Origin of the sequence: Cerasicoccus arenae (assembly GCF_014651635.1) — a bacterium.
GTDB classification, from domain to species: domain Bacteria; phylum Verrucomicrobiota; class Verrucomicrobiia; order Opitutales; family Cerasicoccaceae; genus Cerasicoccus; species Cerasicoccus arenae.
This window is the reverse complement of record NZ_BMXG01000003.1, coordinates 126,591-229,956: the sequence shown is the minus strand read 5'-3', so window position 1 is coordinate 229,956 and position 103,366 is coordinate 126,591. Positions and strand designations below refer to the sequence as shown.

Annotated in this window: 88 protein-coding genes and 1 other RNA gene; 37 read left to right on the top strand and 52 right to left on the bottom strand. The window is 54.7% G+C overall.

What is annotated here, in order from left to right; genetic code table 11:
- Positions 1-2,225 (top strand): PD-(D/E)XK nuclease family protein (locus IE065_RS03865; protein ID WP_189512021.1); only part of this gene is annotated, 2,225 nt, incomplete at its 5' end.
- A gap of 24 nt (positions 2,226-2,249) precedes the next feature.
- Here the strand turns inward: IE065_RS03865 and IE065_RS03860 are convergent.
- From IE065_RS03860 to IE065_RS03775, 17 genes are all read right to left on the bottom strand, one after another.
- On the bottom strand, positions 2,250-2,606 hold the full coding sequence (locus tag IE065_RS03860; RefSeq protein WP_189512019.1) for a pYEATS domain-containing protein: 357 nt from the start codon (positions 2,604-2,606) through the stop codon (positions 2,250-2,252).
- Between the two features lie 12 nt (positions 2,607-2,618).
- Positions 2,619-3,206: a hypothetical protein gene (locus tag IE065_RS03855; RefSeq protein WP_189512017.1), complete on the bottom strand. Its 588-nt coding sequence runs from the start codon at positions 3,204-3,206 to the stop codon at positions 2,619-2,621.
- Positions 3,207-3,308: 102 nt separating this feature from the next.
- A complete protein-coding gene (locus tag IE065_RS03850; protein WP_189512016.1) occupies positions 3,309-3,989 on the bottom strand; it encodes an LON peptidase substrate-binding domain-containing protein in 681 nt (226 codons plus the stop codon).
- 48 nt (positions 3,990-4,037) lie between these two features.
- Complete coding sequence (locus IE065_RS03845) at positions 4,038-6,461, bottom strand: TolC family protein (RefSeq protein ID WP_189512014.1); 2,424 nt, start codon at positions 6,459-6,461, stop codon at positions 4,038-4,040.
- Positions 6,462-6,470: 9 nt separating this feature from the next.
- A complete protein-coding gene (locus IE065_RS03840) occupies positions 6,471-9,599 on the bottom strand; it encodes an efflux RND transporter permease subunit (RefSeq protein WP_189512011.1) in 3,129 nt (1,042 codons plus the stop codon).
- Between the two features lie 5 nt (positions 9,600-9,604).
- Positions 9,605-10,726, bottom strand: a complete 1,122-nt coding sequence (locus IE065_RS03835) for an efflux RND transporter periplasmic adaptor subunit (protein WP_189512009.1) — start codon at positions 10,724-10,726, stop codon at positions 9,605-9,607.
- Positions 10,727-10,811: 85 nt separating this feature from the next.
- Positions 10,812-11,189: a hypothetical protein gene (locus tag IE065_RS03830; RefSeq protein ID WP_189512007.1), complete on the bottom strand. Its 378-nt coding sequence runs from the start codon at positions 11,187-11,189 to the stop codon at positions 10,812-10,814.
- A 12-nt stretch (positions 11,190-11,201) separates the two neighbouring features.
- Entirely contained in the window at positions 11,202-16,526 is a 5,325-nt protein-coding gene (locus tag IE065_RS03825) for an RCC1 domain-containing protein (RefSeq protein WP_189512005.1), read from the bottom strand.
- Between the two features lie 153 nt (positions 16,527-16,679).
- On the bottom strand, positions 16,680-18,731 hold the full coding sequence (locus IE065_RS03820) for a secretin N-terminal domain-containing protein (RefSeq protein WP_189512003.1): 2,052 nt from the start codon (positions 18,729-18,731) through the stop codon (positions 16,680-16,682).
- Positions 18,732-18,780: 49 nt separating this feature from the next.
- On the bottom strand, positions 18,781-19,293 hold the full coding sequence (locus IE065_RS03815; RefSeq protein WP_189512001.1) for a hypothetical protein: 513 nt from the start codon (positions 19,291-19,293) through the stop codon (positions 18,781-18,783).
- Between the two features lie 2 nt (positions 19,294-19,295).
- A complete protein-coding gene (locus IE065_RS03810) occupies positions 19,296-19,871 on the bottom strand; it encodes a hypothetical protein (RefSeq protein WP_189511999.1) in 576 nt (191 codons plus the stop codon).
- Positions 19,868-20,518: a hypothetical protein gene (locus IE065_RS03805; protein WP_189511997.1), complete on the bottom strand. Its 651-nt coding sequence runs from the start codon at positions 20,516-20,518 to the stop codon at positions 19,868-19,870. The genes IE065_RS03810 and IE065_RS03805 overlap by 4 nt, the downstream gene beginning before the upstream one ends.
- Before the next feature lie 4 nt (positions 20,519-20,522).
- The gene (locus IE065_RS03800) at positions 20,523-21,551 is read right to left on the bottom strand and encodes a hypothetical protein (protein WP_189511995.1); all 1,029 of its coding nucleotides are present in this window, start codon (positions 21,549-21,551) and stop codon (positions 20,523-20,525) included.
- 569 nt (positions 21,552-22,120) lie between these two features.
- The gene (locus IE065_RS03790; protein WP_189511991.1) at positions 22,121-22,945 is read right to left on the bottom strand and encodes a pseudouridine synthase; all 825 of its coding nucleotides are present in this window, start codon (positions 22,943-22,945) and stop codon (positions 22,121-22,123) included.
- Positions 22,946-23,033: 88 nt separating this feature from the next.
- Positions 23,034-23,291, bottom strand: a complete 258-nt coding sequence (gene rpsT / locus IE065_RS03785) for a 30S ribosomal protein S20 (RefSeq protein ID WP_189511989.1) — start codon at positions 23,289-23,291, stop codon at positions 23,034-23,036.
- 78 nt (positions 23,292-23,369) lie between these two features.
- Positions 23,370-23,753: RNase P RNA component class A (rnpB, locus tag IE065_RS03780), an RNA gene on the bottom strand.
- Between the two features lie 36 nt (positions 23,754-23,789).
- A complete protein-coding gene (locus IE065_RS03775) occupies positions 23,790-24,395 on the bottom strand; it encodes an RsmD family RNA methyltransferase (protein ID WP_189511987.1) in 606 nt (201 codons plus the stop codon).
- A 104-nt stretch (positions 24,396-24,499) separates the two neighbouring features.
- Here IE065_RS03775 and IE065_RS03770 point away from each other — a divergent pair, with 104 nt between their 5' ends.
- Positions 24,500-25,987: a hypothetical protein gene (locus tag IE065_RS03770; protein WP_189511985.1), complete on the top strand. Its 1,488-nt coding sequence runs from the start codon at positions 24,500-24,502 to the stop codon at positions 25,985-25,987.
- Positions 25,988-26,044: 57 nt separating this feature from the next.
- On the opposite strand, the gene IE065_RS03765 is transcribed toward IE065_RS03770, so the two are convergent.
- Positions 26,045-27,358 (bottom strand): MFS transporter, encoded by a 1,314-nt coding sequence (locus IE065_RS03765; RefSeq protein WP_194500002.1) that lies wholly within the window; start codon positions 27,356-27,358, stop codon positions 26,045-26,047.
- A 131-nt stretch (positions 27,359-27,489) separates the two neighbouring features.
- Here IE065_RS03765 and IE065_RS03760 point away from each other — a divergent pair, with 131 nt between their 5' ends.
- The 7 genes from IE065_RS03760 (at position 27,490) to IE065_RS03730 (ending at position 33,363) form a co-directional block, all read left to right on the top strand.
- Positions 27,490-28,242 (top strand): MlaE family ABC transporter permease, encoded by a 753-nt coding sequence (locus IE065_RS03760; RefSeq protein ID WP_189511981.1) that lies wholly within the window; start codon positions 27,490-27,492, stop codon positions 28,240-28,242.
- 3 nt (positions 28,243-28,245) lie between these two features.
- Complete coding sequence (locus IE065_RS03755) at positions 28,246-29,019, top strand: ABC transporter ATP-binding protein (protein WP_189511979.1); 774 nt, start codon at positions 28,246-28,248, stop codon at positions 29,017-29,019.
- 159 nt (positions 29,020-29,178) lie between these two features.
- Complete coding sequence (locus IE065_RS03750; RefSeq protein WP_189511977.1) at positions 29,179-29,859, top strand: PspA/IM30 family protein; 681 nt, start codon at positions 29,179-29,181, stop codon at positions 29,857-29,859.
- A 38-nt stretch (positions 29,860-29,897) separates the two neighbouring features.
- A complete protein-coding gene (locus tag IE065_RS03745) occupies positions 29,898-31,283 on the top strand; it encodes a hypothetical protein (RefSeq protein ID WP_189511975.1) in 1,386 nt (461 codons plus the stop codon).
- Between the two features lie 203 nt (positions 31,284-31,486).
- Entirely contained in the window at positions 31,487-32,284 is a 798-nt protein-coding gene (locus IE065_RS03740) for a peroxiredoxin family protein (protein WP_189511973.1), read from the top strand.
- A 72-nt stretch (positions 32,285-32,356) separates the two neighbouring features.
- On the top strand, positions 32,357-32,704 hold the full coding sequence (locus IE065_RS03735; RefSeq protein ID WP_189511971.1) for a hypothetical protein: 348 nt from the start codon (positions 32,357-32,359) through the stop codon (positions 32,702-32,704).
- 74 nt (positions 32,705-32,778) lie between these two features.
- Positions 32,779-33,363 (top strand): hypothetical protein, encoded by a 585-nt coding sequence (locus IE065_RS03730; RefSeq protein WP_189511969.1) that lies wholly within the window; start codon positions 32,779-32,781, stop codon positions 33,361-33,363.
- 3 nt (positions 33,364-33,366) lie between these two features.
- On the opposite strand, the gene IE065_RS03725 is transcribed toward IE065_RS03730, so the two are convergent.
- The 6 genes from IE065_RS03725 to IE065_RS03700 form a co-directional block, all read right to left on the bottom strand.
- Positions 33,367-34,068 (bottom strand): choice-of-anchor M domain-containing protein, encoded by a 702-nt coding sequence (locus IE065_RS03725; RefSeq protein WP_189511967.1) that lies wholly within the window; start codon positions 34,066-34,068, stop codon positions 33,367-33,369.
- A gap of 4 nt (positions 34,069-34,072) precedes the next feature.
- Positions 34,073-34,795, bottom strand: a complete 723-nt coding sequence (locus IE065_RS03720) for a prepilin-type N-terminal cleavage/methylation domain-containing protein (protein ID WP_229792050.1) — start codon at positions 34,793-34,795, stop codon at positions 34,073-34,075.
- A gap of 551 nt (positions 34,796-35,346) precedes the next feature.
- Positions 35,347-35,742, bottom strand: coding sequence for a hypothetical protein (locus IE065_RS03715; RefSeq protein ID WP_189511945.1), 396 nt, complete (start codon positions 35,740-35,742; stop codon positions 35,347-35,349).
- Positions 35,739-36,260: a hypothetical protein gene (locus IE065_RS03710; RefSeq protein ID WP_189511944.1), complete on the bottom strand. Its 522-nt coding sequence runs from the start codon at positions 36,258-36,260 to the stop codon at positions 35,739-35,741. Before IE065_RS03710 ends, IE065_RS03715 begins: the two co-directional genes overlap by 4 nt.
- A gap of 164 nt (positions 36,261-36,424) precedes the next feature.
- On the bottom strand, positions 36,425-37,378 hold the full coding sequence (locus tag IE065_RS03705; RefSeq protein WP_189511942.1) for a tetratricopeptide repeat protein: 954 nt from the start codon (positions 37,376-37,378) through the stop codon (positions 36,425-36,427).
- 170 nt (positions 37,379-37,548) lie between these two features.
- Positions 37,549-37,782: an FmdB family zinc ribbon protein gene (locus IE065_RS03700; RefSeq protein ID WP_189511940.1), complete on the bottom strand. Its 234-nt coding sequence runs from the start codon at positions 37,780-37,782 to the stop codon at positions 37,549-37,551.
- 295 nt (positions 37,783-38,077) lie between these two features.
- Here IE065_RS03700 and IE065_RS03695 point away from each other — a divergent pair, with 295 nt between their 5' ends.
- The 3 genes from IE065_RS03695 (at position 38,078) to IE065_RS03685 (ending at position 40,837) form a co-directional block, all read left to right on the top strand.
- A complete protein-coding gene (locus tag IE065_RS03695; protein ID WP_189511938.1) occupies positions 38,078-38,773 on the top strand; it encodes a hypothetical protein in 696 nt (231 codons plus the stop codon).
- Between the two features lie 89 nt (positions 38,774-38,862).
- Positions 38,863-40,194, top strand: coding sequence for an alkaline phosphatase D family protein (locus IE065_RS03690; protein ID WP_189511936.1), 1,332 nt, complete (start codon positions 38,863-38,865; stop codon positions 40,192-40,194).
- An 82-nt stretch (positions 40,195-40,276) separates the two neighbouring features.
- Positions 40,277-40,837 (top strand): HdeD family acid-resistance protein, encoded by a 561-nt coding sequence (locus tag IE065_RS03685; protein ID WP_189511934.1) that lies wholly within the window; start codon positions 40,277-40,279, stop codon positions 40,835-40,837.
- Here the strand turns inward: IE065_RS03685 and IE065_RS03680 are convergent.
- Entirely contained in the window at positions 40,834-42,204 is a 1,371-nt protein-coding gene (locus IE065_RS03680; protein WP_189511932.1) for a DUF1552 domain-containing protein, read from the bottom strand. The genes IE065_RS03685 and IE065_RS03680 overlap by 4 nt on opposite strands.
- Positions 42,205-42,252: 48 nt before the next feature.
- Positions 42,253-44,514 (bottom strand): DUF1592 domain-containing protein, encoded by a 2,262-nt coding sequence (locus tag IE065_RS03675; RefSeq protein WP_189511930.1) that lies wholly within the window; start codon positions 44,512-44,514, stop codon positions 42,253-42,255.
- A 94-nt stretch (positions 44,515-44,608) separates the two neighbouring features.
- Between IE065_RS03675 and IE065_RS03670 the strand changes: the two genes are divergently transcribed.
- Positions 44,609-44,989: a thiol-disulfide oxidoreductase DCC family protein gene (locus IE065_RS03670; protein ID WP_189511928.1), complete on the top strand. Its 381-nt coding sequence runs from the start codon at positions 44,609-44,611 to the stop codon at positions 44,987-44,989.
- A gap of 179 nt (positions 44,990-45,168) precedes the next feature.
- Positions 45,169-45,567 carry a Minf_1886 family protein gene (locus IE065_RS03665; RefSeq protein ID WP_189511926.1) on the top strand — a complete coding sequence of 133 codons (399 nt, stop codon included), beginning with the start codon at positions 45,169-45,171 and terminating at the stop codon, positions 45,565-45,567.
- A 24-nt stretch (positions 45,568-45,591) separates the two neighbouring features.
- Here IE065_RS03665 and IE065_RS03660 read toward each other — a convergent pair whose 3' ends face one another.
- Both IE065_RS03660 and IE065_RS03655 read right to left on the bottom strand, forming a co-directional pair.
- The gene (locus IE065_RS03660) at positions 45,592-46,554 is read right to left on the bottom strand and encodes a glycosyltransferase family 10 domain-containing protein (protein WP_200163393.1); all 963 of its coding nucleotides are present in this window, start codon (positions 46,552-46,554) and stop codon (positions 45,592-45,594) included.
- Between the two features lie 117 nt (positions 46,555-46,671).
- Positions 46,672-47,346 carry a polysaccharide deacetylase family protein gene (locus IE065_RS03655; protein WP_189511922.1) on the bottom strand — a complete coding sequence of 225 codons (675 nt, stop codon included), beginning with the start codon at positions 47,344-47,346 and terminating at the stop codon, positions 46,672-46,674.
- A 135-nt stretch (positions 47,347-47,481) separates the two neighbouring features.
- Between IE065_RS03655 and IE065_RS03650 the strand changes: the two genes are divergently transcribed.
- A complete protein-coding gene (locus tag IE065_RS03650; RefSeq protein WP_189511920.1) occupies positions 47,482-48,249 on the top strand; it encodes an FkbM family methyltransferase in 768 nt (255 codons plus the stop codon).
- Positions 48,250-48,257: 8 nt separating this feature from the next.
- Here the strand turns inward: IE065_RS03650 and IE065_RS03645 are convergent, their stop codons facing one another.
- The 7 genes from IE065_RS03645 to IE065_RS03615 form a co-directional block, all read right to left on the bottom strand.
- Complete coding sequence (locus tag IE065_RS03645) at positions 48,258-49,955, bottom strand: hypothetical protein (RefSeq protein ID WP_189511918.1); 1,698 nt, start codon at positions 49,953-49,955, stop codon at positions 48,258-48,260.
- 99 nt (positions 49,956-50,054) lie between these two features.
- Entirely contained in the window at positions 50,055-51,608 is a 1,554-nt protein-coding gene (locus IE065_RS03640) for an SGNH/GDSL hydrolase family protein (protein ID WP_189511917.1), read from the bottom strand.
- Between the two features lie 234 nt (positions 51,609-51,842).
- On the bottom strand, positions 51,843-53,504 hold the full coding sequence (locus IE065_RS03635) for a Na+/H+ antiporter NhaC family protein (protein WP_200163391.1): 1,662 nt from the start codon (positions 53,502-53,504) through the stop codon (positions 51,843-51,845).
- A gap of 268 nt (positions 53,505-53,772) precedes the next feature.
- Positions 53,773-55,125: a phosphohexomutase domain-containing protein gene (locus IE065_RS03630; RefSeq protein ID WP_189511913.1), complete on the bottom strand. Its 1,353-nt coding sequence runs from the start codon at positions 55,123-55,125 to the stop codon at positions 53,773-53,775.
- A complete protein-coding gene (gene trpD / locus IE065_RS03625; RefSeq protein WP_189511912.1) occupies positions 55,122-56,198 on the bottom strand; it encodes an anthranilate phosphoribosyltransferase in 1,077 nt (358 codons plus the stop codon). Before trpD ends, IE065_RS03630 begins: the two co-directional genes overlap by 4 nt.
- Before the next feature lie 149 nt (positions 56,199-56,347).
- Positions 56,348-57,355, bottom strand: coding sequence for a GTPase ObgE (obgE, locus tag IE065_RS03620; RefSeq protein WP_189511910.1), 1,008 nt, complete (start codon positions 57,353-57,355; stop codon positions 56,348-56,350).
- A gap of 118 nt (positions 57,356-57,473) precedes the next feature.
- Entirely contained in the window at positions 57,474-59,648 is a 2,175-nt protein-coding gene (locus IE065_RS03615) for an ABC transporter substrate-binding protein (protein ID WP_189511908.1), read from the bottom strand.
- A 98-nt stretch (positions 59,649-59,746) separates the two neighbouring features.
- Between IE065_RS03615 and IE065_RS03610 the strand changes: the two genes are divergently transcribed.
- Positions 59,747-59,977: a VOC family protein gene (locus IE065_RS03610; RefSeq protein ID WP_200163390.1), complete on the top strand. Its 231-nt coding sequence runs from the start codon at positions 59,747-59,749 to the stop codon at positions 59,975-59,977.
- Here the strand turns inward: IE065_RS03610 and prfB are convergent.
- Together prfB and IE065_RS03600 are read right to left on the bottom strand one after the other, a co-directional pair.
- A protein-coding gene (gene prfB / locus IE065_RS03605) for a peptide chain release factor 2 (RefSeq protein ID WP_189511907.1) occupies positions 59,974-61,120 on the bottom strand; the annotation gives its coding sequence in 2 pieces (ribosomal slippage) (positions 59,974-61,044 and positions 61,046-61,120; 1,146 coding nt in all). The two genes, IE065_RS03610 and prfB, sit on opposite strands and share 4 nt — an antisense overlap.
- 49 nt (positions 61,121-61,169) lie before the next feature.
- Positions 61,170-62,108, bottom strand: coding sequence for a rhomboid family intramembrane serine protease (locus IE065_RS03600; protein WP_194500001.1), 939 nt, complete (start codon positions 62,106-62,108; stop codon positions 61,170-61,172).
- 74 nt (positions 62,109-62,182) lie between these two features.
- On the opposite strand from IE065_RS03600, the gene IE065_RS03595 reads away from it, so the two are divergent.
- From IE065_RS03595 to IE065_RS03575, 5 genes are all read left to right on the top strand, one after another.
- Entirely contained in the window at positions 62,183-62,695 is a 513-nt protein-coding gene (locus IE065_RS03595; RefSeq protein ID WP_189511903.1) for a deoxycytidylate deaminase, read from the top strand.
- A gap of 4 nt (positions 62,696-62,699) precedes the next feature.
- Positions 62,700-63,299, top strand: a complete 600-nt coding sequence (locus IE065_RS03590) for a type II secretion system protein GspG (protein ID WP_189511901.1) — start codon at positions 62,700-62,702, stop codon at positions 63,297-63,299.
- Positions 63,300-63,361: 62 nt separating this feature from the next.
- Positions 63,362-63,925: a YqgE/AlgH family protein gene (locus IE065_RS03585; protein ID WP_189511899.1), complete on the top strand. Its 564-nt coding sequence runs from the start codon at positions 63,362-63,364 to the stop codon at positions 63,923-63,925.
- Between the two features lie 73 nt (positions 63,926-63,998).
- A complete protein-coding gene (locus IE065_RS03580; RefSeq protein WP_189511897.1) occupies positions 63,999-65,474 on the top strand; it encodes a right-handed parallel beta-helix repeat-containing protein in 1,476 nt (491 codons plus the stop codon).
- A 44-nt stretch (positions 65,475-65,518) separates the two neighbouring features.
- Positions 65,519-67,045 (top strand): PLP-dependent transferase, encoded by a 1,527-nt coding sequence (locus IE065_RS03575; protein ID WP_189511895.1) that lies wholly within the window; start codon positions 65,519-65,521, stop codon positions 67,043-67,045.
- Between the two features lie 83 nt (positions 67,046-67,128).
- Here the strand turns inward: IE065_RS03575 and IE065_RS03570 are convergent, their stop codons facing one another.
- Genes IE065_RS03570 through IE065_RS03535 form a run of 8 tightly spaced genes read right to left on the bottom strand, consistent with a single transcriptional unit; the run spans position 67,129 to position 80,135 of the window.
- Positions 67,129-69,714 carry an adenylate/guanylate cyclase domain-containing protein gene (locus IE065_RS03570; protein WP_189511893.1) on the bottom strand — a complete coding sequence of 862 codons (2,586 nt, stop codon included), beginning with the start codon at positions 69,712-69,714 and terminating at the stop codon, positions 67,129-67,131.
- Between the two features lie 49 nt (positions 69,715-69,763).
- On the bottom strand, positions 69,764-70,522 hold the full coding sequence (locus IE065_RS03565) for a WecB/TagA/CpsF family glycosyltransferase (protein WP_189511891.1): 759 nt from the start codon (positions 70,520-70,522) through the stop codon (positions 69,764-69,766).
- 19 nt (positions 70,523-70,541) lie between these two features.
- Positions 70,542-73,352, bottom strand: a complete 2,811-nt coding sequence (locus IE065_RS03560; RefSeq protein ID WP_189511889.1) for a hybrid sensor histidine kinase/response regulator — start codon at positions 73,350-73,352, stop codon at positions 70,542-70,544.
- Entirely contained in the window at positions 73,349-73,942 is a 594-nt protein-coding gene (locus tag IE065_RS03555) for a chemotaxis protein CheW (RefSeq protein WP_189511887.1), read from the bottom strand. Before IE065_RS03555 ends, IE065_RS03560 begins: the two co-directional genes overlap by 4 nt.
- Positions 73,939-75,174 (bottom strand): CheR family methyltransferase, encoded by a 1,236-nt coding sequence (locus IE065_RS03550; protein ID WP_189511885.1) that lies wholly within the window; start codon positions 75,172-75,174, stop codon positions 73,939-73,941. The genes IE065_RS03555 and IE065_RS03550 overlap by 4 nt, the downstream gene beginning before the upstream one ends.
- Positions 75,171-75,644: a chemotaxis protein CheW gene (locus IE065_RS03545; protein WP_189511883.1), complete on the bottom strand. Its 474-nt coding sequence runs from the start codon at positions 75,642-75,644 to the stop codon at positions 75,171-75,173. Before IE065_RS03545 ends, IE065_RS03550 begins: the two co-directional genes overlap by 4 nt.
- Before the next feature lie 19 nt (positions 75,645-75,663).
- Positions 75,664-77,877: a methyl-accepting chemotaxis protein gene (locus tag IE065_RS03540; RefSeq protein ID WP_189511881.1), complete on the bottom strand. Its 2,214-nt coding sequence runs from the start codon at positions 77,875-77,877 to the stop codon at positions 75,664-75,666.
- Positions 77,874-80,135, bottom strand: coding sequence for a methyl-accepting chemotaxis protein (locus IE065_RS03535; protein ID WP_189511879.1), 2,262 nt, complete (start codon positions 80,133-80,135; stop codon positions 77,874-77,876). Before IE065_RS03535 ends, IE065_RS03540 begins: the two co-directional genes overlap by 4 nt.
- Before the next feature lie 197 nt (positions 80,136-80,332).
- On the opposite strand from IE065_RS03535, the gene hisC reads away from it, so the two are divergent.
- The 4 genes from hisC (at position 80,333) to IE065_RS03515 (ending at position 84,509) form a co-directional block, all read left to right on the top strand.
- Positions 80,333-81,466 (top strand): histidinol-phosphate transaminase, encoded by a 1,134-nt coding sequence (gene hisC / locus IE065_RS03530; RefSeq protein ID WP_189511877.1) that lies wholly within the window; start codon positions 80,333-80,335, stop codon positions 81,464-81,466.
- Positions 81,463-82,776, top strand: coding sequence for a hemolysin family protein (locus tag IE065_RS03525; RefSeq protein WP_189511875.1), 1,314 nt, complete (start codon positions 81,463-81,465; stop codon positions 82,774-82,776). Before hisC ends, IE065_RS03525 begins: the two co-directional genes overlap by 4 nt.
- A gap of 68 nt (positions 82,777-82,844) precedes the next feature.
- Positions 82,845-83,987 (top strand): 5-(carboxyamino)imidazole ribonucleotide synthase, encoded by a 1,143-nt coding sequence (locus IE065_RS03520; RefSeq protein WP_189511874.1) that lies wholly within the window; start codon positions 82,845-82,847, stop codon positions 83,985-83,987.
- A 72-nt stretch (positions 83,988-84,059) separates the two neighbouring features.
- Entirely contained in the window at positions 84,060-84,509 is a 450-nt protein-coding gene (locus IE065_RS03515) for a hypothetical protein (protein WP_189511872.1), read from the top strand.
- Between the two features lie 5 nt (positions 84,510-84,514).
- Here IE065_RS03515 and IE065_RS03510 read toward each other — a convergent pair whose 3' ends face one another.
- Positions 84,515-84,823: a Smr/MutS family protein gene (locus IE065_RS03510; protein ID WP_229792049.1), complete on the bottom strand. Its 309-nt coding sequence runs from the start codon at positions 84,821-84,823 to the stop codon at positions 84,515-84,517.
- Positions 84,824-84,900: 77 nt separating this feature from the next.
- On the opposite strand from IE065_RS03510, the gene IE065_RS03505 reads away from it, so the two are divergent.
- From IE065_RS03505 to menD, 4 genes are all read left to right on the top strand, one after another.
- Positions 84,901-85,155 carry a 2Fe-2S iron-sulfur cluster-binding protein gene (locus tag IE065_RS03505; RefSeq protein ID WP_189511870.1) on the top strand — a complete coding sequence of 85 codons (255 nt, stop codon included), beginning with the start codon at positions 84,901-84,903 and terminating at the stop codon, positions 85,153-85,155.
- Positions 85,156-85,234: 79 nt separating this feature from the next.
- Positions 85,235-86,767, top strand: coding sequence for a methionine--tRNA ligase (gene metG / locus IE065_RS03500; RefSeq protein ID WP_189511868.1), 1,533 nt, complete (start codon positions 85,235-85,237; stop codon positions 86,765-86,767).
- 11 nt (positions 86,768-86,778) lie between these two features.
- Positions 86,779-88,203, top strand: a complete 1,425-nt coding sequence (locus IE065_RS03495; protein ID WP_189511866.1) for an isochorismate synthase — start codon at positions 86,779-86,781, stop codon at positions 88,201-88,203.
- Positions 88,203-89,930, top strand: coding sequence for a 2-succinyl-5-enolpyruvyl-6-hydroxy-3-cyclohexene-1-carboxylic-acid synthase (gene menD, locus IE065_RS03490; RefSeq protein ID WP_189512029.1), 1,728 nt, complete (start codon positions 88,203-88,205; stop codon positions 89,928-89,930). The genes IE065_RS03495 and menD overlap by 1 nt, the downstream gene beginning before the upstream one ends.
- A 29-nt stretch (positions 89,931-89,959) precedes the next feature.
- Here menD and purE read toward each other — a convergent pair whose 3' ends face one another.
- Positions 89,960-90,466 (bottom strand): 5-(carboxyamino)imidazole ribonucleotide mutase, encoded by a 507-nt coding sequence (gene purE / locus IE065_RS03485; protein ID WP_189511864.1) that lies wholly within the window; start codon positions 90,464-90,466, stop codon positions 89,960-89,962.
- 63 nt (positions 90,467-90,529) lie between these two features.
- Between purE and IE065_RS03480 the strand changes: the two genes are divergently transcribed.
- The 4 genes from IE065_RS03480 to cls all read left to right on the top strand — a co-directional run bounded on the left by IE065_RS03480 (position 90,530) and on the right by cls (position 95,903).
- Complete coding sequence (locus IE065_RS03480) at positions 90,530-91,246, top strand: DUF429 domain-containing protein (RefSeq protein ID WP_189511862.1); 717 nt, start codon at positions 90,530-90,532, stop codon at positions 91,244-91,246.
- Positions 91,247-91,349: 103 nt separating this feature from the next.
- A complete protein-coding gene (locus tag IE065_RS03475) occupies positions 91,350-91,886 on the top strand; it encodes a hypothetical protein (RefSeq protein ID WP_189511860.1) in 537 nt (178 codons plus the stop codon).
- A 207-nt stretch (positions 91,887-92,093) separates the two neighbouring features.
- Positions 92,094-94,346, top strand: a complete 2,253-nt coding sequence (locus tag IE065_RS03470; RefSeq protein ID WP_189511859.1) for a TonB-dependent receptor family protein — start codon at positions 92,094-92,096, stop codon at positions 94,344-94,346.
- 93 nt (positions 94,347-94,439) lie between these two features.
- Complete coding sequence (cls, locus tag IE065_RS03465; protein WP_200163380.1) at positions 94,440-95,903, top strand: cardiolipin synthase; 1,464 nt, start codon at positions 94,440-94,442, stop codon at positions 95,901-95,903.
- A 196-nt stretch (positions 95,904-96,099) separates the two neighbouring features.
- Here the strand turns inward: cls and gndA are convergent, their stop codons facing one another.
- From gndA to IE065_RS03440, 5 genes are all read right to left on the bottom strand, one after another.
- Complete coding sequence (gene gndA / locus IE065_RS03460; protein ID WP_189511858.1) at positions 96,100-97,602, bottom strand: NADP-dependent phosphogluconate dehydrogenase; 1,503 nt, start codon at positions 97,600-97,602, stop codon at positions 96,100-96,102.
- 194 nt (positions 97,603-97,796) lie between these two features.
- On the bottom strand, positions 97,797-98,363 hold the full coding sequence (locus IE065_RS03455; RefSeq protein WP_189511857.1) for a PEP-CTERM sorting domain-containing protein: 567 nt from the start codon (positions 98,361-98,363) through the stop codon (positions 97,797-97,799).
- Positions 98,364-98,567: 204 nt separating this feature from the next.
- Complete coding sequence (gene gnd, locus IE065_RS03450) at positions 98,568-99,578, bottom strand: phosphogluconate dehydrogenase (NAD(+)-dependent, decarboxylating) (RefSeq protein WP_189511856.1); 1,011 nt, start codon at positions 99,576-99,578, stop codon at positions 98,568-98,570.
- Positions 99,569-100,396: a polysaccharide deacetylase family protein gene (locus IE065_RS03445; protein ID WP_189511855.1), complete on the bottom strand. Its 828-nt coding sequence runs from the start codon at positions 100,394-100,396 to the stop codon at positions 99,569-99,571. Before IE065_RS03445 ends, gnd begins: the two co-directional genes overlap by 10 nt.
- Positions 100,397-100,404: 8 nt before the next feature.
- A complete protein-coding gene (locus IE065_RS03440; RefSeq protein ID WP_189511854.1) occupies positions 100,405-101,118 on the bottom strand; it encodes a phosphatase PAP2 family protein in 714 nt (237 codons plus the stop codon).
- A gap of 290 nt (positions 101,119-101,408) precedes the next feature.
- On the opposite strand from IE065_RS03440, the gene IE065_RS03435 reads away from it, so the two are divergent.
- The 4 genes from IE065_RS03435 to IE065_RS17975 form a co-directional block, all read left to right on the top strand.
- Positions 101,409-101,666 carry a DUF2164 domain-containing protein gene (locus IE065_RS03435; protein WP_189511853.1) on the top strand — a complete coding sequence of 86 codons (258 nt, stop codon included), beginning with the start codon at positions 101,409-101,411 and terminating at the stop codon, positions 101,664-101,666.
- A 437-nt stretch (positions 101,667-102,103) separates the two neighbouring features.
- On the top strand, positions 102,104-102,547 hold the full coding sequence (locus IE065_RS03430; protein ID WP_189511852.1) for a hypothetical protein: 444 nt from the start codon (positions 102,104-102,106) through the stop codon (positions 102,545-102,547).
- A gap of 69 nt (positions 102,548-102,616) precedes the next feature.
- Positions 102,617-102,958: a hypothetical protein gene (locus IE065_RS03425; RefSeq protein WP_189511850.1), complete on the top strand. Its 342-nt coding sequence runs from the start codon at positions 102,617-102,619 to the stop codon at positions 102,956-102,958.
- Positions 102,959-103,032: 74 nt separating this feature from the next.
- The coding region (locus IE065_RS17975) for a hypothetical protein (RefSeq protein WP_189511848.1) at positions 103,033-103,366 on the top strand (334 nt) is incomplete at its 3' end.

Below are 103,366 nucleotides of genomic sequence, written 5' to 3'. Positions count from 1 at the left end.
CCCCCCCCCCTCGCCCGCTCGCTGATCTAGCTCAAGCAGCCGAGTTCCACGAAAAACTTTCCCCGACGAATCCCCAATTAAAGGCCGTCATTACACCAGACATCACCACCGAGGCGTGTGTCATCGAAAGCGAAATCCACCGTTGGCGGGCCGAGCTGGGCATTGGCGAACGCATTGGTGTGATCTTTGCGCGGGACGGATTGCCCCTTGCCCGCGAGGTCTCCCGGCGACTGGTCGATTGCGGACTCGCGCATCAGGACGAGATCGGGCATCAGCCAGCCCGACGCACCTCGCAAAACCTCGTCGAAGCCTGGCGACTCTATCAAGAACGGGCCGACGCCGATAGCGCCCGGGCGTTTTTCCGCGCACTGCGCCGCGCGGGACACCTCTCCTCAGAGAACGAGGACGCCGTGCGGCGAGCGTTGGAATACGCCTTCAATGAAGCCATGACGACTGGGCTGGACGTTCTGCGACCACTCCTCAGCCGCCAGCGACGGGGCGTGCAAGCCGGACGCATCCTCGATGAATGGCCTTTACTGCCTGAGCGAGGGACCTTCGCCGAATACACAACACTCTGCCTTCCAGTGCTCAAAAAAATGCGTTGGCCCGAACGACTTGACGCTTGGGAACAACGCGCCTCAGCCCTCGCCGAGAGCCTGACCCGGCAAATCCAACGCGGACATTATCTCCGCTGGCTGGCCGAAGTCTGCCGCATTCCTGGGCGCACTCGGGCAGATCTGGGTCGCGAAGCCTTTGCCCCCGTCGTACTCACCACGGTTGAGCGTGCTTCCCCGCAATCTTGGCAATACCTGATCTTCGCCGGACTCAATCGAGGAGATTGGCCCGCCGAGCAGAACGACAGTCTATTACTCGACACTCGGCATAGTGCGCGGCTCAACTTGCGCGCCAGTATGGATAGTCCGGTAGGCCTCGGCCAAAAATGCCTGCGCGCAGGCAAAAGCTGGCTAGCCAACAGCCTCGACGAGCGACGGCGTTTTTCAGAGGCCTGCGCCAGCCTCCTCAGCCATGTCCAGAATGATGCGCTCTTTACCGCCCATCGCGAAAACCCCGCCGATCCGGGACGTGAACAAGACCTCGCCGACTGGCTCAACCGTCTGATTCATGCACAATTTGGACGACTACCGGGAGATGATGACCTTCGCGAAGCCGCCGAGATGTCAGCCGAAATGTTCGCCCCTGAGCCCGTCCGGCACGACACCTTCCCAGAGCTAACACTAGCCTGGAGCCGACGACGTGATCCGCGAACACCGTTTGATCAATATAGCTTTTGCTTTGCGGAGCCGCCCGCCGAACCACTCACGCTCTCGTGCCGAGCTTGGGAAGACGCCCTGCGCATGCCCGCTCATGCTTGGCAGCGCCATGTCCTTCGCGTTCAACCGGAAAAGGAATTGCAAGAGCAGCAACCGCGGGCGCAGGCTACCGGAAATTGGGCACACAGCTGGGTACAGTTAACGGGAGGGGGGGAGGACTTTCTTCTCTGCCCGAATCACGAAGAATGGACGTTGCAAGTCGAGCGTCAGGCCAAGCAAGTCCGTCAACGCGTGGCCGATGCATTTGCGCAAGCTAACCGGGGACTACCGGACTGGTGGCGCATTGACTGGGCCTTGGCCCGGCGCTGGGCGCATCAGTTGGCCGACGCCCTCACCCAGCTCAATTGGCCCGCCATACGGGGAGAGTGGTCCCTGCCCAAACAACCCCTCCATTTGCCAGGCAACCCACTGGACGGCCTAATCTTCAGCGGGCGCATTGACGCCCTCCTCAGCGACACACCGCCCGAGAAGCTAAGCGGCCGTGCAAAAAGCGTTTGGCCCGACTATGCGGCGGCGTGGATCATCGATTTCAAAACTGGCGGCGACAAGCCACTGAGCGCCAAGCAACTGATTAAGGGAGAGGGTGTCCAGCTCGCACTCTATGCCTTGGCGCTGCATTCGTTGGGGGCCGAACGCGTGCAGACCTCGTTGCTTCGCCCCGGGGAGGAGATCAACGCTCAAGTTTCGCTGGAGCAAATGCTCTCGCTGGACGAGCCATGGACACGCATCCGCAATATGGCCACCACAGGCAAGCTGGGCATCCGTGGGCCACAACGTTCCGACTACAGTTTCGTCGGCGAATACCCCCTTGCGCACCTATCAATCAAGCCCGCCATCCTCGAGTCCAAGTGGCAATTGACGCATGCCGCTGGCGAGGATCAAGTAACGCCTTAGTTATCATTCACAGGCATCTGTTATTTACTCGCTCAACTCTAAATACGTACTTCCATCATCCGGCGGTAATTTATACTCCAAATAATAGTTAACTTCTTCAACCTTGCCATTCTGTAAATGGATTTTAATCGGGATATCGAACATACCCCAAGTCCAAAACGTGACGGAAAAATTATTAAGACGATTTCGCGATGTTCGAACACGATTTGAAAAGCTAGCATGAAGGATATAATCAACCCTAACAACTTGGTCGAGGTCACGGTTAGAACCATCAATCCAAATACCAATGTTATAATGCTCACGTCCCCCTAGATTAAATACCTTGTATTTGATCCGGCCATCGACGCTACGAATAATGGAATGCTTAGCTTGGAATTTCATAATTAAACGTAGTTACCCTCGAACCACCTCCGTAATTCCAGTTGCTTCCTCCGATATTCTTTCATCGTCAAAAGAAGCATCTACCTGATCCGGCTGATAACACACACTGTTAATTCCATGATTCTCGATGAATGTTTCCGCTCGCGACTCATAGAGTGCTCGGTTATCGATCATCAATGTAGTCTCTTGAGAGAAACGCTCATTAACTCGTGAGATGAGAAGACTCCCCTGCTCTACAGTGGATCCCAAACTTGCCTCCAAACAGTATTGATAAAGCTCATATTGAAGATCCTCCAGTTTCTTGGATCGTCGCCAATTATCGTTCGAACTTTCTTCCCACCGAAAAAGATTATCTGCCATAGCCAAAATCCCGGTGATTCCACCAGAGACGCCAGTCAGCAATGTCGAAAGTTCTACCGTCAGCGTGCCAATAGAGCTTACGGCAGTTATAATACCAGCGATCAATGTAACCACTTTCAATTTAACGGCATTCTTATTCTGCACTTCACTCCGCTCTCCATAAGCTAAACGGTAGGTTTCGATGCGCCTAAGCAAATCCTTAGATCGGATTAGGAATGCGTTAAACTGTTGCTCATTCATCGATTAGATTGATTAATAATAGCAAAAATCATTGCTAAACAAACCAGCCAAAAAGTCGAGTGAAAACTTCAGGCTCTCTGAACCCGGTCGTTGGAGCACTGCTCAATTGCGGTCGATGTCGTCTTCGTCGAGTTTTCCACGAAGTTGGTGTTCCAAGGACAGCTTTTCGTTGTCGCGCTCAAGGTAGTCGACGAGGCGGCGGAAGCGTTGCTGAGTATTGAGGGTTTCGAGGAGCTGTTGTTTGATGTCGTTGTCTTCGCAGAGAGTAAAGCTGGTGAGGTCGAGGTAGGTTTCGGGGTCGGTAAGTGCATCGAGAAAATCGAAAACCTCCTCCGGCTCGGCGGCACCAAGCTGCTGACGACGGCGCACTGTGCGGGCGAGTTGGTGACGCATCTCAGCCAGGGAAACCGCATCGGCCCCAGCGCTGTCGAGCGGCTCAAACTCGCCCAAGCGATAAGGATCCTCGTGCACGATTCCAGTGAAGCGCACCCGCGCAAGGCCCTGTAAAATGAGGTGTGAGGAACCGCTGGCCTCTCGTTGACAGGCACGAACCACGCCCACGGAAGCGACTTGGCAGGGTGGCTCAAACTCACCAGTGGCCTCGCCTCGGGCTTCGTCTTCCCGTGCAACCACGAAAAGGCGATCCCCGGCAAGCACGTCTTCGAGCATCTGCCGATAGCGCGGCTCAAAGATGTGAAGTGGCAGCATCGCGTGCGGGAAAAACACGGTATTGGCCAGTGTCATGACTGGCAGCCTCCGGGGAATGGTAATTTCGGCGGGCACAGGATTACTTTGCCGTATAGGAAGAGTTTCCGCAAATGCAGAGCGTAACTATTTCGCCTTGGGTGGGTCGACAAAGCGCTTCACCGAATGGAGCCAAGCATCTTGCTCGCTCGGAGTGGCGAGGAATTCATACCAGTTGATCGCACGCATATAGTCGACCAAGTCTTCGAGGAAACCGTATGTCGCGAGCACCTCATTTTGTTTCTGCACGAAGGCCTCGTTTTGCGCGTCCAACAGGTCGACAATGCTTACGCGGCCAACTCGGTATTTCTCCGTAACGATGTCCAAATTCTTCTGAGCACGGTCAGCGGCAATGCGGCTGAAGCGGATGTCGCTGTATGATGCACTGAGCGCATAAAGCGAATCGAGCACGCGCTGCTCAACGATCTGACGAGTCAACGAGCGATTCAACTCCTGGCTACGGACGAGCGCGCGCTGCTTGAGCAAGTTGAATACGCGGTTGCCTCCCTCGAAGATGGGCAAACTGGCCTGCAAGGTAAAGGTCCACTCGTCCTCAGGCGTATTACCTCCCGCGCCAGCGGCGGCGGCGGACTCAAAGGTATCGGATTGGAAGGTGTTCAGGTAATTAAAACTCGCTCCAACTGACGGGACCACGAAGCTGCGGCCAGCCAAGCCGTAATTAAGCTCCTGCGCCGCAAGAGTGCGATCCGCAACCTCCAGCTCGGGCGCGTGCGCCATGGCATGCTGGAGAGAGAAAAGCCGGAAGCGCTGGGCACGAGCCTCACTGGTGAGCAGCTCAATGACACGGCGTGACGTAACATCGAAGGCATCCGAGCTTAAACCGATTTCCTCGGCATTCCACGTCTGCTCCAGATCCTCCTGCCCCAGCACACGGTTGAGCGCGGTGAGGGAGGTCGAAACCTGGCTTTCGGCCAGAGATACCCCCGCACGATCAGAAGCTTCCTGAGCTTCAAAGCGGTAAACCTGTTCTGGGCCAGCTGTGCCGACATCCAGACGGACGCGGGCGAGGCCAAGATTCGTCCGGGTGACGTCGAGGTTTTCCTTGGCAATGGCCAGAATGGACTTGGCGGCAAGGTAGCGTAAATAGGCAACGGCGGAAAGCTGGACAGTGTCCGACTCCAGACTTTGCTCCTGAAAGGCAGCGGCTTCGTAGTCCTGCTCGGCAATGAGGTAGCCAGTCACGGTGTTGTCATCGTAAATCATTTGCGTCACACCAACACCGATGCTGTTGGACTGGCGCGGAATCGAGCCCAGAGAGGCACGGGCCTTGGCATCGTTGTTGCGCGTGTATTGATAGAGGGCGCTAACCTGTGGCAGCATGCCAGAAAATGCCTGACGTTGCGACTCGTAAACGGCCTCGGTGTCCTGGCGTGTGGCGCGAAGGCGGTAATTGGCATCCGTTGCCAGCTTCACTGCATTGACGAGGGCCAGCGGAGCGGCGGTCACGTCTGGCGCTTCGCCGCCGATCAGCATGGCGTCGAAAAGCATGTCGGTCGGCAAATCAAAGCCAATTTCCGACGCGGTGACTACGTTGACGTAGAGTTTACGCTCCACGCGGAACAAAGCGTCAATCTGTGTCGCAGCCTTGCCGTCGAGAATATCCTTGATGTTAAGCGCAGCACGGCGGGCGAGTTGGACGCGCAGGTCGGGCATCATACCAAAGAGAAAACCCTGAGCGACGCCAGCCTCTCCAGTCATTGCGTAGGTGGGAATCGCGCGTGCGTTGACGCCGGTGATGTAGTCGTCCAGCTGGCCCTGATCAGGGAATTCTAGGGGAGGGAAAAAGAAAATGGCTTCGGCGGTATTCGGAGTTTTTTGCAAGGAATCTTGCGCAGTCGTAGTCAGCGGAATGAACCCGTGCTCAATGCCCAAATCGGCATCCATCTTATTGAGCAGGGTCTGAATCGCCCCATCCTCCTTGAGATCCTGCAGATAGGCATCAGTTACGGCATAAAGAACCTTCTTGAATTTGACCAAGTCATAGAATTCCTTGAGGTCTTTCTCCAGCGAAATATCGGACACCGTGACGGAGAGATTGTTGATCGTCGAACGGCCATTCTTAATGAAAGGTGCCACGATACGCGGGTCTTGCACGTATGCACCGATGCAAGGCTTGTTGAGCGTCAATCCGCCGTTGGCAGCCTCGTCGAGGCTGAAGTAGCCCTGAAGGAGGACCATGTCGATGGCCGAGTCATCAAGTGCGCTCTTGAGTGCAGACCGAGCACCGGCCGGAGACCAGTTAGCATTGAAGCTCGCATCCTCACGGTAGACCACGGTGTGCTTGGTGCGAAGCAAGGCAGTAGTTTCCTGCTTCACGCTCTCGATCATGGCGTCGAGAATATAGGATGGTCCGTCCCGTACGATAGCAATGGTGAGAAGCGGCTTGGGCGCTTCCACATCATCGGTGCTTTGACCGAAACAGGTGAGACTGGCAATCAGGCTAAGGCCAAGAACGCTCACTAAAATGCGAATCAATTTCAGGTAGGACATTAGTCTAAATCAGGTTGATTCTTGAACGGGTGCGGGCTTTTTTCCGAACTTCTCGGAGCAGGCCTGGACCACATAATAAAGCATTGGGACGACAATCACGCTGACCACCGTAGCAACGACCATGCCGCCAAATACCGCAGTGCCAATGGCCTTACGGCTTTCTGAGCCTGCACCCGTTGCAATGAGCAACGGGATAACACCGAGTATGAACGAAAAGGCCGTCATCAACACCGCACGGAAACGCAGTCGAGCAGCCGAAAGTGCAGCGTCGAAAATCGGCATCCCCGTGTCACGCTGGGCCTTGGCGAATTCAACGATCAAAATCGCGCTCTTGGTGGACAGGCCAATAAGCAGAACGATACCGATCTTCGTGTAAACATTGTTATCGTAGCCACGAACCATGAGCGCCGCGACCGCGCCAAGCAGCGCCGTGGGCACTGATAGACAGACTGAAATAGGTAGCGTCCAGCTTTCATACTGAGCAGCGAGCACCAAGTAAACGAGGGCAATTGCTAGGCCAAAAATAACAATAACACCGCCCTGCGCCATTTTTTCCTGATAAGACAAATCCGTCCAATCATAGCCAAAGGCCGACGGTAGGTTTTTTTCCGCCATGCTCTCGATCACATCCATCGCGGCACCCGAGCTGAAACCAGGAGATGGGCTGCCCATGATTTTCACCGAAGGATACATATTGAACCGGGTGATGGTCTGTGGACCAAGCGTTTCTTCAACATCAATGAAATTGGCCAAGGGTGCCATCTCCCCCTGCGGTGTCTTGATTTCCAGTTTGCCAATGTCGGATGGCTGCGCACGGTAATCGCTCTCGGCCTGAGCATAGACTTTGAAGACACGGCCAAAATTGGTGTAGTCATTGATATAATTAGATCCGAGATATGTCTGCAACGCTTCCCAAATGCTGCCAAGCGTCATACCGCGGTTCATCACCTGCTCGCGATTTACATCCACAAATAGTTGCGGAACATTGGCGCGGAAAGGCGTGTACATCCCAGACAGCGCCGTTTGCGCATTACCACCACTGATTACCTGATCGGCCACATTCTGGAGGGTTTGGAGGCCTACGCCCTCACGGTCTTCTAGCATAAAGGTGAAGCCACCGCTCAAGCCCAAACCTGGAAGTGAGGGCGTCGGAAAGCTGAAAGCCAAGCAATCCTGCAGTTGGCTGAGACGGCGGTTCAGCCCAGTGATAATTGCCGACTGGTGCTCCTCGGGTGGCCGCACGGACCAGTCCTTGAAGACCACAACCGCAAAGCCGGTGTTGGACGCCACTGCGCCATCAATCAGCGAGAAACCAGAAATCGTGAGGTAGCGCGCTACGCCAGGAACTTCCTTGATCACGTCGTCCACCTGATCCATGACGGCGCGGGTGCGGTCAAGCGCTGCAGCCTCAGGGAGTTGGACACTGGTGATGCAGTAACCTTCGTCTTCCTGTGGCACAAAACCACCGGGTAGGTTGACGAAACCAAGGCCGGAAAGCACGATCAGCCCAGCGAACAAGACGACGCCGATCGCGGACTTACGCAGCGCAAGTTTAACCACGCCATGGTAACCTCTTGTCGTGGAGTCCATGCCCTTATTGAACATACGGAAAAACCACGGCGTCTTGCCGGAGCTTTTCTTGAGCAACACACCACACAGGGCCGGGCTGAGCGTAAGTGCGTTGATCGAACTAAACACCGTCGCGATGGCGATGGTTAGCGCAAATTGCTTAAAGAGGATGCCACTGATGCCGCTCATGAACGCAGTCGGGATAAACACCGCCAGCAGCACGAGCGTCGTCGCGATAACGGGCCCGGTCACCTCGGTCATCGTTTTCATGGCCGCCGCTTTAGGGTCCATGCCATGCTCCTCAATATTAAGCGTGCAATTTTCGACGACTACAATGGCGTCGTCGACCACAATGCCGATAACCAAGACCAAGCCAAACAAGGTCAGTGTATTGATGGAGAAGCCCATCACCGACATAACCGCAAAAGTGCCGATCAGCGAAACCGGGATCGTGAGTGAGGGAATCAGCGTTGCCCGGAAATTTTGGAGAAATACGTAAACAGTGAAGACCACCAGCAGGAGGGTGATGAAAAGAGTCTCCACCACCTCGGCGATCGAAGCCTCGATGGCAACCGTGTCATCATAAACAATGTCATAGGAGACGCCTTGAGGGAAATTCTTTGACAATTCGGCGAGCCTGCCTTTCACCCCGTCAACCACCTGAATCGCATTAGCGCCTGGTATCTGATAAATCGCAAATGCCGCGCAGTCCTTGCCATTGAAACTGGAAGCCAAACGATAGGATTCCGAACCGATCTCCACCCGGGCAACGTCACGAATACGCAGCGCACCACCATCGCTGGTAGATCGAATAATGATGTCAGCAAACTGCTCCGGATCGACCAAACGGCCCTCTACATTCACTGTAAGCTGAAACGGCTGACCAGCCGGCGCGGGTGGCTCACCGATGGCCCCTGCTGCAACCTGAACATTCTGCTGCTGTACGGCGGAAACAATCTCACTCACCGAGACTTCGCGCGCGGTCAACTTCTGTGGATCGAGCCAGATACGCATGGCGTATTTGCCGACACCGAAAGTCTGCACCTCCCCCACCCCATTGACGCGGGCGACTTCGTCCTTGATGCGCAGCTCAAGGTAATTGGAGAGGAAAATGTCGTCGTAAGTGCCATCGGGCGAGGTCAGCGCGACATACATATTGGCCACCGCAGATTTCTTTTTCACCGTGACACCTAGGCGCTGCACTTCTTGCGGGAGCTGGGACTGTGCTTTGGAAACACGATTCTGCGTGAGCACGTTGGACATGTCTTGATCAACGCCAGTGGCAAAGGTCACCGTCAGGCTCATCGTGCCGTCGTTGGCAGATACGCTCGACATATAGAGCATATTTTCGACACCGTTTACCTCTTGTTCGATCGGTGAAGCAACGGTCTCGGCAACAGTCTGAGCATTAGCACCAGGATAAATTGCAGACACCGTGACCTGTGGCGGAGCGATTTCCGGATAGCGCTCAATCGGCAACGAAAGCATCGCAAAGCCGCCTAGCAGCATGATCACGATAGAAATGACCGCAGCGAAAATCGGCCGACGAATGAAGAAATGGCTCAACATTGGGCTTACTCCGCTGGGGGAACGGGCTGTGAATCAATCTTCACCGGTGCGCCGGGACGGGCGCGCTGGATGCCATTGACAATTAATTGAGCCCCGGCCTCCAAGCCCTCGTTCAGAATGACGCCCTCCGCGACGCGAGCGCCTTTTTTGACATAACGTGTTTCCACAATATTCTCGCCATTGACGACTAAAACAAAATCACCGGCGAGGTCCTTCTGGATAACAGTTTCCGGTACGACAATCGCGTCCTTAACCACATTGGCGAAGCGCACATTGCCGAATAGACCCGGATATAGTAGCCGATTGGGATTGGGGAAAATCGCGCGAATTTCGATGGTGCCTGTTTGCGGGTCGATCTGATTGTCCGCATAATCGATCTCACCTTCTCCGTTGTAAATCGTGGCGTCGGCAAGTTGCAGTGACACCTTCAGTCGGGCATCCTTCTGCTTGGACTTTAGTGCGCGGTCCAATTGTTGGTATTTCAAAAACGTGCGCTCATCCAAGTTGAAATAGAAATACATGGGATCAAGGCTGACCACCCGAGCCAATGAATCGCTGACACCAGGGCCAACGAGATTGCCTGGTGTGATGAATTCGCGGGAAACTTGACCGTCAATCGGCGATTTAATCTTGGTATAACTGATATCTAACTCAGCGCGTTGAACGGAAGCCTTAGCTTGCTCCATTTCGCCTTTGGCCAAATCCAGATCGGCCTCTGATTGAAGCATTTCCAATTCAGAAATGGCCTGAGTGGCGAATAGCTCCTTATTGCGCTTAAAAGTGGTGTCCGCCAAGTCGCGTTGAGCTGACGCGCTAGAGAGCTTCCCCTTAGCAGACTCAAGATTCGCCTGATATTCCGCTGGATCGATGGTGAAGAGTAGCTCGTCCTTCTTAACCTGCTCGCCGGCCTCAAAATCCTTGCTTAACAGGAACCCCTGAACGCGCGCCACAATCTCCACTTCTTGCACTGCAGCCGTTTGCCCAGGCATGCTTTCAAAGACGGTAACCGCTTGTGCTGCAACAGTCGCAACCGTAACGGATGGGGGGGGGGGCTCGGCGAACTCATTACGCTTGGGACAGCCAGCTAGCAGCAAAGCCCCTAAGGTGAGGAAAGCAATTTCACGCATATGCATAGTAACAGTAGATAATTCAACTGTAACTACGCATACCTAAGAGGCACTGCAACACTCGTTTTCTGAGCGGACGGTATAATCACTGTTTGCCGGGAACAAGGCATAACGGTGCAAGAACCAACGCACCGATCCCAGCCAAGACCCACATAACAGTAGAAACTTGCCCCATGGCAAACAGCGTAATCGCTAAGCCCGGGATTGCGATCAACATTACATACATGCCACCCCAGCGCATGTCGTTGAGGCGGCGAATTGCTTGGGTCAGCAAAAAGCTGACCCCAAAAATGGAAATAATGATTCCCATGAAAATAATCAGCCCCGATAAGTGGTGATTTTCATGAAGAGCCATATCAATACCCTCCACCGCCAGTACCCAGAGAACTGAGATGACGATGAAGGCAATGAAGAAGCCAATAGGGCCGCGCTTGGCCCGCATATCGAGAAAGGAGTTTATCATACAAGTATAGACTTAGGGTACGGTAATCGTCGCCGTATTGGAGTAATCAGACACCCCTCCTGCTGATACAGCTCGCACCCTATAACTATAAACTCTCTCCGATTCGACTGAGCTGTCAAGGAATGTAGCCTGCCCGGAGATACCAGTAAACAGCACCGTGCCAATCAAATCAAATCCACTGAATTCTCGATTGCTCCGTTCAATTTGAAAAGCCCCGTTGATAGTTGGATCACTCTCGTCGTAGGCCACACCGTTCCAAAAGAGTTCAACACCACCGGAGTCATCATTCGACAATGCCACTCCTAAACTTGTGGGAGCAAGTGGTTCATCTGCAATAGGAGTAACGACTAACCTCATGAATCGACTATTTACACCGGTATACGGGGCTACATCTCGAACGGTGATACGTGCCGTATACACGCTTTGAACGTCAGACACATTGCCCTCAAGCGCCACTACACGCGGATTGTAGAGCAGCCCATTAAAGCCCGTGAGGCTTTGAGGCCCATATATATCCGTGTATGGAGGAGTCAGCGTAACAATCGGCGCGAGACTCAGCAAATCGTCCCCAGCCTGAACTTCAATTATGATATCTGAAGCACGAACATTGAAATCGAACGTCATGGTCAGATAGTCATTCTGGCCCAACGGAGGAATATTGAAGTCAAAGAGTCCATTTTCATAATCCGGGCGATACAGAGGCGGCGTCGAAGCAACTGTCTGGCCAGATGTGGTGGTACCGGGAGTCGGATCTAAACCTAATGCATATGCCAACAACGAAGTAATATTAGGAAAGCCCGGAATCAAAGCTGAGCTAGAATCGGCAAGGTTAGATTCGACCGTATAGGTGCTAAATGCCCGTTGCCCACTGTAGATGCCATAATTTTCAAAATTCAAAATGAATGTCTGACTTTCGGAATCCAGCCCAGTGAAGTAAGCCGGAACGATGTTAAACCGCCGCGACGTTAAGAATTGATTTGATTCACTTGATTCCAAAATATCATCGTTAATATCCACGAAGATATTAAAGAAGTAATGAGAATCAGCCATCTTGCTGAGGTTTTGATAGACTTCGTTCGAATCTTCTGCACTGCCGGCTTCGACTGCCCCAATGGCGACAAGAATATCGCGCGCAGAAGGTAATTCTAGCTGATGAACAATATGCGACTTGCCGCCCTCTGGAAACTGAGCACTTACCTCAGGCAAAAATAATGAATGTGAAATTGGCGCGTATTCTTTTACCACGGTATCGGATATTAAATCCTCACTATTTTTATCGATTGCGTAGAGCACCACACGAACACTAAATGGCTCACCTTGCGTAATCGTTCCTAGGCCTGTGTTTGTAATATCATATTCGATATAGCTAGTCTGCTCTGGACGGTAAGGATACGTACTGGAGAATCCTGCCTGATTCCGGATTACCAAGTTAGGCGCACGTACAATGATAAATCCTGGCCCTGTCGTGTTAGAATTGTTAGCGAGAGTAAACTCACCCTGTTCAGCAGAGGCGTCAAAACGTAGGAGGACATAGTAATTGCCCGCTGGCGTGGTGAATGGCAAATTAAGCTCAGATTCAAAAATGAGCTGATTGCCATTATTGAGGATATTTGCCTGTGAGAAATTCCCCAGATTCACGTCATCACTATTTCCATAGATCTGATCGACCGATAAGTGCACTGACAGATTCGTCGGATCGATGAATGTATCCGCTGTGCTATTTGGATCGCCGACGTTGAAATCTGCCCCTCGGTTCATGACGGAAACCGAAATCGGCAAACGACCAGTCCCATTAGCATCATCCAGAATGTAAGTGCCAGTCGTCAGCACCACTGTCTCGATCGACATATCAACGTTGCTGATTGGAATGGCATCAAAGTTATACGGAGTCGGTGCAACACGGGCAAAAGCGTCTACATCCAGACTATTTTGAGTATATGTCCAAGTAATCGTCCATGGATAAGTGTAATCAGGATCACCAGGATCAACTGCTGGAGGCCCATAGAGAGGTGAATCGGCATTGATGACGATGTTCACTGGCAGGTAGCCATTCGTATTACCCGAAATTTCTTCAGTAAAGACTGTCGTGCCATCGGGCGCGAAAATCGGGTCACCATCGCCATCCGTTAACGTATAGCTGAGAGTATTATCGATTCCAATAGAACTGATTTGCCATGGGGCGTAAATTACCGTCGGCCCTGTTGCTACAGTATTGTATGAGAATGAAGCAGAATCGATCGGATTCAGAGCGGTAACTTCAACTGCTGCATCATTTGGCGCAGTCGAATCATCAATGACAACCCAATCTCCTGGTACATCAATGAATGTTGGAACTAGCGCGGGGTCTGGATTCGTCCGATTAAATATATTCGTGTCCGGCAATGGCTGAAGGACCTGCAGACCATCAATGAAAGCATTGGCCAATACAGAGGTGCTGCGCTTATTAAAGGTCCACCGAAGCGTATGAGGCCCAGGACTGATAATAAAGGCCACTTGCTGCCATCCAGTATTGCCGCTAATGACTGCGCTACTTGCCGACACATTGTATTCGGAGGTCGGAAGCGTACGAACCACGCCGTCAACCGAGAACGTTAAAGTATCTTGCAGAGCAACTCCGTTTGTTCGCCACCAGAATGTGACTAAAGCGCTGTCAGTGAAGTTATAAACCAGATTCATGACTGCGGAATCACCAGCAGCCAAGGTCCCATCAGTAGAAACAACGCTCGAATCGCCCAAGGGGGACGAATCATCAGGAACACCAAGGAAGATAAAGGAATTCGCGTCAGGGACAAAATTCGGTACTTCTAGGTCTACCCGTGCATAGCCTGTCGGATCAATGTCATCCTGAGTGTATTTCCACGTAATGGTCCATGGATAAGGATAATCACCTGGCTCATAAAGATCGGAATCAGCGTCTATGACGATCTCAACCGTCTGGTAGTTCGGCATAAAACCATTCAATTCCTGTGAGTATGGAGTTAGCGTGACAGCTTCGAGAATGTCGTTCGTATTAGCGGCCTTGAGAGTATATTCCACCTTGCCATTAGGCCCGGCGTTAATCAGCCAAGGAGCGGAAATAAAGGTGGGGCCGTAAACCTCCATTGACATTGTGCGGGTTTGTTCAACTGCCAAAACGGGGGACTGAAGTGAATCGCCATTGAGGGCGAGTGTATCACTAATAAAACGCCATTCATCGCTTCGACCAATGGAAGCCCCAGCCTCGCCGACAATATTGCCAAATCCAATGGCGGGCGGAACAGAGGCTGGAGATATTATCCGAACCCGCTGAGAAATGTAATTATTTTCGGTAACACCACTTTCTTCGTCAACCGTTCCACCCTTGTTAACCACGAAGACAATGAGGAAATACTCCCGACTGTTCTCAGGTATATGCGTGTTAAGCTCCGAAAAGTCTAACGAAACTGAAACTGGCGGAGTGGCACCCGAGCCCGCATTAAATGCGTTTAAGCCCTCAGAATATATTCTCTGTCCATCAGGAATAAGTTGAGGGGCACCACTGGGTATGGCGTTCTCCGTGGGATCGAATTCCAGATTCGACACCAAATAAGCATCAATCGTGATCTCCTTCCCATCTGGGACGATACCAATCGTGCTATTCGTAAGTTCCAAGCTTACGTTGGTAAAATTTTCTCCAAAGTTAATTGCGGTGCCATCAGCGAAGTTCAAATTGCTCAGAGTTAAATCCGGTCGGGTAATGGTAATCGCTGTGAAACCAGTAGTGGTCTCCGAAGCATTGATGACGTCCTCACCAAGGAACGAAACGCGACTGATCAAATAATACTCACCAGGCTCTGCATCTGGGATTACCACGTTCGTGAATGACACCTCATCAGGAGTATCTAGTGGCAGCGTATCGGTTCGCGCAAGCGAGGCCAGCAGTTGCTCGTCATCCACATTGAATGAATCATCATTCGAAAGATACAGTTCAACCGTGTAATCCTCTGTAACCGGGACTGAGCCGCTATTGCTCACAGTCATCGACACTGTAATCGTGGCATTAACACCAAAGATTGCTTCATCAACTTCTGGTGCCGTAATACTAACCGATAGACCATCCGCAGCCGTACGTTGGGGGATATAAGATGTTGAAAATGACGTTGAGCCGGTCCCGAGCTGTCCTGACACGTTACCTCCAACAGCAAAGATACCTTCTGAGCCATATGTGCCTCCCATCACGGTAAAGCCTATCAATTCTGTGCCATCCGGCAAAGTGCCACTCGAAGCTGGTATATCACGCCCACCATCAACAGCGCTAAATGTGCCCGGCTCGCCAATACGTGAGGGCGACAAGATGAAGTAATTGGTAGGGTAGGGCTGTGGAGGCGTATAAATAACATTAATACCAAGCTGCTCACTACTGTTCATGCCCCATCCGTATAATTCGCCTAAACTGTTAATCGCGTAAGATTGATAAGATCCGGTCGAGATAGAAACCCAGTTTGAAGCAGTTCCCACTTTGGTCGGCGAAGTGCGGGGAGTCTGATTTGCCAGACCCAGTTGACCAAGATCGTTGTTACCCCAAGTGTAAATGTGGCCTTTGCGCGTAAGTGCGATAACATGCTGATTGCCTGCTTCAACCTTCGACCAGGAAATAGATGAACTTCCCGGTACCTGAACTGGTGAGAGGTAATCTCCACTAAAGCCAAGACTCTGTACCCCCGCACCCCAGAACCAGAGTGTATTGTCATCCCGAACAGCAATGCTAAACTGGTCGCCCGCAGCGATGTCGATCCATTTGGCGCTACCAACCTGCAACGGTGTCTCAACAATTGTGTCCGAAGCATTTTCTGGCTGTGGATCTTGAAACACTCCAAGGCCCAGCTGGCCATTGGCGATATTTCCCCATGCATACAGTCGGCCCGTCGCATCCAGAGCCAAGGCATGATCGGTGCCGGCAGCGACATCTGAAATCTTGGGAGTTCCTGGAAAATTAACCGATTGCGGAGTATTATTATTAACAGTGGAATTGATGCCAAGCTGCCCGAAACTGTTATTGCCCCAAGAAAAGAGATTATCAGATTCGCCCGTCGTAATACCAAACATGAAGTTTGGCCCAGCTTCAACGCCAGAGAACACCGCAGCAGAAACGATCTTTTCCGGTGCAGGAAGTGGAGTCGTATTCACTCCACGACCCAGTTGGCCTTGATCATTCAGCCCCCACGTCCGTAAGATCCCGTCGGCGTCGACTGATCCACCAAACTGATTGCCCGCCGATAAGGTGCCCGCCGCATGCAAGCCGCCGACACCGATTAGAAAAGATCCTATCAGCGTTGAAAATAGCGATAGCTTAAAAACTGTATGTTTTGGAGAATTCATGACATGGTCCTAATTGTGAACTCGCCCCACGAGGTGAAAGAAGTAACACAAACGGGCAGCAGTGAGAAAGGCGTAATGCTGGGGGGCTATTGGTCGCATACCTTAATCACTGTTATTTGCATAATGCTGCCGTTTGATTGTCCGAATAGGCCCTTATTCTTCTTCGTCCTTCGGGCCGTTCAGGGTGTTTACCTTTTCAAGCAGATCAAGTTGGGCTTTGTCGTTGGAGAACCTTGTCTGCAAGTCCATGATGTCTTGGTAGGCTTGCGCTTGATCCTCGGGCAGTGTGTAGCCGGGGATTTCGTTCTCGAGGATACCCATCTGGTAAAGCACACGGGGATCAATGATGTCCTTGTAGGTTGTGCCATCCGGATTAAGTGTCTTCGCGGTGATGAAAATAACCAGATTGCGACGCGTCGTGACTTTCGTGGACGACTGGAACAGCTCACCCAAGAGTGGAATTTCGCTGAGGTAAGGAACGCTCGTGTCGGAATCCGTGGTCAAGTCTTCGATCAAACCACCGATCGCCAGTGTGAAACCATCCTTGAGGATCACGTTACTCTGGGTTTCCGTGGTCTGAATGATTGGGATTTCTGCGCCACCTGCACCACCGAAGCTCGTTACACGGTCCGTGCGAGACAGCTGAGGCCGGACGTTTAGTCGGATAAAGCCAGCGCTATTCACATTCGGCGTAACGGAAAGGATCGTGCCGATATCCTTATATTCGAAACCACTCACTTCGAACGAACCAGTTTCGTCGTTGAAGGTATAGCTTGGAATCGGAAACTGCTCGCCGATCACTAGCTTCGCTTCTTCACCATCGAGGGTGACCAGAGTCGGATTGTTAACCAGCTTTGCGTCAGTGTTGCTTTCAAGGAAGCTCAAGATGACGTTGAAGGCGTCAGCGGAGAAAACCGCCGTGTCCGAGCGGGTAACCGTATCGAGCCAGCTTAAGTCACCCAAGACTGCTGAATTGAAGCCGTTGTTGGCAATATTCTGCAAGGTGTTCGAGGTGCTGGAGGAGAAACCGCCGGGGATGTCAAACTGAGAAGACGAATTGGCCGTTGTGCTTGTGCCACGCTCACGTGTGTTGTCGAACGTGTTACCGTTTTCGGAAGTGCGGCTGGATTCAGCCGTATACTCACGATTGAACGGTCCAGCCGTCAGTTGGTAGCCTTGCAAGGACGCCCAATTAACACCTTTGTCACTACGATCCTGGTCATTGATTTCAATGAACTTCGATTCGATCATCACCTGTGGATTTGGTCGGTCGAGGCGCTCAATAATCGCTTGAATGTCATTCATCCGTGAGGGACGTTCCGTCACCAGCAGGGCGTTTGTGCGCTTATCAACTTGGACGCGGCCCCCGTTAGCGGAGTCAATAAGAGGAGCCAGTGAAGATTGGAGCGTGTCGGCGATCGCGTAGTTGATCAAGAAGACCCGTGTGACGGTCTGCTCAGTGATGAGCTCTTCCATGCTTTTAATCTTAATGATGTTCCGGTCTTCGATGTAGGTGTACTGCAATGGCTCAAGGACCACTTCGAACACTTGGCGCCAAGTGACGTTGCGTAACTTAATTGAAGTTCTACCCTGAAGGGTGTCGGGGATGACCACATTGAGGTCATACAAGTCCGCAACATTGCGAATGATCGTCCGCACTTCTTCGTCGGGGAAGTCTACTGAGATCGTGTCGTCGGCACCCATCAGAGCTTCCGTGCCGTCGTTCTGAGTCGGGAACTCAACCGTGCCAGTGCCGCCACCGCTAAAGTCTATTTCCATCGCAGGAATTTCTACCGTCTCTGCGTTAGCAGTGGAGCCGTCAGCCACTTGTTCAATGACCGTCTCGGTGACGGTGACAGGGCGCACGGTCATGCCAGAATCATCCGGGGCATAGGCCGTTGTGGGCGAAGGCTTTGGCGCATCGCCACTTGGGCGCGGCGTTGGCGCAGTCTGGCCCGTCTTTGTGGCAGGAGCAGAGGTCTCCGACGGCGGGGTTTCCCCCTCGAGCGTCGAGCCTGCGTATGGCGGATTCGTGTTGGGAGAAGGAATCGCCGTGCCTGTCAGGTCGCTGGCGTCCTTGTCGTAGGGCTCGACTGTCGGGTCATCTGCAGCGGTGTCGCTGGTTTGAGCGATGCCCGCAGACGTCAATGCAATACTGGCAATCATAGCCAACAGGGCGAGGAGCGAGAGGTTCAAGTGCTTCATTTTCGATCAGGAGTTTAACGTTCAGGCAGTGGCGAAAGAGAGGGAGATGTTAATCACGGGTGACCCCACGTCCCGAGCCAGCATCAAACTGGCGCACGAGCGAGGTTTCGTCTAACCTTAATGTATATGAATCAGAGGTAACGTCAGTAACCTTGATGAGATATGGCTTACCGCCATAGTTTACTTTGATGGCGCTGCCGTCTGGCAGGAGGCCCTTCGGTAAAATCAACACTCCCTTGCCCTCTTTGAATATAATACCAGACGGATTAAGACTGGGAGCGATTCGTTCAAGGACTTCATCTTTGGTAATTTCCTTGGGGGGAGGAGGAGCGGCGGTTTCGGTCTGGACGACCACAACTTTTTCTGCTTCTGGCGCAAATTCAAATGGGTAACGAACTTGAGGCAGTTCTTCCAATAGCGCGGGGTCGGAGATATCGATCTGTTCCTGCGCATTTTTCAGCATATTAATACGCTTCGTTCGCGCGACCACACGGTCAGCTGCCGCCTCTGCTACAATCGAAGTCAGGAGGAAGAAAGTGAGAATGCTAACAAATGCTTTCATGGCTATTTCTTCTTAGGCTCCTCAACCTTTTCGGCGATACCATTAACTATGATGGAAGCCTGAACGTTGTATTTCATACTGGGAGAATCCTTGGGGATAATCGATAAAGATTCGACCCGCATAATATGCCGACCAGTCCGTAACTCATAGAGAAACTTCAACACATTCTCAAATGAACCACTAATGGATAGATTAAATTCGACGATCGGATAGACCTTCATGTTGGGGTCTCCCTTGCGCGTGCCCGTGGAGGGATCAACCAAGTTGACGCCTGCCCGCTCAGCCATCCCGAGGAAGTAACGATAATTGTCGGTATTGGCGTCAGTATCGATCAATCGTGATTCAATATTGCTCACCAAGGCATTCAGCTTTTCCAAGTTGGCAGCCAAATCCACGGCGTTCTGGCTATTGGAGTTAATCTTTTCTGCCTCTTGCTGCAACGCGTCATACTGCGTATTCAGTTCCGGCAAGCGATCACTGCGTAAGAAACCGAGCACCAACATAACCACAAGGACCAAAGTGCAGCCAACTGCCAGCGGGTATTGTTTGAGTTTTGCTATGAGCTGTTGGGTGTTCATGCCGCCTCGTTCAGGTTGATGACGATCGTAAATTCAAACAGGCCAAGTGTCTGATTTCGCTTGGGAACCGATACATCGATCGATTTTAAGCGCTCACTAAACAGCTCAAGCTCCTGCAAAATAATCTTATATTCATCCAGCTCTTGCAATGCTTCGACATTGTCTCCCTTGAGCACTCCACGAAGCGTGTATTGAGGGCTGTAAACAATATTTGGTCGTTTCTGAGTGCCAGCATTTCGGCTGCCCTTGCCAAGGGTGATGCTTTGCAGGGCAATTGTTTCCGGGCGGGATGAAGATAGCTGCATTAGAACGTCCAGCGGATATTCATATCCCTTATAGAAAGCCACCAAATCTTCCGCCTTGGGGCTTTCTTTGGCAAATGCTGAGCTGTCCTTAAGGTTTGTGCGATTTTTCGCTGATTCAGAATTAATGCCGGCTTGCAGGTCTTCGATCTGCGACTGGATCGTCATTCCCTGAAATTCAGTATAGCCAAACCACCCAACGGACAAAATCGCGAGGGCGAGGGCAACGAAGTTAACCAGAAAGTTCGTGCGAACTGCCTTAACATCGGGCAAGGCATCATTGTCCCGGAAGTCCGGGCGCCAATTGGGTGCATAAGCACCATCCTTAGGTTTTTTTTCCGCCATGTGCCTAGGATTTTTGGCTATAATTGCCCATTAAACTGAATAGACCGAACCAACGCGACCCCAGATTGCCCAGGTCAACGCCGTCCGCCACTTTAATCCCCTGATGCTCCAGCCAAGCTTCATAATCTGGCTTAAGCACGTGCACGCCCAATGTCTTCGACAAGGTCGTTGCAATCCATCCGAGGTTGTCAGGCACAAGCCCAAGGAAAATATTACCGATTGTCTGGCCAGTCTGCACTTCATAGAAGCCAGTCGAGGCTTGAAGCTCCTTGAGCAACTTCTTCAGCAGCGTTGGGCCCATTTCAGCGAAATCAAAGGTGCTGGAACCAAAAAGCTTTTGGGCGGATTCTTCATCCTTCAGGCCAAGCTCCTTCTGCACAATGGGATACATGCTCCGCAGACCGTAAGGGACAGGGCGGGCAACATCCAGCGATTTGCCGTTGCAAACCAGAACCAGCGCCTCGTCATAGCCCATTTCCAAAATCAACGTAGGCGACTTTTCACCCTTCATTTGTTGATAATCCAGAACTGCGCCAACGGTGGACACAGAGGCGATATCTACGCGCGTTGGGAAAATTCCGTAGGAAACCAGTCGTTCTTGCTCTGCCCGGAGCGCCGCGCGAGGGGCACCACTGAAGACCAACTCTTTGCCCGCAGTCTTATCTGAGCCGAATTCGCCCCCACCAGAAGCGTTGAGCACCGACATGGCGTAGGAGGCGACGTCGATTTTAAATTGGCTTTTCAGGAACTCTGGCAAATAAGCCGGGTCTTTTGTTTTAGCTGGGTTTTCCAGTGTTGCTCGCCGAATGACGCGAGTGGGCGGATAAATGCCGCATGCAGCATAGGCGTATTGAATCTTTGGATTTCCTACCATGGAGAGGATAGTCGAGCGTATGCTCGCTTCTCCATCAGATAGAGGGATCTCTTCCAGCCCCTCCAACACCATTGGATGCTCTAGACTGGAGACCCTAGCCACGAGGAGGGAGAACTCAGAGAGTTCAACAATTAGCGCTTTGGAACTTGTCTTAGACATCGATTAACAGCAGGCGCAGCGAGCTTCCCCAGATAGGGTAAACTCACAGCTTAACAAAGGGAGATCAGAGTGACGATTAGACCGCATAATAGCCAGCTAGCAGAAAATGAACTACCCACCGACCATTTCATTCACAAGGAAAAAAAAGCTGCACACAATGTTTTTGTCCCGCTGTATGAAGGGTTTACACTTGTTTCACCAACTGGTGAACCCAGACAATTCTCAACAGGTACTCTCATTTGGCTTCAACTCCAGCCATACAAACAGAAAAAGCCGACGGGACTCCGTCGGCTGATCAATACTCAAAGCGTCTAACGACGCCCGCGTCCAGCGCCTGACAATTACCAGGTGCGCTTCTTGTGACGATTGGCGTGTGAGCGCTTACGACGCTTGTGCTTGTTCATCTTCAGACGACGCTTTTTCTTAAGGTTTCCCATGAAATATAAGGATGGTGTGTACTAGGTATGCTGGATTGGAATTTGGAAAAACCGCCTATCTTGCGCTGCAAATGAGGTTTGTAAAGGCGAAAGTTACGTACTAAATACAAAATGCCTGATCGCGCAAATGCATCAATCAGTAAACTCCGCCCATATGCGCGCTAATGGCCCTTCCGGAGGGCATTCCAGCGGCTCAAGGCCCGTCAAGCCTTCCACCATACGGATCCGAGCGAGGTGCACCAGCGGGCGTTCAACAATGCCCCCCCTGTCGCCTCGGGCTTCCGGCCCCTTGAGCACAGACCAGGTTAGCGGCGGGATCTCGCCGTAGAGCGTTTCACCAGGGATGCATAGGCCGACCTCCATCGCGTGCAGGCGTATCTGATGCAACCGAGGCAAGGCCGTAGTCGCCGTCCAACGCTCATATCCGCCACACACCGCACCGCGCCGGAAAACCGTGTGGCTTTTTTTGCCAGTTTTGTGTGAAACAAGCATGCGCGACTCCGATTTGTGACGCGCCTTGTGGCGGGCCACAGGCAAATCGCAGACCAACTCATCGGCCAATTCAGCATTAGCCTTCACGATCAACTCGTAAGTAAACTCAATCTGCGACGACCCAAAAGCATTACGCCAACGCTCCACGCCTGCGCGGGTGTAAGCAACCAGCAGCAGACCACTCGATTCGGGCTCTAGAAAATTGACCGACAGCGCAACCTCCATGCCCAAGCGCTCAAGCTCTGGCTTTTTGGCGCGCAGTTGAGCTTGCAAGCCAGCAATCACCGTGTGCGCCTTGGGGAAAAACGGGTGCGCCTCTGACGGAAAACCGCCGGGCAATGCCAACGCCAACAAACCATCCCCCGCCACTGCCGCCGACAGGCGTACCGGCTCATCGCCCAACAAAGGCGGCGGAAAGCCGATTTTCAGTTCGGTTTTAAAATCAATAGTGATTGCGTCTGGCATGGTGATAGAAGTCGCCGGAAGCTCCGACAGGGACAATAAAAAACTCCCATCGCTAGGCAATGGGAGTCGGTAAATGAAGCGCCGAGCCCTAAGCAGCCGTGAAGATATACTTCGAGATGGCAGCCTTGTGGCGATTGGCAGTGTTAGCGTGGATGATGTTACGCTTACAGGCCTTATCGAGAACGGAGGTATACTCGATAGCGATTTTCTTAGCTTCTTCAGGCTGTTCCGCTACTGCGTTCAGCTTCTTCGCCAAGGTGCGTAAACGGCTGCGGACAGCGCGGCTGCGCTCCGTGCGTGTTACGGTTTGGCGGATGTATTTTTGGGCTTGTTTGGTGTTAGCCATGGAATTGGAAAGGAATTTGGATTAAGAAAAGCCGCTCAAAAAAAGGCGTTTTGCGCGGCCTGTCAATGATGAAAATGAAGGTTTTCGGAAAGCGTAAGCCGGATTCTGTTCGCAGCCGGGTAAACCCAGCTACGTGCTCTCATTCATCTGCGAACCGAAGTTCGCCCCGCCGAAGCGAAATGCGACTTACCCGGGACTTTAATGGACGGGCCGCCCGGTCCCCTACATAGTCTTGCATTGGATTGGGCTTGCCGTGCCGTCTTGGTTACCCTCGACGCGGTGGGCTCTTACCCCACCTTTTCACCCTTACCTCCCGAAAGAGGCGGTATATTCTCTGTGGCGCTATCCGTCAAACAGCGCTTAAACGCCGCCTGCCCCCGCTTTCACGAGGAATCCTGCCCTGTAATGTCCGGACTTTCCTCAACTGTTTCAAAGAACGGCTGCGAGAGCTGCCTCCCGAAAACCAAGCGATGACTCTCTCAGAACCTACAGCCAGTTTCAATCTCCATTTTCGCGACCAATAATCAGAGCACTTGGCTGCTGCGGACCCTTCGCCAAACGACGAATCAGTTGCCAGCCCGCTGGGATCTCTGGCGACCACGCGCCTGGCGCTTCACAAATCAGACGCGCCTCGGTGCCCTCAGCCAATCGGCCTAACAGCAAAGGGAGAATTTCCCCACCCTTCTCATCCCAAAGGGCGTAAGGTGGATCAGCAAAAACCAAATCAAACGAATGACCAATCCGATTAATTGCCCGAAAGAAGTCGCCACGCCAATGTTCGGCCAGCTCGTCCAACGACCGAGGTCCTTCATCCCCCCCCCCCCTTTGAAGCGCCTTAACCACGGCAGCGCGATTTTGCTCCCAGCACTGAAGCGCGGCACGATCCTGTTCAATAAAACAGGCTTTGGCCGCACCTCGGCTCAGGGCCTCCAGCCCATAAGCACCCGTGCCTGCAAAGCAATCAAGCACCTTGGCCCCCTGAACCCGCTCCGGACCCAGCGAGGAAAACACGGCTTCGCGCAGGTAATCCGTTGCCGGCCTCACATTCCCCTTCGCCGGTGCCTTGATCGGGATACCGCGAGCCTGTCCGCCCGTTATACGCATGCTAAAGTTGTTTAAAGTTTCAGATTAAAGATTAAACGAATTTCATTACATCGTTACTTTAACCTTTAAAACTTTAAACTTTAACCTCTACCTCGGCTATTCGGATGGGACATGCTTGGAAAATTGGCTGGAGAGGCTTGATATGCCTGCTGCTGCTGTCAGCGGTAGCGCAAGGGGTAACCTTTGACTGGTCACCCATTTTCTTCCTCGAAGAAGAAACGCTAACCGAACTCAACGCCGATGGCGAAACCATTGAAACCGAGCAGACCACGCATTTTCGCGCGCTGGGCCCCATCTTTGAGGAGCGCAACTCCGAAACCAAAAACATGGCCACGATGCGACCGCTCTTCATCCAGTACGAGGACAAGGAAACCGACGTCTTCCAATACTACTTCGTGCCGCCGTTTTTCGTTCATTATCGCGACCCCAACCTCGTACGTTGGGAGATCTACACCTTCATTCAGCGGCGGCGAACGGGCATCTCCCATGATAATGTCATCGAAACCTTTCTCGTCGTGCCCTTCATCTGGTTCCACTATGAGCCTGATCACCCCGAAAGGTCGTACTATGGAATTTTTCCGATTTACGGCGAAATGCAGGAGTTCATGTTCGATAAGTCCACTTGGGCGCTTTGGCCGCTGTATTGGACAATCACCACAGGCGAATTAACCCGCATGGGCACCCCGTGGCCCTTTGTCCAGACGCTTCACGGGCCAGGGACCGGCGGCCTGCTCCTGTGGCCGATTATTGGCCATTGGTGGCAAGAGGGCAGGATGGACTATCAATTTCTGTTCTGGCCATTTATTTACCGCAAGGTCGACCAGCTCGACCGCCCAATCCCCCGCGTCCGCGAAGGCTTCCTACCCTTCTGGGCAACAGAGCACGGCGAGTTTGTTGACGATGTCACCATTCTCTTCCCCTTCTTTGGCTGGAAGGAGGATCGCACGAAAAACTACAGCGAGGAACGTTACTTCTACCCCTTCTTCATGCAGGGGCGCGGGGACAATCACTACATCAATCGCTGGGCACCGTTTTACACGCACTCCATCGTGACTGGGGTCGATAAAACCTGGTATCTGTGGCCAATGCTCCGCTACCGCACTCAGCGCGAAAAAGACCTGATCATCGCCCGCACACAGTTCTGCTACTTCCTCTACTGGAACGAAACCCAACGCAGCGCGAGCAACCCCAACCTTGCCGAAGCCCACGAAACGCACATCTGGCCCTTCATCAGTGAATACGACAACGGCGCGGGCCTCAAACAGGCACAACTTTTCAGCCCATTCGAGGTCTTTTACCCGCATAGCCAGTCAGTCCGCGATCTTTACACACCGCTCTTCGCCTTCTGGCGGAGCACTTGGCACACCGACACCGGCGAATCCCGCCAAAGCTTCCTGTGGGACTTCATGGTCGAAGAAAAAACGTCCGACAGCACCCGCTTCGAAATTAACCCGTTTTTCCTCGTCCACGATGTCGCCCCGGACCACGCGGAATTTTCTTTGGGCCGTGGCCTACTCGGCTACAAGCGTGAGGGAACCTTCGAGGACGGTGCCGAAACGCTACAGCTCCTGTGGTTCGACATTGATCTATAAAGCGACTCCTTCGGCCATTACATCGCAGACTCGTTTAAAATAGCCGACCGCTCTTTATCACTTGGCCAAGTCCTGTTCCCTCGCCTCCATGTGCGCCTTCCGGTCGATGCTCTCGCTGAGGACCCAAGCTGCAAGCCCACCAATGGCCGCAAAGATGGGTAGCATCACCATCGCCTTGCGATAGGCATTGATTGGGTAATGTCCGTCATCGTTCAATGCCGCGTTTCCACTGGTCCAGTCCAGCACTTCGCCAAAAATGGCCATCCCGAGACCAGCCAAGAGCATAACCATCATGTTGGTAACGGCGATAGACGTGCCGCTGTATTCCCGCGGATTGTGCTCAACCGCCACCACAAAACCGATAACCTGCGGACTCGACACCAGCCCGATGAGGAGCATCAGCGCATAGACGCTCCATAGACTGATGGAGCTAAATACGAGCAGGAGTGCGGTCCCGACAACCGTCAGCGCCGAAGACGCCGTGAGAAGCAAGCGACGGTGCCCAATGCGCTCGGAAAGCCAGCCAACGAAGGGCCCGCCAATCAGCCAGCCGACATACAACATGGAAACAGCGCCCGAAGCCTCGACCTTGGTCTCGCCCGTCAGCGCCATGATGTACTGCACGCCCCAAAGGGCCCCGATGACAGATAGCGGCATGTATAGTGCGGCGGTCACAATCCCCGTCAGCCAAGTCTGTGGATTGAATAAGACTGTTTTTAAACCGTGTAGCAAATTGGCTTTTTTCGCATGGGACTTAGCGACCCGATGCGGTGCCCGGTGCGGAATTACAAAGATGATCAAGAGCAATATAAACAGCCCGAAAAAGCCCGCGTCTTTCATCGTAATGCGCCAGCCGTAGTCCGACACCGCCTTGGCAATGCCCGCGTTACCCACAATCGCCCCCATCATGCCCAGAGAAGTCGTTAGGCCGGACAACAGAGTTAGTTTATTCCGGGGAAACCATTCCGCCGCCAGATACATCGTGCCAACAAATGCAAAAGACGAGCCAAAGCCTTGGCATAGACGCGCCAACCCCAGCATCGGGCCTGAGTGCCCAGACATGACGAAGATGCACCCGAGGGCACAAAGTAGGCAAGCTGGCGCGAGCAGAGCCTTCGCACTAAACCGATCCAGCGCCGGCCCAACGACGAGCTGCATCGGTGCGTAAATGTAATAGTAGACGCCCAATATCCCGCCCAAAGCCCCCGCAGACAGCTGAAACGATGATTGTAGGTCATTCTCCATCACCGATGGTGCCACCCGCACGAAAAATTCGTAGAGGTAAAACAGCGCTGCAGTCCCCCATATCATCCAGGCGCGTACACCCCCGGGCCCTTCTCTAACATTTCCAGCATCTACAAATCCCGCCATACATAAATCTTAACAAACTTCGCCACTGACTCCAGAATGAAGCGTTCTGAGCGACAATTAGAAAAGTAGGGCCGAGAATGGAACTTGATCTTGTGAGACTAACGCTTCGTAACTAGACCTCCGCTTTAGATATGAACACCGCACGCAACATACTGGAAGTCATTGGCAGCAGCTTGACCTTGCTGCTGCGGGCAATTGGGTGTTTACCAAGGCTGCCACGGCAGCTCGGGCGCGTGTTTGAATATAGCTTTCAGATCGGCTATCTGACGCTACCCATCGTCGCAGTACTAAGCTTTTTCCTCGGTGCAGTGCTGGCCCTGCAAACGGGCTACAGTCTGGACTTTGGCGGCGGGCAAGAGCTGATCGGGCGCGTCGTCGGGCTGGCGATGGCCCGCGAGTTGGCACCGCTGATCACTGCGTTTTTGCTGGCTGGGCGCGTGGGCTCGGCGATCACAGCCGAGCTGGCCTCTATGACCGTCTATCAGGAGATCGACGCTCAACGCACCATGCAAGTGCCCCCGGAGCGCATCCACGTCATGCCGCGCCTCGTAGCAATCCTCTTCATGATGCCGGTGCTGACGATTGTCGCGATTCTCATTGGCTGGTTTGGCGGTGCGGTCGTTTCCGAGCACGTAAGCTTCATCGGTCTGGACCCCACCGCCTATTGGGCAAATTTAAAAAGCGTCACCGAGTTCAAAGACGTACTCAACGGGTTGATAAAGGCCGAAGTCTTCGGGCTGGTGATCGTGCTGATCGCCTGCAACCAAGGCTTGATCACCCGCGGCGGCCCGCGCGAAATCGGGCATTCCGTGACGAACTCCGTTGTCTCAAGCATGTTTATGGTGCTCCTGATCGACTACTGCTTAACCCGCATTCTGATGTAAGCCATGCCCGAAAAAAACATCCAGTCTATCGGCGTCGAGATCGAGCACCTGAGCAAACGCTTTGGCGAGCAAGTTGTGCTTGATGACGTGTCGTTCTCGGTGAAGCCCGGCGAAATTTTCGTGCTCATGGGGCCAAGTGGCGCGGGCAAGAGCGTCCTACTCCGACACCTCGTGAATTTGGAAAAGCCCGATGCTGGCCGTGTGCTGATCGGCGGCAAAGACGCTGACGATGACGCGACGCATAGCGCGATTCGCACCGCGCTGGTCTTCCAAGCCGGAGCGCTGTTCAACTCAATGAGCGTCTTTGACAACCTCGCGTTCTATCCGCGTGAGCACCGACTCTACGACAAGGCGACATTGCGGGACAAAGTGGAACACGTCCTGAAAATTCTCCACATCGAAGACGCCGCCCGCAAGCTCCCCGCCCAGCTTTCTGGAGGCATGCGCAAGCGCGTGGCCATCGCCCGGTCGCTCGTTATGGAGCCGCAGTTGCTGCTCTACGATGAGCCAACGTCCGAGCTGGACCCGATCACGGCGGCAAACATTTCCGAGATCATCGGCACACTCAAAGAAGAATTTGCGGTCACGAGCATCATCGTCTCGCACGACCGCGACTTGGCGCTCGGCATCGCGGACCGCGTCGGCCTGTTGATGGCGGGCAAGCTCCTGACCGTGGCGACCCCGGACGAGCTTCGCGCCTCGACCGAGCCCGCGATCACCGAGTTTATGCGCCCCAAGATCGATGTGCACAATCCGCGTTTTCGTCGACTCGCCTAGCATAAAACGTCTAGTGACGTCATTTTTTGGCTGAAAAGACCGGCCATTCCAAAACTCCAGAAGAATAGCAATTACTATTCAAGCAATTGCCTTACAGATACTTATGGCATATTGACGTCGTCCAATAAGCCACTTGGCACGGGATGAGTTAAGTATCGGGTGAACCTCAACCAAGGACACCCAATGAAAAAATGGTTTCATCGCTATCGCATCAGCCTGAGCAGCCGTATCGAACACGTGCTCGACCAGGTCGAAAATCACGAGGCCGTCGTAGCGGCCGCCGTCAAAGAAGCCCAACAGCACTCTGCGCTCGCCCGGGTAAAGCTGCAACGCGTCCGCCGAGACGGTGAAACGCTCCGCCAGCGAGCGGATCAATTGGCCACCGAGGCAACCCGCTGGGAAGAACGCGCTGCCGACTGTGCGGCAACCGACCGCGAGCGCGCCCGGGAATGCCTCCGCAGACGCCGCATGGCGGAGGAAGAGCAAGCCCGCCTGACTCACGAAGCGTCCGAACACGAACGGCTCGAACAGCAATTGACCGCCGATCTACGACGCGTCGATGAACGTGTCCGCGAGCTTCAACGCCGCCGTCACACACTCGCCGCCCGCGAACAACGCGCCGAAGCCGCCGTGCTCACCGCCCCTGGCGAGATCGGCCTGCTCGACGACATCGAAGACGTTTTCGAGCGCTGGGAAGGCAAACTGACCGTCAACGAGATCCGCGCTGATCTGGACTGCGACTCCTTCAGCGACGCCTTCACCCAAGCCGAAGACAATGCCGCGCTCGATGCCGAGCTTGATGCCCTTATTGCCGGGCAAGCGCCGACCGCGACCAAATAACCGAACTCCCAAAAACCGAGCTCCAACTCAATCCATCCATGGACACTCCCATCAATCAACCGGCGCAACTGCCGCCTCCCCTGCCCGGCCAATCGGCCGAGGCAGACCTTCAGCTCGAACTTGAACCGCAGGGCGAAGCAAGCGGCGAGAGCCGCACGCTCTGGCCGTCATTGCCCAAGCTACTCCGTTGGCTGGGAGCCATCACCCTGCTATCATCCGCACTGACGTTTCTTGTCGGTAACTGGATGCACACCGACGAACTCCTCCGCTACGGACAATTCCTCGGCCTCACAGTGATTCTCTCCGCCTGCGGCTGGTTCTGCATCAGCCGCTGGCGCGATGACAAGGGGGCGCGGACTTTCTTTGCCCTCGGAGCAGCCTTGCTCCCCGCACACTTCGCCCAACTCGGCGCAATGCTCTTCGCCAAAATGCAAGGCGAGGCGACGTTTAACGGCAAGCTGCGGGCGTTTCAATTTGAGGCGCTCGACTGGTCAATTCTTGGCCCCACGCTGGGCATCGCACTGCTGGTGCTCATCCCCTTGACCTACGTGGGCTTTGCCTCGATGGCCCGGCCACAGGCGCGCAAGCTTACGCTGCTTTACCTTTTGGCCAACGCCACGCTCCTTTTCACGGTGCGTGATCCCAACGCTGTGGCGTTGATTGGCTTTGCCTTACTGGGTGGGCTTTTCTGGGCGGACCGTCGCTTTTTCGCATCACAGGGTGCGATGAAAACCTGGGACGGCATTGCCATGCGCACACTGCTATTTACGCCGTTTGCACTGCTGCTGGGGCGAAACCTCGTGCTGCATGGTGGGCAGTCTGACTTGCTCATCAGCTTGATGTTCACGACGCTCGCTGGCCTGTTCTACGTCGGGATTCCCCGCATCTTGCAGGACAACGAATACCGCGGCGTCCCCCGCATCATTGCGCTGGCTCCCGCATTTGCCGCGTGGTTCTACATTACCAACGCTCTTGGCTGGAGTGGCAACGACGTCTGGATTCCCGCCAAGTTGCTACCCTGCGCGCTGATCGCCGTAGTGATGTCCACCCGTATGGAGCTCATGGCCGCAGTTACCCGCCGAATCGCCGCCTTCGTGGCAATTGGCGGCGCGCTTACTCAGTTGCTCACAGTAGAAACGCCCATTTCTTCGCTGATCGCCGTGGGCACCTCACTCGTAGTCATCCTAGGTGGTTACGGCATGCGCGAACGCTGGATCTTCCGCACCGGCCTGACTGGGCTGGGCCTAGGGTTGATTTATCATCTGCGCTATGCAGCCGATCTTTACCAAGGCCCCTGGCTCTGGATTTCACTCGCAGCAACTGGCGCAACCGTCTTGTTGGGCTCGTCTTATCTAGAACGTTATGGCCGACAAGGCTTCGATAGGGTGCGAACTTTGCATCGCAAAGTTTCTGGATGGAAATAAGGAGTCGGTCCAAGCGGGTTTCTACGGGAACCCAACCACGCCGGGGGGCCCAGTTGGGCCTCCCGGTCTTATTTCGGCTGAAATGCTTATCAACGCCATACGTAGCGTATTTCATTTTGCATCTCAAATCAGGATATAATCCATGAACTGAACTGAGGCTAATACGATATTGATATCCGTGATCAGATCCTTAGGGTAGCGGCATGAATGCGCCCCATAGCTGCCGAACTTTCCTGCTCGTCGCTTTGTTGACGATAATTACACTTGGGGCCGATGGCCGCACCTATCAAATGAGGAACGGCGACGTGATTAACGGCGAAGTGGTCTCCTTTAAGAACGGCATGATCGTGCTGGCCAAAGACGGTGGCGGCAAATCACTCGTAACACTCGATGCCTTCTCTGACGCCGACCAAGCCTACCTCCAGGAGAAATTCCCCCAAGGTGATAAGCGGGAAGCAGTGCGCGCTACAACTTCAAGAAGCACCATCAAGCCAACACCCACCGCCAAACCGCAAACCGCTGCGCCAACACAACAAAAGGCCGCGCCAGCTCAATCGAACCACCCCGGTCTCAAAACACTGCGACAGGGAGCGCTCCCGCCTGCGATTAAAGCACGCATACAGGGAAAATCTGATTATGTGAGCGTATCTGACCTGAAAGGTAAGATCGTGGTCGTCCACTTTTGGTCCACTGGTACCCCCCCCTCAATCGAAGAGGTCAAGGGACTCGCCTATCTTTACGAAAAATATCATGGCCGCGGCTTTGAGCTGATCGGCGTGGCGATGGACAACAGCCAACGTCGCCTGAACGACGCAGAAGAAGCACTCGGCATCACGTGGCCCATGCGCCTGGATGAAGAACGTAGGACGATTGAGGAATGGGGCGTCACCGCGCTACCGACTAATGTCCTCATCGACCAGGTAGGCGTCATCCGCCAAGAACATATTTCCGCCAACGACCTGCAATACGTTCTAGCCGAACAGCTTGGGCCGGTGAAGTAGCCGATCCGTACTCGACAGCACCCCATATTCCCGAAAGTCTCTTTGGTGTAAAGCCTGCTGGCTACTACAAGCATGAAACCACGAAACCTACGTCACCGTCTGGAAAAGAGCGCCAAGCTACTGGTGGTCGTACAAAAGCACCTGCCCGAGGTACAATGCCAATTCGCCGATGATAAGGGCGAGAACGGCCACTTAATGGTCCGTCTGCCACTCGGCGGTGATCCCGAAAAGTTAGGTGCCGAGCTGGAAAGCCGCGGCTTCCGCTTTACTCGGGCGCGCAGCCCTTGGTTGGGCGCGGAAATCTTCCGTGGGACAAGAGAAGACCAGCCAAAAGTAATCATCGAAGTAGAAATCCCCGCCAATCGCTTAAGCCGCGGACCGGAAGTCACCGAACAAGCCTACAGCTTTAAAAGCAAGTAGCGTGCTGACTGCCTCGGGCCGACTATTCGTCATACCGGCTTTACCAAAAGGCCATTTGGGTACATCCTATCAGGGTGAAGAAAATTCCTGTCCTTCTTTTCTTAAGCCTGTTCCTCAGCGCTTGTGCGCCAAAGCCCGACGCTGCGGCGGGAGACGATGGCTTCGCCCTGCTCTACAGCATCACCAGCCAACAGCAAAATGTGGACAAGCTCCTCTGGATCAAAGATCCCGGCGCGGCAACTGAGGCCTGGGTGGAACAAATTGCAACCTTCAATCAGGCCGTCACCAAGCAGCTCGAAGCTTGGCGCGATGGCGGTCAAGTCTCCAGCCTCACGGCCAGAGGGCTACCCTCCGCCGAAATCGAAGCCCGCGAGCGCGCGACCCGACGGACCACCGGTGAACTGCTCTTCAGCCAAGATGTTGATTTACGCATTTCCCTGATCCTCGCCCAGCTTAAGGCGCTCGGCTATTGTGCCGACCTCAGCTACGCCATCGGTCAGGAAACCAGCGACGAGGCCATCAAAACGACGGTGGCAAATTGGGACACGCGCTTTAAGGAACTCAACGCCAAGGGCATGGCCTTGCTCGAAAACAAGGCCACCACCACCGAAGCTACCCCGCCAGCGACGACCCAAAGCCCCGCGCCAGCCAGGAAATAACGCCTAACGCCGACGCCACACGATTAGCCCCATTAAGGCCAGACCCGCCAACAGCGCGTAGTGCTCTGCCTCGGGAACCTGATTGATGCCAAACTGGTAAGCCGTCACTGCGCTCCAGCTCTCCGTGTTTTCACCATCATTGAGAATGCCTGAGGCCTGCAAATACACCTGATAAACACCCGGCTCCGTAAAAGCCCAGTTGTAGTGTGCGTGCCCGCCCGCCGTTACGCCAACGTTGTCTCCCGCGTCGATTCCATCCCGACTGTTCATGAAAACCGTCGGCGTGGAGAGCGCATCGTTTTGGTAGAGGATAAAATCGCCTGGCCCCGATACATTGATCAACGACAAGCTCAGCCCTCCGACAAAATCCAGCGGATTAATTTCCTCCGCACCAATGCCAATGTAGGGAACGCCGGTGATTTCCGATTGTGGAAAAATCCAGACCGGCTCGCCCGCCTCACCGAGGAAGCCGAAATTACCGGAGCCGGGCGCGAGAATGCGGATCGTGTCGTCTCCGTAGATTAGCGCATCAGCGGGATCGAGCTCGATGTGTTCACCGGGGTTCAGCTCGTCGTCGATGCCTATATGGAGGTCCCAAGCGTCGTCTTCATAGGCGAGACCAACGTCCAGGTGATCATGAGTAATGATGGTCAGCCCAAAGCAAGAGGCGCTGAACGATGGGATGGCTGCGAGGATGATTTTCATAGCTTTATCGATACGTTTGAGTGGGATCAGCGGGGTTACGTCCCCCGCTGAATTGGGATTTGAAATCGTCTGCGTCGACCAGCTCCACATGGCCGTCGGCGAACAGGTAGTTTGCGCTGCCGCCAAGCCCGTTGGCGGCGCTCTCACCGCGCGAGAACCGGTTGGGCTGAATATCCGCAACGACCCGCGACCAATTTTTCCAACCGCGCGAATGCGTGTGGTCAGAATAGGCCGAGAGCGGCTTCTGATCACTTATGATGTAGGCCAGTTGCGTCCGAGCAGGATCGTCCAGTTTAAACACGCTATCGTAGCTCCCGCCCAATGGCCGCCCCAGTTGGTCCAATGCCGGCACAAAGACAAACTCGTTGAGCGCGTAGCTGCTCAGCCCCTGCTCAAGACGCTCCTCAGCCTGCGGGTCTGCCGGGCAGACGCGCACGGCGTCAACGTCTTCCAAGTAAGGCGAAAGCGTGTACACCCAGCTTTCCTCCTCGTCGGACACGTTGTGCATCGTCAGCGGAAAACGCCCCTGATGCTCGTTGGCATGCAAAAGGATCGCCGTGCCCAGCTGACGCATATTCTGCGCGCAGACCACCTTTTCTTGCTGTTCACGCACGCCCGAGACAACCCCGCCAAGGATCGCCGCCAAGATGCCGATGATCGCAATCACCGTCAGCAGCTCAACCAACGTAAATCCAGAAACTTGCCTTCTAACGCAAAACATTTGCATTAACGGCGCCAGCTCAACCGCCCGCCGTCAATACTTATTGCAAATTATTTGCGTTTATGGCCTGCCCGCCAAATGCGTTGGCCTATCCTTTGATTCTACCAGCGAATAGTTACCGGTCTCACACGGAGGGGACGCAGCCCCTAGAGTTGCAAGAACTGCCTTGTTCCGCTGTCTTCTTTTCCGTCTTAAGAAGGGTTATTCCCAATGTGACTACACCTAGTATGAAGATGCATCCGGAAACGTATGAGTTAAAGAAGGTGAGTGTATCGGGTTTCATCATCTGTTTAAACTCATCAGTCATGAAGATACATACAAATGTGAAGATGAGAAATGACGTAAAGCCGGCACCGGACAGCAAGACAACACCAGCATCTCGCTGCCATCTTCGAAAACGGTTCACTGCCAGTCCGATGAACAAGAAAATCAATGCGGGCAGAGTGAACCCTGCCACAATCACCCACTTCGCTATGGTTGTCTCATTAACGAAAGCCAGCACGCAGACCATATAGACAAAAAATCCCGAAAGAATGTAAAACAGTATTCCAAATACCTTACTCATTTCCTGCTTCCTTGTGCAATAAGAAGAAAGAAGTAGCCTTCGGACGAAACAAGAAGAAGGCAAAGACCATGAATAAGACTACCCCCGGAATCATGGCCGTCCTCATGGGCGATGTCGCGATTCCCATAACAGACCCAGCCAAACTCCAAATGACGTAAAGATATCTTGCCCAGTTCTTTCCCTTGAGCATAGCGATGCCAGAAACGATCATGACCAGCAATCCGGCATAGCTTATTGCGTATTGTATCGGAATGGGTATGGGGCTCTTCGCCATCAAGTCCCGCACCATCGGGTTGTTGATCATGGCGGTGGTCGTTACGAGGGATACTCCACCCGACACGATAAGGATCCATGAGATTACTGAGATAGATGTAGGACGTTTTTTCATTTTAGTTCCAAAAAGTAGAGCCGAGTCGTGCTTTGTCCGTAATGGCCCATTTGGGTTTCTGGATAAACAGACAGGTGAAAACTTCCATGACGATCAATTTCCCTGAGAAGTCTAAAGCTTCCGGAGCCATTGGCCATTTCTTGGGATTCGTAGGCTTCTGGACAGTGTTTTCCTCCTTTTTCGCTCGAGGTTATTGAAAGCCCTAGAAGTGCTTTATCGGTGGACTCCAACTCGTAGGTTCCAATGCCTTCAACGATACTTCCGATTTTAAGCTCATCAGAATTTAAGAGGTTTACTTCCTTAATCTGAATTTGATCCTGAGGTGATGAATCGTATTTTAGCGTATCGTAATTGAGCTGAGTCCTTCCGCTCAAGATGCAGGAGAAAAGCAATAGTCCAGCGGCGGTGATTCCTTGAATTTTATTCATACTTTTTTCTTCTGCTAACGCGCAGCTCTTACACGCATTGCTAATTTCATCACTGGTTGGTCCAACGCTAATTGTGGCTGATTCAATCAATGCAGGAGCGCCCTATCAATATCAATTACCGCCACAGGGTGATGAATTAGACACGCTTGTGAGTGACGAAAATGATCCTACCTAATTTTGGGCGGAAGCCCGGGAATGCAACAGGGCGCAAGAGCGATTGTGCGGAGCCAAGGCGGGCTCGCGCAGCCAAGGGGCTAACTGGGCAGTTGACTGAACAACGTATCGCGCGCTTCCTGGAAGCCGGGCTGAGAAACTTCGTTGAGGACTGTGCGGGCTTCGTCATTACGCCCCATGATGATGAGCACGCGGGCCTCCTGAAGCCGGGCCCAATCACGCTCCACGGGGTCGCGGGCGCTGCCTTCCAAGGCTTGCCAAAGCAGCAGCGCTTTGGGCCAATCAGGTTGCGCCACGTCGAAGTAGGCCTCCGCATAGCGTTGGGTTAGCTGGCGGTCGCTGGGGTTCAGTTGGTGAGCATGCGCGAAGGCCTCGATCATCTGCTGGTCCAGCAACGTGGCCTCCAGCGCCTGACTTTCGATCAGTTCCTTGCGGTAGGTGTATAATAGCTCGCCAATCTGATAAGCGTAAATGGGCTCGTCGGGCTTTAGCTCGGCAGCAGACATATAGTAGGCCAGCGCGACGGCGGGCTCGCCATCTTCCGCTAGATAATTACCGATCTGCTGCTTGACCACGGCGATGTTTTCATCGAGGCGGTTGGCTTGAAGAAAGGCCTTGTTGGCGTCATCCCGCTGACCGATATCGCGAAGCATTTTGCCGTAGAAAATGAAGCCGTGAACCTCCTCCGGATAGTCCGACAGATAGGACTGATATTCGGTAAGGACTTCAGCGATCAGGCGATCATATTCCGGGTCGGAAAGGTCAGCCCCTTCGCTGTCCAAGCGCGCATAGAGGGCCAGTTGCTTGTCGTAGACACTGCGCAAACGGCGCTCGGCCATCGTTTCACCGCGCGGCGCACCCATGACGGGCGCACTCTCGGACTGGATGGCGGTTACGCGGCGCGCGCGGTCGGCTGATGTGTCTTCATCATCATCGTCAAAGCCGAGCCAGCTACAAGCAGGCAACAGCAACGCGGCGAACAGGAAAAAGGAAATCCGGAAAATGTGTGCCATGACTGCTATCAAGCGGCGCATGTCGCGGCGCTGATGTCAATGCAACATCCGCCCGCCAACACAGCCAAGGTTGGCACCCTAACTTTTATGTTGGAGCAGGAATTTAAGGTGGAGCCCAGTGTCCCTACCGGGCTAAATTGCCTCACAACCAACAGGATGGAACAGCCCGGTAGGGATACCGGGCTCCACCTTTAGTTCAGGCCGCAAGAGCCACCCGCGGGCATGCCGCCATGAGCACAACCACAGCCGCCCGTATGTGCGCAGCTATCGCCGCCAGTCGGGGCACCGCCTGCGGCAAAGGTAGAGAATTGCTTGGCCAAGTGGTCGCCGCCGCAATCCGGGCACTTGGGCGTTTCTGAGGAGGAACGGACCAGCAGCTCGACATCGTGCTTACAATCCGGGCAATGGTATTCGTAAATGGGCATAATGAATGACTTTGGCGCGATTTGACCCATATTGCAATCCCTCGATGCGTCTTCCCATTCGATGACCATTGTTCCCAGACGTAAGCCATTCCAAGACAAGCACATCGGCAGCGGCTGGAAATCCTTTTCGAATAAGTGGAACGCAGGCTGGGGTTTCCGGGTCAGAATACTTTCCACAACGTGCGGTCTCGGTATGACTTGTGCTTGAACCGTATCCGTGGGAATTCGCATTTGAATGTTGATTTTCCGCCGCTTTCCTTCAAATTAACTACTAACCCGAGAGGGCTAATCCATCATGAGTGCTTACGATTTCGACAATTCATCCGACGGAGATTGGGAAAACAGCGAAGAACTGAGTTGGAACGAATTTGACTGGCAGCGATACCTGAAACAAAACGAGAAAGACATCGGCGAGTTTCTAGGTCATTACCACCGCCTCAAGCACAAGCCCGGTCACCTCGACGAAATTGCCCAGCTCATGCGCTGGGAAGTCGAAGACTGGAGCGGAGCCGATCTTGAAGAATCCGACGACGACTTCGAAGAAGAAGAGGAAAAGGAAGCCGTCGACGCCAGTGATTTCGACCCTTACTCAGTCCACAAGCACCCAGTCTACATAGTCAGCCACGGCCTATACCAACATCTGTTCCAATGCTGGGAGCATTTCTTGACCCAGACGAAGGGCCAGGTGGACGCGGTTATGGGCAGCCGCTTCGCCTCCAGCCTGCACGTGGGCGAGTTCAATGCCGTCATGGGCATCAATGCACTCGACATGGGCGACTTCAATTTGGCCGTGTGCCACCTGAAAAACGGCCTCGCCGCCGTCAATCACACCATGGCCATCCTACAAGAGGTCAAGTGCGACAATGCACGCCTGCTCCAAGCCTTCCAAGCCGAAGTCCTCCAAGTAATCTTTGACCTCCGCGACCTCTGGTTGCGCGTCATGAACGACTGCCGCGAGGAAGAACGCCGCCATAAAGACAACGGCCGCTAAGGCCTTGTCCATTATCGATATGCAACGGGCCAAGCTGAGCTTATGCTTGACCCGTCTTCGCGCCTGACCGTTACTGACAGGCTTTGAATATGGCGCTTTATCCCCGACGTTTTCTTGCCTTTTTTTTCGCGCTCGCGACTGGCACAGCCTTGCCCGCAGCCCAGATTGCCACTGGCCCCATGGTTGGCGCGCCCGAAATGCGCTCCGTCCCGCTCTGGGTCCAAACGGACGGCCCAGCCCAGGTCGCCTTTGCCTATTGGCCAGCCAGTGACGCCTCCCAGCGCAAAGAGACCCCCCCCTCCCCCGCCTTGCCGGAAAATGGATTCATCGTCGAGCGGTCCACCGGCCCCCTGACCCCAGGAACCGATTACCACTACGAAGTCCTTATTGACGGCCGCCCGGCAAAGCTGACCAGCGACGCCAAGTTCAAAACCACGCCCTTTTACACCGACCGCGCCCCCCCCCCTGACTTCACCGTCGCCCTTGGCGGCGGACACCGCGTCAACGACCCAGCTTATGATCCGCTGAACCGCACCCCCGGCGACGGCTACGGCATTTTTCTGGCTATCTTGGCCAAGCAGCCTGACCTGATGATCTGGGCGGGTAACAACGTCGCCCTCCGCGAGCCCGACTGGGGTTCCCGCGAAGGCATGATCGCCCGTTACAGCCAGAACCGCGCCCAGCCGGAGCTACAGCCCTTGTTGGCCGCCGTGCCCCAAGCCGCTGTCTGGAGCGAATCCGACTTTGGCCCCGCCAACACAGGCAAACATTTCCGCAATCTCGAGGACGCTCAGAACGTCTTTGAACTCTTTTGGGCCAATCCGCCAGCAGCCCCCAGCGTCGATGGCACCGCAACCTCGATCCGCTATGGTGATGCCGAATTCTTCCTGCTCGACGACCGCAGCTCACGCGATCTCGCGCACGACGTCGACAAGTGGCGAAAAATCATGGGGGACGATCAGCTCGATTGGCTCCGCCAAGCCCTTCGTGAAAGCACCGCGACCTTCAAGGTAGTCGTCACCGGCTCGCCCGCGCTCAGCCCCTCGGACTCCCCCCGCAATCACAAGATTGCCAAGCATGAGCGCGACGCCATGCTCGATGCACTCAAGAGCGACAATATCGGCGGCCTCATTTTCGTAGCGGGTGGCAAGGACTTCGGTGAACTCACCAAAATGGTTCGCGCCAATGCACCTGACCTTTACGAACTGACCCTCGGCCCACTGACTGACCGCCCGGCTGACAGCAGTAGTGAACTCAATTTCTACCGCGTGCCCAGCACCGCGACCTTCAAGCGCCAATTCGCGGTCATGAAGTTCCACGGACCCGAGGACAATCGCCAGTTGACCCTGACCGTTTACGACACCTTGGGCGAACAGCTCTGGACTCAGACCCTCGCCGCCAAAGACATGCAGTATAAATAAAGGCTCTTCGTCGATTTTGGCAACGTGAGTTCTCACGCCCCGAACGACGAACAATCTGACGAATCCCAATCCATTCAATCCAATGAATCTCAAAAGCCCCTTTGCCGGCATCGATCCGGAAAAACTGAAGAAAAACGCGTCTCAGGCGCAGCTTGCCGGGATCATTTTGATCATCTTGGGCGTGTTGGCAGTAATGCTTCCTGGCGTATTCTCCCTTGGGCTAGAGCTGTTTCTTGGTTGGTTACTTTTAATCGGCGGCATCCTCCAAGCAGTGTCGGCCTTTTCTCACATCACCGTCAAAGGCTACGGCTGGGCGCTCATTAGTAGTGTGCTCGCAGCGATTGTCGGCGCATTGCTCATTGCCCAACCCGTCATTGGCGTGATCGCGCTAACCGGCCTCCTAGCAATTTTTTATCTGATCGACGGTATCTTCAAGCTGCTCGCCGCCGCCCAAGGACAGCATCTTCCAGGGCGCGGCATCATCTTCATGAACGGCATTTTCGGACTGATCATTGCAGGCATCGTCTTCTCGGAGTGGCCGAGCGCCGCACACTGGTTCATCGGCCTGATCGTGGGCGTGAACTTCCTGATGGGCGGCATGACCCTCCTCACTCTGGCCTCCGCGGCGAAGAAAAGCGCCTAAGCCAACTTGAGCTGACCGGTGCTGTCGCCGAACGAATCCAGCTCGACGCCGAAGCGGCGGGCAAGGTCCACGTAAAAATTACACATGGGCGTATCGTTGTAGCGCACATGTTGCCCACCCTTAATTTGGCCGCCGCCTGATCCTGCCAACAAGACTGGCAGGTTGTCATGGTTGTGGCGATTGCCGTCGCTAATGCCACCGCCATAAACCAGCAGGCAGGAATCAATCAGCTTGCTGGATTCGCCATCGGGCGTGTTGGCGAGCTTCGTTAAAAACCGACTGTAGGCCTCCATGTAAAAACGGTCAATGCGCTTGAGGTTCTCAATCTTCTCTGCGTCATTTTCGTGGTGAGACAGCTGATGGTGGCTGCCGCGCACATCGATCTCGGGGAAAGTCTGATCACTGCCGTCATGGGCCAGCATCAGCGTGGCCACGCGGGTGGAGTCCGTCGAATAAGCGAGCGCCAGCAGGTCAAACATGGCGTCCAGATAGGCACTATGATCGGGCGGCACGCCAACTGGAGCATCATAATCCTCCGGCGGACGAGGGGCGTCGAGATTCGTCTGGATGCGGCTTTCGACTGAGCGAACGGCTTCCAAATAGGCTTCGAGCTTACCCCGCTCATCAACGGAAACCTGACGATAAAGGCGGCGTGTGTCGTCTCGCACACCGTCGAGCACACTCTGTCTGCGCGCCCAACGTTGGGCTACCAAATGGCGCTCTTGGGCATTGTTTGCGCCGAACAGTCGCTCAAAGGCCATCCTAGGATTGACCTCCGGCATATTCGGCGAGTTGGGCGTCCGCCACGAAAGATTATACTGGTAGGCGCAGCTGTAACCACTGTCGCAAGAGCCCGTTTTGCGGCGACTGCTGCACGACAGCTCAAGCGACGGCAGCGGGGTAACGCCTTCCATCTTGCGGGCCAGCACCTGGTCAATCGACGTACCTGCCATGATGTCTTCCCCGCCGGTTTTCCGAGCTTGGGCACCGGTTAAAAACGTGGCATTCGCGCGGGCATGATCCCCGGCCCCATCGCCGTTTCCATTCGCGTTATCATGCTTGAGGCCAGAGAGGACCTGCACGTGTTCGCGCAGCTCGGACAATGGCTCCAAGGTCGGCGGCAGTTGCTTGAGCGCCCCCGCGCTGGCGGGAAACCAGTTCTCGTGAATCACACCATTGGGGTGGTAAATGAACCCCACCCGCAGTGGATTTCCCGCAGGCGTGCAGCCAAATGGTGTCGCTGGCGCAGTCGTATTGGCGAGCAGGCGAGCAGGCAGCGAAAAGAGCATCGGCAACGCAATCACCGAGCCCATGCCACGCAAAAATGTGCGGCGGGGAAGTCTGCCTGTGGATGCGTTAGCGCTCATAACAAGTTTTATGGTAATGAAAAATGCAGATAAAAAAAAGCGAAATCGCTATCGGGCAGGGCGACCTGGGGCGTAGTGTTCGACCACGGCGGTGATTAATGCGGAAATGCGGAAGTCCTGACTTTCGGTTTCCTGAACAATGCGCTCCAAGGCGGGACGGTCTCGCCAGTTGACGCCACGGCCCGTGGCATAGGTAGTAAGCTTCTCCGCAAAGGTCGCCACAAACTCATCTCGTCGCGTCTCGACGAGGTAAGCGACCAGCGAATCCGGCCCGTCAATGACCGTCCCATCAAAAAGAGTTTCCGCCACCATTGGCTCCTGCCGACGGGCACCAATGCCATCATAGCTCTCCAAAGACAGGCCTATCGGGTCGAGGATGTTGTGGCAGGATGCGCAATTCGGATCAGCGCGGTGGAGCGCCAAGCTCTCACGAAAATCTGCTGGCGTCGGGTGGTCCGTTTTGGCGCTCAATGAAGGGATATTGGCAGGTGGTGGTGGTGGGGCCATGCCCAACAAATTTTCCAGAATGAATTTCCCCCGGAGGACTGGACTGGTACGGTCTGGGTGCGACGTCACGGTCAACACCCCGGCTTGGCTCCAAATGCCCCGGCGGTCGGTTCCTTCGAGCGAAACGCGCTGGAAGTCTTTCTTGGGGGCGTCTTTAAGCCCGTAATGTTTGGCGAGCAGCGGATTGGCGAAGGTGTAGTCAGCATCGAGTATGCGCATAATCGAGCCGTCTCGCTGGATCAAATCGGCAAAGAAACGCGTGGTTTCTTGCCACATCGCAGCTTGCAGTTGATCGCTATAGGCGGGGTAGCTCTTGGGGTCGACTTGCAGGTTCCACAAGTCGCGGAATTGCAGCCACTGGGCGGCGAATTCCTCGGTCAAGGTCGCGGCGCGCGGATCCTGCAACATGCGTTGGATTTCGCTGTTGAGCTGAGTGCGCAATTCATTTTTCCGGGCCAGCTCAAAGAGACGATCATCGGGCATCGATCCCCAAAGAAAATAGGAAAGCCAGCTAGCCAACCCGTACTCACTCACCGCCTCACGCGGCTCCCAGCGGAAAATAAAATTGGGCGAGGCCATCACGGTGTCCATCACGGCGTGAAGTGCTCGGCGGGGAGATTGACCAGTGCGGGCAAACTCCTCCTGATAAATGTGCCACAGTGAATTCAGCTCTTCGCTGGTTACGGGGCGACGATACGCCCGGCTCGCAAATCGCTGAATCCCGGCCCGGATTTCTGCTGGTTTGAGTTGCTCCAACGCCCCGCCAAAATGGCGTTCCAGAAACGGCGAATACAGCCCCTCGGCAGTCTGATATGGCCCATCCAGATCCAGCCCGACCACATAGAGATTACGGTCACTGGGTGGCGACGTGCTATCATCATAGTAGTCATTGGCCAATTCGATAGCTAAGTGATAAGGTTCGCTCTTACGCACACTGAAATTCAAGTCGACCACCGTCGGGGAGTTAACATCATCCGAGGGGACCTCGACTTCGCGGGGCGGTTCATCGCCCGAATACATACGCACCCGCACGTATTCATCGCCCGCCTGATCGCCGGCTAAGTATAGCTTTGCCCGATATTCTCCAGCCATCAGATTCAGGCTAATGCGGGCAGCGTTGCTCATGCCACCGGCATATATCTTCCGGCTAAACCCTTCCGCAGGTTCAAAGCCAGCCGCAAACTCTGCTCCGGTAAATTGCTGCTTACGCGATTCGACTCTCAGCGGCACTGCCCACTCCGCGGCCTCGGCGGACACGGACAGGTATTTTTCCAGCAGCAAAGGCGAGACCGATAACACGTCGGCGTTGTTATCGAAGCCGTAGCCGCTATCATCCGCAGGCAGGCGGGCACGGGCGGGAAAATCAATCAGGAGCAGATCATTGAGCGTATTGGCGAATTCATAGCGATTCAGCCGCCGCATGGTCGTGTGGTCTGGGCGCGTCAGTTGTGCAGCTTGCAACAAACGAGCATCAATGGACCGAATCAACGCTTCCCGACGCTCAACTGGCATCGCTTCCTCCTGTGGCATATAATGAATGCGCAGGGCCTTAGCCGCATTCTCCCACATTTCGGGCGTCTCGGCCACGCTGCGTTCAAATTTCGCCGCAACCAAGTCCACGTTTCCCTCAGTCAAAAAGCCGCCATGGCAGTCAAAGCAATACTCGGCCATCAGCATGCGCGTATCTTGCCACGACAGGGATTCACCGGTCGGAAACGCCGAATCCGCCAACGCCAACGGCACCGCGGCAATCCAAAGATAGGCAGCCAACCAGAGCTGAGCTTTTTTTACAGGGCAACACATGATCCGCAAGAACGAGTAAACGCCAATAAAACGCTTCTTTCCACAATAGCAATATGTTCGTAGGATTGCCCAAACTTGATTTGAAAGAGACAACTTGAAAACATCCGCCCTTAGCGCCACGCCTCCACCGACGCGCCCCATCCTTCTCTGGGATGGCGACTGCCGCTTTTGCGGGCGCTCCGCACGATGGCTCCAACGGCGAACGGGCAACGCGGTCGATTTCGCGCCCTATCAGCAGGCAATGCCGGATTATCCGGAAATTCCCGAAGCAGATTTCGCCAAGGCCGTGCAATTAGTCGATGTGGACGGTGCCATCTACCCTGCTGCCCAGGCCGTCTTTCGCGCCCTAGCCACACAACCCAAATACGCCTGGCTGCTCCGTTTTTACCAAGGCAGCCAAATCTTCGCCACGATCAGTGAATGGGTTTACCGTCGTGTGGCTAACAACCGCAGCCTCATTTCAAAGGTCATCTAATCTGGTGAATTTGAATAAACTTCATAATGGCCACTCCAAAGGTGGAGCCACTGAAAATCGGGGCCATATAACTAGCCCGCAAACGCTGAACTCAAGCCCCGCTGGCGCGCCTTTACCCTTGGCCAATGCCAAATCGCTTGACCTTGACCTCGCCGCTCCAACGATTTTCAATAATCAAAATGCCCGCCAAAGATTTTGACGAAGTTGTTGCCCTGATCCGCAAGGAGGACGCCCGCTATGAGCCTGGCGCGTATCACTTCGTTCGCTTGGGGCTGGACCACACCATCAAGCAGCTCAAGGACAACCCCGACCGCGAATCCCGCCACGTTTCTGGCCAGGAACTGCTCTCGGGCATTCGTGACTACGCACTGGATCAATACGGCCCCCTCTCCTACACGTTGCTTACACACTGGGGCCTCAATACTTGTGAAGACTTCGGCGACATCGTTTTCAACCTCGTCGAATGGGGCGTGCTCGGCAAAACAGAGAACGACCAACGGGAAGATTTTAGCGGCGGCTACGACTTCCGCGAGGCCTTCCTTCAGCCCTTTGAGCCTAAGTCCCACCGGAATAATTAGCCGTCCTGGAGGGATCTCCCCAGACTACTCCACCTCGGCGTTGGCGAAGCGTGGCCCCAGATGGGCATTGGGCGCAAGCACCGGTATATGGAAGCCCCAGCGTTTGCGCAGGTCGTAAACAATGTCGCCAAACCAGAAATGCGAACGCCGCTTTTTCGGATCGGCTATGATTTTTTCCAACTGCGGCAGCAGGTAATCGTCGCGGAAATACTTCGTGGGCTTGTTGCCAGGGAAGAACGGTTCGCGGTGATACTTGGCCTGCAAATCCGGATTCTGATCGACCTCAAGAATGTGTTCCACGGCCTCGGCGTCGGTATCGAAATTGGTAATGTTGATGAAGCTGGTGGGGTTAAAATCCTCCGCGACATCGGGGTTGCCCCAGTAAATCGGGATGCAGCGCGCCGCCATCGCCTGATAAAGCTTTTCTGTTGTGTAGCCTGAGAGAGCGTAGTTCTCCAGTGCCAGACAAAAGCGTGCGCCCGAGATAAACGCGTGCTTGTCAACCACTGGCCCCCCCACGTTGTTTAAAAATTTGCCACCCGAGTCCACGTGCCGCTGGGCATGAAGCATCTTGTAAAACGATCGACGACGCGCCGTCCGACGAGGGTTGGCGTTCGAGGCCACAAATGCACAAAAACGCCGACGCTGCCCCCGCAGTTGGGCTTCCGCAGCCTCATCACCTCGGATGAGCGGCTCCGCGCCATTGCCAACGGTCACATAAAACGGCAGACGTAAGTTGCGCTCGTCGTCCATCTCCCGAAAGCTCAAAGCGTAATCGCACTCCCGGAAATTCGGCGTCCGGTCCTCAATTGCGACGTAGACTTTTTTCCCGCGAAAGTGCCGATGTACGCCGCCCTTGCCATCGGAATAGAAGAGCACATCAGGCGAGTCCGACAGCTCAACACCCGCAATTTTCTTCAATTGGCGCATCAGATAGTGGTTCGCTGGGTCAAATGTTTCCCAGAAATCCACAAACGCTACTTTCACCTTTGGCCGCAAAGTCTCCATGACAAACCCCACAACAAAAGCGCAAACACCCCCCACGCCAAGGGCGATTTTGCCGAATGATCAATTAGGAGTGTCGAACCAATGGGTTCCAGCGCTTTACTTGGGCTCAGCGGAGGCCATCAGCTCGGAAACCGTCACACAGCTGAGGCCCTGTTCCTTGAGAGCGCCAAGGATGGCCGGCAGGGCTGCCAGCGTTTGGGGCGACCAAGAGTGCATTAGGATGATATCTCCACCTTGGACTCCATCCAATGCGCGGCTGGTGATCTTATCCACCGTGATCCCTTCCTCCCAATCACCGACGCCGCGCGTACAGTAAACAGACGGAAGGTTATTCTCCGCCAAAACCTCCACCAAGCGGTCGTCAGAATCAAGATACGGCGGGCGAAACAATACCGGCTCAACGCCTGTCATCTCGAAAATAACTTTTTGGGTATCAACAATCTGTTTTTCAATCTCCTCCCGCGTTTTCAGTTTGGGCAGGTGCGGGTGCGTCATCGTGTGATTCGCTAATTCATTGCCCTGCGCCAATGCCTTGCGCGCAAGCTCAGGCTGCGTCTTTACATTTTTGCCGATCAGAAAGAACGTCGCCGTCGCATTCTCCCCTGCGAGGACCGCAAGAATCTGCTCCATGTTTTCCCCATTAGGGCCATCGTCAAACGTCAGGGCCACCAGCGGCTGATCGGTGGTGACCCGGGATATTTTCTGGGCCAATGTTGGGGCGCTGGCGGCAATCAATGCCACAGCGAACAATGCAATCGAGGGGAGTTTCATTACGAAGTGTAAATGCATTCGCCCCTTCAAAGGCAAGATATTGCTGCCCAGCGTAATTATACCCTCTCTCCCTCGTGCGTTGCATCTCCCCTTGCGTTCGCTTTCATCATTCATCATTACATCCTCAACATTACCATGAAGGCCCTCGATGACCTCAAGCGCTCGCTGGCGTGGCGCATTTTCCCTTGGACCCGACTCCGTCTGGAGCTGGGGCCTGGCTGCACTGTCGTTCTACGCAACCGTGGAGACTTCCTCATCCTGCGGGAAATTTTTATCCAGCGCGAATACGACTGTTTCCTGGAGCGTATTGGGCCGGTCTCGCGCTGGCTGGATCTGGGCTGCAATTGCGGGATGTTCAGCTTGCGACTAGAAATGCTGGCCCAGCAAAAAACGTGGCCAACGCCTCGTCAGGCAGTCCTCGTTGACGCCAATGCCGAGGCGCTTTCCGCCGCCCGCGACGCCATTGCCCTCAGCCAGCCCAAAACACAAATGCAACTTGTCGAGGCCGCCGTCGGCCCCAAAGGCGTCACTCACATTGATTTCTACGAAGGCAAAACTTCGCACAAATCGCGCCTGTCGTCACTCGGTTCGCGCGGAAAAAAAGTCACCCGCCCAGTCGCAGATTTGGAGGCGTTGGTGGGCCAGTTCGACGGCCCGCTGGACCTTATCAAGATCGACATCGAGGGCGCGGAAGCCGTCCTGCTGGAGCATTGGGGGAGCTGGCTGACCGCCCATGGCCAACACTTGTTGATCGAATGGCATCACCCCGAACAGCCGGGCCTGTCCCTGCTCACCAAACTCAACGCCTTGGGCTTTACCTTGATCGACGCTGCCTCCGCAACCGGCGAAGGCGAAGCCGCCCTCACCGCCCCCATCGGCACCGCGCTTTTTGCCAAGACATAAGTCTGCGGCTATTCTGCGTCGGGCGCAGGCGATTCTTTTTTCGGCAAAGCCCCACCCTTACCTTTCTCCCGAGGGAGCACTCGCGTGAGGATTCGCAACGACGGCGGACGGCCGATCGTGCGCATCGCCAAAACAATGTGGCTCGTGTCGACACCGCGCCCATCAGGGACGAGGAACTGCTCAATTTCCAACGGCGAATTACCCTGAATCACGATCGCGAACTCGTCCCACTCCACGATTGTGCGGGAGCGGTCGGCTTCCAAATTGACTGGCTCCGTCGCGTTCAAATGCCAAAACACCGAGGTGCGTTCACGCTGGCCAAGCGCGTAGCGGATGGTGTCAATAATGCGCACTTCGCCGCCCGCTTCCCAGAAGACATCACGATGCCACTGGCCCAGCTCGGGGAACAACGCCGAGGCGTCGATGCGCAAATTGCCTCCTTGCGAATTTAGCTCTCGCGTGATGATTGGTGCCCGCCCATCAATCGGTTCGGCGGTGCCTACGCGGAGCACGTTATCGGCGGGTATCAGCCGGGTTTCGATCGCGCGGGGTTTGGTCTCATCCGTTAAAACCGGTGCGACTTCATACGCCATATCTGCGTCGACCAGCACCGGGTCACCATGGGCAATCCAGAGGAGATTACCCGCATCTCGCACGCTGTTCGTGTCAGCCTCCACGGCTCCTCGCACCAGCAGACTATCCGCATTGCGCTCCCAACTGGAACGCCAAAACAGTACGCCCGCGTGGGGATAAAGGCCATAGGGCGGCGGCGCAAAATCCGCAGGCAACGCATTGGGCCCCAAGAACTCATTAACCGACACCTCTCTCGCGCTCGACTCCTCCGGCCCAAAATGTTCAAACCACCATTGGATTTCTGGCGATGGGTAAAGCGAGGCCATACTGGACAAAGTCCCGTCGGTCATGCGCTTGATCGCCCGGGCCTGCTCAGGCGTAATCTGATGGGTGATGTAGGGCGCGCCATTTGGCTGAAAACGGTGCATAAACCAATACGGCGCAAACGCGAAATACGAATGGCCACGCAAGCGGTCGTCACCCTGCAAAGCAGTGGCATAGGCGGCCTGTATCAGCGCATCATCGATCCCAAACGCGCGCACAATGCCCCCGCGTAAATCCCCAAAACGCCCCGTAGAATCCATCGCCTTCAGCAGCCCCAACACCCCGCGCTCATAGTCCTCTGCGTATTCTTCGCGGCCCAGCGCAAGGCTGAGCACCGTGAGCAAAGTCAGGTCATTTACGGAATCCACTGTGACAGGGGCTGCGTCACTCTGCTCCCCCAATCGAGCACGTGCTTGGCCCAATGTCGCCTTGAGCGTTGCGCGGACGGGAGCCAAGTCCATGTCTGGTGCCAGCTCTGGTGCGGCGTTCACGGTGTCCAGCGCGATGGCGGCCTGCAATGGCGACTCCCCCGCATCAATCAACAGCGTGCGAAGCATGGCGCGTTGCGCCTTCAATTGTTCCTCCGTCAGAGCGCCAAGCGCCCCAGTGCGCGGCTTGACCTGATACGCCATCCGCCCCTCCATAGAGGCCTCCACGGCAGCTTCACGGTCCAAATACTGTTCACGAATGGCATCCGAGCGATCGGGCGCATGCGGCCCGACGGCGCTGCCCGCAGCTGGATCACCGCAACCAGCGACCAGAAAAAGGCAGGGTATCGCCAGTAACCATAGCAGACGCAAAAAAATCACCCCTTAGCACTATCATTTATTTTCTGAAACGCAATGCACGAGGTCGCCGCAGTCTTTATTGCAAATCGCCCCACCAAACGGCAGGCGTTTTGTCTCAGCCTATTTTACGCCAATACGGTAGAATTCTGATTCTGACTGCACTTCACCAAGGCCAACATTGATATGCTCGCCATCAATATGAACTGACTGTGGGGCAACCGGATTCCAATTAATTAAATCGGTCGATTTTTTGATCTGAAAACCAATAGTGACCCCAGATTCAGCATCAACCGAGATTAGCGAATTGCTCATCAATAGTTGCGGGGCCACGCTGCCTAATGCCTCAAGAGTTGTTGCTATGCTAATTCTCGGAGACAACCCGGCCTGAGCCTCAAAGTCATCTTCAAGCCCATCTGAATCTGTGTCAGCAAGCAGTGGATGCGATCCAGCTAGCAAATACTCATTCAGGTCAGATAGGCTGTCACCGTCCAAGTCAAGCACGGGCAAAGCATCATCGCTCGGATAAAGCCCAAGACCGCATGCTCCGATTTGGGCACCCAGCAAATAAAAATTACGATCAAGGTGAACGCCATCTCCGGCTAGCCCTCGGGCAAGCAGGGTGTCCATGTCATTGGCAATACCCATCAGATCGATGTAGGACCAACCTTGCTCTGCGGCGTATGCACGTTGATAGGCGTTGGCTGCCTCGATTTTCAATGTGTAGTCATAATTGAACGAAAAGTTCAATTTTGGGCCCTCGCCAACCAAAATAACGGCGGGTCTGGTTTCCAACCCAGCTAAATCAATAGCGGACTTCAGCTTTGGCAGCATATTCTCATACGCCCCAAGCTCATCATCGCTTTGCGTCAAAATAATATCTGGCTCAAGCATTTCGATGAGCCGAGCCATCACCACTACTGAACTATCCTCAATATTTATGAAGTTATTGCTACCCTCACCCAAGTGGTAAAAATTAACGGTCGGCTCCGTCGTAATTTCCATGGTCGGATGAAGAAATCGCACTTCACTGCCGCTAACATGCTCAATATCGATAATATGGCTTTGAACTGAATCAAAGCGCAACTCTATCCAATCCATTTCTCCCGAGCCATCCGCATTCACAACGAGTTCTCCATTTGTTAATTCTGGACCGCGAAAAACATTTTCTTGCAGCGGATTCTCTCCACTGATTTTGACCCGAAAAGACCCGCTTCCAGACTCTTTAAGATACGGGATTTTTAGACGATCAACGAGGAATGGGGCATAATAATCGCCACTCTGGTAGGCCGAAAATTTAAAGCCTCCTTCAATAGGCAACAGTATATAGGAACCTACAAATGTTAAGCTATAGTCCGATTTTGTATAGCGCAATCCACTTGGATAAGTCGGGGTGTAAATACCCCCACGACCCTTTGAGTCACTCGCATACACCGCTCCTGGGAACCACTTGGTCAACACCTGCCTTTCGATTTCCTGGCTAATTCGGCCTGCAAGCGAGTCCCCCACTCGTAGCACCCGCAGGGTTTGCGACTCTCCATGCTGTATTGCCCGCAGCTCCATTTTCAAAGCATCTAAGCCTCCATCATGCCCAGCTTCAACAAATGAAGAATTACTAGGCGGCAGCGCATGAAGAAGCGATGTTAGACAAAATAATAATAAGAAATACAGTCTCACGATTAAAAACGTGACTTACATAAGCCCGATGGCAATCAAAATACACTCTAGTTTTTAACATATAAAACAACTATTTTGATTCAGAATTATCATTTAGATCATAATCCATTCCGACATGCCACGATACAAGGCGTGCAAGGACAACTTGTAGGCGATTCAATAATCACATGTTTAATGCTGTTAACAAACTTATTTAAGGAGCCCGCATAAATCCATTATATCCACAGCACTCAATCACGCCCCGACTCGCCTAACGGGCCAGAGGAAAGTTGCCCCGATTAAGACCAAGGCGCCCAGCAGTAGGCCGATCCAGGGCGAGGTTCCGAAGCCCACGGGCAGGAAGCCCACTAACGCCGCCGTCAGCGCCGATAGTAATGCGAAGGGCAACTGCGTGCGGACGTGGTCGTGCGGGGAAACATCGCAGGAAATTGCGCTGACGATTGTCGTGTCGCTGATCGGGGAGCAATGGTCGCCAAAGACCGCCCCACTGAAGACCGCGCCCACCGCCGCCGCGTAAAATGGTGTGAGATCGATGCCCGCCGCGCCCGGATGGTTGGCAATCAGCGGGATCGCCAGTGGCATCAAGATGCCCATCGTGCCCCACGATGTGCCGGTGGAAAAGGAAATCACCGCGCCGAACAGGAAGATCAGCACGGGGATCAAGCTCAGTGGTGCCCATTGGCCCACGAGGTCGCCGAGCAGTTTTCCAGTCCCAAGCGAGGAGAGCGTCGAGCTGAGCATCCACGCGCCAACGAGGATCATTACGGGGGCCAGCAGGTGCTTGACGCCTTGCCCGTAGGCCCGCGCCCCCTTGGCGTAGGATCGCCCGCTGACCGGAAACAGCACGAGCGCCGACACGGACGCCATCACCCCGCCAAAGACCAGCACGAAGGCTCCAGCTTGACTCCCAAAGGCCGCCGTTAGCTTGTCAGCGGTGATGGGGAAATAGGCTGCCGCATCGCCCTCAGCGCTGGGCAGGCCGAAGCCGTAAAGACCGATCAACAGGGAGAAAAATAAGGTCGCCAAGCCAATAACGCAGAGGATCAGCCCGCCCGAAGTTGCCGTCGAAGTCTCCGCCACCGCGTCGCCCTGCCCGACTTTTTCCCGCGCCGCGCGTTCGTAGGTGCCTATTGGGCCGGGGTTGAATTGACGGAAAATCACCAGCCCCACCAGCAGCAACGTGAACCAGCAATAGTAGTTATACGGCAGCGAACGCAGGAACCACGCGTAGGGATTCGCCTCCTCGCCAATCTGGGCAAATCCATCGCGAATCATTGACAGCTGATAGGCAATCCACGTCGAGAGAAACGCCACGCAGGCCACCGCAGAGCTGGTGGAATCCGCGATGTAGGCCAGCTTGACGCGGGACACGCCGTGCCGGTCCGCCAAGGGGCTCACGAGCCGCCCAACAAGCACGCTGTTGGCGAGACCGTCAAAGAAACACACCAGCCCAAGACCCGCCGCGCCCGCCTGCAACCGCGTCGGGCTTTCCCCGCCACGCAGCAGGTAGCGACGGAGAAAATACTCCAGCCCGCCACTGCGCTCCAGCACCGCCGCAAACCCGCCCAGCAACAGCGTGAAGGCCACGGCGCTCATTTTCCATTCGTTCGTGAAGTGCGGCGCAAAATAGTCACCCATAAGTGACAAAAACGCCGCCCAGGGTTGGCCGTTGGTGAGAATGATCGCGCCCGCGATGGCCCCAGCCACCAACCCCAACAGGGCTTGTCGCGTTAAATAAACCACGCCCAGCGCGACAATGCTTGGCCAAATTGCCGGGAGCAATGCCCCCGATTCGCCGCCCATAAACCACCCCAGCGGCCAACTTACGCCCCACAATGCCGCCGCCACACCCCACCGGGCCGTCGATACAGAATCGGTCTGCGCAGCATTAGCCATTGGTCACGCATGCTCGCCCGATTTGCCCAAAACGCAAGCGCCGGAAACAAATCCGCCCACGAAATCCGCCCATTTCGCCAACCGCTATTCGCAAGGACTGATACTTTTATTACATTTTTGTCCGAGCTTGCCCTCCAAATGGGACATAAAAGTATCAGTATTTTTTAATAGCATTTTTTGGCGAAAATCGCACATGAACTTGTCATTCAATGACTTGCATTAAAAAATGGCCAAAATCTGGCCAATACCCCCCCTCAACAAACGAGGATTAGTTCAGGACGTCCAAATCCACCCGAGCGGCGGCTTCTAATTTTTCGATGGTTTCCGCCGCGATTGCGTCGGTTTCGGCCTCCGCCAACAGGCGTAATTTCGGCTCCGTGCCACTATAGCGAACGAGGATACGCCCCCGCCCCGCAAGGCCCTCATCCAGCTCAGCAATGGCCTTGCTCAAGCTTGGACAATCGGCCAATGGACGCTTCTCAGCGACCTTCAGGTTGCGCGTAAGCTGCGGAAAAAGCTCCACCGCTTTCACATGCTCAGAGAGCGGCAACTTCGTTTCCAAGAGCATTGAGAGCAGCTGAATCGCCGCCAGCAGGCCGTCTCCAGCCACCGAATAATCACGAAAAATAATGTGCCCTGAAGACTCGCCGCCAAAGTTGAAATCCCCTTCCAGCATGCGGTGCAAGACGTTGCGGTCACCCACATCCACCCGCTCTACCTTGCCGCCAGCCTGCGCGATAGCACGGTCCAGCCCCATATTACTATGCACCGTCGCGATGACAGTTTTCTTGCGCAAACGGCCGGTTTTGATGCCATAAAGCCCAAGAACGCCGAGCAACTGATCCCCATGAACAATGCGCCCCAGCTCGTCACAAATCACTAAACGATCACCGTCGCCATCGTGCGCCACGCCAAGGCGAGCACCGTGTTTTTTGACTGCCGCAGCAAGCTTGTCCGGGCATTCGCTGCCCACACCCTCATTGATATTCTGGCCATCAGGCTCCGCGCCGAGTTGGATAATTTCCGCCCCAAAATGCCGGAAAACAGCGGGCGTCGTCGTTGTCGTCGCGCCATTAGCCGTGTCCACAACAACCTTCCAGCCCTTCAGGCAATCCTGATGCATCAACGAGCGCAGGACGTTAATATAAAACGCGCTGCCATCGTAGTCATGGCCGCAATCGTTGTTTACATCAGGGGTTTTGATGACTGCCGCATCAATGAAGCGCTCGATTTCGGCCTCGGCTTGCTCAGAAAATTTCAGCCCGCGATTGTCGAAAAACTTCAACCCGTTGTCCGAAGCCGGGTTGTGCGAGGCGGTGATCGCCACGCCAAGATCAGCATGCAAATCCCGCAGGCTCATTGAGACCCCGGGCGTTGGGAGCACCCCGAGTCGGATCACATGGATGTGGTCTTGGCACAGGGCTTCGCACAACAGGGCCTCCAGCTCCACGCCCGATGCCCGAGTGTCGCGGCCAATGACGACCGTGATCGGCTTCGCCTGGTTGTGCTTACGCATAAACGCTGAGATGCCATAGGCAGCGCGGCGCACAAACTCGTGGGTGAGCACATCGCCCCCCACCTTGCCACGAATTCCATCAGTGCCAAAATACTTCAATTTCATCCCGCGTAAAACTCCCTGAGCTGTGTAAGCCAGCGGCGTAAGGCACCGCCGACCATAATCTCCCGCGCCACCTCGAGGCCTTCTTCCAAGGTGCTACAACGCCCAGCCACCCAAAGCGCAGCGCCAGCATTTAAGCTAACAGTGTCTTCCAAGCCCTTAGGTGCTTTGCCAGCCATCAGTTTTTCTAGGATGGCTAGGTTTTGGTTAAGATCCCCGCCCTTCAGATCACTCATTGGCGCAGGCTCTAGGCCAAGCTTCGCTAGAGGCAACGGGGCCTCCCCCGTCCAACGAACGCCTTCTCCATCTGGGCCCAAGCGACCAGCGCCTGCCGCTAGATTCACGCCTGCTGTCGAAAATTCGTCCATTCCAGCGCCTTCACCCAGATCACAATGGACCACCAGCCCGCTCTTCAAGCCTACTGCGTCCAGAGCATGGGCGACAGGTTCCACCCATCTTGCCGGATAGACGCCGAGCAGTTGATGCGCAGGGCGAGCGGGGTTAATTAATGGCCCCAGCAGGTTGAAAATCGTGCGACGACCCGTTTCTGCCAACGCCTTGCGCACAGGCATGATCTCCTTGAACGCTGGGTGAAATGCAGGGGCAAAAAAGAACGCGAAATTAAGTTCCTCTGCCGAATGACGGATGGTTGGCAACGTCGCCTCTAGATCCACCCCCAGCACCGCAAGCAAGTCCGCACTGCCACAGTTGGAGGTGATGGATCGGTTGCCATGCTTGAGGACGGTCACCCCTGCGGCCGCTACAACGAAGGCCGATGTCGTCGAAATATTAAAGCTGCCGGACTTGTCCCCACCCGTGCCTACGATGTCAATCGCCCGCTCAGCCATACTACCTAGACCAGGGTCACGGGCCAAATCGCGGAAGGCTGCGGCAAAGGCTGCCAGCTCGACGGACGTTTCCCCGCGTTCATTCATTGCGGTGAGTAGCGCTGCCTTAGCTTCGGCTCCCACTTTGGGCGAAGCCAGCTGATGAGCCGCTTGATGGGCGTCTGACGCAGACAATCCTTCGCTTGAAGTCGCAAGAACGGTTAGGTCGGTTAAGATCGCATCAGACATACAGATGAAAAAGAGTTATCGTCTTGCCGCAACCGGCCACAAGCCAAAAATCCCCTAGAAGCGCGACAGGAGCATCCTCAGTTGAATGTCCGCGACGTTCATTTCTCAAAATTATGGCTACGAGGCACGTCTCTGTTCAACATGGGATCTTACTCCGCAGCCGAGCTGATAATTGCGTTGTAGAGTGCATCGCGCAGCTCTGAGACGCCTTCTTCGCTCAGACAGGAAATCGGAATAACCTTAAGGTCTGGGTGGGCAGCGCGAAAGCGTTTCAAGTTGTCTCCTGCGGCAGGCTGCTCGTCTATTTTGTTGGCGATAATGATGCGGGCGCGATCCTTGAGGTCTTCTTGGTAAAGCTCTAGCTCATTGCAAAGCATGGCATAATCCTCAAGCGGATCACGGTTTTCTTCTCCGGCCATGTCTATCATGAACAGGAGCATCCGGCAGCGCTCAATGTGACGGAGAAACCGATGCCCGAGGCCTTTATTTTCATGCGCGCCTTCAATAAGACCCGGAATGTCCGCAATCGTCAGACGCTCGTAAGTCTCTGGGAACTCAAGCACGCCAACACTCGGCTGGAGCGTGGTAAAAGCATAATGGCCAATCTTCGGGTGATTCTTGGTCATCAGGCCCATGATGGACGATTTGCCTGCATTGGGAAAGCCGACCAAGCCGCAATCAGCGATGGTTTTGAGTTCTAGGCGATATTCACCCTCTTCTCCAGGCTTACCGGGTGTGATTTTGCGTGGAGCCTGATTAACGGATGACTTAAAGACCTGATTGCCCAGACCGCCGCGTCCTCCATTGAGCAAAATGATCTCCTGGCCGTGTTCGAGCAACTCGCAGACCATCTGACCACTAATAGTGTCATAGACTTGCACGCCCAAGGGGAGGCGCAGGCGTTTATCGTCACCCGAAGCCCCATGTTGGTCGGCACCCCGTCCGGGCTCACCATTCTGAGCAGTGGCGTGTGGCATAAACTTGTAATCAACCAAGTCCGTGGTGTTTTCGTCCCCCACGAGCACAACATCGCCGCCGCGCCCACCGTTCCCCCCGTTGGGGCCACCCCGAGGTTCATACTTCTCACGGCGGAAGCTCAGGCAACCATTACCACCATCTCCCGCTTTAAGCTTAACTTTGACTTCGTCGACAAACATTCCGCCTATTACGTTGTGGCGCGGGCCTGAAGTCAATCACGGCGATTGCGTCCGTAACGAATCAGCTGGGGACTCAATTTTCAGATCTGGTTTCGTTGAGGGGGGGGGGGCAAATCCGTCAGTTGCATCCAGCTTCGAGTATGTAACGCGCAAGAAACCGGCGGGTCATCATTGGATGATTCCGGATTATCAATACAACCGGCTTTTTCTGCTTTAAAAATTGATCAATCGCAGCCTTACCTTGATGGTCTTTGTCGGTGATCAAAATCTGACAATCAATCAACGCGTTGGGGTTTTCGCTGAAGTTGCTCACGTTGGCCCCAAGGCTTAAGAGATTTGCAATGGCTGACTCCGCACGAACATTCTCACCTAGAGCAACCGCCACCTCCATTCCTTGAAAGTCCCTGAATGGTGACAAATCGGACAGGCTTTTTGGCGAGTCCACAGCCATTGGAAGCGATAGGACAAAAACCGCGCCCTGATCTGTATTATCCGCCGTAATCGTCCCTCCCATCGCAATAGCCAAGCGATGAACAATCGTTAAGCCCAAGCCACAACCATCTTTATGCCGGATATTATTTGCGCGCACAAATGGCTCGAAAATGCCGCCAATAATATCGCTTGGAATGCCTGGGCCCGAGTCCGCAATGCGTATATTGGCCCAACCGGGAGCCCCCTGTTCGATACGAATTGAGACATATCCCGCTTCGGTAAACTTAATCGCATTGCCCACCAGGTTCAAAAGGATCTGACGAAGCTTCTCTGCATCCCCAACCATGTTTCCCTGAAACGGTTTTTCGACGCAGGTAACCAATTCGACCCCCTTACTCTCGGCGGTGGGAGACAGTAGTTCGACCAGCGAGTCCAGTACATCATCGATAATGAAATCAATACTGTCGAGTTCGACCCTGCCGGATTCAATCCGATCGATGTGAAGCAATTCATCCACGAGCGAAAGTAGCCCCTTACCAGCCGAATTAATCGAAGACAAATAACTGCGGCGCTCAATGTCTTTCTCATCATCATGCATGAGCTCAGAAAAACCGAGAATGCAATTGAGCGGCGTGCGTAAATCATGGCTGACTTGCGCCACAAACTGCCGTTTGGCCTGATTTGCTTTTTCGGCCTGCTCCTTGGCTTCAATGAGCAAAGCCGCCGTCCGCTGATGCTCGACGACCTCCTTGCGCAGGCGCTTATTCAGTTTCCAAATCGGGAATAAAATGACCAATGCAATACCGGCTGTTAAAAGTGTCCCCCCAAGCAACCAGTAAAGCCCTTTCGTGTCCGGATGAGGATCGGCATCATAGAGAAAGCCGTCGAGGGAGATGGCTTCATCAAGCATACCCAACTCAATGTAGGTATCACGAATGTGCTCCCACCGCCCCGCATACATATACCCAATGGGAATCAGCTCGGTATGCATCAGCTCTTCCATTTTCTCCGACTCAAACCTTAATGCCTCTCGGCTCGATTGAGTGGGCCACTCTTCCAAAATCAAATCAATCGCCTCCTCCGGATGATCCATCGCGTATTCCCAGCCCTTGATCGTCGCCGAATAGAATCGCTTCACCAAATCAGGGTTCTCATTGAGCAAATGCTCCGTGGTGAAGATGCAGTCACCGTAAAAATCGATCCCACTGGAACGTGGATTAAAAACTTTATAAGGCACGCCAACCGCCTCTAAAAAATAAGGCTCTGTGGATGAGTAGGCCGAAATCGCCCCCACTTTGCCGCTAACGAGGTCATCCACCGATTGTGTATGCGGCAGGATGGTTAACATCTCAGTGGGCACCTTCTCACGTTTTAGATAGGCATAAAGTTCACTTGCCTGCGTCTCTATCATCACACTGCGACCAACGAGATCATTGATATCATCAATGCCGGATTCATTGGTTACGAGAAATGAGTAAGGCGAATGCTGAAAAATCACCCCTAAAACAACGATTGGTTTACCCGCGGCAAAGGAAAGAAGAACCTCCGGCGTGCCAACACCAAAATCAGCATCGCCCATCAGCACGACTTCCTCTGGATTAATTTCAGGCCCTCCCTCAATCAATTCAACATCCAAGCCGACATCGTCGTAGTAGCCCTTTTCAAGCGCAGTGTAGAAACCCGCAAATTGAAACTGATGGCGCCATTTCAACTGAACCTTGATTGATTCATGCTTGTGCGTGGGCAAGTCCGAATCATCAGCTAGAGCAGTGATGGCACTCATCAAAAACACAGCCCCCAAGCCCAGTATAAATACGATGACTCGGCAGAAATTATCTGTGCCCCAAATTCGTGATGCCATGCTAAATGGTATAGATTGATCTAAGCCAATACTACAATCCATCTAGGTTCAATGCCCTAATAACTTCTTTCAACACTAGCGGATTAGCCCCATTAAAAGTGAACAGGACGGAAGAAGCCTCAGACGGTTGCGAGGTCGGGGCGAAATTTGCAGGCTTTTCCCTCTCGATCTCACTCCCCACGGAAGCCGAGGTCGCCCAATGCTTCAACGCCCTGCTCCAAGATGGCGGCAAGGTGGAGATGCCACTTGGCAAGACCTTCTGGTCACCCTGCTTCGGGATGCTCAAGGACCAGTTCGGCATCGACTGGATGGTATCTGTAGCGGCCTAGTCCTCGATCTGCACGTCCTTGTTGCGTTGGCGCGGGCAGCCGGCGCGGAGCCAGCCGTTGACGAAGGCGTCAAGGTCGCCATCCATGACGGCTTGCACGTTGCCTGTTTCCACGCCAGTGCGCAGGTCTTTGACCATCTGATAGGGCTGAAAAACGTAACTGCGGATCTGGTTTCCCCAGCCGATCTGGCCTTTTTCGCCGTAGAATTTTTCCATTTCCTGCCGCTTCTCATCGAGCTTGAGCTCGTAGAGCTTGGACTTGAGCTGTCGCATGGCCTGATCCTTGTTCTTATGCTGGGAGCGTTGGCTCTGGCAATAGACAACGATGTTGGTGGCCAAGTGAGTCAAGCGAACAGCGGACTCCGTTTTGTTAACGTGCTGGCCACCGGCACCGCTGGCGCGTTGCAAGTCGATGCGAATTTCGTCCGGCTTGATTTCCAGGTCGATGTCGTCGCTGACTTCGGCCACCACGTCCACCGCACAAAACGAGGTGTGGCGGCGGCTATTGGAGTCAAATGGGCTGATGCGGACGAGGCGGTGGACGCCGCGTTCTGCCTTAGCGTAGCCATAAGCATTCGGCCCCTCCAGGCGCAAGCTCGCACCGGAGATACCAGCTTCTTCACCCTGTTGCAGGTCTAAGACTTCGATTTTGAACCCACGGCGCTCGGCCCAGCGCGTGTACATGCGGTAAAGCATGTCCGCCCAGTCGCAGCTTTCGGTGCCACCGGCACCTGCCTGGATGGACAGGATGGCGTTGTTGTGGTCCATCGGCCCCGAGAGGAACGACTGGATTTCCAGCTCGTCCACCTTCTCGTAAAGTTCTGCGGTCATCCGAGTAAGCTCGGTAAGATATTCCGCTCCATCGGCCTCTTCAGCTTCCTCAACAAGCTCAATGAGCGCATTCAGGTCGTCCACCTTGGGCTTAAACTTAACAAGCGGCTCAATGATCTGCTTGCACTGGTTGCTCTCGGCAATGACAACCTGAGCGGCCTTCTGGTCATCCCAGAAGCCAGCCGAGCTCATCTTTTCTTCGAGTTCGGAAATACGGGTTTGCTTGGCCGCGACGTCAAAGATACCTCCACAAATGGCCCGCGCGACGGGTAATTTCTTCGATCTGAGAACGGGTTTCGGCTTCGATTTGCATGCAGTGAAAAAGGCCCAGCAGCGGCCCTTTGGCAAGCCGCGAAATGCGATTAACGAGCAATGCTTAAGGATACCGCCCAAGCCAGACCGATTAACGCGAGTGGCACCGCCAACAGCACACGAGACCGAGCCAGCCCCGGCCAACACTTAAGTAACCAGAAGCCCACTGCCCCCAATGGGATGCCCACTGCGAACCCGAAAACGTGCGCCATCACATCGGTATTACCACCACCAAATCCTGTCAGTAAGAGGATAATAACGCCCGCCGCGAAGGGGATTGCCCGGTGTTTCAGGCTCATAAGCTCAGCAGTGGTAAACTGGCTAGCCAGCGCATGACCCACCAACATCCCAAGCGCGCCGAAAATCGCCGTGGACGCTCCTAGCGAAGCGTGCCTCCCCGGCCAATAAAACCAAGCGTTGCACAAGTTACCGAAATAGCCACTGAGGACAAAAAGGGTCCAAGCCAAACCAGCGCCAAATCTACAATTGATCAGCAAACCGAAACAGACCCCGGAAACGATATTTGAAACAAGATGCCCAAGTCCTCCATGAAGAGTCAGTGCCGTCATCGGCAATTGCCACTGATCACTGCTAAAAATTGATCGATTAACGCTGACGCCCTGCCTCTCAAAATTTGGCCACTCCGTTTGCGCGACAAAAAACGCGGTCAGCACGAGAGCGTAAGCGAGCAATGTCAATGGCGAGGAGGGCTGGTCATTGGGCAGGGCGGCAAAGACACGTGGTGGCCAGTTTTTATTTTCCCGCCGATACTTATCCAACTGCTCAAAAATGGCCTCACGCTCACCCTCATCGACCCAAAGATAAAACCCGCCTTCTTCGCCTGGAACCAAATCATAGCTAAGCCGCATGGCCAAGATAACCAGACCATGTTCCTTTGCGCGCTTGGGGCTGGCGTAGGGGCCGATGGCAAATTTCCCCGGCGGAGGGGGGGGGGAGGGTTCCTCAAAATTGTCGGGCGACGCGTCCACGGGATTGACAGGAAAATCTATTGCGACCGCCGTGGAAAGCATCAAACTGCACGGCAACTCAACTGACACCTGCTATGTGCCTCAATCCAGCCAGTCCGATTGACCCCACCGCCGACCTTGACACCAGCCGCCTGCTGGATCGGATTGAGGCCGCCGTTGGCGTGAGCAGTGATCGGCCCTCGTGGGACGAGTATTTCATGGCCACCGCGCTGCTCATTTCCTCCCGCTCCTCCTGCGAGCGCCTTCACGTGGGAGCGGTTCTGGTCTCGGGCGGAGAACATCGTAATCGCATCATTGCGGCGGGTTACAACGGTTTTTTACCAGGCCTCCCCCACCAATCGCGTGTGCGGGACGACCACGAGCAGGGCACAGTGCATGCCGAACAAAACGCCATTGCCGACGCCGCCCGACGTGGCATCTCCGTACAAAAAGCCACGGCCTACGTGACCCATTTCCCCTGTATTAATTGCGCGAAAATCCTGCTCTCGGCAGGAATTGCCTGCATAAAATTTCGCCACAATTATAAAAATGATCCCATTGCCATGGAGCTTATGATCGAGGCGGGGGTCGAAGTGATAAAACTCTAAACCGATGAAATTTTCCCTAATTCCTCTTCTAGCGCTTCTTTGTGCAGCCACCCCCGGATTCGCCGCCGATGACCTGACAGCACTCGGATCTGGTGATGACGCCACACCGATTGGCCGCTTCCAGGTCGCCGACGTGGGTAATATCCAAGTGCTGCTCGACACCGCCACTGGGCGCGTCTGGCAGGTGAGCAAGCGTGGACCCAATATTGCCCTGACACCTGTGCCCTACGTTCATGCCGAAGGCTTGGAAACCATGCTGCCCGATTATGAGCCACCAACCGCTAAATCTGCCCCCAAAGCAGACCCTGGCAAAACGGCGGAGCGCATTATAATTGCTCAGGAATTTGTCCGCGAAGACATCAATGCACCGATCATGACCTACGCCGCACAGTTGGGTGAGTTTCCGCCGAACCTCCCCAGCCTCTCTGCCAACCTGCGAAACCATCCCCAATGGCGTGGTCCCTACGTACGACAAACCTTGATCGATCCTTGGGGCAACACCTACCGCTACCTCTATCCCGGACAGCAAAACAAGGAAACTTACGACGTCTGGTCGTTGGGCCCTGATGGCGTTCCCAGTGAGGACGACATTGGCAATTGGTAACAACCCAGGGCTGTTTTTCGCTAGCCAACAACAACCGATAAAGGTAACGATAAACCGTGGTTATGAGCGACTCAGATAACGATTTTTCCGATCTATCCGGTCAATTGTTGATCTCTCATCCTTCGCTGCTCGACCCGAACTTCAAGCACGCCGTCGTGCTGATATCTGCACACACCGATGACGATGGCGCGCTCGGAGTGATCATCAACCGCCCGCTCGGCGTAACTTTGGGCGAGAAGAACGACGATTTCACCTACAGCCCGCTGTCCGACGTACCCATCTACGAAGGCGGACCCGTGCAAACGGACCAAGTAATCCTCGCCGCTTGGCGATGGGAGCAGGAAGCCCGCGTTTTCCGGCTACATTTTGGCCTGAGTGAGGAAGCCGCGCGTGAGCTAAAACTAGCCGACGAAGACGCCGAGATCCGCGCATTCCTCGGCTACTCCGGTTGGACCCAAGGTCAGATGGAACATGAGTTGGCGCAAAACGCCTGGCTCGTCAGTCCTGTCACCGAAACTCTCGTAGAGAAGGCAACTGGCGAAGAGCTTTGGAAAATCTACCTGCACCGCTTGCAGCCCGAACTTGGCTTTCTGGCCGATGCGCCCGACGACCCCTCGCTCAACTGACTTTCAGCCAGATCAGGCCGCTGGCTGAAGGCTACATTCCGAAAGCCGACGGCACCCACATTGGTTTAATATTATGCTTCCGCGCTTCATCAGATATTGCTTTTTCATCCTCGTGTTTTCGGCACTTCAGGCGACGGAAATCCCCGAAGAGTGGGACGTGATCATCGAGGTCAATTCGCAGGACCCGACAGCGAATGACCGCAACCCAGCCACACCCTTTCGCACGATCAACGCCGCCGTCATCAATGCCATGGGCTTCACCCGCGCCGAAAAAACCGCACGCGTGCTGATCCATCCCGGCGTTTACCGGGAGTCAATCTCCGTTGGCGGCAGTGGATCTATCAAGTTGGAGGCGAGCGAACCCGGCAAAACCATCCTCAACGGCTGTGACATCGTCAACGGCTGGAAAATCGGTGAACACAGCGTTTTTGAGCTCAGTCGCAAGTTTAATCCCCATAGCCATCCAATGGTATTCGTGGAGGGCGCTCGCCTGCTGGAGGTCGATTCAATCAGCCAAGTGCAGGCCGGAAAGGTGTTTTTTGGCCCCGACATGATTTACCTTCTGCCGCCGATCGGGGGTGTCGTGAGAGACGGCACGGTGGAGATCGGACGCCAAGGCAGTGCAATCAGCGGAGAAAGCGGCCTGCTGTTTATTGAGAGCCTCGCCATTGAACGCGGATATCAAACGGGCATCTCGGCCTCAGCAAGCGACAGCCTGATCATCAATAACGTGTCCGTCGAATACTGTCAGGACACCGGCGTCGATATCCGCAAAACGCCCAACGTTCGTCTACGCCGCATGCTCGTCGATCGCTGCGGAAATCTGGGACTCAGTGTCTCTGGAGTTAAAGAACTGGGCATCACCGGCTGTGAAGCAAACCTCAATGGTTGGGCCGGAGAAAACGGTGGCGGGGCTAAATTTTTCAATTGTGAGAACATTAAAGTATGGTCGTTTCGACTTGTCGAAAATCACGGCTACGGGCTGTCCTTAATAAAAAATTCAGGCGCTCAGACATTAAGCAAACTGACCGCTATTCAGAATGAATTAGGTATATCGAGTGTCGACTCTTCAGGCAAATTAACGATCACCGAAAGTGAAATCGCATTCAATGAAAACGACGGGGTTTTTCTATCGACCAGCCGTGCCAACCTGATCGGTAATGTTCTTTACGGCAATGGCAAGAGCCAGCTATCAATCGACGAGGACGTGGGCCGCCTAGGCCGTGTTGGCAGTGCTGGTGAACCTATCGATTCGGAGCTAAGCCTGCGCTTGAACATGTTCGTTGCTCTAAAAAACGACCAGCTGATTGATGTCCGTAACGGCCAGCTCCAAGCTGCGCAAAACCTTTACGACGCACCGGATAAAAATGCATTCATGGTTAACGGCAAGAAACTCAACTTCGCCCAATGGCAGGAAACAACAAGGACCGACCTCAATTCTTATTCTGGTGATTCGATGCTACTCGACCCGAAAAATTACAATTTTTCACCAACGCCCAAGAGCCCATGGTACCAGATGAAATCATGGCCCGTGCGAGAATTGAATTGATCTGCGAGCCCTTTCGCATTGGTTAGTTTGGCTCGCTCTCATCCATGTCCAGCACTCTCCAGCATTACCCCCTCGGGGCAACCATCCCAGACACCGTCCACGCAGTGTGCTGCAGCCTACCCACGATGGACGATGTCATCGGCTACGAAGAAAAACGCCCGGCGACCATTGCCCAGGTCAAATACGCCTATCCGCGCTTCGTGCTCCACGACTACGTGGTCCGCGCCATGAACCTCGCCACCGAAAGACTCGGTTTGGCAGGACGCGCCGTCTTTCTACTGCCTTCCGAATCTGCCGCGCAGGACTGCGTGCGCTGGCTGAATGCAGAAGACTCCGCCGTCGTCCCCGAGTCTGATTTCTTTTGTGTAAGCCTGCCCGACAACCCCGAGCTACGCCACCGCGCCAAGGTATACCTCCAGCACACTGGCCTTTGTATCTCCTCCCGCCATGCTGAAGACTACCTGCGTGCACACGGCCAAGCCCCGCCATCGGACTCGGCAATCGATAATAATTTTCTATCGAAAGGTAACTCTGCATCGAAAAACTGCGTAGCCAAGGAAAGCAAAATCCAAGTGCTCAATGTATTGCAGAGCTACCTGCCCACCGACGAGATCCACTTGGCCAACTGCGGCATGAACGCCTTTTACGGTGCCCTGCGCGCCGCACGCCAAGTCCAGGCACCACGCGGACGCACCCGCTACCTGCAACTTGGCTGGCTCTATCTGGACACCCAACGTATCCTCGAGCAATTCCTTGGGCCGGAAAACAAGCTAACTGTGCAGTTCGATGTCTTCGACGAAACCGCACTACGGCAATTATTTGCCGAGGCAGGCGATGAACTAGCTGCAATCGTTACTGAACTGCCAACCAATCCACTGATCCAAACGCCCAATGTCGCGCTGCTCGATGAACTTTGCCGCAAGCATGGCGTCATCCGTATTTACGACCCCACCATTGCCGGCATCTCCAGCGTCGACGTGCTCCCGCATACCGACTTGCTCGTGACGAGCCTTACGAAATACGCCGCGCACCAAGGCGACGTCATGATCGGCGCGGCCGCAGTCAATCCGACAAGCCCGTTTGCCGACGAACTTTCCGCGGCACTGGCAGGCAAATGCGAGCAGCCTTACGCGCGTGACCTCGCACGCCTCGCTGCGCAGATCGACACGATGCCCGAAATAGCCACCCAACAAAGCGCCAATGCGCGCGGCCTCATCGAATGGCTGGAGGCGCATCCCGCGATTCGCAAAGTCTGGCATCCACGATCAGCAAAAACCGCCGCGAATTTCAACGCCATTGCGCGCAGCGACGACGCCTGTGGCACCGTTTTCACCATCGAGTTGAATGGACCACTAACGGATTTTTACGACAACGCGCGAATCGTCAAAGGGCCAAGCTTCGGCACGGGCTTCACCATGATGTGTCCATTCATGTACCTCGCGCATTTTGAGGAGGTCACTTCTGAGGCTGGGCGAGCACGACTGCTTTCCTACGACTTAAACCCCGAGCTGATCCGTATGTCCGCGGGCATCGAGCCACTGGAGAAAATCCAGGAAGCACTCGGAATATAAGTAGTGGAAAGGTTAAAGTTGAACGATCTACGTTAGCGCTTCCCCTCATGCTTTAACCTCCAATCTCCGCGCCTTTGGCGCGGCTACTTCGACTTCATTACGAAGACCCCATCCCAGTTTGCTCCTGGAGGTTCTTCGATGTAGTAGAGGCAACGTGCCAAGAGCACGTCACTGGGTGTTGTGGGGGCTTCGGTATTTTTCTCCGGGCGATTAGGCTCCAGTTCCACGGACTGCTCGAAAAACTCGATTGCACCGTTGAAATCCTGCTTCAGATAGCACTCGATTCCTTGCTGATAAATTTCGAGGCACTTCGCAGTATCATCATCCAGGTCTTCGCGAGTGCAAACAAGCTCATACATTTCGGCGGGTTGGCTGCGACCCTTCACGCGAATTTTATCCAAATAACGGAAGACACAAGCATCGCTCACGGCCATACAGGCACTGCGAGTTTCGCCCGTGACCATAATGTAGACTCCATATGACTTGGCACCGGATTCACTACGCGCGGCAAGGTTTACCGTGTCGCCCATCATGGTGTAGTTAAACCGGTTTTCTGACCCCATGTTGCCGACAACAGCGGGGCCGGTGTTGAGACCAATTCGGGTTTGCATTTTGCCGACAACGCTCGGCCAATCATCGCCCTCACTCTCCCATTTTTTGCGCAATTCCAATTGTCGTTTCTGAATACGGGCCGCGGCAAGGCACCCGCGCAATGCGTGGTTCTCCACATGGATAGGCGCATTAAACATAGCTACCATCGCATCGCCAATGTATTTGTCGAGCGTGCCCAATTCCTCCTGCAAAATATCGGTCATTGCGGTGAGGTATTCATTCATCAGGGCAACAAGTCGGTCTGCTGTCAGGAGTTCAGAGAAGGTCGAAAAACCCTGAATGTCTGAGAAAAATGCCGTGATCTCAACTTCTTCCCCACCGAGAGTTGGCTCTTCACCAGATTCGACCATGCTATTCACAAGATCCGGTGAGAGATACGCGCCAAACATACCCTTGATGCGGCCACGTTGCTTTTCTTCTACGATCAGTTGATAGACCGCACCCGCGAGCGTAGTCGTCACCGCCGACGCCACTGGCGCGATAAAAGGGATCACCAAATGAAAGGTACTGAACACGCCAAAAACCAAAAAGACATATCCACAAAGCACCATGGCGCTGGCGAGCTTCATCCACACATTATATTTACCAGTGTAAGTGCCCAGCGCGGCGACGATATAAGTAAGGGCCAAAGTGATTACTGCGTGCTGCCACCATAGTAATCGGTTGATGAATTTGCCTGAAAAAATAGTTTTGAGCATGTTACCGTGGACGCCGACCTTTGGCTCAGCCGCTGCATCAAAAGGAGTCGGGGCCAAATCTTGGAGGATCGGATCCACAGGACCAATAAGAACAATGGCGTCATTAAATTTCTTAAAGAACGTCTTCGCATCCTCCTTTAACTGAGCAAGTTCTTCATCCGAAATATCAATTTTTGCGGCACCTTCAACGGTAGGGTCATAGAGTAGATTATTTGCATGGATAAAAATCTTATCCACGCTTTCCCGTGGATTCAGTTCATAGTCTCTCCATGGTGAAAACCAATTGATTTCCGATATCTGCCCGTTGGTCATCGGAATCTCCCTGAATACCGTTCCATCATTCAGACGGATGATTAAACGATCCTCCGTTATTTCGATATTCTCGTGCGTCAAACCAAGGTACCTTAGCGCAAGTTCTATTGAGAAATGGTAAAACGTCTGCTCAGTAATATAGGAAGCTGCCCCAATAGGCATCCCCTCTTTACTATAAATCATCACCGTCGATTCGTCTGGCAGTTCTTTGATCGCGGGGATTTGGACAAACTCTTTATACATGGCGAAATCCTCCTTGTCCATCAGTTGGATTTCCTCATTCATCTTCAAGTCCATCAAGACTTCAAAGCCCTTGATCAAGCTCAGCGTATAGTACGGCCCCTTCGCCTTCGTATAGAGTGGCACCCACCGAGGCACCGGCCCAGCACTCATTGATTGTTCAACAGCAATCAGGCCAACGCCATCACTGCCCCGAGAATATCGCCAAATTGGATAACTTGGCATTTCCGGAAAACTGTTTTCTGGCGTATAGTTATATGCTTTAGGATTTTCCTCACGGAGATAAGCAAGCGGAATTTCTCCAAGCGGTTGCTCGACGACTTCGCGCGCTTCATTCATATCCAATTGCTCAAATGTTTTGGGCATTTTCACCCCCGTGTAATTAGCTGCTAGAACAATGCCTGGATACTTATCAAAAACCGCACCAAAATATTCGTCGTTCTTTTTAAACTTTTCCATATCAACCAACACCGAGGGCGTGTTCATTGAGAATATTATATCGTAACCAATCGCCTTAGCACCGCCAAACTCAAAGAGAATCTGCGCAATCTGCGCCATTTGCTCACGAGGCCAAGGTCGCTCTTTCAGTTCCGAGATAGTCCGTGCATCAATATCCGCGTAGACGATTTTTACCTCAGGCACGTCAACCGGACCACGCACACGAAAACGCCAATCCATCGCCAAGTTCAGGAGTGGCTTGGAAAAGTCTTGGGCAAACGGTGCCTCCGTAAATGCGATCCAAAATAGAGGGATCGGAAGCAGTAATAAGAGGAGCCTTAATCTGCTGCCGGTGGAGTTTGCTGCCATGGTGTAATTATAGGGATTTCGTTTTTCGGGGAAAGCCTAAAGGCTCGACCTAATGCCGTGTAAGGATTTGTCGCGCAAGTAGCCAGAGGAAACGCGTATTGTTGCGCAGATAACGGCCCCCAAGACGTCGGGGCTCGGTGATCATGCGATAGAGCCATTCCAAGCCACTACGCTGCATCCAACACGGTGCCTGCGGCTTACGCCCACTGTGGAAATCAAATGCCGCACCAACACCAAGCATCACCGTGGCGTCCAGTCTGGATAACCACTCAGCCATGAATTTTTCTTGTTTGGGTGTGCTTATGCCCACCCAGAAAAAATCCGGTTTCACGGCCCCGACCTGCTCAATCAACGCTTGCTCCTCTTCGGCATTCAGTGGGCGAAACGGCGGGGTAAAAGTTCCCACCACATTCAATGCGGGGAACCGCGCTTGGAGTTTTTCGGCTAGATCAATCGCCACCCCCTCCCCCCCGCCATAGAGAAAATGTCTTTGCCCAGTCGCTGCGGTTTCGGCGCAAATGGCCAGCATCGCGTCAGGCCCATAGACTCGTCCCACATGCGGCCCAGCCTGCCGTTTACCCAGCCAAACCAGCGGCATGCCATCGGCACCAGTCAGAAAGGACTCGTTTAGAATACACCGTAGTTCGGGGTCGTCCTGCGATTCGACCACGCCGTGCACCCCAGTGAATGTCACGTAACTCTTTCGTTTCTCATTCGCCGCCTGAATAATCAGCCGACTGGCCGTTGCCAGATCGAGCGCACTGATTTCAACCCCGAGAACATCAAAGCGCGGCAGTAGTTTCTCCATGCAACAGCGAGTTTTTACGCTAATCTCCAATTAAATCCCGAACGGCCTGAATAAAGGTGTCGTCCTGAAACGAACTCTTGGTCAAATAATAATCAGCCCCAGCTTCGAGGCCCTTAACACGGTCTTCCTCGCGGTCCTTGTAGGAAACGACGATCACCGGAAGATTCTCCAAGCGGCTATCCGCGCGTATCTTGGAAACAAACTCGTAGCCGTTCATGCGGGGCATATCGATGTCACTCACGACGAGGTCGAATTCGCCCAAGCGCACCGCATTCCAGCCATCGGCACCATCAACAGCCACTTCCACTGCATAGCCAGCGTTTTCAAGAAGCTGACGCTCAGTTTCGCGCACGGTGATGGAGTCATCCACCACCAGGATGTGTTTCCGGGCCACGCGCGACTCCTCAGATGTGCGCTTAGACTCCAACCGCGCGCCGCCAGAGAGCAGCTTGTCGATTGAGGCAATCATGTCTTCAACGTCGAGAATCAACAGCGGTTCGCCGGCTTCGGTGAGTGACGCCGAGCTCACGCCCGGCACTTTCCCCAAGCGCTTATCCAATGGTCGCACGACCAAATCCGCCTCACCGATCAGTCGATCAACTTCGACGCCGTAGAGCTGGTTGCGGTCATTAACCACGACGATGTCCAGATGAGGTGTCGTAGTGCTAATTGCCCCCGTGAACCCAAGCGCCGCACGGGCCGGGGCAAGGCCGACGTTCTGGCCTTCCATTTCAAAATACTGGCGATTCTCGACCATTTTCAGGTCCTTGTAATCCATGCGCAGAGTCCGCGCAATGCGGCTCAATGGAAAGGCATAAGGCTCGCCGTCGATTTCAGCCAAAAGCGCCCGAATGACCGAACGCGTGATCGGCACCTGCAGGTGAAAGGCCGTGCCCTGCCCTACCTTGGTGTTGATACGCGCTTGCCCACCAATCTGCTGCATGAGGGTCAAAACAACATCCAGCCCGACGCCACGGCCCGAAATTTCTGTGACTTTCCCAGCAGTCGAAAAGCCCGGTAGAAACAGAAACTCCAGCACTTCTTCTTCGCTCATCTGGGCGGTCATTTCCGCGGTAGCGAACTGCTTTTCCACAATCTTGCCGCGAAGTTTTTCGCAGTTAATGCCACGCCCATCGTCTTTGACTTCGACCACGAGCATCCCTGCGCTGTGGCGGGCACTCAGCGTCAATGAGCCAGTCGACTCTTTGCCATTGGCCTCACGCTCCTCAGGCGTTTCGAGCCCGTGATCGCAGGCGTTGCGAAGGATGTGGTTAAGAGGCGCTTCGAGGCGCTCCAAAATGTCTCGGTCGACGGGAGTTTCCTTCCCCTCGATCTCAAAGCGCACCTGCTTGCCCAAGCTGCGGGCGACGTCGCGAACCATGCGTGGAAAGCCCTGTACGCCGTCGTTAAATGGGCGCATCCGGCTGGCCAGCACTTCGCGATAAAGACGATCTGAAAGCAGCGTATTGCGGCGCGCAAACGCGTCAAAGTGCTCTAATTGCTCACGGACAAGCGTCAACGCGTTTTGAGCGGACTGGCGGATTTGCTCGAAATGCACGCGCACATCAGCGGTAAGGTTGATCTTGTCCAGAATGTGCTCACTGGCACCAATGCGGCCGTTCAGCTCGCCTTGGGCTTCCTTGAGACGCAGCAGGGTGTCGCGAAAGTTTTCCAGTTGCCCCGTTTCGACCACCGTTTCTGCCGCCAGTCCCATGAGACGATTGAGGCTGTCTGCCGACACACGGACCACACTGTCGCTCTTCGGTTTGTCTGGCACAGCATCGGACTTGGAGCGCTCACGGCGCACAGACTTGGCCTTGGCGGGAGCAGCGCCCTGCACTTCCGGCAAGACGGTCGGAACTTCTGCAACGGGCGCAGGTTTGACGACTGGTTCGGGAGCGGTGGCCAACGATTCACCAGCCAGCGTACGTTGAAGGCCATCCATCACGGCGGAATATTCGTCAGCATGCGCTTCAGGCCATTCAGCAAGGTCGGCGTCGCTAGCGGCGCTAAACTCAGCCAAGAAATTTGCGGCACGCTCAAAGGCGTCAATATGGGGGGGGAAGAATTTGATTTTTCCCTCGATGGCGGCGTTCATGGCGTCCTCCACGCCACGGGCAACCTCAACAGCGGCGAGCAAACCGACGATCCGCGCCGCACCTTTCATCGAATGCGCGGCGCGCATGAGTGGCTCCAAAGTCTTCGGATCGGCGATTTCGGGATTCAGGCTGACCAAGCCTTCTTTCAGCGCACCGACCTGCTGCTCTGCCTCCATCCGGTAGAGGTCGATCATGGAAAGGTCAGGCGTCTGCTTCGGCGGCTTGATGACTTGCGCAGGCTTGGGCGCGGCAACTTGAGGCTGTGGCTCCACCAAGCTCGGGGCGGGCTCGGGTGTTGCCGGGCTTGCTGGTTCCGCAGGAGCGCTGCCAGCAACCTGGATTGCGACCAAGCCTTTCTGCACCTCATCGGCCCAAGCGATGTTGTCCTTGAGCCAAGCAGCCATTTTGTCTTCAGCTTGACGGCCAGATTCGACCAAAATATCGACCGCGTTGAATAGCCAATCCAGTTGATCGGAACCAAGGGACGCCTCCCCCTTTTCAGCGGCGACAAAGAGATCTTCCAGCGCATGGGCAACCTTGCCGACCAAGTCCAGCCCAACAATCCGCGCGGCACCTTTGAGCGAATGAGCCGCCCGCATGAGGGCGTCGATATCGGCTGATGCGGGATCAGCTTCCCATGCCACCAGCCCTTCGTTGAGGGCTGCGCCCTGCGTTTCGACCTCTTGCTGATAGAGGTCGAGCATTGGGAAACTCTGAGGGTCGTCGCTCACAGGTGTTGCGTTTTCAGGCTGTGGAAAATGAGTTCGTGGTCGAGCAGGCCCACCTTCGTATCGAGTAAGGTAAAGAGCCCTCGGGTAAAGGTTGCCATCGCTTTACTGACCGTCACGGGGGACTCCTCAAGGAGGCATTTCTCCAGCGCATGGACGCCATAGGCCTCCTCCGCCCGAAAGACAAACGCACCATCAGGCCCTTGGAAAACGATCATTCGTGGATGCACTCGGCGGGAAAGCACCTTCTCCTCACCCGTGCGCTCAAGATTCAACAAGGCATGCAGCGACACGCATAATTGCAGCTCGCCGCGGACGTTGACCAAGCCACGCAAGACGTTGTTTGTGCGCTGCGGGATGCGGTGTATCGTGGCGTCAGCCGTGATCTCCTTGACGATGCTGGCCTCAATGGCGAGCCACTCGTCGAAAAGCCGGAAGACTAGCACGCCCTGCGTTTCGCGCTCATGTTCGTCTTCCTTGGCACGGAGGCGATCCTGCCAGTCGGACAAATAGCCCTCGGGCGGCGCACGGTCGAGCAAGCGAAGCATTGCGGCGCGTTCTTGGGCGGCCATCTCGTGTTCGTCGTCACTCATGCCTTAACCTCCGATGCTTTTTCCGCAGCCTGAGCACGCTTCCGCAGACGCTCGGCCCCAGCCTGATCGCCACGGCGTTCGGACAGCAGAGCAAGGTGAAAGAGGGACTGCGCGTGACGCGCCTCCAAATAAACAGCGCGGCGAAACAAAGGCTCGGCTTCGCGATGGCGACGCTGAGCAGAATAGATTTCCCCCAATGTGCAAAAGGCGTCCGCCGTAGGTGGCGATTGCTTCATCATCTCCTGACAAAGCTTTTCTGCTTCTTCCAAGCGCCCGCTATTGGCGAATGCGCGCACCTTGTTCCATTGGTCGGCAGATGACAGTTTTGCGGATTCCAAGGGGGGGGGGTGACGGGTTGGTTTTGGTTGTCGAGGGGGGGGGGTAGAGCGAATCACTCGATTGACTAGCGATGATTGTGACACTTCCGGCTCGACGGGGCGACGTTCGAAGCAAAAAGCACCCGTTGGGCCAACCGCTTTCACCGTTGATGTAATTGATGGCAGCGAATCCGCATGCCCGGCAAAAAGTACGCCGTCTGGGGCGAGGGCGTTCATTAGCCCAGCTACTGCCCGCTCACGTGAGCATGAGCTGAAATAGATGAGCACATTGCGGCAAAAAATGACGTGAAACGGCGGCTCGTGTTGCAGAAAAGTCGGGGAAAGTAAATTGAGCTGGCGAAAAGTCACTTGCTTTCGGACATGATCACGCACCCGCCGTAGGTCGTTACCAGCATCCTCAAAATAACTAGCGTAGCTTTCCGCCATCTCGCTGCGAAAGGCGATCTTGCGATATTCACCGCGTTGGGCGTCCTTGATAAAGCGTTCGCTGAGATCGCCAGCTTCCACGTGGAAACTCTCTGGCGAAAAACCCTCGTGCAGCAACGTCATCGCAATGGAATAGGGCTCTTGGCCGGTAGCACAAGGCAGACTAAGGATGCGGAGCTTCTCACCCTGATGATTTTTACGCCAAACCGTGCGGAGCCATTCTGTCAGCCAGATGAAGGGCTTACCATCGCGAAAGAACCAGGACTCCGGTACCAGTAGCTCGTCAGCAAAGGCTATGAATTCCTGTCGCGACTGCTGCAATAGGTCAAAATAATCATCCAGCTCGAACTGCCCAGTCTCCTCCATCCGCCGACGGATGACGCTATTGAGACTGCTCCCGCGGAACACGCCCTCGTCAAGTCCAAATTGTTCGCGCAAATCGCGCGTGATGCGAGCGGGCAATTTCACGGAGCAGTTTTGGCGGACGGTTCGTTAAAAAGTAAATCCCGGACCTCGGCTGACAAGAGGTCGGACGTCTCAACGCACTGGACGATTGCGCCGTCGGGCGAAGTAAAAATGCGCCCGAGGTAACGGGCATCGGGTGGAGATACGCCGCCTTCGGCCAACATATCATCCGACACTTCGAGAGTCTCAGTCACTCGCTCCGCCCAGAGCCCCAGTAGTGCAGTGCCCCCCTGCGGCTTCTTGTACTGGATCAGCATATAACGAGAGCTGAGGCCCTCGTTGAGCGGGTGCTTGAAGATGAGTTGGCCAAGGTCGATGACCGGGATAATGCGGCCACGGTATTCAAAGCGCCCTCCCACAAACGCAGGCGCACCCGGAACTGGGCGCAGCGGCAACGCAGGAATCACAATCTCGACGCACTCGGCGTCGATTGCAAAACTCTGGTCGCCCAAATGGAAGAGCACGGTCAACATAGTCAGAAAAGGAATAGTTCTATTTTTTGTCTGATGGTCTGGGCGGAAAAGGACCACGCATTGGGAAGGGCATATGCGTCATGCCAGTGGAGGCCTTTTCCTTGACCTTGAAGCGGGAAACTTCACGACGTAGGCCATTGACGGCGGCATGAAGCGCTCGGGTCGCCTCATCGAATTCTTTCAGAGATTCCGCGGTCCGCGACGCGCCATCGCGCAGATTGACCATCGCCTCGCTGATCTGCTGCGCCCCTTGCGTCTGCGCTTCCATGCCTTCACGTACGGAGACATAGCGCGGGGTGACGTTCTGCACGCCGGTAATGATCTCGTCGAGCCGTTCACCCAAACTACCAACCTCCTGCACGCCACTGCGGACAGATTCGTTAAATTTATCCATCTCCATGACGCCGGAGCTGACTGCTGCCTGCATCTCATTGACCATCGTATCGATGTTCACTGAGGCTTGAGCCGTCTGGTGAGCGAGACGACGGATTTCCCGTGCGACCACAGAGAAGCCCAGACCATGTTCGCCGGCCTTTTCCGCCTCGATCGCCGCATTGAGTGACAGCAGATTCGTCTGCTCTGAAACTTTGCCAATCGTGGTAACGACCTTGGTGATATTGTTCGCCTTTTCGCTAATCACGGCGAGCTTCGCGGCGATGGAGCTGGTGGCCGAGGACAGATTGTCCATCGACTGGCTCATATCAAGTAATTGGCGACGGCCATCTTCGGCGATATGTCCCGTCTCATCGGCTCCCTCAGCCACATCGCGCATGGTCTCCAGCAAATCGCGGGAGGTAGCGGTGATCTCATTGACCGCGCTGGCAATTTCCTGAGTCGATGCGCCAAAATCCTGAATCGTGACCTCTTGGCTCTTAGCGGCACCGCTGATGCGAGTTGCCGTCGAAACAAGCTGGATTGTAGAATGTTTCACCTGAAGCAGGAGCGCGTTGAGGTTGGAGACCATCAGATCAATCGCCTTGAGCAACTGGCCGGTTTCGTCGCTGGTCACGATCTCCGCATCATGGGTTAAATCACCGTCGGCAACGGCTTGTGCGAGGTCATTAGCATGGCGGATACGCGCACTGAAACGATTGGCGAAAACAACAATGATTAGAACCATCGTGAGAATACCAATCAGGCCAACAATCATTGCTCGCTTGATGTCATCCCAAGTTGGCCCAGTAATGGCAGCTTCCGGGACGGTCATGACCAGACGCCAGCCACCAGTGGGAATGAAGGCGCTGGCGATAAAGGCCTCATCACCCGTTAACGGGTCTTCAAAGATAATCGGTGGGCTGCCCTGCTTCGTCTCGGAAATGCGATCGAAAAGATTGCGGTAGGCATGATCGACATCTGCATCTTTCAATCGAACACCACGGTCCGAGTTGAATTCCATCATCCCCTGTTCTTCGTTGTGCTCAAAGATATCGAGCATGACGCGGCCACCGTCCTCGTCTCTCTGCACGTAAAACCGGTCCACGGGCATCGTGCGGAATTCGCTACCCAGCGTGGTGGCAATTAAACGGCCACGACTGCTGACGAGATAAAGTTGCGAGCCTGCATACGGTCGCAAGCCCTGTAATGCATCGTTCAGTGTGTCCAAAGACCGATCCACGCCGACGATCCCCTGGAAGCGGCCATTGATTACAATGGGCGACATTTGCTCAACGATCAGGTTGAGGTTATTATAGATATACGGCTCGGTGATGTAATAGCGTAATTCGGGGTTTTTCGACAACGCCTGACGCACACCGTTATAATAGAGGCTCGTGTCCATATCGACCAGCGTCTCGGATTTGATTCGCTGACCATCAGACAGATCACGATACCAATAAGGGATGAAGCGCCCGTCCTCACCCAGCCAATTGGGCGGACGCGAAAAAGAAGCCAGAAAATCAGTGTCTTTGCCGTCGGCATTGGGCTCGTAGCCGATTGACACACCCACGAATTGCGGGTTGGCCTCCAACACCCGGCGCAGCAGCGCAACGGACTCATTACGCAGACCAAACATGCCGCTCTCTTGAGCATCGGCGATGGTGCGGGAAACCGTGACCGCCTCCAGATTGGCTTGCTCAACCTTCAGAGCAATTTTGGCCAAATCTTCCATCATCAAGCGCTTGTCTTTCTCAAGCATCCGCGTGTGGCCACGATAGATATTAAAAACCGCCACGCTGCCAGCCGTCAACAGGACTGGCAGGAGCACGTAAACGAGTATTTTCGTGCGTAGGCTCATGACTCTTGTGGGTTGGATGCGGGTTTTTCGTCTCCCTCATCATCGGTTTTAAAACGGGCGATGCCACCATTAACCGCAGTCACCGCAAAATTTAGCTTACTGGCGGCGCTCTGGAAGCCCTCCAGTGATGTCTTAGTCTGCATGGCAGCAGTGTTCAGGGCACCAACTGCCTCAGAAATCTGGGACGCGCCACTAGCCTGCGCTTCCATGCCCTCTTGCACAGACTCAAAGCGCGGCGTCAACGCCTCGACTTCATTGATAATGTTTTCCATCTGACCGCTCAAGCGGTTGACGGTGTCCACGCCGGAGCGCACGGCTTCATTAAATTTGTCCATTTCCATGACGCCCGCACTCACGCTGGATTGCATTTCTTTGACCATTTGTTCGATGTCGAGAGTGGCAACAGCAGTCTGGTCAGCCAATCGGCGAATTTCCCGCGCAACCACGGCAAAGCCCAATCCGAATTCCCCAGCTTTTTCCGCCTCAATGGCGGCATTGAGTGACAGCAAATTAGTCTGATCAGCCACTTTCGAGATGGTGGTGACGACGTTGTTAATGTTCTGCGCCTTCTCTGCAATAGTAGAAAGCTTGCCTGACACGGACTGCGTTGCCAGCGACAGATCGTCCACCCCGTCCCGCATCGCGTCGAGGTGGCTGCGCCCTTCACTGGCCACAGTCGTAGTTTGTCGAGCACCAGTGGTAACGCTGGTCATCGTCTTGGAGAGCTCTTGCGAAGTCGAAGAGATCTGCTTAACGGCGGCAGCAATCTGTGTGCTGGATGCACCAAAATCCTGAGCTGTGCTAGACTGCTGACGGGCCGAAGTGTTGATTTCTGTGGCAGACTCCGTGAGCTGACCCGAGGCACCCTTCATCTCCGATACGAGTTGCTGGAGATTGCCAATCATATCCTGAATGGCGCGAAAAAGTTCACCGGTCTCATCCGTTGCGCGGGAGAGGTCTTTCTGCTTCACACCCATACCGCAACCAGCGTCTACCTCACGCTGAGCAGCCGCCAGCTCCCCACGAGCCACGTGGCCCGCAATTCTAGTGAGGAACGATATTGGCCGGGCAATGATGCCTCCCAACCAAGTCGCCAAAGCAAATATCAGGAACATGAGGACAATCGCACCAACCAATGTAGCAAAAAGAATTTCGTCAAAAACGGCTTCGATCTGTCGATGAGGCTCCGAAAAATCTTCGGCCAGTGCCGTGACGCCCATCACCCAATCCCACGGCTTAAAGTATACGTAGTAAATTTCCAGTTTGTGAGGCTCGCCCTCCATGTCTTTCCACATGACCGTACGTGAGCCCGTTTCGCCGGCTTTTTTTGAGTCCAAAGCGATTGCACTCTGGCGAATTTCCTCAAAGAATTTCTTCCCATTCTCGTCCGTAATCTCATTAATTTTCAGCCCGTGAGGAAACGATGGGCCAGTCAGCACAAATTGATTTGCCCGTGCTTTGTCTTTGCCAAACATGACCCAGGAATAGCCGTTGGCACCGATCTCGGCTTCGGAAATGGCACTTTTCAGCGAAGAAGCCTCATCTCGGCGAACACCCACGTAAATCATGCCCACCACGTAACCCGTCTCATCTAGAATGGGCCGGTAGGAAGTGAGGTACCAGCGATTGACCACAAAAGCCGGGCCATCGTAAATCTCTCGCTCCTGTACCACGCGACGGATAACTGGGTCCACCGAACCATCTGGCCGCATCGCAGGAATGTAGGTGCCCACAGCACGCTGGCCATCGGCGTTTTCAACATTGGTGGCCACCCGCAGCATATCACCATCGGCGTTCATACGCTGGAAAACCGTGCACGTTCCGCCGACCAACTCTTTAACCTGATCGACTACCGGCGAACGAACAGCGAAGCTGGTGTTCGGCGCAATACCTTTGTCCCCAATAAGGATCTGGGGCAACTCCACGGAAACTGTTTCGCGGTCAAACTGATTGATTGCGTGCCAGCGGACCTTTTCTTCGCCATGGCTGAAGCCACCCTGCTCCTCAAGCACGTAGTCTGCGACTCCAAGCGTACGCGTCACCTGTTTCTGGATGAGGTCGTTCGCGACGGAACAGAGGTCGTAAACGTCCAGCACGGCATGCTGAAGATTTGCGCCGATAATCTTGTCGATTTCGCGTTCGATCGTAGCAGTGCTTTTTTGATCTTGGGCAGCAATCAATATTGCCAGACCGAGAACTGGCAGTAGGGCCGAAAATATCGCCAGACCCGCAACCTTGTGACGCAAACGCAGCTTCATCCGTAGAGATAGAAAAGAACGTTAGCCTGTCGCTCGCGCAAAGCGTTGGCAAGGCGAGAGTTGTCAGCCCACGCTGGTTCCTCAATGAGGCCCGGCGCCCGGAATATCCTTATACTTTTCCCACTAGCTCCAAACGCTGCCCGATCGAACGTTGGCTTGCCTGCCCGTGAAAATCGCGCAATTTGGACGCTTTCTCCATGAATTACAGCGAATTAGTCCGTCCTGATGTCCTGAACCAACCGATTTATGAGCCGGGCAAGCCGATTGAGTACGTCGCGCGCGAGTATGGCCTAGAGGCGGCATCCATTCTCAAGCTCGCCTCCAACGAAAACCCGCTCGGGCCCTCTCCTTTGGGTCTGGAAGCCGCCCAACGCGCCCTCCGTGAGGCACATCTCTACCCGGATGGCGGGTGCACGCGCCTGCGTGAAGCATTGGCCCAAAAATTCGAGCTGGCGGCGAACCAGTTTATCATCACCAACGGCTCCAACGAGTTTATGACGCTGCTTTGTCAGGCGTTTTGTGGACCGGGGGATGAAGCCGTAATGGGGGCCCAAAGTTTTATCGCGTTCAAAATCGGGGTCTTGCTGGCAGGTGCCAAACCCGTTGAGGTCCCCATGCCAGACATGCGCCATGACCTCGACGCGCTGGCCGACGCCGTCACCGAGCGCACAAAGCTGGTCTACCTGCCCTGCCCCAACAATCCGACCGGCGATTGCCATTCTCTAGCCGCAATTGAGGCCCTGATCGACCGCCTGCCCGACCACGTCATTTTCTGCTTCGACGAAGCCTATGCCGAGTATTCTGACGACGCACCAGACCTACGCCCGTTGATTGCAGCGGGCAAAAAAGTCGTCTGCTGCCGCACATTTTCCAAAATTTACGGGTTGGCGGCGTTCCGCATTGGCTATGGCTACGGTGCCCCCGAACTGATGGCTCTGCTCAACCGCGTGCGCGCTCCGTTCAACGTGAACGCCATTGCTCAAGCGGCCGCAATCGCAGCCCTCAGTGACCACGAACACGTGGCTCGTGCCAAGGCCGTGAATCACGCTGGAATGCATCAGTTAACCCAAGGCTTTGAAGCCTTAGGCTTGGAGTACCGCGCTGAAGGCGGTAATTTCGTGTTGTTAAAGGTTGAAAATCCAGCGCAAATGTTTGATTCCTTCCAACAACAAGGAATCATTGTTCGACCGTTGAAACCATATCTGCTAGCTCAATATATCCGGGTGACCATCGGCACGGAGACGCAAAACACGCGTCTGCTCAAGTGCTTAGAGGCCACACTGCATGAGGGAATGTCGAACTCCCCGCCGGATGAGCGCCCGTCCAAGTGAACACAACTTTTTGGGATTTTATCGCCTTGGGCGGAGGGCTAATTGCCCTCCTGTTCATCAACGCATTGCTCGTCGCCTGCGAAATTAGCCTCGTAAAACTACGCTACGCTGATCCAGACGAGTTCGATTTAGGCAAGCTGCGAGAGCGTAAGCGCATCGCCTACCTGCTCAACCGTGCGGACTGGGCGGCACCCGTCATGCGCTTTGGCATCATGGCCGTGACGATCGCACTCGGCCTGGTGATCTTCCCAATGCTGGGCTACCTGATGGACAAACTGGAGATCTTCGAGAGCCCGACCGGGGAGCTCATGAAGGCCTTCTTCACTTTTGCCGTAATCGCCTCCTTCACGAGCTTGTTTGGTTTTCTGGTGCCACGAGGGTTTGCGCTGTCCAATCCAGTTCTAGCCCTGCGCTTCACGTCGTGGTTCATCATCGGGGTCGTTGCTGTTCTGCTGCCTTGGTTTAAATTTATCCGCAGCATTGCCCGGAAACTCTTTGGTCTGCTCGGCATGCGCTTTGAGCACGACTTCAATGTCCTCGACTTCGAGGTGCAAATCCGCGCCTTGGCAGAGGATACCGAGCCGCCGTCCCCCTACCAGCGCAAGCTCCTGCGCAACAGCCTTCGCCTGCGCGACTTAGAGGTCTCCGACGTGATTTTGCCCCGCAACCAAGTCCAGCTCTTCAGCCTAGACGCCAGTGTGGAAGAAAATCTCGCCCTGGCCCATATAACGGGACACACGCGTTTTCCGTTGTGCAACGGCGACCTCGACCGCTGCGTCGGTCTCATCCACATCAAGGATCTTTTCCGCTACAAAGGCGACCTCCGACAGGCAGACTTACGCAAACTCGCCCGCAAAATCGAGCGCTTCAGCGCCGACACCCTTCTGGAAGAAGCCCTCCAGCGCATGCTCGCCCAAAAGGTCCACATGGCACTGGTCAGTGACGAATTTGGTGGCGCGCTGGGCGTTGTCACCTTGGAAACCATTTTGGAAGAACTCGTCGGCGACATCGAGGACGAGTTCGACATGCCCGTCAATGAGGAGCTCACCCAAACCGGGCCTGATGAATATTTGGTCGACGGCCTCATGGCCATCCATGACCTAGAGGAAGAGCTGAATATCGATATTGATACGGACGAAGTCTCCACCGTCGGCGGCCTGATCACCAACGAGCTCGGGCGTATCCCCGAAACGGACGAGACCATCACCATGGACGCCTACGGCCTCGAAATCACCGTAAAGGAAGTCGACGAACGCCGCGTCATCTCAGCCAGCGTGCGCAAGATTCAAATCGTCGAAGACGGGGATTAAGAGAGCACCCTTAGACGGCTGGCGAAAAATTCGATTGCCTTTCAGGCGGCGGGGAAAACCGTGTTGGCATGACGAAACCATTTCAGCCCGGCGCGACGATTGGCATGTTGGGCGGCGGACAACTGGGGCGCATGAGCATCCTCGCCGGGCGGGCAATGGGCTACCGCTTCCGCGTATTTGAGCCCAGCGCAGGCGGCGCAGCCGCCATGGTGGCCGACACAGAGGTCAATGCCGACTACGACGACGCGCAGGCCTTGGCCGACTTTGCCCGCAGTTGCGATGTCGTCACCCTAGAATTTGAAAACGTTGCCCACGAAGCCGTGGACGTGATTACCGGCGAAAACGTGCCTGTCCGCCCAAGCGGCGATGTCCTCCACATTTGCCAGAACCGGCGGCGCGAAAAAGAATTTCTCCGCGCGAATGACATACCCTGTGCGAATTTCCGTGTGGTCGCAAATGCCAACGAACTCGCGCAGGCGACTCAAGAGCTGGGCGTCCCCTGCGTGCTCAAAACGGCGGCTTTCGGCTACGACGGCAAGGGGCAGGTGAAAATTGAGGACCTCGCTGCAGACTTCGATGCGATCTGGGCCGGGCTCGGGTGCCCGCTGGGAGTCGTTGAGGCCTGGGTGCCTTTTTCCGCCGAGTGCTCGGTGATCGTCGCCCGCGGACCAGACGGTGCAATGACCACCTTTCCAGTCGCGGAAAACATCCACCGCCACCATATCCTGCACCAGAGCATTGTACCCGCACGGTTGCCCGCGGAAACGCTCGCCGAAGCAGCCAATTTGGCGCGTGGCGTGGCGGAGGCAATCGGCGTCATTGGGCTGTTGGCAGTGGAATTATTTGTGAAGCCGGACGGCTCGGTGCTCGTTAATGAGCTGGCCCCACGCCCGCACAATAGCGGGCACTACAGCATGGACGCCTGCCAAACGAGCCAGTTTGAGCAGCATATCCGCGCCGTCTGTGGCCTGCCGCTCGGCGATACGCGACTGCTGCGTCCGGCGGTGATGGTCAACCTCCTCGGTGATGTTTGGCAGGGGGGGGAGGCCCCCGATTGGGCGATTCTGCTAGCTGACCCCGACGTCAAACTCCACCTCTACGACAAGGGTGCCCCGCGTCCCGGTCGAAAAATGGGCCATTTCACGGTGCTCAAGAACACCGTGGAAGAAGCTTTGGCGACGGCAGAGAGCCTGTTTTCCGCATTAAAGTAGCCCAAATTTGAATTCCTCTCTGCTGGAATTTCCACGTTGCCAGCGAAGAAGTGTCGCCCCACCATTACACCCATGCAAAAATACGTTACCACCGCATTAGTCGCTCTATCCCTCTGTTTTGCCGCTTGTGGCGGTGATAAAAACGAGAAGCCCTTCATCGAACTACCTCCGGAAAATCACCCCTCCGACATGTCGGGCACGGTCGAAGTCACTGATCGCGCCTACACAATTAAGCTTCAGGCACCAACACCCGCGTATGCGGTCAAAATCGAGTCGGTCTGGGTCGTGGGCGACGAAATCTGGGTCATCTCCAAATTGTCCGAGAAAACTTCCGGCATGGTCGCACAGGTGGTCACTGAGATCAGCGATTCCGTGTCACTCAAACTGCCTGACATTTCACCCGTGTATTATGTGATCGGCAAGCAGATCGGCCCGGACCAAGTCGGCGTGAAATTTATCGACAGCCTGAGCGTAATTCAGGAAGGGATGAACACTGGCGAGCAAGTCTGGCCCAAGAAGTAGCCCGATCAGCGCGGCGCCAGTTCAACAATCGTCGCACCCCAACCGCCACCGGATTCCCCAGCCAGTTGATAATGGGTGACTTGCGGGATTTTTCGTAATTGAGCATGCACCAGCTCCCGCAGCGCACCAGTGCCCTTGCCATGGATCACGCGCACCTGCGTGATACCTCGTTCCAGACACTCCTCGAAATAAACGGGCAGCAGTTCCTTCACGTCACGTGGCGCAAAGGTGTGTAGGTCCAGCACGCCGTCAATCGGCAGTTCGATGGGGGCATCGTAATCAGGCTCATCCATGGTGGCCCGAATTAACGCCATTTTTTATCTTAAAAGCAAGATTGGGAAAACGCCGCCGTAGACTTGTCATTGCCCAAAATATTTGTTTCAATCGTTCTATGCCAAAGGTAACCTTTCAACGTAGCAACGTGTCCGCCGAGTGGGACGCCGTAGAAGACAGCTTGCTGGATTTCGCAGAGGCGCATGGGCTCGATTTGGATTTCGGGTGTCGCGTCGGCAATTGCACCGCCTGCCAGCAAAAACTGATATCGGGCGAAGTGGAGTATCAGTTCGACCATGGGGCCGTGGCAGACGAGGGTAAAATCCTGCTCTGCTGCTCCATCCCCAAGACGGACGTCGTCATTGACGCCTGAGCGCAAACACGCAGGCCTGTTTTTTGTCGTTGAGCTTCCGGCACAGTCGGATTGAGTGGAGTGCTTTGCCCAAAAAGCCATGAAGCAATTTTACATCACCACCGCCATCGACTACGCCAATGGCTCCCCTCACATCGGCCATGCGTATGAGAAAGTCCTCACCGACGTCATCGCGCGCCATCGGCGCCTGAGCGGCGACAGCACGTACTTCTTGACCGGCCTCGACGAACACGGACAAAAGGTCCAGCAAACTGCGCGCAAGGAAGGCGTGGAGCCCATTGACTACTGCGACCAAATTGCCGAGAAATTCCAGCGCCTGTGCTCAACGCTCCTCATTTCCAACGACGACTTTATCCGCACAACGCAATCGCGCCACAAGGATGTTGTCCGTAAGATCCTCCAAGACCTCTTTGACAAGGGTGAGATCTACAAAGCCGACTACCAAGGCTTTTACAGCAAGCGTCAGGAGCAGTTTCTCCAAGAGAAGGACAAGGTAAACGGCGAATGGCCTGAAATTTTCGGTGAGGTCGAGGAAGTTTCCGAGCCCGCGTATTTCTTCAAGCTCAACCAATATCAAGACTGGCTGATCAAGCACCTCAAGGAAAGCGATGACTTCATTTTCCCGCGCTTCCGCCAAAAGCAGGTGCTGGAGTTCCTCAAGGAGCCGCTCAACGACCTCTGCATTTCACGCCCAAAGGAACGCCTCGAATGGGGTATCCCGCTGCCGTTCGACGAAGACTTCGTCTGCTACGTCTGGTTTGACGCGCTCACGAACTATATTTCCGCAGTCGGCTATGGCACAGAAGGCTTTGCGGACAAATGGCCCGCGGACTTCCATGTCATCGGCAAGGACATCCTCGTGCCGCCACACGCCGTTTACTGGCCCATCATGCTGCACGCGGCGGGCATCCCGCTCCCCAAGTCCCTGCTGGTCCACGGATGGTGGAATATCTCCGGCGAAAAAATGTCTAAAACATTAGGCAACGTTGTTGACCCCTTTGTGCTCGCTGAGCAAGTGGGGCCTGACGCGCTGCGCTACTTCTTCATCCGCGAAATGAATGTGGGGCAGGACAGTGATTTCTCCGCCGACCTCCTGCTGTCCCGTTACAAAGACGACCTCGGCAACGACTTCGGCAACCAGCTCAACCGCCTGCTTTCGCTCGGTGGTAAACTGCCCAATAAGCAAATTCCGCAAGCCACAATTGAGGAACAACCCGAAAAGGACGTCCGCGAGCTTTGGGAGAAAACCTATCCGCAGGTCATTGAATATTACAATGGCTTCCTCTTTCACCGTGGCTTGGAAACGCTCTGGGCTTTCATCCGCAAGGGAAACGCCTACCTGGAAATTCGCCAACCATGGAAGCTCGCCAAGTCCGAAGACCCGGCGGATCAAGAACGGGCGCGCACTGCCTTGGCCTACACGGCGGAAATCCTGCGCCTGGCCTCAGTCCTGCTTACACCCGTAATGCCCGAGATTTCAAAACGCGTGTTTGCCGCCATGGGCGCAGACAGCATTACCAACTACGAAGGCAACTTGGAGTGGGACATTAACCGATTCGCGGGTAATGTGCTGGGAGAGCGCACCATCCTTTTCCCACGCATCGAGAATTAAGTATAACGCGCATGGAACTGATCTCTCCGGACCGTTTTCCTCAACGCGACCCACAGGCGCTTGCATCGTTCCTGCTGCATTGCCGGGAACGTGCGCGGCAGCGCAAGCACCCTCAGCTCGCGAGCATTTCGCTGCGGGCCAAGCACCTGGACCCACTCGCGGTTCTGCAATCCATTTACGAACCGACAGAGCTGCACTTCTATCTGGAACGCTCACAAAGCGAAGAAGCGATTGCGGGCGCGGAGGCCATCTTGGAAGCGACTTTCAGCGGTGCTCAACGCTTCGCCAACGTGCGAGCGTTTGCGGATCACGTGCTTGAAAACACAATCGCTGTCGGCGACTTGGATGCCCCGTTTTCCGGGCCACATTTTTTCGCAGGCTTCACTTTCTGTGACGAGGCTGAGGGCGACGACGCCTACTTTGCCCCCGCAACCGTCTTCGTGCCACGCTGGCAAGTCGCCCGCCGCCAAGGCGAATACGTCGCCACGGCAAACCTCATCATCGAGCCAGAAAGCGACATCGCTACGCTGTCCCGCAAAGTATTGGCCGCCCACGCAAAATTCGGGCGCTTCGATTACGACGACCTGCAATCAACTGGTGCGCCGCCACCCTCAGTAGTCGAGCGTGAGGACGTCGGCGGAGATGGCTGGTTTGCGGCTGCCGTCGATCACGCCCTACAAAACATCGACATCGACGTTTACCACAAAATCGTGCTCGCCCGGGCCGTTGAACTAAAGGCCGACCAACCGTTCCGCCCGCTGGAAACGCTGGCCCGCCTGCGCGACCGATTCCCCTCCTGCTACTCATTTTCCTTCGCCAATGGCGACGGCCAAAGCTTCATCGGCGCAACGCCCGAACGCCTGTTGCGCGTTGAATCGGGCCGCCTGTTCACCGAGGCACTCGCTGGCTCCGCCCCTCGTGGCGAAAACGCCCGCGAAGACGCTCGCCACGGTGCCGCATTACTCTCCAGCGACAAAGATTTGCGCGAGCACCAGCTCGTGGTCGATTCGATCATCAGCCGCTTGGGTGAAGTCGATTTAGTCGTCAAGCCGCCCGCCGCCCCGCGCCTGCTCAAGCTGCCCAATGTGCAGCACCTGTGGTCGCCCATTTCCACCGAGCTCACGCAAGATCAGGACATTCTGGCCGTCGCCGCCCGCCTGCATCCCACACCCGCCGTCGGCGGACAACCACGCAAAGCCGCGCGAGACGACATTGCCCGCATTGAAAACTTTGACCGTGGACTCTACGCCGGAGCCATCGGCTGGTTCGATTACCACGGCGACGGCGAGATGGCGGTCGCTATTCGCTCAGCGTTGATTGATGGCCAGCGAGCACGGCTTTATGCTGGCGCGGGCATCGTGGCCGGCTCTCAGCCCGACCGTGAAACAGCGGAAACCGATTTGAAACTTCGTCCGTTGCTTGATTCTCTCCAGTGATGCACCCTCTACTGCGCGCCAACCGTAATACCGTCTGGTCTGGACTCATTGTCGAGGCCTTGGTGCGCTGCGGTCTGCGCCGGGCAATCATCTCTCCTGGTTCGCGCTCGACACCGCTCACGCTGGCATTCGCGCTGGATGACCGGATCGAATCAACGCCCATCCTCGACGAGCGAAGCGCATCATTTTTCGCACTGGGCTGCGCCAAAGCCAGCGGAGAACCCGTGGCGCTCGTTTGCACATCAGGCACGGCGGCGGCGAACTATCTGCCCGCTGTCATCGAGGCGCATTACAGCGGCGCGCCGCTAATCGTTCTCACCGCCGACCGCCCTGCCGAACTGCGCGACTGCGCCGCAGGCCAAGCAATCGACCAAGTGAAGCTCTACGGCGATTACGCGCATTTTTACCACGAACTAGCGCTCCCGCCGGTGTCCAAGCAACTTTGTGATCGCCACCAATACCTCGTGCGTATCATCACGCACGCCAATGCGGTGGCGACCACCCTGGAGCCTGGCCCTGTGCACATCAACATCCCCTTTCGTGAACCGCTCGCGCCAGTCGAGGGGGCAATCGGCGGGCCATTTCCGACAATCGATTTCAAGCGCCTCCCCTTAGCGGCACCCGTCGCCATGGTCGAAACAACTGTCAACGCCGAGGCCCTGCCCTTTGCGGAGCGGGACGATTTACTCGTCGTTGTTGGTCCCCCCGAAACTCATTGGACGGAAGCCGACCGGGGGGCCATTGTCCAACTCTGCACTGCGCGTGGTTGGCCCCTGCTGGCTGACACCGCTTCCGGCCTGCGTGGTCTCGGGGGAGAGGGTAATACACTCATCGCTGCCTACGACGCCATTTTGCGCGACCCCGTCCAACGTGCTAATTTGCGACCCGGCGCACTGCTCTTCATTGGCCAATTACCAACCAGCAAAACGCTGCGTTCCTTCCTCCGTGAGTGCGGGCTGAAGCCCAGCTGGCGCTTGAGCACCGGCAAGCAAAACCTAAACGCGACCTATGCGCCAGCGCCGATAATTCCCCTCCGCCCAGCACAAATTGTGTCTGCGGAAACACCCGCCACACCGACGCCCCTCACCGAGCAGTGGCAGGCCGCGGAAAATGCCCAGCAGCGCAAATTCAAGCAGGCGTTCCGTGACTGTGCTCATCGCTTCGAGGGCAAATTATCCCGCGTACTGGCCAACGTCTTACCCGCCCGCACCCCGATTTTTGTGGCTAGCAGCATGCCCATCCGCGACGTGGAATTCTTTTGGCCAGTCAACGCCAAAGGGCACGCATTCGTGGTCAACCGCGGCGCAAACGGCATCGACGGCACCCTGTCCACCGCACTCGGCATGGCTCAGGCGGCCAAACGGCCAGGCGTATTGATCACTGGCGACCTTGCATTTTTGCACGACCAAAACGGCCTGCTCACCGCCCCGGAATTCACCGGTAGCTTAACCGTATTCCTAGTAAACAACCACGGCGGCGGCATTTTTGAGAAACTCGAAATCTCCGAATTTGAGCCCCCCTTTGAGCGTTTTTTCGCCACCCCGCAAAACGTCGACTTCGCCCAACTGGCGGCAGCCCACGGGTTGGAATACCACGCACCCAAAGATTGGGACACCGTCAAAGCGCTCGCCCGTAAATTGCCCAAGCAGGGCATTCGCATCATCGAAATTGTGACGGATCGCAAAGCCGACATGGCCCAACGCCAAACCCTGCTCGATCCGAGCTAATTAAAGCTCACCGCTCCATTGCCGCGCAATTAATCTTCGGGCAATTCCATCGCCTCGACCTTGGCCTTGAGCCCGTCACGATAGGCAATGAGACGCGTGCGGAGCGCCGAATCGGAAAGCGCCAAAATCGCAGCTGCTGACAAAGCGGCATTAACCGCGCCAGCTCGGCCAATCGCCAGCGTAGGCGTGGGGATGCCAGCGGGCATTTGCACAATCGAGAGCAGCGAGTCCACCCCACTCAACGCACGGCTCGACACGGGCACGCCCAATATCGGCAGGTGAGTCAATGCGGCAGTCATGCCCGGTAAGTGCGCGGCACCACCAGCCCCAGCGATGATCACCTTAAGCCCGCGCTCCTCTGCCGTGCGCGCATAGTCGACCATGCGATCGGGCGTGCGATGAGCACTGACGATCTTTTTCTCAAAAGGAATGCCAAGCTCGGCGAGCGTTTCCGCCGTATGGCGCATGGTTTCCCAGTCGGACTGGCTGCCCATGATGACACCGACTGTCGGGATGGAGTTACTAGTTGTTGCCATGACGTGAAAAGTTGCTTTTGCTCTGCCTATCCAATTGCCGGCACAGCCGCGCGTCAATGCAGGATGCATACTCTGGGAATAGTTGCTTGCCAAGCCGGATGGCTGGCGGTCGCCATTAATAACAATGGCGATGGTTCTATTGGCGTCTTCAAATCAGTCTACGAAGCGCTGATCATGCATTCGCAATGCGAAACCATGCTGATCAACATGCCCATCGGTCTGCCCGACACGCTCAATAAAAAACGCGAATGCGACGCCATCGCCCGCCGACTGCTGGGCAAGGGACTGACCGCCCGCGTGTTTGATCCACCGCCCCGCCGCACCCTTGCGATCAACACCTACGAGGAAGCCTGCTCCATCTCAGAAACGCTGATTGGCAGAAAAATCGCCCGCCAATGTTTCAGCATTCGAGGGAAAATACGTGAGTTGGACGACATTTTGCGCCGCCACCACGACTACGTGGGCCGTCTACGCGAAGCCCATCCAGAAATTGCCTTCGCCGCCATGAACAACCGCGCGGGCCTCCGTATTTCTAAAAAGCAGAAGGCCGGCATCCAAGGCCGACTCCAAGTGCTTCAGCGCCATTACCCCCACACGCGCGACCTCTTTAACTACGCCAAAACATCCACCCTACGCAAAGATGTGGGGCTCGATGACATTGTCGACGCCATCGCCCTCGCAGCCATGGCCAAATACGCCAAAAAACTCCGTTCCGCCCCCATCGACCCACCCTATGACACCGTCGGCCTGCCAATGGAGACCGTCATTGGTGTGTTTTAAAGATATTTTGCGGTCCGCACAAAAAGCGCACACCTAATTAATCATAGCTTGATTATTTTGGCTATGATCACATGCTTTTATCAAAGACCAACCGCCCATCGCCATGAAGAATCTCGCATTCATATTCATCTTAGCATTATCACTGGCCAACATTTCCAATGCAAAGGCCGTCATCAAAAACAATTGGTGGAGTGACGAGATCTTAGTCATAGAATACAATGGTGAACGCAGAATGTTCGCCGGTTGGAATAAGGACGCTAAGTATTTTTGGGACAATGGTAGCCTGCCGCCCCATCATACGGATTCCATTCCAACCATGGCAGTAAATAACAATATCAGCGATACGCCTGATGCATCTGCAACAGTCATTAAACAACAGGCAGACACCATTGGAAGGCTGCGTGCTGAAAATGCTTTGCTACGGAAAAAATTGGCCGATTTGGAAACAAAGGCAAATATCCACATCTGGAAGGATATTGAGGGCAATTCATTTGCTGGCACCTTAATCGGGTTTGAGCTTGGAGAAGCAAGAATTCGCCGTTTATCAGATTCCAAGGAATTTCTGATACCTGAAGCAAGGCTGGCACCAGAAAGTGCAGCACTAGCTAAGGCTTTAGGCAGCTTGAGCAAACCCCAATAAACAAACGAAGTCTTCCTGCGCGGAGATTCAGCGGACCCGCCTCAAACAACGTTTCTCACCGGTGCAAGGTCAGTCGTGAAGCGATAAGCAATGTGCTTAAGTTGAGATTAGTATTCACTCTCAATTTCCATTGACCCATCAAGTGGGTGTGTTTTGAAATCCTGACTCAGTCTAACGCCTCTCTCCTAATCAAACCTGATCTATCCCATGAACAGAATTACGGCATTTGCCTTTTCTCGCTCCCGTTTCACCTTGCTGCTAGCGGGTGCCCCATTGTCCTTACTTGCTCAAGCCTCCCAAGAGACGATTCAGGAATTAGAGCCAGTCGTCATGGAGGCTCCGGTCGCGCCGAGTGAGCAGCTTTTCCTCCCAGAGATTCAAGGCGCGAAGATCATGGGCGCAAAAAAAACGACCAATGTCGTGCTCGAAGACATGCCAGAGATCGTGCAGAACAATATGCGCGAGGTATTCATCACCACGCCAGGCGTCAACGTGGCTGAAGAAGCGATACCGGCCCGATCCAACATCAGCTATCGCGGCATTGGCGACCCGCACGAATCCGAATCCGTCCTCGTGCTCAAAGACGGCATCCCGCTGGAAAGCGACTGGTTCGGCTACCCAACCATTTACTACATCCCGCCCATCGAATCCGTGGAGCGTGTTGAATTTATCCGCGGCGGTGGGGCGTTGCTTTACGGCCCACAGGTCGGTCCAGTGTTCAATTACATCACCGCGTCTCCGCGCGAAGACACGGAGTTTGGCGGTTCCGTGCAAGGTTTTGGCGGCAGCTATGGCTATTATTCAACCTACCTTGAGTCCAGCGGCACGAATGGCCAGTTCGGCTACGGGGTCGACTTCCTAGCCTCCGGCGCAGACGGCGTGCGCAACAACGCCGACTACTCCATCCAAACCGGCAGCGCCACCGTCACCTACCAAATCGACGAAAAACAGAGCCTGCGTATCGATTTCGACGCCTACAGTTCCAACAATGGTGAAGGCGGTCGCCTGACGACCCTCCAGTGGGACGCCAACCCCAACACAACCACCACTCCGATCGACCGTGTCTGGATTCAACGCTATTTTCCGTCCCTCAACTACATTTACGAGCTGGAGGACGGCTTAATCGACGTAAAATCCTGGGTTGGCTACCAAGACCGCTTCTCGCGCCGAGCCAGTGGCGGAACGCTCTGGTATAAGCCCTCCCCCCCCTACGCCGCACCAACTACCAATACGCCCTACACCAATCTCGACCGCAAAGAATTCTACTTCGTGGGCCTCGATGCCCGCTTACGCAAAGATTACGACGCTGGCTTTACCGACGGCACAAACACCTTCACCGCCGGAGCCACCTTTTACTACGGCAACGCGCCAAACATTCGCGAGAACGGTGTCGGCACTGGCACGACTGGCCCCGCCGTCTACGACGTATCGAGCGAAACCATTTACGGCGCTGTCTTCGCGGAGAATCTATTCCGTTTTGGCCGCTGGGCAGTCATTCCGGCCTTCCGCCTGGACCTTCCTACGATTAGCACGAAGGAAAACTATAACTACGGAGCCGTGGACCCCTTCACCGGCGTGATTAACCGGCCGCTGTTTGACGAGACGATCACCTCCGTCGCGCCTTTGGGTTCGTTGGGCATTACCTACGACATCAACATCAACAACCAGCTCTACACTAGCTTTGCCACCTCTTACACGCCCAAGAAATACACCGACCTCGGCAACCCCACCAGCAACAGAGTCCGCAGCGCCGACGCGAACGTCGCCTACAATTACCAAGGCGAACTGGGCGCACGCGGCAGCTATAGCACTTGGTTCAGCTACGACGGCAGCGTCTTTTATAATTACAACACGGGCATCGTCGAAACCTTGAACATCGGCGGGGGCAACACTCAGGTTAGCAATGCGGGTGACGCCGTGTTCTTCGGCATCGAAGCAGCGATCCAGGGTGACCTTTTCGCATTCATCGACGCCCAAGCTGGCACAAAGCTCGGCGAGCAAGTCGGTGCATTATCGCTTTTTGCCAATGTCCAACTGCTCGACGCTCAATTCACCAGTGGCCAATTCAATGGTAACACGCCCAGCTATGCGCCGAATCACATCGTCAAAACGGGCGTTGTCTGGGATTGGGATGACTTCATCAAAGTCGCACTGACCGGCCAATTCGTTGACGATCAATACTGGAACGACGCCAACAACAACACCGGCAACAGCATACAGAGCTTTCTGGCGGGCGGCGGCGCTCCGTGGGTACCAGCCACCGTGTCGCCCCAAAAAATTCCCGCTTTCATGGTCTGGGATTTTTCCGTGGAAATTTCGCCCATCGAACATTTCACCGTACTCGGCGGCATCAGCAATCTGCTGGACGAGCAATACTACTCCCGCGTTCGCGGCGGTGGGGGCGGCATTGAACCACTCGACGGGCGAACCTATTATGCTGGTGCGCGCTTTGATTGGTAAGGCAGCTCCCTAGGCGGCGATTCAAAATAGCAGGTCAGCACGATCTTATGAAATTGCCTTCCCTTGCAGGCAGCGCCTTCTATAACTGAGGGTGTGCCGCAAGAAACGGAAAGTTTTTGGGTGTTCGTGCCACTCGCACTGCACTGGATACTATCGCTGGGATTTAGCCTCCGCGTCATCATGCTACAACGCAGCGTGGGTGCGACCTTGGCCTGGGTCAGCGTAATGCTGCTGGTGCCCTATTTTGGCGTTGGCATCTATCTACTCATGGGGGAACTGCGCTTGGGCAAACGGCGAGAAAAGCGAATAGCCCAACTCATTTCTCCTTACAAATCCTGGATATCGTCGCTCTCAGAAGGCTACCAGGTCGATTGGAGTGAAGCCCATGAAGCAGCAAAAGCACTCGACCGCCTCGCCCTGCAAACCGAGGGAACCCCGACCCTGCCCGGCAATCGACTGGAGTTGCTTGACGACTGCGAAGGTGTCCTGCGCGCCATCATCGAAGACGTCAATCGCGCCGAAGAAACGCTCTACATGGAGTTTTATATCTGGCACAACGGCGGCGTGGCTGACGAAGTCCTCGAAGCCGTCATCAAAGCCGCACAACGAGGCGTCATTACCCGTCTCTTACTGGACTCCGTCGGCAGCAAAGACTTTTTAAAATCCACCGCGTGCGCGAACGCTCGTCAGGAGGGCGTAGAAATCGTTGAGGCCCTTCCCGCCGGCATTTTGCGCGCACTCTTTCGACGTCAAGACCTCCGACTCCACCGCAAAATCATCATTGTTGACGGCCACATCGCCTACACTGGCAGCCTAAACCTCGTCGATGCGCGTTTCTTCAAGCAAGACGCTGGCGTCGGCCAATGGATCGACCTCATGGTCCGCGTACAAGGCCCTGCCGTTGAGGTGCTCGCTACGACCTTTCTTGCTGACTGGGATATTGAAACCGACGGTCGCCAGATCGACCTCAACGAGGATACGGGCGTTAAGCGCCAGCCCGCTAATGGCCCCGCCATGGTGCAAGTCGTGCCCTCCGGTCCCGGCTTTTATCCGGACGCGATTTACCAATTACTGCTTTCGACAATTTACTCTGCGCGGGAAGAGCTGATCATCACCACGCCGTATTTCGTGCCCGACGATGCGCTCCACTCCGCCCTCTGCACCGCCGCCGCGCGCGGGGTCAAAGTCACCGTGGTTCTACCGGAGCATAATGATTCCCGGCTCGTGCGCTATGCCTCGCGCTCTTACTTCGACAGTTTGCTCGCCGCTGGCGTTCGCATCATGCGATTCCGCGATGGCCTCCTGCACGCAAAGACGATTACCGTCGACCAAGACTTTTGCCTCATTGGTTCAGTTAACTTCGATATGCGCAGTGTCTGGCTAAACCACGAAGTCACGCTCTTCGTTTATAATCACGCCTTCACGGACCAGCTCCGCTACTGCCAGCACCAATACATTTCCCAGAGTGATGAGCTCACCGCCGAGGAATGGTCTAAGCGCCCCACCGCAACGCGCGTCTTGGAAAGTATCATTCGGCTCACCAGCCCGCTACTCTAAGCAGGCTGCTGGTCAATTTTCGCTTTCGGACCAGAATACTGGTTTAGTGCATTGCGCGTATTATTCGGCGCTTCGATGAAATCATAAAAAAACCGTCGGGCCTGTGACCCGACGGTTTGAAAATAGATTTCTCTACGACACTTGCCCCTCAGAGATTTGCGCAATGCGCAAATCTCTCGATCCAACCGGAGGTTGGTTAGGCGTCGAGCTGTGGGCGTGCAGGATCGGGCCAATCGATGTGGAAGAACTTGCCACGCGGTGTGTCGGTGCGCTCGTAAGTGTGTGCGCCGAAAAAGTCACGCTGCGACTGGAGCAGGTTCTGCGGGAGGCGGGCGCTGCGATAGCCATCGAAGTAGAACAGTGCGCTACCGAAGCAAGGAACCGGCACGCCGTATTCCACTGCTGTGGCAACAACCTTGCGCCAGCTGGCTTCGAGCTGGGTAACTGTCTTCGTGAAATACGGATCGAGCAGCAAGTTCGCCAGATCAGGATTGCCATCAAAAGCGTCGGTAATCTTCTGAAGGAAGCCAGCGCGAATGATGCAACCACCACGCCAAATCTGAGCGATTTCGCCGAAATTAAGCGTCCAGTTGTATTCACCTTCTGCCGCGCGCATCAGCTGGAAGCCTTGGGCGTAGGAGCAAATCTTGGAGCAATAAAGCGCATCGTGGATGGCTTGGATCAGCTCGTCCTTGTCACCGTCATACTTCTTGCCAGGTCCCTTGAGGATTTCGCTGGCGGCCACGCGCTCTTCCTTGATGGCGGAAACGCAACGGGCGAAAACGGCCTCGGCGATAGTCGGTGATGGCACACCCATATCAAGCGCGCTGATGGACGTCCATTTGCCCGTGCCCTTTTGGCCAGCGGTGTCGAGAACGATGTCCACGAAGTCCTTGCCAGTGGCAGGATCTTTTTGGGCGAGCACTTCAGCGGTGATTTCAACGAGGAAGCTGTCGAGCAGACCGTCGTCCCACTTCTTGAAAATCTCGGCCATCTCTGGAGCACTCAGGCCCAAGAGGTTCTTCATCAGGTCGTAGGCTTCGCAGATCATCTGCATGTCGCCATACTCAATGCCGTTGTGAACCATCTTCACATAGTGGCCGGCACCATTTTCGCCAATGTAGGCTGTGCAAGGCACACCGCCTTCAACGGGCTTACCAGGGGCAGCGCCTTCAAGCGGTTTGCCGGTTTCAGCGTCCACCTTGGCTGCAACAGCTTCCCAGATTGGCTTAAGTTCCTCATAGGCAGACAATTTGCCGCCGGGCATGAGAGACGGGCCAAAACGCGCGCCTTCTTCTCCACCGGAAACACCGCTGCCAATGAAGCGCAGGCCCTTGTCGGCGAGGTCTTTTTCGCGGCGAATGGTGTCCATCCAATAGGCGTTACCGCCGTCAATGATGATGTCGTCGGCATCAAGCAGCGGGATGAGGCCGTCGATAACGGCGTCAGTCGCGCGGCCAGCCTGCACGAGGATAACGATCTTGCGGGGGCGCTTCAGGCTCGCGACAAACTCTTCCAGCGTCGGGCAGCCTTCCAGGCCACCGGGCGTATTGGGGTGCTTCGCCACGAATTCTTCCATCTTGGAAGTCGTCCGGTTAAAAACCGAGATCTTGAATCCGTGGTCGGCGATATTGAGCGCGAGGTTTTGACCCATGACCGCGAGGCCGATGAGTCCGATGTCGGAGCTTGCTTCAGGCATGATAAACTTACACGTGTTTGGTGGTAGGTGAAACTGCCCTCTCGGGCAGGTGATACTAGGAATTGAGAGTCTTCAAACCTCACCCGCATTCTGCAATAAAAAAGCGCCAAGGAAGGACGGGGCCGTGGCTAAATTCAACAAGGGCCCGGCGTTGGTGCGCCGGGCCCTGCATATAAAGCTACTAAACTGAATGTTTAGGAACGCTTCCTAACCATCACCAGACCAAGGATTGCCAGACCGAAAAGAGCGGCATAGGTGCTTGGCTCTGGAATGGCCGTAGCGGTAAAAGTAATCAAGTCCGTTCCGTAATCAATGAACGTTGCCCCGACAGCAGGCGTAATCCCAAGATCGTCGAAGGTCTGTCCTGCTATAAAAAATGAGCCGACCAATGAATTGTCGCCCGATACATAATCGGTTGGAACAGTTACAAAGCCATTACCCACTGTAAATGGAACGCCAGTAATTGTGCCCGGACTTTCCAGTGAAAATACATTTGAGGCGACGGGGGTTACAATCGTGGTGGTGTGAAGGTATCGATTAAGAACATCACCCGTATTGGACTCCAATAATTGGGGAGTAACTGCAATTCTGCTAACTGGGAACGCATTGCCGTCAAACGTCCAGCCAGTCCCATTGTAGTCAATGCTTCCAGAGAAATCCACCTGGACCCCGGTTAGCGTTTCAGAAATGTTGTAATGGACGCTAGCATGGCTTAAATTTACAATGCTGATCAATCCTAGTAGTAGTAAGATTCGCTTCATGATGATTTGTGGTAGTAGTAGAGCGCTTAGGCCGATTAAGGCGCAGAGTCTAAGTTACTAATAATATACAATAATTGAGTCAATCGAATAGTGCATCGCTCGCTTAACAACATATCACGCACACTTCGCCCAAGCCGCGAAGACGCAGAGGAAATACCATACGGCATTCCCTTGCGTCTCTACGTCTTGGCGTGAGATAATTTCCTACGCTTTCTTTTCCAAGTGCCCGCCGAACTGGAAGCGCATGGCCGAGCAGACCTTATCCGCGAAGGCGTGTTCTTCGCGGGAGCGGAAGCGTTCGTAGAGTGCGGAAGTCAGGACGGGGGCCGGTGTGCCAGATTCGATCGCGGCCTCGATTGTCCAACGGCCTTCGCCAGAGTCCGAGACACGGCCCGAGAACTTTTCTAACTTCGCGTCATCGACAAAGGAGTTCGCCGTCAGGTCGAGTAGCCACGAGGCAATAACGGAGCCACGGCGCCAGACTTCACTGATCTCGCCCAGATCGAGGCTGTAGTCAAGGTCACCGTGCATCGAGGGCGCGGTCTCGGCATCAACTTCTTGGGACTTGGTGTCGCAGTCGGCGTTGTTGAGGATGTCGAGACCCTCCGCGTAGGCTGCCATGATGCCATATTCGATGCCGTTGTGGACCATTTTCACGAAATGGCCAGCGCCAGCAGGGCCACAATGTAGGTAGCCCTTTTGAGCGGTGCCCTTGCCTTCGGGACGGCCAGGAGTCTTCTCAATGTCGCCTTCGCCGGGAGCGATGGTGGCGAAAATCGGGTCTAGGTGCTCAACGGGGGCTTTTTGCCCGCCAATCATCAGGCAGTAGCCGCGCTCCATGCCCCACACGCCGCCGCTCGTGCCGCAGTCGATGTAATGAATGCCGCGTGGCTCCAGCTCTTTGGCGCGTCGCCGGTCATCGCGAAAATAGGAATTGCCGCCGTCGATGACGATGTCGCCCTCGTCCATAAAGCTGGTGAGCTCGGTAATGACTTTATCGGTAATCGCTGCGGGGACCATTACCCAGGCCGCGCGTGGCAAGGTGAGTTTGCTGGCAAACTCCTCCAACGTGCGAGCGCCGATCGCGCCTTCTTTTTCCAGCTCTTCGATGGCGGCTTCGTTGGTGTCGAAGACGACGCATTCGTGGCCATTCTTCATGAGACGGCGCACCATATTGGCGCCCATACGGCCGAGGCCGATCATTCCTAATTGCATAGTAGTTCCTTCGTTGTGGTGGTGGGTTCGGGTGTTAAAGATTTGACCGGTACCGTCCGTAATTGATCCGTCGTCGGTTGGATAAAGTCGTAGCCATCACGCGTCAACGACTCCAACACGCGCTGAATCGCGACAATGCGGACCGCAGACGCCACGCGGTAGCCTTCGTGCATCAGGATGATCGCCCCTGGACGCACGTTGTTGACCACGCGGTGGACAATGACGTCGGGGTCTTGGCCGAGGCCGTCACCACTGCGAATCGTCCAGCCCACGCAGCGTAAGCCGCGCTGCTGCAACAATCCGCGCAGGAAGATGCTTTTAATGCCGACTGGCGACCGATAAAGCGTCACCTCACCGCGCTCGCGCTCAATGTGCGGCAAGGCGCAGTCAAGCTCGCGACGCGTTTTACAACGACCTGCGAGCCAGAAAGTGCGTGTCGGGTGGGTATAGGTGTGGCAACCAATCTCATGACCGGAGGCGCGAATCGCGTCCACCAGCTCCGGGTATTGTTCGGCGCGTTGGCCAATCAGGAAAAACGTGGCCTTGGCCTGATGCGCGGCGAGCAGCTCCAGCAGGCGCGGCGTGTCCTCTGGGTCCGGCCCGTCGTCAATGGTCAGCCAGACGGATTTGCCCGCGGGCAGAAAATTAGTCACCACGTCGCAAGCACCTTGCCAATTGGGGACAATGAGCTGGAGCACCATGATCGTGCCGCCGCCCAGGAACACCATCCACCCGAGCAAGGTATAGTCCGTCATCCAAGCCAACCAGAGGCCCGCGGACTTTAGAAAAATGCATAGTGTTAATAACCAGCGCTTCATCGGCGCGGTCAAGCTAAGCGCTGATCTCGCCAGACCCAATACATATTTACGGCAAAAATCGCCCCCCCGAGCAACACGCCAAAAACCACGTCAATGAAGACGTGCTGCTTGGTCGTCAGTGTGGTGACAATGATCGCAGCGGCCCAGAGCGCATTGCCCCAACGCCACGGAGCGGTCGCCCGGATGCGCCGCAACAACCAGTCCAGCCACAACGCCGTAAACAACGCGAAGCTCACGTGCAGCGAGGGGCAGGCGTTACGCGACAGCTCGGCGTCCTTCATAAAGGTCAGCGTGCCAGGATAGCCTGCCCAGTCCGCCGTCCACTGCGGCGTAGAGGTCGGAAAAACAATGAAGATCGCTATCCCGATGGCCGCCATCCAGAAGGCCCCGCGAAAGTATTGCTTCAACAGCCCCTTGGACTCGATCAACGTCGATGGCAGGCAAATATAAACCCAGAGCGAAAAATACACCCACACCGTCCACGGCAGCAGCGGGGCCCACCGGTCGGGCGCGAACACAGGCATCGGCGTGATCGATCGCACGGGATAATACGCCACTATAAAGTAGGCCGCGAAAAAGCACGGGATCGCCAAAAAGTGCCCGATCGCCTTCAACCCAAAATGGCTGGGCAATGTGTCTTTAAACCGCAACGGCTCCATCCAGCTCATCAGCAGGAACGAATTCTCCACGTGAGACAACGCGGAAACACCGGCTCCAGGCACAATTCACACCGCGCCAGCCAAAAGCTCATCTGGGCAAAAATCCTTTGATGAGTTTTCCTCGGTAGCGCAGGCGCGTCCCCGATCCGCAAGCGTCCGGCAGGCCATCTGATTGAAACTGCCCGCTCGGGACAGCGGGCTCCACCTTGGATGCAATCCACACTAAATGCCCGCAAACCTTGACGAACAAGGGCCAAGCGCTCATTCTCTCCTCATAATGCGGTCACGGCGAAGCTACCAGTTTGTAAGTGTTCTTGCGTGATCAATAACAGCGTTCGATAGAATTTGTAACGATGCCAATAGAACTGAACAAAGAAGAAATTGAAGAGATCCTTCCTTCGATTAAAAAATATATCCTAGAAGAATTCGAAGAAGACATTGGAGATCTAAAAGCGCAGTTATTGCTCAATTATATCATGAAGGAAATTGGTCCTTACGCATATAACAGGGGAGTGAAGGATGCAGAAAAATTTTTTAGGACAAAATTAGAGGATCTTCAGGGCACTTGTTATGAGTTCGAGCTCACCTATTGGCATGATAAGAAGAAGTAGTGAGCGAACCAATCGCTGAAGCTCGACACCCATCGCGCACCTCAGCCTCACACTCACAGATAGCGCAAGCGCGTCCCCGCGCCGCATGCGTCTCGCTGGCCAACAGGATACGCCGCATGAAGCCCTCAATTGGATTAAGACCAAATCTCGCCGGTTAGGATTGCTGTTTTTGATATACGACAAGCCTCAATCGCTCTGTAGCCCTGTGTATTGCAAGGTTTTCGGCCAAAACCACCCCACCACCACAATCCCCCCTAAAATGCCACTGAATTGGTCACCTCGTACCGCAAATTGATATTGATAAGGCACTTCCACACTGATTGAATCAGCCACAATGAACGCGACACCAACCAGTGACAAATCCTGCAACAATCGCACCCTGCGCGTATACTAACCTGTTATATAAAAAAATAATAAATAGTTCCAACATCGTTGATATGTTTAATATCCTACATGACGGGATTATTGGGTCTGCGAATATAAAGGAAAAAAACTGCGAACTAATAGTAGATATTCCTTACCTAACCAATCGAATCCACCCAGGCTTTGAACATTTCAAGGTAACACTTTGTAACTTTCAAAACTTAAGCTTTTTGGCATGGCCGAGTGAATTGGGAAAAGAGAAAATAAGATTAAATGATTTCAACGGAATTTTCTCAGAGGAGCCACAGATCCTGAGTGCGAATGTAGCTGGTGATAAATTTGAAGTCACATGCAATATTCACAATGCAGAAAACAAATACTGCGGCGGTGAAATGATCTTCACATGCACTTCAGCAATAGTTGTAGATCAGCAAGAAAAAACGTGGTCCATTGAGGAGCTTGACGAACTTTGCAAAGGTTACTGGGATGAATGGGCAAATAAAAACAAGAAAGTATAACAAGGCGAGCGAAGGGATTTCGGGAAGCTGCGCTTCCCGAAATCCCTCCTCTTGACGATCTCAAAAGTAATGAATTTAAACGAAATCAAAACAGCGCTAATATCATTCGAAGCTGAAATCGAAAAAATGGAAAAGCTGTGGATGGACAAGCCTGAAGGATACATCGAAGCGATCATCAGGGATTATTCCGCTCTCAAAGAAAAACTGAAAACAGAAGCTGCGAAGGTTGAAACAAACCGAGGTCAGCAAAGTGCCACACCAGAGGAAATCGCGTTTTATTTCCCCGCGGTGAATGAAGCACAACTAGAACTCTATACTCGCAGTGGAAGTAAGCCTTCCGAGAAAATGATGCTACATTTGGCAGAAGCGAGTTCACAAATAAGCCACTACCGAATGGGAATCGAGACATGAGATCCAGACGGAGCTATCAACTCCGTTACGCGCTCCGCGCTCCACTACGTGATACACTTTGACGTTATAAGAAAATGAAATGGAAGAGAGAACCAGATCGATACACTCCAGACAATTGGACGCCCAACGGCGTAAAGATCCTGTCAGACGAGAATATCGAAAAGATTAAAGACAAACTCTCAAAAGGACCAATAATCGTTCAGCACTGCTTTTATAGAGGTGCGAGTTGTCCAAGGATCTATGGATTCGATGATTTTGAAGAATTTGAAGAACACCTCAAAGAGTATTCAATCCCTGGTGACTATTTTGACGTTTGGTCATTCAACGATGTTTGCAAAGAAGACCAGATTGTTGCGAACGGTAAGCTGCACGATACCGATGGTTGCGTTCCACAAGGAGGAGCCTATT

Excerpts from the sequence above, each read along its gene's own strand:
- IE065_RS03665 (WP_189511926.1), top strand. The coding sequence starts at position 45,169 with ATGCCCGCCAAAGATTTTGACGAAGTTGTTGCCCTGATCCGCAAGGAG.
- IE065_RS03455 (WP_189511857.1), bottom strand. The coding sequence starts at position 98,363 with ATGAAGCGAATCTTACTACTACTAGGATTGATCAGCATTGTAAATTTA.
- IE065_RS03635 (WP_200163391.1), bottom strand. The coding sequence starts at position 53,504 with ATGGCTAATGCTGCGCAGACCGATTCTGTATCGACGGCCCGGTGGGGT.
- obgE (WP_189511910.1), bottom strand. The coding sequence starts at position 57,355 with ATGTTTGTCGACGAAGTCAAAGTTAAGCTTAAAGCGGGAGATGGTGGT.
- IE065_RS03510 (WP_229792049.1), bottom strand. The coding sequence starts at position 84,823 with ATGGCGTTAATTCGGGCCACCATGGATGAGCCTGATTACGATGCCCCC.
- IE065_RS03570 (WP_189511893.1), bottom strand. The coding sequence starts at position 69,714 with ATGGCAGCAAACTCCACCGGCAGCAGATTAAGGCTCCTCTTATTACTG.
- IE065_RS03760 (WP_189511981.1), top strand. The coding sequence starts at position 27,490 with ATGAACACCGCACGCAACATACTGGAAGTCATTGGCAGCAGCTTGACC.
- IE065_RS03555 (WP_189511887.1), bottom strand. The coding sequence starts at position 73,942 with ATGAGTGACGACGAACACGAGATGGCCGCCCAAGAACGCGCCGCAATG.
- IE065_RS03700 (WP_189511940.1), bottom strand. The coding sequence starts at position 37,782 with ATGCCCATTTACGAATACCATTGCCCGGATTGTAAGCACGATGTCGAG.
- hisC (WP_189511877.1), top strand. The coding sequence starts at position 80,333 with ATGAATTACAGCGAATTAGTCCGTCCTGATGTCCTGAACCAACCGATT.
- IE065_RS03495 (WP_189511866.1), top strand. The coding sequence starts at position 86,779 with ATGGAACTGATCTCTCCGGACCGTTTTCCTCAACGCGACCCACAGGCG.
- IE065_RS03480 (WP_189511862.1), top strand. The coding sequence starts at position 90,530 with ATGCATACTCTGGGAATAGTTGCTTGCCAAGCCGGATGGCTGGCGGTC.
- IE065_RS03775 (WP_189511987.1), bottom strand. The coding sequence starts at position 24,395 with ATGCGTATAACGGGCGGACAGGCTCGCGGTATCCCGATCAAGGCACCG.
- IE065_RS03680 (WP_189511932.1), bottom strand. The coding sequence starts at position 42,204 with ATGAGCGCTAACGCATCCACAGGCAGACTTCCCCGCCGCACATTTTTG.
- IE065_RS03805 (WP_189511997.1), bottom strand. The coding sequence starts at position 20,518 with ATGGCGGAAAAAAAACCTAAGGATGGTGCTTATGCACCCAATTGGCGC.
- IE065_RS03615 (WP_189511908.1), bottom strand. The coding sequence starts at position 59,648 with ATGGCATCACGAATTTGGGGCACAGATAATTTCTGCCGAGTCATCGTA.
- IE065_RS03505 (WP_189511870.1), top strand. The coding sequence starts at position 84,901 with ATGCCAAAGGTAACCTTTCAACGTAGCAACGTGTCCGCCGAGTGGGAC.
- IE065_RS03520 (WP_189511874.1), top strand. The coding sequence starts at position 82,845 with ATGACGAAACCATTTCAGCCCGGCGCGACGATTGGCATGTTGGGCGGC.
- IE065_RS03790 (WP_189511991.1), bottom strand. The coding sequence starts at position 22,945 with ATGCCAGACGCAATCACTATTGATTTTAAAACCGAACTGAAAATCGGC.
- IE065_RS03650 (WP_189511920.1), top strand. The coding sequence starts at position 47,482 with ATGAAGGCCCTCGATGACCTCAAGCGCTCGCTGGCGTGGCGCATTTTC.
- IE065_RS03825 (WP_189512005.1), bottom strand. The coding sequence starts at position 16,526 with ATGAATTCTCCAAAACATACAGTTTTTAAGCTATCGCTATTTTCAACG.
- IE065_RS03830 (WP_189512007.1), bottom strand. The coding sequence starts at position 11,189 with ATGATAAACTCCTTTCTCGATATGCGGGCCAAGCGCGGCCCTATTGGC.
- IE065_RS03535 (WP_189511879.1), bottom strand. The coding sequence starts at position 80,135 with ATGAAGCTGCGTTTGCGTCACAAGGTTGCGGGTCTGGCGATATTTTCG.
- IE065_RS03855 (WP_189512017.1), bottom strand. The coding sequence starts at position 3,206 with ATGAATGAGCAACAGTTTAACGCATTCCTAATCCGATCTAAGGATTTG.
- IE065_RS03715 (WP_189511945.1), bottom strand. The coding sequence starts at position 35,742 with ATGAAAAAACGTCCTACATCTATCTCAGTAATCTCATGGATCCTTATC.
- IE065_RS03725 (WP_189511967.1), bottom strand. The coding sequence starts at position 34,068 with ATGAAAATCATCCTCGCAGCCATCCCATCGTTCAGCGCCTCTTGCTTT.
- IE065_RS03475 (WP_189511860.1), top strand. The coding sequence starts at position 91,350 with ATGAAGAATCTCGCATTCATATTCATCTTAGCATTATCACTGGCCAAC.
- IE065_RS03540 (WP_189511881.1), bottom strand. The coding sequence starts at position 77,877 with ATGAGCCTACGCACGAAAATACTCGTTTACGTGCTCCTGCCAGTCCTG.
- IE065_RS03675 (WP_189511930.1), bottom strand. The coding sequence starts at position 44,514 with ATGTGTTGCCCTGTAAAAAAAGCTCAGCTCTGGTTGGCTGCCTATCTT.
- IE065_RS03430 (WP_189511852.1), top strand. The coding sequence starts at position 102,104 with ATGTTTAATATCCTACATGACGGGATTATTGGGTCTGCGAATATAAAG.
- IE065_RS03470 (WP_189511859.1), top strand. The coding sequence starts at position 92,094 with ATGAACAGAATTACGGCATTTGCCTTTTCTCGCTCCCGTTTCACCTTG.
- IE065_RS03705 (WP_189511942.1), bottom strand. The coding sequence starts at position 37,378 with ATGCGCCGCTTGATAGCAGTCATGGCACACATTTTCCGGATTTCCTTT.
- IE065_RS03810 (WP_189511999.1), bottom strand. The coding sequence starts at position 19,871 with ATGAACACCCAACAGCTCATAGCAAAACTCAAACAATACCCGCTGGCA.
- IE065_RS03765 (WP_194500002.1), bottom strand. The coding sequence starts at position 27,358 with ATGGCGGGATTTGTAGATGCTGGAAATGTTAGAGAAGGGCCCGGGGGT.
- menD (WP_189512029.1), top strand. The coding sequence starts at position 88,203 with ATGCACCCTCTACTGCGCGCCAACCGTAATACCGTCTGGTCTGGACTC.
- IE065_RS03595 (WP_189511903.1), top strand. The coding sequence starts at position 62,183 with ATGTGCCTCAATCCAGCCAGTCCGATTGACCCCACCGCCGACCTTGAC.
- IE065_RS03565 (WP_189511891.1), bottom strand. The coding sequence starts at position 70,522 with ATGGAGAAACTACTGCCGCGCTTTGATGTTCTCGGGGTTGAAATCAGT.
- IE065_RS03800 (WP_189511995.1), bottom strand. The coding sequence starts at position 21,551 with ATGTCTAAGACAAGTTCCAAAGCGCTAATTGTTGAACTCTCTGAGTTC.
- IE065_RS03745 (WP_189511975.1), top strand. The coding sequence starts at position 29,898 with ATGGACACTCCCATCAATCAACCGGCGCAACTGCCGCCTCCCCTGCCC.
- IE065_RS03815 (WP_189512001.1), bottom strand. The coding sequence starts at position 19,293 with ATGAAAGCATTTGTTAGCATTCTCACTTTCTTCCTCCTGACTTCGATT.
- IE065_RS03515 (WP_189511872.1), top strand. The coding sequence starts at position 84,060 with ATGCAAAAATACGTTACCACCGCATTAGTCGCTCTATCCCTCTGTTTT.
- IE065_RS03860 (WP_189512019.1), bottom strand. The coding sequence starts at position 2,606 with ATGAAATTCCAAGCTAAGCATTCCATTATTCGTAGCGTCGATGGCCGG.
- trpD (WP_189511912.1), bottom strand. The coding sequence starts at position 56,198 with ATGTCTGATGCGATCTTAACCGACCTAACCGTTCTTGCGACTTCAAGC.
- rpsT (WP_189511989.1), bottom strand. The coding sequence starts at position 23,291 with ATGGCTAACACCAAACAAGCCCAAAAATACATCCGCCAAACCGTAACA.
- purE (WP_189511864.1), bottom strand. The coding sequence starts at position 90,466 with ATGGCAACAACTAGTAACTCCATCCCGACAGTCGGTGTCATCATGGGC.
- IE065_RS03740 (WP_189511973.1), top strand. The coding sequence starts at position 31,487 with ATGAATGCGCCCCATAGCTGCCGAACTTTCCTGCTCGTCGCTTTGTTG.
- IE065_RS03425 (WP_189511850.1), top strand. The coding sequence starts at position 102,617 with ATGAATTTAAACGAAATCAAAACAGCGCTAATATCATTCGAAGCTGAA.
- IE065_RS03695 (WP_189511938.1), top strand. The coding sequence starts at position 38,078 with ATGAGTGCTTACGATTTCGACAATTCATCCGACGGAGATTGGGAAAAC.
- IE065_RS03720 (WP_229792050.1), bottom strand. The coding sequence starts at position 34,795 with ATGCAAATGTTTTGCGTTAGAAGGCAAGTTTCTGGATTTACGTTGGTT.
- metG (WP_189511868.1), top strand. The coding sequence starts at position 85,235 with ATGAAGCAATTTTACATCACCACCGCCATCGACTACGCCAATGGCTCC.
- IE065_RS03755 (WP_189511979.1), top strand. The coding sequence starts at position 28,246 with ATGCCCGAAAAAAACATCCAGTCTATCGGCGTCGAGATCGAGCACCTG.
- IE065_RS03580 (WP_189511897.1), top strand. The coding sequence starts at position 63,999 with ATGCTTCCGCGCTTCATCAGATATTGCTTTTTCATCCTCGTGTTTTCG.
- gndA (WP_189511858.1), bottom strand. The coding sequence starts at position 97,602 with ATGCCTGAAGCAAGCTCCGACATCGGACTCATCGGCCTCGCGGTCATG.
- IE065_RS03575 (WP_189511895.1), top strand. The coding sequence starts at position 65,519 with ATGTCCAGCACTCTCCAGCATTACCCCCTCGGGGCAACCATCCCAGAC.
- IE065_RS03820 (WP_189512003.1), bottom strand. The coding sequence starts at position 18,731 with ATGAAGCACTTGAACCTCTCGCTCCTCGCCCTGTTGGCTATGATTGCC.
- IE065_RS03545 (WP_189511883.1), bottom strand. The coding sequence starts at position 75,644 with ATGTTGACCGTGCTCTTCCATTTGGGCGACCAGAGTTTTGCAATCGAC.
- IE065_RS03445 (WP_189511855.1), bottom strand. The coding sequence starts at position 100,396 with ATGAAGCGCTGGTTATTAACACTATGCATTTTTCTAAAGTCCGCGGGC.
- IE065_RS03770 (WP_189511985.1), top strand. The coding sequence starts at position 24,500 with ATGGGACATGCTTGGAAAATTGGCTGGAGAGGCTTGATATGCCTGCTG.
- IE065_RS03735 (WP_189511971.1), top strand. The coding sequence starts at position 32,357 with ATGAAACCACGAAACCTACGTCACCGTCTGGAAAAGAGCGCCAAGCTA.
- IE065_RS03590 (WP_189511901.1), top strand. The coding sequence starts at position 62,700 with ATGAAATTTTCCCTAATTCCTCTTCTAGCGCTTCTTTGTGCAGCCACC.
- IE065_RS03435 (WP_189511853.1), top strand. The coding sequence starts at position 101,409 with ATGCCAATAGAACTGAACAAAGAAGAAATTGAAGAGATCCTTCCTTCG.
- IE065_RS03845 (WP_189512014.1), bottom strand. The coding sequence starts at position 6,461 with ATGTCCTACCTGAAATTGATTCGCATTTTAGTGAGCGTTCTTGGCCTT.
- gnd (WP_189511856.1), bottom strand. The coding sequence starts at position 99,578 with ATGCAATTAGGAATGATCGGCCTCGGCCGTATGGGCGCCAATATGGTG.
- IE065_RS03585 (WP_189511899.1), top strand. The coding sequence starts at position 63,362 with ATGAGCGACTCAGATAACGATTTTTCCGATCTATCCGGTCAATTGTTG.
- IE065_RS03835 (WP_189512009.1), bottom strand. The coding sequence starts at position 10,726 with ATGCGTGAAATTGCTTTCCTCACCTTAGGGGCTTTGCTGCTAGCTGGC.
- IE065_RS03690 (WP_189511936.1), top strand. The coding sequence starts at position 38,863 with ATGGCGCTTTATCCCCGACGTTTTCTTGCCTTTTTTTTCGCGCTCGCG.
- IE065_RS03840 (WP_189512011.1), bottom strand. The coding sequence starts at position 9,599 with ATGTTGAGCCATTTCTTCATTCGTCGGCCGATTTTCGCTGCGGTCATT.
- IE065_RS03685 (WP_189511934.1), top strand. The coding sequence starts at position 40,277 with ATGAATCTCAAAAGCCCCTTTGCCGGCATCGATCCGGAAAAACTGAAG.
- IE065_RS03630 (WP_189511913.1), bottom strand. The coding sequence starts at position 55,125 with ATGAAATTGAAGTATTTTGGCACTGATGGAATTCGTGGCAAGGTGGGG.
- IE065_RS03655 (WP_189511922.1), bottom strand. The coding sequence starts at position 47,346 with ATGAAACTCCCCTCGATTGCATTGTTCGCTGTGGCATTGATTGCCGCC.